We start from the raw sequence: 113,677 nt of genomic DNA on the forward strand, positions 1-113,677 counted from the left end.
GGGCCCGCCGTCGGGGCAGGCCAGCTCGTGGTCGTAGCGGGTGGCCGTGGCGTCCACGTTCTCGGCGAACGTGAGCCTCGTGTCCAGCCGTTCCTCGACGGCGCGCACCGTGCAGGTGGTCTCAGTCCCCTGCCAGCGCAGCATCAGGTCGCCCGCGGACGCGAGGACGCAGAAGTACGCGAACATCAGCGCGACGAACCCCCACCCCAGAGCGGCGTCGTGGCCGCCTTCCGCCGCGCCCGTCGCTTCCCAGAGCAGTACGGTGACGCCCGCCAGGATCAGGGCGGTGAGAACGAAGGGCAGCAGCAGGAGCAGGAAGAGAACCTTCCCGAGAAAGAGGTAGACCCAGACGACGGCGCACGCGTGGGCGAAGCACACGAGAGGCCAGAGCAGGAGGCCGGCGAGCGTCGCCCCGCGCGTCACCCGCCCCCGCCCGCCGCCCCGTTCCGGCTCGGCCACCGAGCCCCCTTCCACCCGCAGGACGTGACGTGCCCGCACCACTGAACCTACCCACGCCCGCCCGGTAGGGGTCCCGATGTCAGTGGTGGCGGGCAGACTTGGCCGCATGCGCACGGTGTACAGCGGTGAACTGAACGTCAGCTACATGCAGTTCTACGTGGACAGCCGGCGGGAGTTCGAGGAGGAGCCGTGGGACTCCCGCGCCGGGCAGCGCAACGGGCTGTGCGGAGCCGCCGTGCCCGGGTTCCTGTTCTGCACCACCGGGCTGCACACCGGCCCCGTCGGGCTGACCGTCGAGGTGCACGAGGAGGCGCCGCCCGTCGCGGAGGAGTGGGAGGAGGTCGTCGAGGTCTCCTTCCGGCCCTCCTCGCCGCGGACGTCGGTGGTCCCGTGGGGGGACGGGGAGCTGTGCGCCGCGGAGCTGGCGGAGACCGACCACCGGGTGCGGTACTGCGCGCGGGGGATGGACATCGAGCCGGACGCGGAGTCGGCCGTCCTGGGCGGCGGGCCGCCCGTCGACCACTACCTGCTGCAGTTCTGGCCCGCCCCACCCGCCCCGGAGCGGATCGTCCGCGAGACCTCCCGGAAGGCGGCGTACTGGCACGGCGTCGCCCGCCGTCTCCCCCCGCCGCCCACCGCCGAGGAGCTGGCCGAGGCCGCGCGCCGCGAGCGGGAGGCGCGGGAGCGCGAGCGCGCGGAGGCCCGCGAGCGGGCGGAGCGGCGGCGCTGGGGCGGGCGGATACCGAGCGAGCGGGTGCTGGCCGCCGGGGGCAACGTGACGATGCTGGTCCGGCTGGACCGCGACCTGATCGACGTGGTCGACGCGGCCGGGCCGGCGGCGCAGCGGGACCTGGCCCGCTGGGCGGCGCGTCGGGCCCTGACCGCGGCCGGGCTGGACCGGGTCGGGTGGATAGCCGCCGGGCTGGACGCCGTGGACCGGGGGGAGGAGCTGCCGGTGCCGTTCGATGACATGACGCGCGCCTTCGACCGGCTCTTCGCCGACCCGAGCGTCCCGCAGACCCTCGTGGACTCCACGGACGGCCGCCACGACAACGTGCTGCAACAGGCCATGGCCCTGCCCGCGCTCTTCGGCGCCGCCGAGCCGAACCCGCTCAGGGCCGCCCTGGACGCGCTCTCGCACGCCGCCGTGACCTGGGGCACCGCGTACCCGGACCTGTTCGCCGAGGCCCGCGCCCGGCTCGCGGCCTGACGGCCCGTACGCCTGAGCGCGAACCCCGCCGGCCGTTCCGGCCCGCGGGCCCCCGCTCCCGCGCAGATCGCGCGGCCCGACGACCCGCACGTCTGCCGGGGCGCCGGCCGCCCGCCGCCCGCCGCCTCCCCGGCGCCGCGCCCGCCCGCCCGCCGCGGGCCGCCCGCGCCCTCTCGGTCCCTGGTCAAGTCCACCCCGGCCCGCGCCCACCCCGCAGCCCTCGCACCCGGGTCTCGCCCTCCTCACCGCGCTGACCACTGCTTCCGTCGCGTAAACAAGCTCTGCACACCCGTTGACCCCCATGTGGACCCCGTGTATACATGCCACATCCACGGTGGATCCACCGCCGGTACGGCTCGTCCCCTGGCCCCGATGTGTGGAGATGTTCAATGGCACCAATCAGCAGGCGGCACCTCCTCGCCGCCGGCGGTGGCGCGCTGGGCAGCGCGGCGCTGGCCGCGTGCGGCAGCCCGGTCAACCTGCCGTCGTCCATGGAGGAAGTGACCCCCCGGCCCGGCCGGCCCAGCCGGGGCGGGGTGCTGCACTTCGGGCTCTCCACGGATCCGGCCAACCTCGACCCGCACGTCACCACCGGCGCCGCGTCGGACCTGCTGCGGCAGCTCACGTACAACGCGCTGCTCCAGTACGACGGCGACGGCGAGATCATCGGCGACCTCGCCGCCGAGTTCGGCTGGGCCGACGACACGACGTACGAGGTCAAGCTGCGCCCCGGGGTCCGCTTCCACGACGGCTCGCGGCTGACCACGAAGGACGTCGCGTTCTCCTTCCGCCGCATGATGGACGAGAAGACCGCGGCGACCACCGGACCGCTCCTCGACCTGGTCGAGGAGGTCGAGGCCGCCGACGCCACCCGGGTCGTCTTCCACCTCAAGCAGGCGGACTCCACGATCCCCTTCGTGCTCGCCAACCCCACCGCGAACATCGTCTCCCAGCGCTGGATCGAGTCGGGCGCCGACCCCAAGACGCAGGTCATGGGCACGGGCCCGTTCCGGTTCGTGGAGCGCATCCCCGGGGTGAGCACCACCTACGAGCGCTTCGACGAGTACTTCGAGCCCGAGCTGCCGTACCTCAGCGCCATGGTCTTCCAGCCGATGAGCGACGACTACGCCCGCGTCACGGCCCTGCGCACCGCCACCGTCGACATGATCGACTACGTCCCCGCCACCCACGTCGACGTCATCAGCGAGAACCCCCGGCTGCGCTTCGCCTCGGACCGCAGCTTCGGCTTCGGCTTCGTCGGCTTCGTCACCAGCAAGCCGCCGTTCGACGACGTCCGCGTCCGCAAGGCCGTCGCGCTGGCGATCAACCGGCCGTCCGTGCTGGAGACCGCGCTCCTCGACCACGGCGAGCCCATCGACGGGGCGCTGATGCCGAGTGCCTTCGCCCGCTACTCCGGCTCCCTCGACAACACCATGGACTACGACCCCGAGCAGGCCCGCTTTCTTCTGAAGAAGGCCGGCCAGGAGGGGCTGACGCTGCCGGTCGTCACCACCAGCACGTACTCGGTCATCGCCCGCCCCGCCCAGGCGATGCTGCCGGGCATCCGCGCGGCCGGGGTGGACGTGCGGCTGACCCAGCAGGAGTGGCTGACCTTCCGGGCCAGCGTCGAGGCCAGGTCGTACCCCGTGCACTCCTGGGGCACCGCGCCGAAGTTCGGCGACCCGGCGTCCCTCAGCGACTTCCTCGGCAGCACCGGCACGTTCACCGCGAACACCGACTTCAAGGACGAGCGCATCGACCAACTGCTCGCCGAGGGCCGCCGCACCCGCGACCGGGCGCTGCGCGACGAGATCTACCGGGACGTCGAGCAGCGGGCCCTGGAGCTGGTGCCGATGACCTGGACCGTACGCCGCCAGCAGGGCGAGGCGCACTACGACTACGTCAAGGGCTACCGGCACCCGCCCAAGGGCTCGTGGACCGGTGTGACGCTCCGCCGCATATGGATGGACAAGCCATGAGAAGGTTCCTCCTCACCAGATTCGCGCAGGCGGTGCTCCAGCTCTTCGCCGTCGGCAGCATCGTGTTCCTCCTCGTCCGCCTCATCCCCGGCGACCCGGCGCGCGCCGCGCTCGGCGAGGGCGCCACCGCGGAGCAGGTGGCGCAGACCCGCGAGACGATGCACCTGAACGACTCCTTCGTCAGCCAGTTCTTCGGCTTCTGGGGCCGGCTCTTCCAGGGCGACCTCGGCACCTCGCTGATGAGCAGCCGGCCGGTGATGCAGGACCTGCCGGACCGGCTGGGCAACTCGCTGGAGCTGGTGCTCGTCTCGCTGATCATCGCGGTGACGCTGGGCGTGCTGCTCGGCCGGGTCGCGGCCACCCGCGCCGACAAGCCCGCCGACCACGCGCTCGTCGCCGGCTCGATCTTCGGGATCTCGCTGCCGGTGTTCGTCGTCGGCACGCTGCTGCTGATGGTCTTCGCGTTCCTCGTGCCGATCCTGCCGCCGCAGCGGTTCACCACCCCCTGGCAGGATCCGGTGGCCCACCTGCAGATCCTCATCCTCCCGGTGGTCACGCTCACCGCCGCCTCGTGCGCGGTCATCACGCGCATGACGCGCGCGGCGATGCTGGAGACCCTCTCCGCGGACTACGTGCGCACCGCCCGCTCCAAGGGCCTCGCCGAGCAGCGGGTGATCAAGGACCACGCGCTGCGCACCGCGCTGCTGCCGGTGGCGTCCGCGACGACGGTGGAGCTGACCACGCTGATCGGCAGCACCGTGCTGGTGGAGACGATCTTCGGCTGGCCCGGGGTGAGTTCGCTGCTGATGAGCGCGGTCGGGCAGCGGGACTACCCCGTCATCCAGGCCGTCGTCCTCGCCGTCGCGGCCGTCGTCATCCTCGTCAACCTCGTCGGCGACCTGGTCGTACGAGCCCTCGACCCGCGGGCGGAGGAAGCCTGACATGCCGACCGTCGAACTCGACACCGCCCCCGCGCCGCCCACCGCCGCCGCCCCGCCGCGCCGCGGCGGCAAGCACCTGCTGCGCGGGCTGGCGAGCAACCGCCGTACGTCCGTCGCCGGCGGCTTCCTGCTGCTCGTCGGCGCCGCCGCGCTGCTCGCCCCGCTGATCGCGCCGCACGACTACCGCGACATCGCCGGCACCCCGCTCACCCAGGAGGGCGTGCTCGGCGTCGACGACTACGGGCGTGACGTGCTCTCCCGGCTCCTCATCGGGCTGCGTACGTCGCTGGCCGTCGCGCTGTCCGCGGTCCTCATCGCCGGGGCCATCGGCACCACGCTGGGCCTGATCGCCGGCTACGGCGGACGCTGGGCGTCGAGCGTCATCATGCGCGGCATCGACATCCTGCTCAGCTTCCCGCCCATCGTGCTGGCCATCGCCGTGGTCGCCGCGATGGGACCAGAACTGGTCAACGTCGTCATGGTCATCGGCGTGCTGTACATCCCGCGGTTCACCCGGATCGTCTACAGCCAGGTGCTCGCGATCCGCAGCGTGGAGTACGTCGAGGCCGCCGAGATCATGGGCACCGGGCGCAGCACCATCCTGCTGCGCACGATCCTGCCGAACGTCGCCGCACCGGTGATCGTGCAGCTCAGCCTCTCGGTGAGCTTCGCGATCCAGATGGAGGCGGGCCTGAGCTTCCTCGGCCTCGGCGCCCAGCCGCCGCTGCCGTCGCTCGGCACGATGGTCGGCGCGGGCCGCGACTTCCTGGAGGTCCAGCCCACGCTGCTGGTCTACCCGTCGGTGCTGATCATCCTGATCGTGCTGGCCCTGAACGTCTTCGGCGACGGCCTGCGCGACCTGCTCGACCCGCGCCGCAGCGGCACCGACTCGTGAACTCCCTCCGTACGCACGACAGCACCACCGCACAGCAGCGAAAGGAACCGAACCCCATGGCCGTCTCCCTGCCCGACACCCACCGTCTCGGCGAGCTGTCCTGGACGCAGGTCAAGCACCTGGCGGAGCAGGACCCGGTCGTCCTGCTGCCCATCGGCGCCATCGAGCAGCACGGGCCGCACCTGCCGGTGCACGAGGACTCGATCGTCGCCGAGTGGGTCGCCGACCGGCTCGCCCGCGAGCACGGCCACTGGGTCGCGCCCGCCCTCAACTACGGCCACTCCGGCGTCTTCCGCGGCTTCGCCGGGAACCTCTCCCTCAGCCAGGAGACGCTGCGCAACGTCACGTACGAGATCATCGAGGCGCTCGTCGCCTCCGGCTTCCGCCGCATCGTCATCGTCGACAACAACGGCGGCAACGTCGGCCCGGTGACCGGCGCCGCCCTCGACGCCCGGCGCGACTTCGGCGTCCTCGTCGGCCACCTCTACCCCTGGCAGCTCGGCTACGCCCTGATGCGCGACGTGTACGAGGACCCGGCCACCGCCTACGGACACGGCGCCGAGCCGGAGCACTCGGCGATGCTGGCGATGTTCCCCGAGCAGGTGCAGAGCGAACTGGCCGAGCCCGGCGCGCTCGCCTCGCCGGCCGGATGGACGCCGACCAGCTACACCGAGGCCGCCATCCCCGGCCAGCCCGTACCCGGCACGGTGCTCTGGGACTTCTCCGAGATCAGCGCCACCGGCTGCACCGGCGACGTGAGCCTGGGCAGCGCCGAGACCGGCAAGGTGTGGATCGAGCGCGTCCTCGGCTTCTGCGCCGCGTACCTGGCGGAGTACGACCGCAACACCCGTACGGGCGCGCCCGCCGGGACCGCGGCGGTGCCGAAGTGAGCGGCGCGGTGCAGGAAGAGGAAGGGACGGCCGCCGCGCCCGAGCCCGTGCTGTGCGTCGAGCGGCTGTCGGTGGACTTCCGCGTCGCGGGCGAGTGGACCCCCGCCGTACGGGACGTCAGCTTCACCGTCGGCCGCGGCGAGGTCGTCGCGCTGGTCGGCGAGTCCGGCTCCGGCAAGTCGGTCAGCTCGATGTCCGTCCTCGGCCTGGTCGCCGGCAGCGCCCGGCACCGCGGCAGCATCCGCTTCCACGACACCGAGCTGCTCGGCCTCGGCCACGAGGCGCTGCGCGGCGTCCGCGGCAAGCGGATCGCGATGATCTTCCAGGAGCCGATGACGGCGCTCAACCCCGTCTACACCATCGGCAAGCAGATCGCCGAGGCCATCCGCTGCCACGAGAAGGTCACCGCGCCCGCCGCCCGCGCCCGCGCGATCGAGTTGCTGACGAAGGTCGGCATCCCGGAGCCGGAACGCCGCGTCGACAGCTACCCGCACCAGCTCTCCGGCGGCCAGCGGCAGCGCGCGATGATCGCCATGGCGATCTCCGGCAACCCCGAGGTGATCATCGCCGACGAGCCGACCACCGCGCTCGACGTCACCGTGCAGGCCGAGATCCTGGAACTGCTGCGCGGCCTGCGCCGGGACCTCGGCTCCGCGGTCCTCATCATCACCCACGACATGGGCGTGGTCGCCGACATCGCCGACCGCGTGGTGGTGATGAAGGAGGGCGAGGTCGTCGAGGAGGCGCCCGCCGGGCGGCTGTTCGCGGCGCCGGAGCACGAGTACACCCGCCGGCTGCTGGCCGCCGTGCCCAAGCCGCCTCCCCCGCCGGCTACGCCCTCACTGGCGGGGGTGCCCCCACTCCCGGGCGACGCGGAGCCCGCCGCGGTGACCGCGCCTGCGGAGGCGAAGGACACGACGCTGCGGATAAGGGACCTGGAGGTCGAGTACCCGGGGCGGCTGGGCCGCAAGGGGTTCAAGGCCGTGCACGGCGTGAGCCTGACGATCGGCAAGGGCGAAGTCCTCGGCCTCGTCGGCGAGTCCGGCTCCGGGAAGTCCACCATCGGCCGGGCCGTCGTCGGGCTCTCCCGGGCCACCGGCGGGTCCGTCGAGGTCTGCGGCACCGACGTCACCCGCCTGTCGGGGCGGCGGCTGCGGGCCTTCCGGCCCACGTACTCGATGGTCTTCCAGGACCCCGGCGCCTCGCTCAACCCCCGCTGGTCGATCGGCGATTCCATCGCCGCGCCGCTGCTGGTCAACCGCGTCACTGGCCGTGCCGCGGGCCGTGCTGCCGCGCACGCCCGGGTGGCCGAGCTGCTGGAGCAGGTCGAGCTGCCCGCGCACTGGGCGAGCCGGTTCCCGCACGAGCTGTCCGGCGGGCAGCGCCAGCGCGTCGGCATCGCCCGCGCGCTGGCGCTGGAGCCGGAGCTGCTCATCGCCGACGAGCCGACGTCCGCGCTCGACGTCTCCGTCCAGGCCACCGTGCTGCGGCTGTTCCGCGAGCTGCAGGACCGGCTGGGCTTCGCGTGCCTGTTCATCAGCCACGACCTCGGCGTCGTCGAACTCCTCGCGCACGAGGTCGCGGTGCTGCAGAACGGCCGTCTTGTGGAGCACGGACCGGCGCGCGAGGTGCTGACCAACCCGCGTACGGAGTACACCAGACGGCTCGTCGCCGCGGCGCCCGTGCCGGACCCGGCGCAGCAGGCGGAGCGCCGCCGGCTGTGGCGCGAGATGGCGGCGGCGTGAGGGGCGAGCCCGACCGTGGCCGGTCACCGCAGGTGCGCGCACCCGGCCGTGGCCGGTCAGTCCAGGTGCGCGACCACCGTCTGGTCGGGGTTCAGGTGGGCGCGGATCGTCCGGGCCGCGGTCTCGAACTCGTGCCCGCCGAGGGAGTCGAGGAGCGCCTTGTGCTCGCGCATGATGAGCGGCAGCCGCTCGGGGCGGATCGTTATCGCCGAGACGCCGATGCGCTGGTGGCGCGGCCGGAGGCTGCGGAACAGGTCGGTCAGCACGGTGTTGCCGGTGGCCTGGACGAAGCCGAAGTGGAACTGGAAGTCCAGCTTCCCGTGTTCGGCGATGGCCTCCCGGTCGCCGGTGCGGCAGCGCGCCAGCAGCTCCGCGTCCCCCATCAGTTCGAGGAGCTCGGCCTGCCGGGCGGGGATCTCCAGCCGCTTGTCGCACAGCGTGCGGAAGCCGTGGATCTCCAGCACCTGGCGCATCTCGTACGTCTCGATCATCTCGGCCACGGTGACGCGGCGGACCTGCGCGCCGCGCCGCGGCAGCAGGTCGAGATACCCCTCGGCGGCCAGCCGGTGCAGCGCCTCGCGCACCGGCGTCCGCGACACCCCCGCAGCCTCGGAAAGGACCTTCTCCTCCAGGAACGAGCCCTCCGGGTACCGCCCCAGCAGGACGGCCTCCCGGACCCACTCGTACGCCCGCGCCCGCGCCGTCACCGCACGGCCGCTCTCGTCGACTGACACGCTCCCCGCCCTCTGTCGTTCCATGTGTATACGCAGTGTATACCTACTCCCGAGGAGGCTCATGCCCCCGCGCACGACCGACCGCCGCCGCGCATACGCCGCCTGGCTGTCGGACCCGAACGTCGCCGCCGCCGAGATCGTGGCGGCCACCGGATACGGCGCCGTGGTGCTCGACATCGAGCACGGCGCCTTCGGCCTCGCCGACCTGGAGCGCTTCATCCCGTTCCTGCGCCGGCTCGACCTCGACGTCCTGGCCAAGGTCCTCGGCCCGGAACGCGGCCCGATCCAGCAGGCGCTGGACTTCGGCGCCACGGCCGTCGTCGTCCCGCACGTGGAGAGCGCGGCGCACGCCGCCGAGGTCTGCGCGTACGGCAAGTTCCCGCCGCTGGGCGACCGCAGCTTCGCCGGCGGCCGCACGGCCGGGTACGGCGGGTTCGACGACGACTGGATCGCCCGCCAGGACCGCGAGACCCGGGTCTACCCGATGATCGAGGACGCCGGGGCGTTCGAGGAGATCGAGAAGATCCTCGACCTGCCGGTGGTCGACGGCGTGTTCGTCGGCCCCAGCGACCTGTCGATGCGCCGCGCGCGCGGCGCGTACACCAGGAGCGAGGCGGACTTCGCGGACCTCGCCGCCATCGCGGACGCGGCCCGGGCGGCCGGCAAGCCGTGGGTGCTGCCGGCCTGGTCCGCGGCGGAGAAGGCGTTCGCGCTCGCGCACGGCGCCGACCAACTGGTGCTGACCATGCAGCACGGCGCGCTGCTGGCGGGCTTCAGCGCCGCGGTCGCCGAGACCGACGCCCTGGCCGCCGGATAGCCGGGGGCTGCGCCCCCGGACCCCCTGCGCCGGCTCCGCCGGGGCCGGGTAACGAAAGATTCCGAGGGCTACGCCCCCAGACCCCGGGGCCGCGCCCCCGACCCCTCCGATCCGGGGGCTGGGCCTCCAGCCCCCCAGGACACGAAAGGCACGACACCTCCCATGCTCGCCACCGTCGCCCAGTTCGCCGCCACCACCGACAAGGCCGCCAACCTCAAGGCCGCCGCCGACCTCGTCGCCACCGCCGCCGCGCGCGGCTCCGACCTCGTCGTCCTCCCCGAGAACAGCATGTACACCAACCCCGACCCGCTGGCCGACGTCTCCGGCGACGCCGAGGCGGTCGACGGCCCGTTCGCCACGGCGATCGCCGCGCTGGCCAAGGAGTACGGCATCGCGGTCGTCGCCGGGATGACGGAGGCCGCGGCGGACGGCTCCGGCAAGCCCAGCAACACCGTCCTCGCCGTGGACCGCGCCGGCGAGCAGTTCGGCGTCTACCGCAAGGTCCACCTCTACGACGCCTTCGGCTACCGCGAGTCCGACCGCATCCAGGCACAGCCCGCCAAGGCCCTGACCTTCACCCTCGACGGCCTCACCGTCGGCGTCATGACCTGCTACGACCTCCGCTTCCCGGAGATGGCCCGGTTCCTGGTCGACGCCGGCGCCGAGGCCGTCGTCGTGCCCGCCGCGTGGGTCGCCGGGCCGGTCAAGGAGGACCACTGGACCACACTGCTGCGGGCCCGCGCGATCGAGAACACCGTGTACGTCCTCGGCTGCGGCCAGACGGGCCCCGTGTCGTGCGGGCAGAGCGCCATCGTCGACCCCATGGGCCAGATCGCCGCGTCCGCCGGCGAGACGCCGGGGGTGGCGTCGGCGGTCCTGGAGTCCGCGCGGGTCGCGGAGGTACGCGCGAAGAACCCGAGCCTCGCCAACCGCCGCTTCTCGGTGACCTTCGACTGACACCGCCTGGGCGGAGGTCTGAGCCGTGCACCGGGCAGCGGTTGTAGTCGGTGAAGAGGCACCCGGCTACCCGGTGCACGCAGGACGCGGGATCCGCTGACCGCCCGTTCAGCCGAGGGCGCCGACTCGGGCTGCGAAGTTCCGGATCCCGGGCAGGTGGCGGTCGTGGCGCATCAGGCTGGCGGCGATGGTGCGTACGGAGCCGAGGCGCACTTCCTGGGGCGCTGCCTTCTCGGCGGCCAGCAGCGCGTTGTAGCAGCGGTCGTGCTTGCCCCATTGGTCGAATGCGCGGGCGACATCGACGTAGTAGCGGGCTTGGCGTTCGGGGGTCGGCAGCGCGGCCGGGCGGATTCTTCGGGCGTGCTCGATGGCGGTGCCGGCGTCGCCCAGTAGGTAGCTGATGGAGATCTGGTGGAGGATCACCTGGCTGGGGCCGAACACCGCGCCGCCGGTGACCGCGTCGTGCCCGAGCTGGTCGGCGGTGGTGGCAGCTTCGGCGATCAGGTCGCGGGCCAGGCACCGGTCGCCTTGTTTGCCCGCGGTGTAGGCGGCGGTGGCGTACAAGTTGCCCTTCGCCGACAGCACGGCGGCGTCGCTGCTGCCGCCGGCGAGCTGCTGGGCGGCGGTGACAGCGACGTCCGTGGCGCGGGTGTAGTGCTGGGCGCGGCGCCAGACGGAGGAGACCATGCGGTGGGCCTCGGCGGTGGTCAGCGCGTCCGCGCCGCCGCGGCACGCAGTGAGCGCGCGGTCGGCGGTGGCTGCGGCCATCTCGTCCTCGCCGAGCTTGATGCACAGCCGGGTAGCGATGTTGTACAGCTCGGCGACCGCGGTCGCGCCGCCCTCCGGGGGCCCGGCGTCGGTGAGGGCCTGGGCGAGGGCAAAGTGGCCGGGCAGCGCGCGGGCGAGGCGGTCGTAGCGGCAGGCGGCGAAGTCGCGCCGGGCGGCGTCGACGGCTGCGGCAACCGCGGCCGGAGTCGGCTCCGGGGCGGCCAGGGGCGGGGTGTTTCGGTAGAGGAGGACGTCCTCCAGGCCGGACAGGCTCGGCCGTGGTGCTGCGGTGGCAGCGGTGGGGGTGAGGATCACGCTGGTGGTGGCCCCGGCTACGCGGGCCAGGAGTTTGCGGCGTCGCACCGGGTCCTCATCCTCCTCGCCGATCGGCTCACGGCCCAGGCTATCGACGCCGGGTGGGGCGGCGGGGCCGTACGGAGCTGCCGTCGCCGCATCGTGTCGCGGTGCCAGCCCGAGCAGAGGTGGCGGAATGCCGAGGAGGCCGGCGATGCGCGTGAGGAGTTCGATGTCGCGCATCGGCTGCTGTCCGCGTTCCATCCGCGACAGCGAAGCTGCGGTGTAGCCGACGGCCTGGCCCAGGTCGGCGAGGGTGACGTCGGCGGCGCGGCGGGCCAGGCGCACGATCGCGCCAGCGTCGCGGCGGGTGAGAGCGTCGCGCATGGCGGGCGTGTGCCACAGCGAATGTGAGCTGTCCAGGGCGTTCATGGACCACCTCCTGCCGAACTGCATTGTCGCCCGCAACCGACGGGCGAAAGCAGTCTGTTGCAAGCCGTTTACACCCGGTGCAAACCGCGTGCGCGGATCGCAGACGGCTCTGTCGGAGCCCTCCGGGTTGCGCTGCTCTGGGCTGTGCGGGCGGCTCGCCCGCTGACCCGGAACGGCGAGGGAGGCCGTGCATGCTGAGCGAATCGACCCTGCGCAGAGCCGCGGTGGTGGGGCTGGGCTCCCAGGCCCGAGAGGACCACCTCCCGGGCCTGGGAGCCTGCCAGTTCGCCGAGCTCGCGTCGGTCTGCGACACCGACGAGGCGACCACCGGAGGCCAGGCCGTCGCCTGGCGCGTTCCCGGCTACACCGACCTCGAGCAGATGCTCGCGGAGGTGCGGCCCGACTTTGTCATCGCCGCGGTGCCGCACCACGCCGGACGGCAGGTGATCGAGACCTGCGCCGCGGCCGGGGTGCACGTGATGAAGGAGAAGCCCTTCGCCACCACGCCCGCCGAGGCTGCTGATCTGGCGGCGGCCTGCACGAAGGCCGGCATCGAGTTGATGGTCACCGTCCAGCGCCGCTTCCACCCCGTCTACACCGCCGCGCTGCAACTGCTGGAACAGATCGGCACCCCGTACCTGGTCGAGGGTCGCTACACCTTCTGCTGCCCCGACCCGTCCGCCGGTTGGCGCGGGCAGCGCACGCTCGCCGGCGGCGGGGCGCTGATGGACATGGGCTACCACCTGATCGACCTGCTGATCTGGTACCTCGGACTGCCGGACCGGATCCTGGCCGATGTCTCCGCGACCGCGGCCCCGCACGCGGACTACGACGCCGAGGACACCGCGCTCGTGCACCTGTCCTACGACGCGGGCCTGTTCGGGTCGCTGCTGATCTCCCGCTCCAGCGGCCCGAAGAGCGAGGAACTGGCCATCACCGGCACCCGCGGCAAGGTGATCGTCGAGCGGGGCCGCGTGCGCCGGCTGGACCCGGCCGGCCAGCAGATCGAGTCCCTCACCCGCCAGCCCGCCTGGCCGGCCGCTGCAGCCGCACAGATCGACTGCTTCTGCAGGGTCCTGGACGGCACCCGCACCAACCCGTCCGGACCCGAGACCCACCGGGCGCACGCCGCGTTCCTGGCCGCCGCCTACCGCTCCGCCACGACCGCCCGCCCCAGCGACCCCAAGGAGTACATGCCGTGACCGACTCGCCCGCTGCCTCGCTCGCCCTCCTCGGAGGGCAGCCGGAAATCACCACGCCCGCACCGCACTTCTCGTGGCCGCCGATCGACAGTCGGGACATCGAGGCCGTCACCGGGCAGTTGACGGAGGCCGTGTCCATCCCCGACCGCTCCGGAATCGTCGCCGACCTGGAGGTCGCCCTGGCTGCATGGCTCGGCGTCCGGCACGTGGTCACCACGAGCACCGGCACCGCGGCGCTGCACTCGATGTACGCCGCCGCCGGTATCGGCCCCGGCGACGAAGTGCTCGTGCCTGCGCTGACCTTCCACGCCACGGCGACCCCGCTGCTGCACCTCGGTGCCCGCCCCGTCCTCGTCGACGTCAACGCCGACGGGCAGCTCGGCCTCGCCACGGCCGCCAGCCTCGTCTCACCCCGGACGAAGGCCCTGGTCGCCGTGCACCTGTGGGGCCTGCCCGAGAACGCCGACGCTCTGGCCGCGTTCGCCGGCGAGCACGGCGTGATGCTGCTGGAGGACGGCTCCCACGCCCACGGCGCCTCCTGGAACGGCCGGCTCGTCGGCACCTACGGGCGGGCGGCGGCCTTCAGCCTCAACGGCCCGAAACCCTTAGCCGCTGGCGAGGGCGGCTTCGTCGCCACCGACGACACCGAGCTGTACTACCGGCTGCTGCTGCACGGCCAGTACAACAAGCGCTGCCGCACCGAGATCCCCGCCGGCCACCGGCTGGCGAAGTACGCGACCACCGGCCAAGGGCTCAAGCTGCGCATCCACCCGCTGGCCGCCGCCCTTGCGCGCGCTCAACTCCACCGCCTGGAGGGCTACCTCACCGGCCGGGCGGCCTGCGCCGAGCGTCTGTGCGCTGCCCTGGAGGACGTGCCCGGGCTGCGCGTCCCCCGCCTCGGCCCGGCGGCACGGGCCTCCTGGTATGCGCTGCCGCTGCGGTACGAATCGGCTGCACTCGGCGGCCTGCCCCTGGCCCGATTCCTGGCCGCGGTCCACGCAGAGGGAGCCACCGAAGTCGACCACCCCGGCTCCACCCGCCCCCTCGGTGACCACCCCCTCTTCCACGCCCCGAGGGAGCTGATCCCCCACTACCCTGTCGGGCAGGACACCGCCCTCGGGGGCTGCCGCGGCGCCGCGTCCGTCCATGCCAGCACGCTCAAGCTGCCGGTCTGGCACCGCCCCGAGGACTCCGCGCTCGCCGACGCCTACACCGCGGCCCTGGCCAAAGTCGCCCGCCACCACAAGGAACTGCTGTGATCGCACCTGTACCCGTCGACGCTGCCCTGCTCCAGGCACTCACCGCCGGCGCCGACGCCGACGGCATCACCAAGCACGTCGTCGGCGCCGTCCTGGCGGACCCCACCGGCCGGGTCCTGCTCCTGCACCGGCCGGAGGACGAGTACCTCGGAGGGCTGTGGGAACTGCCCTCCGGCGGCGTCGAACCCGGTGAGACCCTCACCGCCGCCCTGGACCGGGAAGTGGCTGAGGAGACGGGTCTGACCATCACCGGCATCAGCAGCTACCTGGGCCATTTCGACTACCTGTCGGGCAGCGGGCGAAGGACCAGGCAGTTCAACTTCGCCGCCACGGTGGCCGGCTCCGAGGTACGGCTCACCGAACACGACTTCCACGAATGGGCCGGCACCACCGGGCAGCACAAGACTTCCGAAGCCGTCCAGACAGTCCTGGCCGCCTGGCACCAGCTCGCGGCCTGACCCGGGGCCCGGGAAGCAGTTGCCTCCACGCCCGGCGCACAGCCTGCTCAGAAGGCGGGTCCCTTGGTGGTCATCGGGTGGCAGGCGGACCAACGAAACCGGCCGGTCGCTGCCGGCCGGCCGGGGGCCGTTCCGGGGGCGTTCGGGTGCGGTGGGGCGGCGAACAAAGGGGCCGTAGCGTGCATTCGGGGCGGGTGCGGAGCGCGACCAGGTGTGCACGGGGAGCTGAACGACCCGGAAGCGAGCGTTTCGGGGTGCTGCGGCGAAGGCGATAAATCATCACCGTGGGTGGAGGCCCCACCCGGCCTCTGTCACCACAGGCCCACGCCGACCTGCTCACCCCACCTGCACGCGAGAAGGCGAGACTCAGATGGACGGTTACTTCCTCACGGAGCGTCATATACGGCTCAGGGAGGAGGTCCGCGCCTACGCGGAGCGCGAGGTCCGCCCCCGTGTGGCGGGAATGGAGGAGTCGCGCAGCGTGCAGTTCGAGCTGTCCCGCGACATCGCCAGGCAGGGCTGGCTCGGCGTCACCGTCGAGGCCGAGTACGGCGGGATGGACCGGGGGCACCTCGCCAAAACGATCGTGATCGAGGAGCTTTCGCGCGTGAGCGCCGCCATGGGCGCGATGGTGCAGGCGTCGCAGCTCGGCGTCGCGAAGATCGTGCACTTCGGCAGCTCCGTGCAGAAGAAGACGTGGCTGCCGCTGATCTCCGCCGGCGTCTGCATGCCGACCATAGCCGTCACGGAACCCACCTCCGGCAGCCACGTGCTGGGGATGTCGGCGACCGCGGAGCGCGTCGGCGACGAGTACGTCGTCAACGGCCGCAAGGTGTTCGTCGGCAACAGCCACGTCGGCGACCTGCACGGCATCGTGGTACGCACCGGGCCCGGCTCCAAGGGCCTGTCGGCGCTGCTCGTGGAGGCCGACCGGCCGGGGTGCATGCTCGGTCCGCACCGGCCCTCCATGGGGCTGCACGGCTTCAGCTTCGGCGAGGTGATCTTCGACAACTGCCGGGTGCCGGTGTCGAACCTGCTGGGGCAGGAGGGCGACGGGCTCTCTGTCGCGTACTCCTCCAGCGTCCTGTACGGCAGGCCCAATCTCACCGCCGTCGCCCTCGGCATCCACCGCGCGCTGGTGGAGGAGACCACCGCCTTCGCCGCGCGGCAGATCCGCTACGGCCGCCCGCTGGCGGAGCTGGCCACGGTCAAGCAGAAGCTGGGCGAGATGCAGTCGCGGCTGATGACCGCCCGGCTTGCGGCGTACCACGCGACGCACCTGCTGGACCGCGGGCTGCCGTGCGACGCCGAGCTGCAGAACGCCAAGCTGGTCAACGTCGAGTCCTCGCTCGACTCGGCCCGTACGGCGATGGAGGTGCACGGCGCCTGCGGGCTCTACCCCGAGATGGCCGTGGAGCGGTATCTGCGCGACGCGTACCACGTGTTACCGCCGGCGGGCACGTCCGACGTGCAGCGGCTGCGGCTGGCGGAGGTGGCGCTCGGCGCGGACCACGAGCCGTGGTCCGCGCGCCTCGCGCCGCACGCGCTGGCGTCCCGCCAGGTGGTGTGAGGCGCGCCCTCGTCTCCGGTGCGGTGCCGGCCGGCGGTGGCGGCACCGCCGACCAGCCGGCCAGCCGGACTGCCGGCCGGCGGCCCGGCGCCCGATGCACCGGGAGGCGGGGCACGGAGCGGCGCGGGAGCGTTGGCCCGGGGCGCGTGGCTCCCGGACCGCCCCCGCGCGGGGCCTTCAGCTCGCCGTCCGGCTGCGCTCCTCCAGGATCTCCATCAGCGAACGGGCCTGGGTCTTGATGAACTCCAGCCCCTGCTGCGCCTGCCGCCCCCACGGGCGCGGCTCGGTGTCCACCACGCACACCGTGCCCAGCGTCACGTCCGTCACCGGGTCGATGAGCGGCGCGCCCATGTAGGTGCGGATGCCGATCTGGTCCACCACCGGGTTGCCCGCGAAGCGGGGGTACGCGCACACGTCGGGCAGCACCAGCGCGGTGCGCCGGCCGACGACGTGCGGGCAGTACCCGTGGTCGCGGTCCATGATCCGGCTGACCCCCGGCTTGCCGGGCTGCTCGGCGAGGCTGGGGTCGGCCCAGTCGGCGGGCGGCGCGTACAGGCCGGTGAAGTACTGGTGGTCGGTGATGAGGTTGACCATCGCGTACGGGGTTCCGCCCAGTTGGGCCAGTGCGGCGGCACCCTCGGCGAGGCGGGCGGCGAAGGCGTCGAACTCCGGGTCCGGGTTGTCGCCCAGGCCGAGTTCGTGCAGCCGCTGCTTGCGCCGCTCCAGCTCCTGGTCCTGCTCCCCGTCGGTCATCAGATGGCGGGCGGTGTGGTAGTCGAAGGTCGTCATGCGGGGCTCCTCGGTGGGGAGGTGGGCACGGGCTGTGCGGACTCGGACGCGGACACCGCCCCGGCCTCGGGCTCCGGTGCCGCCGGGGCCCCGGCCCTGGCCGCCACGGACCGGGCGTGCGCGTGCTCGACCAGCTTGATCAGGAGCTGGCGCGCCGAGTTGGTGGCGCGGGCGTCGCAGCACATCACCGGGGTGTCGCTGCGCAGATGGAGCGCGGCCTTCACCTCTTCCGGGGTGTAGTGGTAGGCGTCGTCGAACTCGTTGACGCCGACCACGAAGGGCAGGCCGCGCCGCTCGAAGTACTCGACGGCCGCGAAGCAGTCCGCGAGCCGCCGGGTGTCGGCGAGGACGACGGCGCCGATGGCGCCGCTCGCGAGGTGGTCCCACATGAACCAGAACCGCTTCTGGCCCGGCGTGCCGAACAGCAGCAGCATCATGCGGTGCGCGCTGAGCGTGATGCGGCCGAAGTCCATCGCGACCGTGGTCGCGTCCTTCTCCGGCACGCCGTCCAGGCTGTCGTGGTCGACGCTCGCGGCGGTCAGGGTCTCCTCGGTCGTCAGCGGCGGGATCTCGCTCACCGCACCGACCAGCGTGGTCTTGCCGACCCCGAACCCGCCGGCTATCACGATCTTCAGCGGGACGAAGGAGTCGTCAGAGGTTGCGTAGTCCGACAAGGACCTTCTCCAGTAGGTAAGGGTCGGTGGGGTCGGGCGGGGCCGCCGGCGCCGTCAGGATGAGCGCGCAGGTGTCGAGCAGGTCGCAGAGGAGGATCTTGGTGACCGCCACCGGCAGCCCGAGCCGGCCGGCCACCTCCGCCACCGAGCGCGGGCCCGCGCGGCACTCCCGCAGCGTCTCGTCGTGCTCCGGCGTCAGCGGCACCCTGGGCAGCGTCCGCGCGGCCATGACCAGGGTCTCCAGGGCCAGCCGGCGGGTCGGCGCGGTCCGCCCGCCGGTCACCGCGTACGGGCGTAACCGCGGAGCGCCGTCCTCCACCCAGGGAGCGTCGTCGTACGACGTCATGTCACCGTACGGGGCCCGGGGCCGCGGCCGCGGCCGTCCGCGCGGGCGAGGTGAGGTGCGTCGGCACGCGCTTGACCAACTGGCCCATCTCGTAGCCGATCACGCCCAGGTCCGCGTCCGGCTCGGCGAGCACCGCCAGCACGGCGCCGGGGCCCGCGGCCATCACGCACAGCACGACGTCCTCGTGCTCGACGAGCACCTGGCGCACCCCGCGGGCGGTGCCGGTGCCGATGCCGGCGCCGAGCGAGAAGAGCCCGGTCGCCACCGCGGCGAGCCGGTCGGCGGCGGCGGTGTCGAGGTCGTGGGCGTGCATCCGCACGCCGTCCGTCGAGGCGACGACGGCGCTGCGGGCGCTGGCGACCTGCTGGACGAAGTTGGCCAGAAGCCAGTCGAGGCTTTCGCTCACGAAGACGGGCCTTCCGTGGATCGGTGCTGCTGAGGCGTGGGGGCGGGGCCGGGATACTCGTCGACGGCGCGCTGGTCGCCGTCCTCGGCGGCGCGGGAGCCGGCGGTGAAGCTGGCCATGAGGCCGGTGTTCAGGGGGGCGGCGGGGCGTGCGGGAGTGGGGGTACCCCCGCCAGTGAGGGCGTAGCCGGCGGGGGAGCCGGGTGCGGCGCCGGGGACACCTGGTTCGCGGCGCAGCTCGGGCACCAGGTGGCTGCCGGAGCGCTCGGGCAGCGGGGGGCGCTGACCGGGGGCGGGGGCGGCGTGGCGGGGGGTGTAGCCGGCCGCCGGGCCCGAGGGGTGCGGGGCGGTGTCGGGGTGGCCGGCGCCGGGCGCCGGGTGGGCGGGGGTGCGCTCGTGGGCGGCGGCGCTCTCGTACGGGGCGGTGCTCTCGTACTCGGTGCCGTCGTGGGCGGGGGTGCCGTCGTACGCACCGGCGGTCTGGTGCGACGCGGCGATCCGGTGCGCGCCCGTCGCCTCGTGCGCACCCGTGGCCTCGGCCGCACCCGTCGTCTCGTACGTACCGGTCATGCGGTGTGCACCCGTGGCCTCGTGCGCACCCGCGGCCCGCGCACCCGCGGCACCCGTGACCTCCGGCGCGCCGGTGCTCCGGTGGGCGCCCGTGAGCTCGTGGGCACCCTGCTGCGGCTGCCGTGCCACCCCGTTGGCGGTCCGGGCGGGCAGCGGCGCCGCGGCGGTGCCCGCGACGGCGGGCGCGGGGCGCTCGGCGGCCTCGGCGGCGCCGGGGCGTTCGCGCTTCTCCTCGGGGTCCATCAGCAGCGCGTTGGGCAGCAGCACGGTGGCGCGGCAGCCGCCGTAGACGTTGCGCTGGAGCTGGACGGGGATCCGGTGCCGGCGCGCGAGGTGGGCGACCACGAGGAGGCCGATGCGGCCGTCCTTGATCTGCTCGTCCACGGCCTGCGGCGTGGCCCGGCTCAGCAGAGTGTTCATCCGGTCCTGCGTCTCGGCCTGGAGCCCGAGCCCGCGGTCGTCGATCTCCACGACGAGGCCGGCCGCGGCCGGCTCGACCCGCAGCTCGACCTTGGTCTCCGGCGGGGAGAACCCGGCCGCGTTCTCGACCAGTTCGGCGATCAGGTGGATGACGTCGGGGGCGACGGCACCCTCCAGCACGCCGGTCATCGGCGGCACCAGCTTGACGCGCCCGTAGTCCTCGACCTCCGAGACCGCCGAGCGCAGCACGGCGTTCACGGGCATCGGCCGGCTGATGCGGCGCGGCACGGCGCCGCCGAGGATCGCCAGGCTCTCCACCTGGCGGCGCAGCCGGGTGACGAGGTGGTCGAGCTGGAAGAGGCCGTGCAGCAGGTCCGGGTCCTCGACCTGCTTCTCCAGCCCGTCCAGCTCGTCCAGGGAGCGGATGACGAGGTTCTGCAGCCGGCGGGCGAGGTTGACGAAGACCTCGATGCGGCCGCGGGAGGAGACGTCGACGACGGCCTTGAGCGCGGCGTGCACGGTGGCGTGCACCAGCCGCTCCAGCGACTCGGGGGTGACCTCGGCGGCGGCGCGGGGAGCGGGGGCGGCCGTGGAGAGCGACAGCGCGTCGGGCTCCGGGCGTTCGCCGCGCTGCGCCTGGTCGACCAGGCGCAGCAGCTCGCCCTGCGCGGCCTCGAGGAGCGCGGTCAGCTCCACGTGGCTTTCCGCGCGGGCGTCCTCCTCGGCGTCGAGGGCGTCGGCGAGCGCGCCGATGCGGAGTATCGCCAGGACCGTGATGCCCACCACGGCCAGCACTCCGGCACCGATGATCATGCGGGTCTCGGCGCTCGTCGACCCGCCTATGAGCGCGGCGTACGTCGTGGCGCCGCCCACCAGCAGCGCGGCGGTCACCGGCAGCAGCGTGACCCGCCAGAGCCGGGCGCGCAGGGCACGGCCCGCGCGGCGCCGCCGGGAGGGGAACCGGCCCTGGCGGGGGCCGTCGTTCCCGGCGGGAGCGGGGTGGTCGGACATGGGCTTCCTCGCTTGATGGGCCGTACGAGGACAGCATCGGGCTGCGCTGTCGTACGGCGTCGTGCGGCGTTTCTTCCGGCCGTCTGCCGGGCAGTGCGCGCGCGGCGCACACACATCGGATGGTCACCGTGCTCTCAACGGCACCGTGAGCCACACCTACATTGCTCACCTACGGGTGTCGTTGCCACCGGTCCCCGGGGTCGTTTGGGGGTCGCTTCCCGGGGGGTTCGCACGCGTGTTCATCTTCGCCCGCCGCGGGTCCGGTCGGGCCGGAACTGCGTTCGGTTTCCGCCGGTCACAGCGCCGGCGAGGGCACCGGAACCGTCGGCCGCGGGCTCGCTCCGGAAGCCCGGGGAAAGGCCGTCGAGTTCGCCGAGGTCGCCGACGAAGCGCAGCACCCCGTCGAGTTCCTCCAGTCCGATCAGCCGGCTGCGCGGCCGGAGCATACCGGCGCTGCCGTAGCGCCCCAGCTCCGCGCACCGGCCCGTCAGCCAGGCCCAGTCGAGATCCAGGTGGTCCGCCAGCCGGCGCAGCCGCTCCGCCGCCGTGGCGCCGTCGATGACGCTGTGCGTCTGCGCGTGCCGTACGGCGTCGGCGTACGCGCGCAGCCGCGCCCAGTGGCTGGTGGTGTCGACCTGCCAGATTCCGTCCGTACGCAGCCAGTTGGCGATGACCGCGCGCTCGCCCGGCAGCAGCGCGAACCCGTCGACCTGCGCGTACTCCGGCTCCGTGCACACCCACGTGGTCAGCCCGTGCTGCTCCAGCAGCGCCAGGGTCAGGAACAGCAGCGTGCGCTCGTAGCGCTCGCTGGTCTTGACCGCGTTGTGCGGCAGGCAGAAGGCGTGCCCGTACGGGCGGTCGGCGTCCGCGAGCGCGTCGCGCAGCGATCGCAGATACGCGTGCTTGTGCCGGAAGAACAGCCAGGCGGCGGCCTCTTCGCCGTACTGCTCACGGGCCCAGAACACCGGCGGCTCGCCGGCGTCCGCGCTCAGCTCGCGCAGGATGTGCTGGTCGCAGACGTGCGAGCCGAGCCACGCGGTGCCGACGTCGGACAGCTCCGGCATCGCCGAGCGGGCCACCGCGGACCGCTCGCGGGTCAGGAAGTCGTCCAGCCCGCTGCGCTCCGCCTCCAGCACGGCGTCGTCGGCGAGGAGGCCGTCGTCGAGGTTGAGGACGGCCCAGAGGATCCCGTACGTCAGGTCGTCGAGCCGGTACGCGCGCGGGATCGGCAGCACGTCCACCGGGTCGGCGGCGACGGGCTGCCGGGCGCGTACCGCGTCGAGCACGAACAGCCCCTCGCCGCGCCGCGCACCGAGCGCGGCGAGCAGGAGCGCCCGGCGCGCGGGGCGGATGAAGTCGCGCAGGTGGGGGTGGTCGTCGGGCCCGATGACGACGCTGTCGGTGCCCGCCTCCGCCTCGTACAACTGCACGGCCACGGACGTGCCGTCGAAGACGCGGTGGCCGTCGAGCTGCCAGACCCCGCCGCCGCCGGGGGCCGGCGCGGTGGGCGAGAGGAAGGACGTGGACCAGGTGACGTCGAGCGCGCGGGCGGTGGCCAGGGAGGCGTCGTCGGGGAGGCGGGGGGTGGTGAACGTGCGCGTGGGCGCCGGGCCGAGGAGCGCGTCGACGTCGATGCCGAGCATGTGCTCCAGGACGGTGCCGGCGTTGCCGCGCGGTATCTGCTCCCCGGCGAGCCACCGCTTGAAGGTGGTGCTGGAGATGGTGAGTCTGGCGAGCCGCGGGTCGCCGTACTCGGCGGCGGCCTTGCGCGCGGCGTGCGTGTAGTGGACCTCGAACGTCGAGAATCTGGCCCAGCCGCGCTTGGCCAGCTCGACGCGGAGCAGCGTCGGCGGCGGGGGCGCGTGCCCGGGCTCCGGCTCCGGCTCCCGTGGGGCGTCCGGGGTGTCCGGGGCGTTCGGGGCCTCGCCCGGGGGGACGCCCGGAGGGGCGCCCCGGGCGTCGTCGTCCGCGGGCTGCGGGGTGTGGCCGTCGGCGGGTGGTCCCGTCGTGGTCATGTATGCGCTACCTCGATCTGCCGGCTCAGACCGGAACTTTGCGCTCCGTAGCCTGCCTTCTGGCATGTGCCATGTGTAAGTTCCGAGGGTGTGCAGAGCGTTCACCGCGACGGTGCGCATTAAATCGGGTGATCTTGCAGGTCGTTCGAGGGTCGTCCGGCGCAGAGCGGCCTGCGGGGGGCGCGCGGCGGGCAATAATGCGCGTCCATGACGCGAGGCAGGCCCACGACTCGGTTGACATTGACGGACCGAGAACTCCACTTCCTCGAACACCTGGTCGCACACAGCGGCACCCCGGCGGCGAGACGGCTCCACTGCCGGATCGTGCTCGCGTGCGCGGCGGGGGAGTCGAACGGGGAAGTGGCGGCCCGGTTCGGGATCACCGCGGCGACGGTGTGCCGGTGGCGCAACCGGTTCGCCCGGGAGCGGCTGGCGGCGGTGCGGGCTGCCGGCGGCGGGCAGGGCGCGGCCGGGCAGGGCGCGGGCGCGGGGCGGGAGCCGGGGGAGTCGGCGGCGACCGGAGCAGGGGGCAGGTCACAGACCGGGGCGAGGGCGAAGCCGGGGTCGAAGGCGACGTCGAAGTCCAGACCCGCGTCCCCGATCGCGTCCACGCCCGCGCCCGGGGCCGGGTCCGGGTCCGGGGCCACGTCCCGGGGCAGGTCCGGGGCCGGGCGCAGACCCGTTCCCGGCGAGTACGTGCGTGTCAACGTCCGGTTGGCCGCGCTCATGCGGGAGTCGGGGCTCACCCCGACCTCCCTCGCCGGCCAGGTACGGGAGCTGGGCCGGCGCCGCGGTCTCGAACTGCGCTGCACGCACACGTACGTCAAGCGCTGGCTGCGCGGCAGCTTCGGCCCCTCCGTCCCGCCCGAGCTGATCGCCGCCGTGTTCTCCCGCAGGCTCGGCCGGGACATCACCCCGGGCGACATCGCCGCCCCTGCCGGCCGCCGCCGGCTCCTCCCGGACGACCTCGGCCTCAGCGGCCCGTCGACGCCCCACGGCGCCGTCCGCACCGCCGCCCGGCTCTGGGACTCCGACCCGCGCTACGCCCTCCCGCCGGTGTCCGCCGCCGCCCTGCGCGACTCCGTCCGCCGGTGGCGCGGCGCCACACCCCCCGCGCCGCCGCAGCGCGCCGTGGGCTCGTACCGCGTCGGACCGCACGACATCGCGAAGATCCACGCGCTGACCGAGCACCTCGCGATGCTCGACAACCGCTACGGCGGCGGCGCCGCCCGGTCGATCGCGATGACCCACCTGCGCACCGACGTGCTGCCGATGCTCGAAGGCAGCTACACGGGCGCGGTCGGCCGCAACCTGTTCCGCGCCGCGTCCCTCGTCACCCACCACACCGCCCACCTGCTGTACGACACCGGCCGGCACGGCGCGGCCAGGCGCTATCTGCGGCTCGCCCTCGACATGGCGTACCACGGCCACGACCGCGCGTTCGCCGCCAAGATCCTCGGCACCCTCGCCCACCAGGCGGTCCACCTCGGCGACTACCGCGAGGCCGTCGACCTCTCCGAGGCCGGCCTCGCCGAGCCCGGGCTGAGCCCCGCCGGCCGGGCCGTGCTGCACGCGATGGCCGCCCGCGCATACGCGCGGCTGCGCGACTCGCGGGCGAGCGCGATCTCCCTCTCGCACGCCGAGAGTTCCCTGTCCGCCGGCAGCCCCGCCCAGGAACCGGTCTGGCTGCGCTACTTCAGCGGCGCGGAGCTGCACGACGAGATCGCGCACTGCCTCGTCGACCTGCGGCAGGCGCGCGCCGCCCGGCCGCACGCGGAGCACGGGATCGCGGCGCGCGGTGACCGGTACGCGCGCAGCATCGCGTTCACGCGCATCGTGCTGGCCACCGCGTGGCTCCAGCAGCGGGAGGTCGAGCACGCCTGCCAGGTCGCGACGGGCGCGCTGCGGGCGACGGAGGACATCCAGTCCGAGCGGGTGCGCGGCTATCTCGCCGGGTTCCGGGACCGGCTGCGGCCGTTCCGGAACGTGCCGGCGGCGCGGGAGTTCTCGTACAAGGCGGCGCGGCGGCTGCGGTGACGGTGCGGCGCGGGGGGCCGGCTCAGCGGCGGACGAACCGGGCGGGCCGGTACGGCGCCAGCTCCGGCGCCTCCCGGCCGGTCAGCAACTCCCGCGCCACCAGCTCCCCCAGCCGCAGGGACAGCGTCATGCCGCTGTGCGTCACGACCGTGTACAGCCCCTCGGCCTCGGCGTGCGGCCCCACGATGGAGTTGTCGTCCGGCGGCAGCGGGCGCGTGCACACCCGGGCGGCGACGAGCCCCGCCGTCCGGGCGACGGCGGGCAGCATGTCGCGGGCGCGGGCGTGGAGTTCGCGGGCGAGCGCGGTGACGCGGTCGGCGGGCGTGTGCCGGTCCACCTCGTCGTTGAGGTCCAGCGCCTCCAGGTAGACGCGCCCGCCGGCGAGCGGCCGGGCGTGCAGGCGCGGGCTGAGCACCATGCGGGTCAGCGGCGGTCCGGCGTCCGCGCCCGGCCGGAGGTGGGCCAGCAGCGTCGGCGCCTCGGACCCCGGCGCGTCGCCGGGCACCAGCGGCACGTACGCGCCGGCCAGCGCGGCGACCGCGGGCGTACGCCACCCGGCGCAGCACACCGCGACGTCCGCCGGCACCGTCTCGCCCCCGGCGCACCGCACGCCGCGCACCCGGCCGCCGGCGGTGTCGACGGCCACGACGCGGGCGTCCTCGCCGGTACGGACGTGGACGCCGCGGGCGCGGGCGGTCGCGAGGAGGTGGGCGACGAGCGGCTGCGGGTCGACGGCGGCCTCGTCGGGGAAGTACGCCACCCGGGCGGCGTCCTCGATGCGCAGCGCGGGCTCCAGCTCCCGGGCGCGCGTCACGGGGATCCACTCCGCCGCGTACCCCCAGTCCTTGAGCCGCGCGACGGTCCGGCGGAGCTGGTCGAGCCCCTCCCCGCCGGAGGCCCACCGCAGGGCACCGCCGGGCCGGTACCAGCCGGGTCCCGCGCCCTCGCCCCGGCCGTACGCCGCCGGGCCGGTCCGCCGCGCGAGGGCGGCGTGGGCGCGCATGCCCGAGACCGCCAGCTCGTGGTAGTGCCGCGGGGACTTGGAGTGGGCGTTGATCCAGGCCATGGAGCTGGCCGTGGTCCCCGCCCCCGGCTCGCCGCCGTCGAGCAGCCACACCTGCGCGGGTCTGCCGCCGCCCGTCTCCCCGTCCCCGAGTTGCGCCGCCAGCGCCGTACCGATCACGCCTGCACCGATCACCACAATGCGCACGATGGATTCGCCCCCGTTTCGCTCGTGCACGTCGTCTTTTCCAGGTTGCCACCGAGAGGCCCGTGGCGCGGGAATGGAAGATGACGTGTCCGGATATCACCCGTGGCGGGAAGGAAGGTGAGGTTCGCGCGGAAGGTAGTTTCGAGATCGCGACGAATGGACGAACGGATGACTGGACGAACGACCGAGGAACGGAGCAGGCCCATGAAGCAGCACATCGTCCGACCGGAGGGATCCCCGCCGGTCAACGGCTACAGCCACGCGGTGACGTTCACCGGCACGATGGTCGCCGTCTCCGGTCAGGTCCCGCTGGACGCCGCCGGCAGCCCGGTGGGCGAGGACGACGCGGAGGCGCAGGTGCGCCAGGTCTTCGCGAACCTCACGCGGGCGCTGGAGGCGGCCGGTTCGGGCCTGGAGCACGTGGTGAAGCTGACGGTCTACCTGACGGACCTCGCCGACCTGCCGGCGTTCCGCCGCGTACGGGACGAACTGCAGAACCCGGCGCTGCCGCCGGCGAGCTCGCTGGTGCAGGTGGCGGGGCTGGTGCGGCCGGAGTTCCGGGTGGAGGTGGACGCGCTGGCGGTGGTGCCGGGGGAGACGGGGGGCGTGGGGTGAGGCTCGGGCGGTACGGGCTGTTTGGGCCGTGCGGGTCGTGCGGGTCGTGCGGGTCGTGCGGGTCGTGCGGGCTGTCCGTGCCGTACGGGCTCTCCGTGCCGTCCGGCCCGTGCGGTCGAACGTTCCGGGTCCTTGCTCCGTCATAGCCGTGACATGCCGTGGGCACGTAGGGAGGGGATGCGATGGCAGTCCGCCGCAGACCGGCGCACGACGCGGGCCCCGCGCTGTCCGCCGCCGACGCGAGCCGGGTCCGGGCGGTGCTCGCGCTCGGCGGCGTGCCGTTCGGCGAACTCGACGACGGCGTGCAGCAGGTGCAGCTCAAGCTGCTGGAACAGCAGACGAGCCCGGACCGCCCCCCGGTCCGCAACCCGGCCGCCTGGGCGGCGGCCGTCGCCTCGCGCGTAGCCGCGGACTGGCACCGCGGCCGCACCCGCGACGCGGGCCTGCGCGACCGCCTGGCCGCCCGCTGGACCCGCCCGGCGGAACACCCCGAGGACGCGCGGCTGCTCGCCCTGGCGGTGGCGGAGGGCCTGGAGGAACTGCCGCCCGGCCAGCGCCAGGTGGTGGTGCTGCGCTACTACGCGGACCTGCCGGTGAAGGACATCGCGGCGGCGCTGGACATCCCGGAGGGCACGGTCAAGAGCCGCCTGCACGGGGCGGCGGCGGTGCTGCGCACGCGGCTGCGGGAGAGGGAGGTGGAGTGAGGTGCCGGGTCTGACGGAGGCGGAGGAGGAGCGGCTGCGGAGGGCGCTGGGGGTGATCGCGGCGGAGGCGGTGCGGAAGGACGTGCCGGAGGCCGTGGCGGGGGCCGTACCGGCCGTATCGGGCGCCGTACCGCGCGAGGAGAGGGCCCGGACCGAGCCGTCGCCGGCGGTGCGCCGCGTGCGCAGGGCCCTGGCGGCGGCGGTGAGCGCGGCGGCGGTGGTGGCGTTCGCGTTGCTCTCGTACACGACGCTCAGCGGCGCGGGGACCGACCGGATGGACAAGGCCGGGGAAGGGGACGACGGCGCGGACGGTCAGGGGCTGACGCTCCTGGAGAACGCCGCGTGTACGAAGCGCCTGCTGGAGGGCACGGTGGCGGACGTCGAGCAGGTCCCCCACCCGCCGGAGGGGTTCCCGTGGGTGGAGGTCACGCTGGCCGACGTGCGCTGGCACCTGCCCCCGTCGGCGGAGAGGCGCGTGACGGTCCGTATCCCGGACCCGGTGGAGTGGAACGACGAGAAGCCCTTCGCCCGCGGCGAGCCGCTGCTGGTGGAGGACCTGGGCCGGGACGACATCATGTACTACCGGGGTGCGCGCGGTGGGGCTTCGCAGGACCTGGAGAAGGTCCGCGGGGAGCGGCTGCGGGCGCTGAACAGGGCGCAGGAGGAGGACGTGAGGTGCCCGTCGTTCTGGGTGAACCGGGACGGCTGAGGGGCCTCACCTTTCCGGCAGCGGCGCGTGTGTCCGCGCCGACGCGGGTGGCGGCACCTGCGCGGTGCAGGCGTCGGCGATGGCCCGGGTGTCCCAGTAGAACGGATGGACCTCGGTGATCTGTCCGTCCCTGACCGTGATGGTTTGCAGGATGGGGAAGGCGAGTTCACGGCCGGTCGCACGCGCGCGGGCACGGATCCGGGTCAGGACGACCGCGGTCTCACCGGTGGCGAGGAACTCCTGCTCCACCATGTCGAACCTCTCCCAGACCTGCCCCATCGCGAGAAAGAAGCGCGTCATGCCGTCGTGCCCGCGCCATGTGCCGCCGTACGGCAGGGCATCCGCCTGATGCAACGCGACGTCCGGCGAGAAGAAGGGGGCGAGCGTGTCGAACGAAGCCTCGCCGGGGCCGCCGGCGGCGAGGTACTCCGCCTCGGCGGCGTACATGCCGGTGAGGACGGTCAGGGAGTCCGTGGTGGGTGGGGTCGTCATGACGCCAGCATGCTCGGCGAGGGCGGTGGCCTGCTGGCGGAATTCGGACGTGACGTTGGGGGGAACTGGTGCGCGGCGGGGATAGCCTCTGGCCATGCCGAGCTTCGAGATCACCCCGATCGGTACGGTCAGGAACGACCGGACGGACGTCCAGCACACGGACAACTGGGGTGCCGTCCGCAGCACGATCACCGTCGACGAACGCTTCGGCGACGCGTGCCTTCAGGGGCTGGAGGGCTTCTCCCACGTGGAGGTCCTCTTCGTCTTCGACCGCTTCCCGGAAGCCGACGACGACAGCGCCTACCGCGAACCCCGCCCGTACCGGGGCCGCTCGGACCTCCCGCCCATGGGCATCTTCGCGAGCCGCGGCCCCCGCAGGCCGAACCGGATCGGGGTGACGTCGTGCGCGATCGAGTCGGTGGAGGGGCGGGAGCTGACGGTGGTGGGTCTCGACGCGGTGTCGGGGACGCCGGTGATCGACCTGAAGCCGGCGATGGCGGAGTTCGGGGTGGTGGATGTCAGGCAGCCGGAGTGGGTGAGCCGGATGATGTCGGAGTACTTCCGGCCGTAGGGGGCGACGCGGCGCGATGGGGGCTCGGGATATCGGCGCCGGGGCGCGCTGTTCACCGCCCCTGCTGCCCGCTGACGGCTGACCGCGGCTGCCCGCTGTTCACCTGCCCCTGCTGCCCGATGCCCCCGCTTCCCGATTCCCACTCCCCCTCACACCCACCCAAGGGTATGCGCCCGCTCTGACAACACACCGGCGACCGTCGGCCACAAGCCCGCATCGAACGGGTCGGCCTGCACCGTCGCGAGCCCGAACCGATCTCGGCGAGCCGGACAGCATCTACGGATCGGCCTGCACCGTCGGATGAGCCGGTGGACGGGGGGTCGGCGAAGGGAAAAGGGCCTACGCCAGGGCACCCCCCGGGCCACCCCGCACTTGAATTGTGCGGGCCTCCGTCCGCCGTCAAGGGCGTCCCCTCCGCTTCGCTCCGGGAACGTCGCTACGCGATGGGCTGCGCCCACCCTTGACGGCGGACTCCGGCCCGTAAAAGACCGGCAGCTAAGGGTGGCCCGGGGGGAGCGGGCACCCTACTGCCGAAACTACGAAGGGGAACCCCGACCACGGGGGCCGGAACGCCCGAGCCGGGCCCACCCCCATCGCCGCCCCCCCCGGCGGACGGAGGACGAAACCCGAGACGGCCGCTGCCCGACCGCGGACGCTGCGGGTAGGGGGTGGGGCCGGGCACTGATGTCGCGGAGGGCTCGTACCGCGGGGTGGCAGGCCGGCATGGGGTGCATCCGGCGGAGAAATCCGGCCGTTACTCGCGGTAACACCACCCGATCCAGGCCGAATCAGGCCCCGAAGCCCGACTTTTGCCGCCCCAGGCGCCCCACCCCGCCCCGGCCGCCCGGAATGCGCGCCACCGGCCCGAACTCGCCGTAACCGGCCCTTCAAACCCGGCCACATCGCCCTCGGGGGCCGAGTTTTGCCCCTCCAGGAGCGCCCGCCCACCCCCCGGATGAACGTAACCGGTACAAACTCGCGGTAATCCCCTGCACAAACGTAGGCAAAACGCCCACACGAGCAGACTTTTGCCCAACGACACGCACCCGCCCCGGCCTTACCCCGGAGGTAATCGCCTCGGGCCGGCTACGCGGGCAAGCTGGCTGGCCTCTCCGCGTAGACGACACGCGGACAACGCGAAGGGCAACCGTGTCCATGCACACGCGCACCGTGGTCGAGGAACTGCTGCGCAGGATCGGCGAGGGCGATCCCGAGCGCATCGCCGAGATGTACGCCGAGCAGGGCGATTGGAAGCTGGACTGGCCGGAAGCCGAACACGGTCGCCCGGCCACGCCATGGATCCGTCACCGTTCCACGCGGGCCGACGCGGCGGCGCACTATCGGGAGCTTGCCGAGCATCACGTACCCGAAGAGGTGGCGACCCATGTCGAGCGCATCCTCGTCGACGGCGACGACGCGGTCGTACTCGGGGAGATCCGCCAGACCGCCCGGCCGACGGGACGCGCGTATCGCGCCCGGTTCGCGCTGCATCTCACCGTCGAGGGCGGTCTTGTCACGCGGCACCATGTCTACGAGGACAGTCTCGCCGTCGCCCAGGCATTCGAGGGGGAACGCCAGCGGTGAAGGCCGCCCGGCGGTCCCCCGCAGGCGTTGCCTACGCGACCGGGCGGGGGGGACGTACGCGGTCCGCGTGTGTCCGGCGTCGTCCGGTGTCGGTGGGGCCGGCCTCGACGGGCGGGGCATGCTGCGGTGGCCCCTTGCTCGGCCCGGGGGCCGGCGCTGCTCCGTTTCCGGGGGGCCAGGTGATCGGGGCGGTCCGGGCTCGGGGCTCCGGTGGCCCGGTTCGGTGTCTGTCGGGGGCGGGGGTCCCGTTTGCGGTGGTCCGGCCCCCGTGGTCGGGGTTCCCCTTCGTAGTTTCGGCAGTAGGGTGCCCGCTCCCCCCGGGCCACCCTTAGCTGCCGGTCTTTTACGGGCCGGAGTCCGCCGTCAAGGGTGGGCGCAGCCCATCGCGTAGCGACGTTCCCGGAGCGAAGCGGAGGGGACGCCCTTGACGGCGGACGCAGGCCCGCACACTTCAAGCGCGGGGTGGCCCGGGGGGTGCCCTGACGTACACCCTTTTCCCCTCGCCGCCCCCCGTCCACCGGCCCACCCCACACACGACAGTGCGCCCGGCACCGTACCCCCGCACCCGGGCCACGCATGCACCGCGCTTACCCACGGTGCCGGTGACCCGGGTGCGTTGTCACAGCGGGCGCATACCCTTGGGTGGGTGTGAGGGGGAGTGCGGGGCGGGTTACGTGGCTGTCGGGGTCGGCGGCTCCGCCTCGGGGACCTTGAACGTTGCCCAGACTGCCTTGCCCGGGCCGTTGCGGGCCGACGTGCCCCAGTCGTCGGCCAGGGCCGCGACCAGGAGCAACCCCCGGCCGCGGTCGTCCGTGTCCGCGGGTGCGCACACGTGGGGCTCCCCGCCCCCGGCGTCGTGTACCTCCACCTGAACGAGGTGCGGCTGCACCGCGACCCGCACCAGGAAGCGGCGACCGACCGGCGTGTGCCGCAGCGCGTTGGTCGCCAACTCCGACACGCACACCCGGATGTCGTCCGCCCGGTCCCCCGCGTCCACCACCGCCGCGACGAAGTCGCGTGCCCTGCCGACCGATCGGGCACTCCGGGCGAACAGACGCGCCTGCGTGGTCATCGTGTTGCTTCCTTCGTTCCGGGTTGAGCCGAGCCGTGGTGCGTGTCCGTCACGCCGGAACCACACGGCCCCGCGGACGAAGCGGCCCAGGGCCGCTCCCCTGACCCGCTGAGGTAAGAGCCCGGCCGGCTCCGCGGAAGGGCAGGGGTGCAGTCCGCCGCTCGGTTCGTTCGCCGCCTGGCTGTCCGCCATCGCCATGCCTCCCAATTCGTCATTTCGACCGATGCTCCGACCAGGGATCTACTACGTTGCGTAGATGCAGCATTGCTGTCCGTACCCGGCGGCAACAGGTCTTCATGTTTTCCGCCACCGCTGGAGAGATCGGAGTCGCACCATGCCCGCACGTCCCCGCGAACTGACCCCCGAGCGCAGCGCCCGGCACCTCTTCGGCGCGAAGATGCGCGCGCACCGCATGCGCGCGGGCATGAGCCTTGAAGCACTCAACGACGTGGTGAACATCAGCCGCAGCCACCTGTCCCGCATCGAGACGGCGGATGCCATGCCGCCCCCGGATCTGCCGCCGCGGCTGGATGCCGCCTTCGGTACGGACGGGATCTTCCGGGAGCTGTACCTGATCGCGGCGCGGGAAATCCACCCCGACCAGTTCAAGCGCCTTATGGAACTTGAGGCGCGTGCCCGCGTGATCGCGGAGTACAGCAGTCAGATTGTGCCTGGGCGCCTCCAAACGGAGGGCTATGCGCGTGCGCAGTTCCGGGCGGCCAATCCGTGGGCGTCGGAAGACAGGATCGAGGAACTCGTCGCCGCTCGGCTGAGTCGGCAATCGGTTCTTGGCTCCGACACGTTGATGGACTATTCGGCGGTGCTGGACGAGGCCATGCTCCGCCGGGGCTTCGGAGGGCCGGAGGTGATGCGGGCCCAACTCGCGCGCCTCGCGGAGCTGACGCTCACGCACACGACCATGATCCAGGTTGTCCCCTTCGACGTCGGAGGACATGGGCTGGCCGGAGGCACGCTCGTCCTGATGACCATGGAGGACGGTGCGCGGTTTGCCTACGAAGAGGGCATCACCACCGGCACGTTGATGGAGGATCTGGAAAGCGTCGTCGAACGCCAGCGGGTATACGATCTGGTAAGAGTGTCCGCTCTGCCGCCTGATGAATCGGCGGCCTTTATCCGGTCCGTGATGGAGGTACTTCCGACATGAGCACCATGCCTGGCTTCTCGGGTGCGGAGTGGGTCAAGTCGAGCTACAGCGGAAACGGCGGCGCCAACTGCGTCGAGTGGGCTCCCGCCCACGCCATCTCAGGCATCATCCCCGTCCGCGACAGCAAGGACCCCCACGGCCCCGCGCTCACCTTCGAGCCCGCCGCCTGGTCGTCCTTCGTCGCCGCCGTCCAGCGCGACGAGTTCGGCACCGTCTGACCCCGAGCCGCGCATGCGAGCGGACGAGGTCGTGCCCCTGGGGCGTACCGGCGTGTCCGTCACCCGCCTCGGCCTCGGACTCGCCTCCATCGGGGGGCTGTTCGCGCCCGTCTCCGACGCGGACGCCGCCCGCACCGTCGACGCCGCCTGGGACGCCGGGGTCCGGCTCTTCGACACCGCGCCCGTCTACGGGTACGGGCGCTCCGAACGCCGCGCCGGTGCCGCGCTCGCGGGGCGGCCGCGGGGGGCGTACGCGCTGTGCACGAAGGTCGGCCGGCTCATCGTGCCGGGCGGCACCGACACGCAGCCGATCTGGGCCGACCCGCCGGCCGGGGTCGGGCCGCGGCGGGACTACTCGTACGACGGTGTGATGCGGTCGGTGGCGGACAGCCTGGAGCGGCTGGGGCTGGACCGGATCGACGTGCTGCACGTCCACGACCCGGACGAGGACTTCCCCGTCGCCGTCACGGACGCCTACCGGGCGCTGGCCGAACTCCGCGCCCGCGGCACCGTCGGCGCGGTGTCGATCGGCGTCAACCACGCGCCGGTGGCCGCCCGTTACCTCCGCGAGGCGGCGGCGCCCGGGCCCGACTGCGTGATGCTCGCGGGCCGGTACAACCTGCTCGACCACACGGGCCTCGACGAATTGCTGCCGCTGTGCGCGGACCGCGGCGTCGCGGTGCTGGCGGCGGGCGTCTACCAGTCCGGGCTGCTCACCGACCCCCGTCCCGGTGCCCCGCACGGCTACGCCACGGTCCCCGCCCCGCTCGCCCGCCGCGTCGCCGCCTGGCACGCGCTGTGCCGCCGCTACGCCGTACCCCCGGCCGCGGCGGCCGTCCGCTTCCCGTTCGGCCACCCGGCGGTGACCGGCGTGGTGGTCGGCGCCCGCACGGCGGCGGAAGTCGCCGATACGGCACGGGCGTTCGCGCACCCGGTGCCGGCGGAGTTCTGGACCGCGGCCAGGTCCACGGGCCTGCTTCCCCCCGGCGTCCCCACGCCGCAGGGCTGAATCCCCGGTCAGGTCTCGTCGTGGAGGTTGATGATGCGGCAGCGCGGGCCGGGTGCGCGGGCGAGTCTGGCGTCGGAGGTCAGCAGCGGGGCGTCGAGGCCCTCGGCGAGGGCGACGTAGAAGGCGTCGTAGGAGCGCACGCTGCCGAGCTGGCGTACGCGTTCCAGCAGCGGCAGGTGCTCGTGCCGGCGGATGGGCAGGGTGCGGTAGTCGGTCACGGCCCGCGTGGTCTCCTCCCCGGCGAGCATTCCGGCGCGCTCCAGTCGCAGCAGCACGGAGGCGACCTCGGTGTCGATGAGGTACGGGGCCCAGAGCAGGCTCTCGCCGGCCAGGTGGCGAGCCGCGGCCTTGCCCCTGGTGCCGGTGTCCACCAGCAGGTCGACGACGGCGGACGAGTCGACGACGATCAACGGTGCTCCTCGTCCGCGAGCGCGGCGGTGTCCACCTCGGTGAGATCGACCGCGGCGTGCCCGCGGATGTGCGCGACGATCTCCTCCATCGTGGGGATCGTCGCTTCACGTTGTATCAACTCGTGCAGGAAACTCTGCAGGGACTTCCCTTCCTGGGCGGCACGAACCTTGATCGCTCTCAAGGTGTCCTCGGGGACGTCACGAATCGTCACGGCAGGCATGCATGCATAATACCTGCATTCACGGCAGAATGCCTGCACCGCACTCCACCCCTCAGCCCGCTCCGCCCGCCGCCGCCTCCTCCGCCCGCCGCCGTTCCGCGGCGCCCCCGCTGCCCGCCCCCGCCACCGCCGAAGGCCGCAGGTGGTGGACCACCGCCACCAGCGCCAGGGTCAGCGCCAGCAGCCCCGCCCAGATCACCCACTGCTCCGGCCACAGCCCCGGCGACGCACCGTCCGGCGTGCGGCCGCCGTCCACGCCCGTCGCGACGACCGCCGCCAGGCCGGCGACCGTCGCCACCACCGCGAGGCGGCCCCCGACGCGGGCGGTGAGCGGCAGGGGGCGGGAGCGGCCGGGGCCGCGGAGGCGGAGGCGTTCGCTGGGGCGGGCCGGGGCCAGGAGGCGGAGGAGGAGCATGGCGGCGATGGGCATCTGCAGGGCCCAGACCAGGGTGCGGAACGTGCCGTCGTACCAGACGTTCGTGCCGTACAGCAGCGTGTGCCAGACGCTGAGGACGTAGACGACGATGATGAAGCGGTGCAGCGCGCGCCACATGCGCGAACCGGTCCGCTGGCGCAGGTAGTAGGCCAGGCCCAGCGGGATCGCGAGGTAGAACGCCAGCAGGCCGACGAGGATGGCGATGCGGCCGGTGCCGGTGGTGTAGCCGCCGGGTACGAAGACCTTGAGGAAGGCGTCCCACAGCCGCCCTGGCCAGGTCGCCCCGCCCTCGTTGCCGCGGACCTCCTCCAGGAAGAACATCACCGCGTGCATGAACATCAGCGCGATCGTCGTCAGGCTCGTCGTGCGGTGCAGCTTCTCCAGCCCGGCGGGCGGCAGCCAGCGCACCCGCGGGCGCGGGCCGGTGCGCAGGAGGCTGAAGACGATGGTGATCCACGCCCACAGCAGGCCGGACCAGCCGAACGCCTGGCAGAGCCAGTACATCCAGTACTTGTCGGCGTCGGCGAGCATCGGCATGACCTGGAGGGTCGCCGACGAGCCGTTGTCGATGCGGACGTAGAGCCAGACGAATATCGCGCCGGTGACGACGAGCGCGATGCCCGCGTCCGGCCCGGCGGCACGGACGTCGGCCCCCAGCCCCGCCCAGTCGAACCGCCCGCCGCCGCGCTTCCCGGCGGACTCCCCGCCGCCCCCTTCCCCGCCCTCGCGGGTCTTTCCGGGCAGCCCGGATCGACGTGTCACTGCCATCTTCAGCCTCCTGAGTCCCGTCGACCCCGTGTGAGGTGTACCCATCACCCCCGGGAGATCAACACGGATCCACGGGCTCCAGCCGCGTCCACCCGGTCCAACCCCGTTCCCGCAGCAGCTCGATGAGCCGCCGCGCCGGCGGCGCCGCCTCGAACGCCAGCTTGTCCATCAGCTCCGCGAGCGGCGCCGCGAGGTCGACGTCCGCGACGTAGTCCCGGCCCCGTTCCGCCGTGAGGCGGGCGAGGTACGCGGCCAGGTCGTCGGCCAGGGCGGTCAGGCGCGGGTCGTCGGGCGGCCAGTCGAGGGCCCGGCCGAGGGTGCGGTAGAAGTCGAGGATCTGGGGGTCGGCGAGTTGGGCGCGCTTACGGGCCAGCCACTCCGGTACGCGGTCGGGGGCGTGCGCGGCCAGCGGGATCCAGCCCTCGCGCTCGACCGCGACGATCCGCTCGTCGACGCCGAGTTCCCGCAGCCGGTCGAGGAACGCCACGACCTCCGCCGGCAGCGCCAGGCTGTCGCCCGCCGTGAGCCGGGCGATGCGGCGGCGGTGCTCCCGGCGTTCGCGGATCTCGGCCCGCAGCCGCCGGTCGATGTCCGCGACCGCCGCCGCGAACTCCGCCTCGTCGGCTCGCAGCAGCTCCGCGACCCGCGCCAGCGGGACGCCGGCCTCGGCGAGGGTGCGGATGCGGATCAGCCCGACCACGGCGGCGGCGTCGTAGCGGCGGTAGCCGGAGTGGTCCCGGTCCGGCTCGGGGAGCAGGCCCTTGGCGTGGTAGTGCCGCACCGCGCGCACCGTCACCCCGGCGTACGCGGCCAGTTCGCCGATGGTCAGCATCGGGGCATCCTAGGTGGCCCCGCGGGTCCGGTAGAGGCGGCGCGACCAGAGGAAGCCGGCGGTGCCGATGACCGCGCACCAGCCGACCGCCCAGGCGGCGTCCGCGCCGTCCGGCGCGCCGCCGAGCAGGCCCCGGATCAGGTCCATGACCGGGGTGAACGGCTGGTGCGCCGCGAACCACCGCAGCCCCGCGGGCATCGACTCGACGGGGACGAACCCGCTGCCCACGAACGGCAGCAGCACGAAGACCATCGGCAGGTTGCTCGCCGTCTCCGGGTCGGGGCTCGCCAGGCCGAGTGCCACCGTGAACCAGGTCAGCGCGTACGACAGCAGCACCAGCAGCCCGGTCAGCGCGGCCCAGTCCGCCGCCGACGCGCCGCCCGGCCGCAGCCCGAGCGCGAACGCCGCCGCGCCCACCGCGAGCAGCGCCAGCGCGGTCTGGATCATCGCGGCGAGCACGTGGCCGGCGAGGACGGAGGACGGGGCGATGGGCATGGTGCGGAACCGGTCGACGATGCCGTCGGTCATGTCGTTGGCGACGAGCACGGCGGTGCCGATGGACACGCTCGCGACGGTCATCGTAAGGATCCCGGGGGTGATGTACGTGAGGTAGCCGCCGTGGAGGTCGCCGGGGAGGTTCGCGCCCATCGTGCCGCCGAAGACGTACGTGAACAGCAGCAGGAACAGCAGCGGCTGGCCGACGAGCATGATCGTCATCGAGGGGTAGCGGGCCATGTGCCGCAGGTTGCGGCGCAACATGGTCGCGGAGTCGCGCACGGCGTACGACGCGGCGGTCATGCCCGTACCCCCGCGGGGAGATCGGCCGGGACATCGGCGGGGACATCGGCGGCGTGGCCGGTCAGGGCCAGGAACACGTCGTCCAGGCCGGGTGAACGCACCGCGAGCCCGGTGACCGACCCGTCGTCGTCGAGCCCGGCCAGCAGTTGCCGCAGCGCGCCGAGGCTGCCGTCGTACGGCACGGTGACGGCCGGCGCCGCCGGGTCCGCCACCGCGCCCGGCAGCCGCCGCGCCAGCTCCGCCGCCCGCGCCGCGTCGGCGGCGTGCAGTTCGACGTGGCCGCCGGTGACGCGGCGCTTCAGCTCGGCGGCGGTGCCCTCGGCGACGAGACGGCCGCCGTCGAGCACGCCGATGCGGTCGGCGAGCCGGTCCGCCTCCTCCAGGTACTGGGTGGTGAGGAAGACGGTGGTCCCGTCGGCGACCAGGTCGCGTACGACGTCCCACAGCTCGCGGCGGCTGCGCGGGTCGAGCCCGGTGGTCGGCTCGTCGAGGAAGATCAGCCGGGGCGAGGACACCAGCGTCATCGCCAGGTCGAGGCGCCGCCTCATGCCGCCGGAGTACGTGGCGGCGCGCCGGTCGGCGGCGTCGGCGAGGCCGAAGCGGGTGAGCAGCCGCGCGGTGACGGCGGCGGCGCGGGCGCCTTCGAGGTGGCCGAGGTCGGCCATGAGGCGCAGGTTCTCGCGGCCGGTGAGCAGCCCGTCCACGGCGGAGAACTGGCCGGTGACGCCGATCGCCGCGCGCACCCGGGCGGGCTCGCGGCGTACGTCGTGGCCGGCGATCCGCGCCGTGCCGGCGTCGGCGGCGAGGAGGGTGGTCAGGATGCGGACGGTGGTCGTCTTGCCGGCGCCGTTGGGGCCGAGCAGGGCGTAGACGGTGCCGGCGGGCACGGCGAGGTCGACGCCGGCGACGACCTCGCGGTCGCCGTACGCCCTGCGCAGCCCGGCGGCCTCGATGGCGAGGCTGACAGCCGGGGTCACAGCGGGGGTTCTCGTGGTCATGCCGCCATGCTCGAAGGTTGACCCTGCGTCGGGGTCAAGCCCGCCGCGGACTCCGGCACCGGCGACGGTGTCGGCCCCGCCCTCTACACTGGCCGTGCAGCCGGTTCGCCCCGTCCGCCAGGCGGTGGCGTCGCAAGAGGGAACCCGGTGGGAATCCGGGACTGCCCCGCAGCGGTGAGCGGGAACGACCGCCGTCATACGCACTGGACCCGGCGGGTCCGGGAAGCGACGGCCAGTAGGTGCCCGTACGTGCGATGTGTCGCGTACGGACGCGCCCGCAAGTCCGAAGACCTGCCCGCTGCCCGCGCGCGGGCGTTCCGTGCGCGGACATCCCGGTGACCTCGAGGGCGGGTCGGCGCACGTGACGTACAGGGCAGGCATACGGACAGGCACCGCGACCCGGCGGGGATCCGCCGCGGCACCGCGGGTGCGCGCCGCGCCGCCCCCTTCGCGCCTCTTCCCCCTCCTCCCGTCGCCGGGATCTCAGGGATTCATCTCGCGAAGGAGATCTCCGTGACAGCGAAGTCCGCAGCCGCGGCGGCACGGGCCACCGTGTACGGCTACCCCCGGCAGGGCCACCACCGGGAGCTGAAGAAGGCGATCGAGGGCTACTGGAAGGGCCGGGTCACCGCCGGCGAACTCCGGGCCACGGCCGCAGAACTGCGCCGCGCCAACTGGCGGGAGCTGGCAGACGCCGGCGTCCAGGAGGTGCCGACCGGCGACTTCTCGTACTACGACCACGTGCTCGACACCAGCGTCATGGTGGGCGCGATTCCCGCCCGCCACCGCGACGCGGTCACGGCCGACCCCCTCGACGGCTACTTCGCGATGGCCCGCGGCACGCAGGACGCGCCGCCGCTGGAGATGACGAAGTGGTTCGACACCAACTACCACTACCTCGTCCCCGAGCTGGGCCCGGACACCGTCTTCACCGCCGACTCCGGCAAGCAGACGGCCGAGCTGACCGAGGCCCTGGCGCTCGGGCTGGGCGACGCCCGGCCCGTGCTGGTCGGCCCCGTGACGTACCTGCTGCTCGCCAAGCCGGCGCCCGGCGCGCCCGCCGGCTTCGAGCCGCTGACGCTGCTGGACCGGCTGCTGCCGGTGTACGCGGAGGTGCTGGCCGACCTGCGCGCGGCCGGCGCCGCCTGGGTGCAGCTCGACGAGCCGGCGCTCGTGCAGGACCGTACCCCCGCGGAACTCGCCGCCGCCGAGCGCGCCTACCGCGAACTCGGCGCCCGCGCCGACCGCCCCAAGCTGCTCGTCGCCTCGTACTTCGACCGCCTCGGCGACGCGCTGCCGGTGCTCGCCAAGGCGCCCGTCGAGGGCCTGGCGCTGGACTTCACCGGCGCCGCCGCCGCGAACCTCGACGCGCTGGCCGCCGTCGGCGGGCTGCCCGGCAAGCGGCTCGTCGCCGGCGTCGTGGACGGCCGCAACGTGTGGGCCGGCGACCTGGAACGGGCCCTGGCCGCCCTCGGCACCCTCCTCGGGCTCGCCGACCGGGTCGACGTCGCCGCGTCCTGCTCCCTGCTGCACGTGCCGCTCGACGCCACCGCGGAGCGGGACATCGATCCGCAACTGCTGCGCTGGCTGGCGTTCGCCCGGCAGAAGAGCGCCGAGGTCGTCACGCTCGCGAAGGGCCTGGCCCACGGCACCGACGCCATCGCCGCCGAACTCACCGCCAACCGCGCCGTCCTGGCCGCCCGCGCCGGCTCCCCGATCACCCGCGACCCCGCCGTACGGGCCCGCACCGCCGCCGCCACCGCGGCCGACGCCCGCCGCCCCGCGCCGTACGCCGAGCGCGCCGCCGCCCAGCGGGCCCGGCTGAAGCTGCCGGCGCTGCCGACGACGACCATCGGCTCCTTCCCGCAGACCGCGGAACTGCGCGCCGCCCGCGCCGACCTGCGCGCCGGGCGCATCGGCGCGGACGGCTACGAGCAGCGGATCGCCGCGGAGATCCGCGAGGTGGTGACGTACCAGGAGCAGGCAGGACTCGACGTGCTCGTGCACGGCGAGCCCGAACGCAACGACATGGTGCAGTACTTCGCCGAGCAGTTGACCGGCTACCTCGCCACGCGGCACGGCTGGGTCCAGTCGTACGGCACCCGCTACGTCCGCCCGCCGATCCTGGCCGGCGACATCTCGCGTCCCGAGGCGATGACGGTGCGCTGGACGACGTACGCGCAGTCGCTGACGGACCGCCCGGTCAAGGGCATGCTCACGGGCCCGGTCACGATGCTGGCGTGGTCGTTCGTCCGCGACGACCAGCCGCGCGCCGAGACGGCGCGGCAGGTGGCGCTCGCCCTGCGCGACGAGGTGGCCGACCTGGAGGCGGCGGGCACGGCGGTCATCCAGGTCGACGAACCGGCGCTGCGCGAGACGCTGCCGCTGCGCGCCGCGGACCGGCCGGCGTACCTGGCGTGGGCGACGGAGGCGTTCCGGCTGACGACGGGCGTCGCGCGCGCGGACACGCAGATCCACACGCACATGTGCTACGCGGAGTTCGGCGACATCGTGGCGGCCATCGACGACCTCGACGCGGACGTCATCAGCCTGGAGGCGGCGCGCTCGCACATGCAGGTGGCGTACGAACTGGCCGGGCACGGCTATCCGCGGGAGGCGGGTCCGGGCGTGTACGACATCCACTCGCCGCGGGTGCCGAGCGCGGCGGAGACGGTGGCGCTGCTGCGCACCGGGCTGCGGGCGATCCCGCCGGAGCGGCTGTGGGTGAACCCGGACTGCGGGCTGAAGACGCGCGGCTGGCCGGAGACGCGGGCGTCGCTGGAGAGCCTGGTGGCGGCGGCGCGGGAGGTGCGTGCGGAGCTGCCCGGGTGACGTGACGTCACACGTCCGGCTCCTCGCCGGCGGGTGCGGACCCCTCCTCACCCGCCGGCGGGACCCGGGTCCCCTGGGCCGGCCGGCGGGTGGGGGCAGGAGTGGGTGTGTTGGTCTTCGATCACGTAACGGGCTGCCGATAGCGTCTTGGGGCGGCGTCTCTGCGGGCATCGCGGTGCCGGCGGCCGTGATGCGGCCTGGACACACCCGGGTGCGTGGCGAGGCGTGACATGGGGTTGTGGAGGCAGCCGTGACGGAGCCACGAGACGACGGGCGGCTGGCCGGGCGCCTGGTGGCCGTGGGGGTGTTGGGGTTCGTACTGATCGTGCCACCGTTGCTGGCGCAGTTCGACACAATGGAACGCGTCCTCGGTGTCCCGGTTCTCTGGGCGTACCTGCACCTCGTCTGGGTGATCGTGATCGGCCTGGTCGCCGTCGTCGGCGCCAGATCGAAGTAGTGCCGTGCTCCGGGCCGAGGTCATCGTCGCCGTTGCGGTGGTGTACCTCGGTCTGCTCTTCGCCGTGGCCTTCTACGCCGACCGGAGGGCGGACGCCGGCCGGAGCCTGATCAACAACGGCACGGTCTACGCCCTGTCCCTCGCGGTGTACGAGACCGCATGGGCGCTCTACGGCAACGTGGGCGGGGCCGCCACGACCGGTGTCGGCTTCCTGGGGCTCTATCTGGGGCCGGTGATCATGCTCGCGCTCGGCTGGCCCGTACTGCACAGGATCATCCGCATCAGCCGCCGGCACCGGGTCACGTCGCTGGCCGACTTCGTCTCCGCCCGCTACGGCAAGAGCGCGATGCTGGGCGGTCTGGTCACGATCATCGCCGTGGTCGGGGTTGTTCCCTACATCTCGCTCCAGCTCAAAGCGGTCTCCAACACCTTCGAGATGATCCGCCGGTACCCCGAGATCACCGCTCCCTCGGAGCTGGGCCAGGTTCCGCTTCTTCAGGACACCGGGCTGTACGCGGCGCTGCTGCTCGCCGCGTTCACCATCCTCTTCGGCACCCGCCACCTGGACACCGCGGAACGCCACGAGGGTCTCGTCGCCGCCGTCGCGTTCGAGTCCGTGGTCAAGCTCGCGGCGCTCCTCACGGTCGGGATCGTCGTGACCTTCTGGATGTTCGGGGGGTTCGGCGACCTGTTCTCCCAGGCGGAGTATGCGGACTTCACCCAACTGTTCACGCTGCAAGGGCACACCAGCTACGGCGCGTGGGTCTGGATCACGGTGCTGTCCATGCTGTCGATCGTGCTGCTCCCGCGGCAGTGGCAGGTCACCTTCGTCGAGAACACGGACGAGAAGCACCTCAAACGCGCGATGTGGCTGTTCCCGCTGTACCTGCTCGCGAACACCTTCTTCGTGCTTCCGCTCGCGGCTGCCGGCCTGCTGCGGTTCGGAGACACCACCGACGCCGACACCTATGTGCTGGCCCTCCCGATGGCCGAAGGCCAGCAGGCACTCGCGCTGTTCGTCTTCATCGGCGGCCTCAGCGCCGGCACCGCCATGATCGCCGTCGAGACCATCGCACTCAGCACCATGGTGTCCAACTCACTCGTGATGCCGCTGCTGCTGGGCGGCAGGTCCCGGCTGGCCCGTCGAGACGACCTCACCCGCCTGGTACTGAGCATCCGCCGAACGGCCATCGTGCTGATTCTGCTGCTCGGCTACGCGTACTTCCGGCTCGCGGGCGAGGGTCGGGCGTTGACGTCGTTCGGACTGGTGTCGTTCGCGGCCGTGGCACAGCTCGCACCCGCGATCCTCGGCGGCCTGTTCTGGAGGGACGGCACCCGCTGGGGTGTGCTGGTGGGTCTCGTCGCGGGGTTCGTCATGTGGGCGTACACCCTGCTGCTGCCGAGCTTCGCCGAGGCCGGGCTGCTGCCCGAATCGTTCCTGCGTGAGGGCCCGCTCGGCATCGAGCTGCTCCGGCCGCAGCAGTTGTTCGGCCTGACGGGCATGGACCCGATCAGCCATGCGATGTTCTGGACCGCGCTGGTGAACGTCGGCGGGTACGTCGCCGTCTCCCTCGCCGGCCGGCCGAATGTCACCGAGCGGGCGCAGGCGGTCCAGTTCGTCGACATCCTCGCGGAGCCCGCCAGAGAACGGCGCTGGCTGGCCCGTGCCACGGTCGGCGCCCTGCAGACGATGCTGGAGCGCTTCCTCGGGCGGGAGGGCGCCGAGCGGGCGGTGCGCGCCTACCCGGGGACAAGACCCGGCTCACCGGAGGCCGAAGCGCCCCCGGAGCTGATCCATCACGCGGAAGCCCAGCTCTCCGGCTCTGTCGGCGCGGCGTCCGCGCGGCTCGCGGTCGACGCGGTGGTCGGACAGGAACCGGTCCGCACCGACGAGGTGATGGAGATGATCGGCGAGGCGTCGCAGAGGGTCGAGCTGGTCCGGCGACGGCTGGAGTTCCTCTACGACGCGACCAACAGGATCGGCACCACCCTCGATGTGACCCATACGGCCGAGGAGCTGGCCCAGGCCGCGATTCCGGGCTTCGCCGACTACGCCACCGTCGACCTCCCCGAGGCCGTGGTGCGCGGTGACGAACCGGGGATGAACGGCGGTGGCGGCGCCGGCGACAGCGGCCGGCGGATACACCGCACGGCGGTCAGCGGCATCCGTGACGACGCCCCCTTCTTCCCCATCGGCACCCTGATCACCTACGCGCCGTCCTCGACCGCCGCCCGCAGCATCGAGACGGGGCAGGCGATCCTGGTGCCCCGGCTGCGTGACTCCCTGGGGTGGCGGGAGGTGGATCACGCACGGGCCGCACGCATCCTGGACTACGGGGTCCACTCGCTCGTCACGGCGCCGCTGCGCGCCCGCGGTGTGCTGCTGGGCGTCGTCAACTTCTGGCGCTCGGAGAAACCCGAGCCCTTCGAGCAGGACGATCTCTTCCTCGCGGCCGAACTGGCCGCCCACGCCGCCGTGTCGCTCGACAACGCACGCCGCTACACCCGCGAGCACGGCATGGCCGTGGCCCTTCAGCGCAGCCTGCTGCCCCGCACCCTGCCGGAACAGAACGCCGTCGACGTCGCCTACCGCTACCTCCCCGCGCAGGAAGGCGTCGGCGGCGACTGGTTCGACGTGATCCCCCTGTCCGGCGCCCGCGTCGCCCTGGTGATCGGCGACGTCGTCGGACACGGACTGCACGCCGCCGCCACCATGGGACGGCTGCGCACCGCCGTCACCAGCTTCTCCTCCCTCGATCCACCACCCCACGAACTCCTCGGCCACCTCGACGAACTGGCCACCCTCACCGACCGGGAAGCCGTCGCCGCCGGCGACGCGACCACCATCACCGGCGCCACCTGCCTGTACGCCGTCTACGACTCCGTGACCCGCCGCTGCGCCATCGCCAGAGCCGGCCACCCGGCACCCGCCCTCGCGCACCCCGACGGCACCGTCGAGTTCCTGGACGTACCCACGGGCCTCCCCCTCGGCATCGGCGGACTGCCCTTCGAATCCGTCGAACTGCTCCTGCCCGAGGACAGCAGACTCGTCCTGTTCACCGACGGCCTCATCGAACGCCGCGACCAGGACATCGACACCGGACTCGAACTGCTCCGTCAGACCCTCGCAGGCTCCGGCCAGACCCCCGAGGAGACCTGCGACGCCGTGGTCGACGCCCTCCTCCCGCCCGTCCAGAGAGACGACATCGCCCTGCTCGTCGCCCGGACACGCCCGCTGGGGAGCAGACATGTCGCCCAGTGGGACATCGAGTCCCACCCCGCGGCCGTCCACCGCGTACGCGCCGCCGTCTCCGCACTCCTCGCGGAATGGGAACTGGAGAACCTCCAGGAGACCACCGAGCTGATCCTCAGCGAACTGATCACCAACGCCATGCGTCACGGCGTCGGACCCATCAGAGTAAGGCTGCTGCGCGACCGCACGCTCACCTGCGAGGTCTACGACCACAGCCTCACCTCACCGCATCTGCGCTACGCCTCCACCACGGACGAGGGCGGACGGGGACTCTTCCTGGTCGCCCAGCTCACCGCACGCTGGGGAACCCGCTACACACAGGACGGCAAGGTCATCTGGGCCGAACAGACCACCCCGGAGACACCCGGCGACTGACCGGCCCGGCCGTCGGCCACCGCCTGCCCGTCCCGGCGATCTCATCGCCCGCCGGCGCGGGCCCGGGCCGGTGTCGCCGAGGCGGTCGTCGCGGTTGCGCAGCATGCAGCGTTCGAGCGACAGGCAGCCGGGATCCGCCGGGAGTCGGGGTGGAAGGGGCAGGCGGGGCAGGGGGTCAGGGGTGAGCGGGGCCGGCGAAGGGGGCGAGCTTGTCGGGGTTGGCGAGCCGCCGGATTTCGAGGAGGCGGCCGTCGTCGGCGACCTCCACCGTGTCCAGCCAGAGCAGCACCCCGTCGCGGTACGTCGCGAGCGCGGGCCGGCCGTTGGCCTCGACGAGCTCCGCGGGGCCGGGGCGCTTCTTCAGAATCGACCGGACGGTGAGCAGCGCGATCGTCTCCGCGCCCCGCACCTCCCGGCGGGCGGCGAGCGCCTTGCCGCCGCCGTCGCTGACGTACACGGCGTCCGGGTGCAGCAACTCGATCAGCGCGGCCATGTCACCGGCCTCGGCCGCGGCCTTGAACGCCTTGAGCACACGCTCGGTCTCCGCCCGCGAGGCCGTCGGCTCCCGCCCCTCCGCCCGTACCCGGGCGCGGGCCCGGGAGGCGTGCTTGCGGGCGGCGGCCGGGGTGCTGCCGAGCACGCCGGCGATGTCGGCGAAGGGGAACTCGAAGACGTCGTGCAGCACGAACGCGACCCGCTCGGCGGGCGTCAGCCGCTCCATCAGCAGCAGCATCGCGGTGCCGACCGACTCGTCCACGAGCACCGGCGCCTCGGCGTCGGGCCCGGTCGGCAGCGGCTCGGGCAGCCAGGGACCCACGTACGTCTCACGCCGCACGCGGGCGGACTTCAGCACGTTGTACGCGGTCCTGGCGGCCACCGTCAGCAGCCAGGCGCGCAGGTCCCGTACGTCGGACAGGTCGGCGCCCGCGGCCCGCAGCCACACGTCCTGCACGACGTCCTCGGCCTCGGTGACGCTGCCGAGGATGCGGTACGCGGCACCGAAGACGGCGGGCCGGTGCGCGGCCCAGTCCGCCTCGGTGAGCGTACGGGTGGGCTCCACGGGGCACTGCCTCCTCACACCGGTGACGGTGTGCAGTGTAGGCAGACGGCGGTCAGTCCCCCGACTGGCGCTCCGGCAGCGGCTGGTGGCCGGCGGGGCCGGGCTCGCGGCCGTCCGGCGGGTAGTCGCAGTCGAGGCCGGCGACCTCGTAGTCGTCGCCCTCGTTCTGCTCCTGGTCGACGACCACCGCCGCGGTGCACGCGCGGCCGTGCTCGTCGGTGAACGTCACCACCTCGCTGTAGTCGGTCGGCTGGCTGCAGCCCGCGAGCACCAGCACCGCCGCCGCCGCGGCCAGCGCCGCGCCCGTCCCCCACCGTCGCCTCATGGCTCCCCCTTCGTCACCCCCGCCGTCCGCTCCGCGGGTCGACGGTGGAATGCCCGCCCCGTCGCCGTCTCACGCGCGGGGAGCCGCGAAGGCCGGAAGTTGGCCGGCGGGACGCGGCCCCGACGTCTCCCGTTGGCCGGGGGGTCAGCGCCGCGCGGGACCCGCGCCCGGCCCCGACCCCCCGTCGGCGGGCGGTCAGCCCTGTACGGCCCCCGCGCCCGCGGTGGCGCCCGCCGGCGCCAGCCTGCCCGCGACCAGCTCCGCGATACGCGTGAACCCGTCCGTTCCGTACCCCAGTCCGATGACCCGCTGCGCCTGCCCCGCCGCCGCCCGCATCACGCCCGCGTCGATGCCGTGCTCCTCGGAGGTGGCGACGATGTGCCTCATGGAGGACGCGGACGACGTGATCGGGTTGTCCGCCCCGGAGAAGTCCCCCGCGGCCACCCCCGCGGCCATCGACTCGATGGCCCCCGGCAGGATCGCGCCGATGCCCTTGGCGAACGGGGCCAGCTCCTCCGGGGTGACCCCCTCGGCCCGGGCGACGGCCAGGGCGTGGGCGCAGCCCGCCATCGCGGTCCAGAAGATGTCGAGCAGCGCCACGTCGTACGCGGCGGCCCGGCCGTGGTCCTCGCCGAGGTGGGTGTGGGTGCCGCCGAGGGCGGAGAGCACCGGGAGGTGCGCGTCGTAGAGGTCCCGCGGACCGCTGTGGAGGAACACGCCGTCCGGCGTGCCGATGGTGGTGGTGGGGGTCATGATCGCGCCGTCCAGGTAGCGCACCCCGTGGTCCGCCGCCCAGGCCGCGGCGTCGCGGGCCCGCGCGGGGGTGTCGGCGCTCAGGTTCGCGACCGTACGGCCCTTGAGCGCGGCTGCGACGTCCGCGCGCCGCAGCACCGCGTCGGCGGCGTCGTAGTCCACGACGCACACGACGGTCAGGTCGCTCGCGGCCACCGCCTCCGCGGCCGACGCCGCGCGCAGCGCGCCGCGCTCGACGAGCTCGCCGTCCCGTCCCGGGGTCCGGTTCCAGACCGTGGTGCGTACCCCTGCGGCGACGAAGGTCCCGGCAAGGGCCCGGCCCATCGGGCCGAGGCCGAGCACCGTGACGGCGGAGTCTGCGGACATGACTAACCTCCATGAGTAGAGAAGCGAAAAGGGACACGTGGTGATCATGGGGGTGCCGTGACGCGTCAACGCGCTCAGGACACGAACGTCTGCGGGGTGGCCGCCGCCATCGCGGTGATCGACGGCAAGTGGAAGACGGCCCTGCTCTGGCTGCTGGAGACCCGTCCGCACCGCCCCAGCGAACTGCGCCGGGGGCTGCCGGGCCTCACCGAGAAGGTGCTGACCCAGGCGCTGCGCGAGATGGAGGAGGACGGCCTGGTGCACCGCGAGGTGCACGACGAGCTGCCGCTGAGGACGGTCTACTCCCTCACCGACTTCGGCCGCGACCTCTCGGTGGCGCTGGCCCCGCTGTCGGACTGGGGCCACCGGCGTCTGGACAACCTCACCGGAGCCGGTTCGGCTCCCTGACCACCACCTCCGTGTCTTCCGGCTGCCTCCAGACTGGACCGGGCCGGGCGGTGTGCCAAGTACCCACAAAAAGGTGGGTATGGCCCGCGGATCTCGGTGCGGGCAGCGGAACAGCCCGGCGGAGGTACGCGCCGGGCTGTTCCGGACGAGCCGTGGGGACGTGCGGCAGCCCCCGCCGAGGGAACAGGCAGAGGGCTGCCGCGGGGCGTCCGCCGTCCGGACGCCCCGCGGGACCGGCGGGTGCGTCAGTCGATGCGGACCGGGCCCTGCTTGGCGCCCTCGCCGCCGAAGTTGCATATCGACGGTGCCATCACGTGTGCCGGGCTGGACCAGCCGGCGCACTGGTAGCTGGAGTGGCCGTACCAGTCGTGGCCGAACTCGTGCGCCGCGAGCAGCGCGTCGTCGTTCACGCCGCCCAGGAACAGCGCGATGCGCTGGCCCTGGCCCCAGTTGCAGCCGACGATGTTGCCGCCGCCACCGCAGTCGCTGATGTAGCTGTTGCGGCACTCGACGGGGGTGTCACTGCCGCTGGTCTGGTTCAGGTTGGCCCAGGCCGCGGCGCCCTGGCCGATGACGCCGGCGGCGCCGCTGCACGACGAGGTGAGGTGGTAGGCGCGGTCGGTCGGGACCGGCCATGCCTGGGCCCCGAGGTCGCCGCCCTGCGGGCCCTTGGCCACCAGTGCTTCGAACTCCTCCGCGGTGATGCCGTGGCCCTCGCCGAGCTTGTGGTCGGCATGGCCGGCGTGGTCGGCGTGGTCGTGCGCGGACGCCGCGACGGCCGCGCTGGAGGTCTCGGGGGCCGGCGCCGCCTGCGCGCCGGGGCCGACGACCGAGGCGGCCAGGGCGACGACGCCGACGAGTACGGATCTCAGGAGTACCTTGCTCCGCATGGAGTGCTCCTCGGTTGGTGGGGGATTGCGGGCGGCGCGCCGCCCGTTCACACAGATCGCATGTCTGCGGACCGAGAACAATCCGGGAAACGGTACGTAGGGACCACGTATTAAATGCCCGCCCCCTGCCTCCCCGCGGCGCCCGCTGCCCCGGCCGCCTCCGCGACCACCTCCGCCACCTCCGTCCGCGAGCCCACGTGCAGCTTCCGCAGCAGCTTCGCCACGTGCTGCTCGACGGTGCGCGGGGAGAGGTAGAGCACGTCGGCGATCTGCCTGTTGGTGTGGCCGAGGGCCACGAGCCGGGCGACCTCGCGCTCGCGCGGGGAGAGCTGGTCGCCGTAGCCGCGGCGACCGCGGCGGGAGGGGAGGGGGACGTTGTTGCCGCGGAGCACGCGACGGCAGCGGGCGGCGTCGCGGATGGCGCCGAGGTCGGCGAACTGCTGGGCGAGCGCGGCGAGTTCGAGGGCGGGGCCGGTGTCGGTGACGGGGCCGGTGCCGGGGGTGGAGCCGGTGTCGGTGTCGGTGTCGGGGGTGGCAGCGCGGTCGGGGACGGGTGCGCCGCCGCCGGGCGTGGGTGCGCCCTCGGGGGCGTCGGTGCCGTTCGCCGGCAGGCGGCAGCGGGCCGCCGCCTCGCCCGCGCGGGCCGCCGAGTACGGCTGCGGCAGGGCCCCGTACGCCCGTTGCGCCGCCGTGAACAGCCCCGCCGCCTCCTCCGGCCGCCCCCGGCCCGCCGCCACGATCCCCCGGCACGCCAGCAGCGCCGCCCCCGCCAGCGGCGCGTCCCGGCCGGCGATGCCCGCGGCCAGCTCCGCGGTGACCTCCTCCGCCGCCCGCAGCTCCCCGCCCCGTACGAGCGCCGCGACCGCCGGCGGCGCCAGGTCGCCCGCCCACGGCCAGATGTCCTTGCGCCGGATCCGCGCGAGGCCCCGCTCCGCCTCCGCGCGCGCCCGCTCCGGCTCGCCGCGGGCCGTGAGCAGGCGGGTCATGGCGCCGGAAGCGGTGGCGAGCACCGGCGCGGGCGCGTTGCGCGGGTCGGCGAGCCCGGCCGCGCCCAGCTCCGCCGCCGCCTCGTCCCACTCGCCCAGCGCCGACGCCAGCAGCCCCAGCACCAGGTGCGCGTCGGCGGCGATGCTGGAGACGCCCCGCACCGCGTCGAGGGTGTGCCGGCACCGTTCCGCGAGCCCGTGCCAGCGGCCCGCGTACCAGTCCAGCCGCAGCGCCGTGCCCTCCACGATCCCTTCGAGGAACGCGGCCCCGCACTCCGCCGCCAGCCGCCGCCCCCCGGCGCGGTAGCGCTGCGCCGCCTGGTAGTGGCCGAGGCAGGCGGCGGCGTCGGCGAAGTTGCCGCAGGCGCGGGCGACCTGGCGGCGGTGGGTGCCGGGCCCCGGCCGGGCGACGAGGCGCTCGGCCTCCGCCCAGACGGCCGGGTCGCCCAGGCTCATGCGCAGGGCCAGGTGGTTGCCGCGTACGGCGGTACGGACCGCGGGGTCGGACTCGTGCGCCACCAGCTCCTCGGCGCGGGCGATCCACCGCTCGTAGACCTCCCGGGGGTGGTCGCCCCAACTGGGCATCGCGAGCGCCGCCATGCCGCGCGCGGCGAGCGCGGGGCGGCCGTGCAGCTCACCCACGGCGACCTCGGTGTTGACGCGGCCCTCCTCGTAGCGGCCGGCCTGGTTGTAGAGGAGCAGGCCGAGGTTGAGCCGGATCTCGCCGCGTACGCCCTCGGGGATGTGGCCGTCGCGGACGATGTCGTGCAGCAGCGCGATGGCCCGGTGGTGGGTGAGCCCGACGACCGCGTCGCGGCTGAGGTCGACGGCGATACGGGCTGCTCCGCTGCGATCAGACCGCCCCAGCCGCCCGTCGGACAGCAGTTCCTCCAGCACCCCCACGGCGAGCGCCAGATCGCCCACCTCGCGGGCGGAGCCGGCGGCGGCCTCGGCGTAGCGCTGCCACTGGGCCAGCTCGCCGCCGTGGTGCGCGTGGTAGGCGAGCTGGATGAGGGGCTGCGGGTCCTCGGCGGCCAGGGCCCGCATCGCCTGCCGGTGCAGCCGGTGCCGGTCGGGGCCGAGGAGCCCGGCGTAGACGGCCTGCTGGGCGAGCGCGTGGCGGAAGCCGTAGCGGTCCTCGCCCCACTCGTGCAGCACGCCGGCGAGCAGCGCCTCGCGTACGGCCGCGGAGTCCGCCGGCGCGGCGGGCTGCCCCGGGGTGCCGCGCACGACGGCGGCGATCAGCGCCTCGCCGGCGGGCACGCGGAGGACGGAGGCGGCGCGTACGGCGTCGGCGGCGTCGGGGGAGAGCACGCTCATGCGGTCGGCGACGGCTTCCTGGAGGCGGGTGGGGACGGGCAGCTCGACGAGGGCGCGGTGTTCCGCGTGCGGGGGGAGGGCCCGTACGACCTCCTCGACCACGAAGGGGATGCCGGCGGTGCGGCGGTGCAGCTCGGCGGCGAAGGCGGCCGGCGCCTCGGCGGCGCCGCCGGTCAGCGCCGTGTACATGCCGCGTACGCCGTGGACGTCCAGGGGACGCAGCGGGATGACGACGGCGGTGGTCCCGGGCGGCTGTCTGTACGCCCGGCCCAGCGGCAGGCCGCTGCCGGGGAGGTCCTCGCGGCGGTAACTGAGCACCGCGGACAGCCCGTCGGGCGGATCGTCGACGAGGAAGCGCAGCAGGTCGCGGGTGCCGTCGTCGGTCCAGTGCAGATCCTCGACCACCATCACGGTCTCGCCCGCGGCCTCCAGCAGCGCCCGTACGGCACGGAACAGCCGGTGCCGCCCGGCCCGCAGGTCGCCGAGCAGCTCGGGCGCCGGCGGCAGCCGGTCGGCCAACTCGGGCAGATACGCGCGCAGGGCACCGCACACCGGGCTGAGCGCGGGGGGCAGCCCGCCGGCGAGGTGCCGCAGCAGATCGAACACGGGCCCGTACGGAAACGGCTCACGCAGCGGCCGGCACCCCCCGAGCAGCACCCGTCGCCCGCGCACGGCGGGATCCCGCAGCGCTTCCCGGATCAGCCGCGTCTTGCCGATCCCGGCCTCGCCCTCGACCATCGCCACCGACGGCGACCGCCGGACGGCGTCCACGAGCGCACCCAACTCCCGTGCCCGTCCGACCAGCACGGGCGCTTCCGCGGGGCGCAGAACGGTCACGGTCATGAGCGCCTCCGGCCGGTGGGGTCCAGCGATGCGCCGGGCGGGGGTGTGCGGCGGCGCGTCGCGGCGGCGACAGCGAGAAGGTAAGCCTCAGCCCGCACCGCAAGCAAGACCGACCCCGGGTGCGGGAGGGGGCGCGTCACATCTTCGAGCCCGTGGCTGTCATACAGGGAGGCGGCAGTTTTTCAGGCGACGAAGGGGGACGTTGTGCAGCATCGGGGACGTTCCCGTACGCGATCCGGCGCCGCGGTCGGCGCCGTTGGCGCCTCCCGCGCCCGCGAGACCGTGGGTGGCGTGGGCCCTCCGCCGGGGCCCCACGCCGCCCACCCCCTTGCACCCGCCAATGCACCCCCCGCCCCGTCACCCTGACGGGGCCCCACGAACCGAGTGGCGCGGTACCTTCCCCCGGGGTGCCGTGCCACTCATCTTTCCTCCGGGGGAAACGGCGGGCGGTCCCCCGCAGCCCGCCCCCGGGGGGAAAACTGCCTGGCCCTGCCGGGTGCCGCCGACCGCGGAGGTGTCCACAAGCCGCGCCGGGAAGACCTGCCTCCAGACGGCGCCCAGCAGCCCCGCCCGAAAACCCCATCCGGCAGCCCCGCCTAGAAGCCGCGCCACACGTTGTCGAACGCGGCGTCCTCGATCTCCCGGCGCTGCCGTACTGCCCGCAACTCCTGGACGGCGTCCCCGACGGCGGCCAGCACGGTCGCGACGCTGTCACCGGCCAGGTCCTCGGAGCCCTCGGGCGATTCGTCGCGGATTCCGGCGGCGGCGGCGAGCACGCCGAGGACGGCCTCGCCCGCCTCCAGGCGTTCCGCGGCACGGCGCCGTTCCGGCGAGTCGACCAGCACATTGCGTGCGGAGCGCAGTGAGATCAGGTGCCCGCGCTGCCGCGTCGTCAGCCCCTGGCGCTCCAGGTCGGCGACATAGACCGAGGCCAGGTCCTTCCCCCGGCGCCACAGAAAGTCCTCGACCGACTCGTAGGGCTCCTCCCGCACGAGCACCGCGGCCGCCTGGTCGAGCAGATGGTCGCCCGTCGTCGGCTGCGCCGCGGGCACCAGGCGGTCGCCGTCGACAGAGAGGGCCCGGGCGTCGACGAGGTCCAGCACTTCGGCCCCGGCGAGCGCGAGCGACAGGTCGCCCTGCTCCACCGGGCTGCCGGGCGCCACGTCGAGGGCGGCGATGGCGAGGTCCCGTGCGGTGTTCATGAGCGGCTCCTGGTCAGTCGGTCGGGTTCGGGGCGAGGGCGTCGTCCCCGGTCCCGGGGCCGGGTGTCCTTCGTCGATTCTCGCTGCCGTTCGGCCTCCATGCGACGTACGACGAGATGTGGCGCGAGAAGCTGATCCGCGGCACGGCAGCCGCGACCGCCGCGGCGAGCACCGCAAGGGCGGCCAGGGGCACCGGGCCGGCCGGCTGTCGGGCCCGGAATCGGTACGGCTGGGTCGTGTCACGTGGCTTCCGCATGACCTGACAGGGACGCTCGGTGCCGGTCTCGGCCCGGGTGGGACGCCGTGTGGCGGGAGGGGTCCCCGGCGAGGCTGACCATCATGGGCCGGAGAGCCGCCGCGGTGGGACAAGGAGATTCCCGATGACTCCCGTGCAAGTCGACTGGCTGTCCTTGGTGTTCGGCCCCGTCGGGATCATCCTGATCCTGGCCGCCTTCTTCACGGCCCGTTCCGCGGGCCGGCGGGGCGACCGGGTGCCCGGCTGGGCCAAGGCCGCCCAGGCCATGGGGATGGTCCTCGTGTTGTGTATGGCCCTGGCCAACATGGCGTGGGGCAGCTAGCGAATATACGGAGGGCAGGGACGTGGGCGAGGGCGGGAGGTCGCTGGAGGGGACCGAGCACTACATCTACAAGAGCGGCAGGGGGATCGTGCTGGAGCGCGGGTTCCGGGGGGATCCCGCGCCCCGGCGGGATCCGGTCGAGTGGGAGCGTACGACCGCCCACTGCGCGGTCCGGGCGATGACCGCGCTGTGCGAGGGGCTGATCAGGCCCCTGTCGTTCGACGTGACGAGTCAGTGGCTGGACGACGAGTACGGCGTCTTCTCCAGTGGGAAGCCGCCGCGGTGGAACTGGTTCGTGAAGACCCGCCAGGCACCGTCCAGGGTCAGCTCGACGTACGTGGACCCGCAGGTCACGGAGGCGGAGACGCTGGACGAACCGGCGATGCTCGCCGCCGTCGACCGCGCCCTCGACGAACCCGGCCCCGTTCCCGACGGCGATCACCTGGCGTGGGACGAACTGCTCGTGAACCACACCTGGGCCCGGCTGCCCGAACCCGACCGGCACCTGGAGGGCGGGGAGCTGCGCATCGACGACTACGACAACGGGGGGGTGCCCGCGGATCCCCGTGGAGCGGGCGGACGGCCACCTGTGGGTGTCCGCCCCGGGGCTCGGCGTGTGGGATCCGTTCATGCTGAGGGTGACCAGGTCCTCGGGCACGGAGTACCCCGACGGGGCGGAGTACGACGAGATCATCCACATGGACGTCCACGTCCACTGGTCCTTCTGGTGGGAGCCCGGGGAGGGCAGGGCCATGCTCGACCGGGCGGTGGGCCGCCTCCTCCGGCAGGGGTGGCGCGAGGCGTACCCGCGCCCTGACCCCGCCTGAACCTGCCTGATCGCCTCCGCGCCGACCGGTCAGGCACCTTTGCTGCGTCCGTGGGGTTGCGGCTCGATGTTCTGGTTCATGTGGAAGAAGTTCGCCGGGTCGTACGTGGATTTGATCTCGGCCAGGCGATCGTGGTTCGGACCGTAGGCGTCGTGGATGCTCCGGTCGCCGTCGCTCCCCAACGAGTTGACGTACACGCCGGTGGAGCGCGTGCTCAACGGCGTCCACACGTCGTCGGTCCACCCGATGTTTCTGCCGTCGGCAGCCGGGTCTTCCCAGCCGGAGGACACGATCACGTGAAAGGAGGGATCACGATGGGGGAATGCGGTCGCCGTCGGCGCGACTCGGGTGGCCGCCCCGTGCAAGTAGTCGATCAGGATCATCGTGTGCGGCGAGGGCACCTGACCGAACCCTGCTGCCAGCACCTCGATGACGTCGTCATCGAGGTCGGGGAGGAAGCCTGACCTCCAGTGGTAGCGGCGTCCCGGAGGGCCCGATCGATCCATCATCGAGCTGAACTCCGAGTAGCGCATCGGGCCGACGGTGTCGGCGACGGGTCTGCCGAAACCGCGTAGCGGGCGCAGAAGGCGTTCCCCCTCCGCCAGGTCGTCGCCCGAGTAGACCGGCACCATGACGACCACAGGTTGTCCGTCCGGGGTGTGCAGCAGTCCGGCGCTGACGGTGAGCTCATCGGGAACGGTGAGGGAGAAGCGGCGAAAGAAACCGAGCACGTCCGCGGCGTCCGCCGCCGGATACACCACCCGGCCCGCCAGCATCGTTCCCTGCTCGTGGAGGTGAAACTCGAACTCGGTCACCACACCGAAGTTGCCGCCACCGCCGCGCAGCGCCCAGTAGAGGTCCTCGTTCTCATCGGCGGCGGCACGCAGGAGCCGGCCGTCGGCGGTGACCACCTCGAACGAGACGACGTTGTCGATCGTCAGTCCGTGCGTCCCCATCAGAGAGCCGATGCCGCCGCCGAGGGTGAGGCCGGCCACACCCACCTGCGAGACCCTTCCGACCGGGGTGACGAGGCCGTGCGCCTCAAGGGCTCGGAGCAGTTCGCCGCTGCGCACACCGGGCTGGACCCTGGCCCGGCGTGCCGCGGCGTCGACGCGGATCCTCGTCATCCCGGACAGGTCGATGACGAGCCCACCGTCGACCACGGACGTGCCGGCGACGTTGTAGGAGCCACCGCGTACGGAGACGGGCAATCCCGCCTTGTGGGCGAATTCGATGGCGCGGACCACGTCGGCGGTTCCCGCGACGCGGGCGATGGCTGCCGGGAACCGGTCGAACACGCCGTTCCAGACGGCCCGGGCATCGTCGTAGTCCTGATCGCCCGGCTCGATGAGCCGGCCTTCGAGCCAATTCGTCGGGGAAGGTTGCGGCGCTGCCATGGGGTGTCTCCAACCGATGAGGTGGTTCTCCCCATATACCGAACCCAGAGGCGGAATCGTGGCTCCGACATGCAACCGCGGCCGCCGGGGCGGCAGACGAGAAGACCGCCACCCCCTACGAAGCAGCGGTCACACTCGCATCGCTCCTGCTCTGGGCAAGATCCGTTGAAGACGGACCCTAGTAGACGATGGTCAGGTCCGAGAGGTCGGTTTCCAGTTCCGCCGCGGTGATCTCGCCGTCCTGGACGGTGAAGCGGAAGGCGACCTGGGGGTCGCCGTTGCGGACCCAGACCAGGCCCGCAGTGCCGTCGATGAGGGCGGGGACCGGGGCCCAGGTGCGTACCGTGCAGACGCGGGTGACCGAGTCGGTGCCGCGGATCTCCGTGTGGCCGATGACCGCGTCGCCGCCGCGGCGTTCGGCGTGGGCGCCGGCCTGGGCCGCGGTGGTGGCGGGGGTGTGCCGGGGGGTGGGGGGCGGGGGTGTGGCGTCGTCCGGGGGCGGTTCCGTTGCCGCGTTCGAGGGCTGGTTCGAGGGCTGGTTCGGCGGCTGGTTCGGGGGCTGGAGGGTGCGGCGGTCCGGGTCGTGCGGGTGGTTCGGGTCCAGGGCCGTCAGCATCGCCTCGAAGTCGCCCCCGCGGGACGCCGCCAGGAACGCGCCCGCGATGTCCGCGCCGCTCTGTGCCGCGGAGTCCCCGCCCGTCTGCGCCGCGGAGTCCGCGCCCGCGTGGGCCGCGGGGTCCGTGCCCATGCGCGCCGCGGGGTCGGCGGACATACGCGCCGCGGGGTCCGTGCCCGTGTGCGCCGCGGAGCCCGTGTGCGCCGCCGGGGCCGCGTCCGGCTGTGCCGCCGGGGCCGCGCCGTTGCCGTACGGGCCGTGCTCGTAGCCGCTCTCGGCGGACGGGCCCGCGCCGCCGCCCGCCGTCGCCGCCGGGCGGCGGGCGCTGCCCGCCAACTGGCGCGTCGGCCGGGCCGCCAGCGCCGCGATCTCCTCGAACGGCACCGCCAACATCTCCTGCAGCGCGTACGCCAGCCGCTCCGGCGGCGTCAGCGTGTCGAACACGACCAGCAGCGCCACCCGGGCGGACCCGGGGAGGGCCGCCGCCCGCTCCCCTGTGCCGGGCGGTTCCGCAACGGTCCGGGACCGGAGCAGGTGCAGCGTGACCTGCGCGACGGTCGTGCGCAGGCAGCCGTCGAGTTCGTCCGCGCCGACGCGGTCGGCGCGGCTCAGCCTGGTCCAGTCCTCGCGGCCCGCCCCTCCCGCCGGGCCGAGCAGCCGGTAGGCCAGGGGACGCAGGCCCGCGCGGTCGGCCTCGAAACGTCCGGCCAGCCAGTCGTGTTCGTCCATCTGGTCGAGTCCTCTCGGCGACACCCCTTCTTCGAGATGACCGTCGCGAGGCGGCCGATGTGACCGGGACGGCGAAAAATTCTCCGCACGCCGAAATCCCGCGCGGCGGCCGTACGGGCCGGAGGCGCGGCTCCCGCCCGTACGGCCGCCGGGAGCGAGGTCAGGCGCCCGTCCCCCACCAGTCCCGCGCCACGTACGCCGGCCGCCACTCGTCGCGGTACGCCGCGCGCACCGGCTCCGGGAGGATCGCCAGCGTCGACGCCAGCGTCTTGTCGTCCGCGCCCTCCAGCATCCACGCCGTCAGTACCGGGCCGTCGGCGCCGCCCTTGGCGGCGTGTACGCCGCCGAAGTGCTGCAACTGCGCCGGGGTCAGCGTCCGTTCGATCAGCGGAAGGGTGACGTCCTCCTCGTGGGTGAGGTGCGCGGTGAGCTTCACGGTCAGTTCGTCGGCGAGTCCGGCGAGCCGCTCCGGTCCCCGCTCGCGGTCGGCCAGGGCGGCGTCGAGGGCGTCGAGGAGGGGGTCTATCTGGGCGTGTTCCTCCTCCATCGCGTCCACCACCGCGAGGTCGTCCGGCCGGCTCGCCAGCGCGTCGCGCAGCGGGGGCCACAGGGCCTCGTCCTCGGAGGTGTGGTGGATGTGCAGGACCTTCTTGAACAGTTCCCAGCCCGCGGCGGCGGCGAGGACGCGGCGCGGGTCGTCGTCGGTGCGTGCGGCCGTCTTCGCGATGTGCTCCAGGTCGCGGCGGAGCGCGTCGTGCATCGCGTACATCAGTGTGAAGTCGATCGTGTCGCTCATGTCGGTTCTCCCTTGCTCACCCTTTAGGACGAAGCAGCCCCGCGGAATGTGAGCTGGGGCGGGAGCAGGGGGGCTGGGTGCACCGCGGGGCCGGGTGCTAGGCCCATGTCCCCGCGTGCGGCGGGTCCTTAGCGTCGGAAGTCCCCCCGGACCGTCGCGAGGAGACCCGCCGCCATGTCCGCATCCACCCGTCGCCACGTGCTGCGCGCCGGTGCCGCGGCCGCCGTGGCCGCACCGGCCGCCGCGTACGCCGCGGGCCCGGCGCAGGCCGGGCCCCGGGCCGCCGCGGCCCGGGCCGCCGCGGCCCGGACCCCCGAGGCCCCGCACGCCGGCGCCGCCTTCGGCCCCGTGACCGTACGCCCCGACGACCCCCGCTACGCCTCCCTCCGGCTCCGCGGCTACAACCACCGCCACGCCTCCCGCCCCGACCGGATCCGCCTCGTCGGCACCACCGCCGACGTCGTACGCGCCGTGGACGACGCCGTACGCGACGGGCGGCGCGTCGCCGTGCGCAGCGGCGGGCACTGCTTCGAGGACTTCGTCGACCACCCGGGGACCGAGGTGATCATCGACATGAGCGGGATGCGCGCCGCCGGCTTCGACCGCCGCCGCCGCGCCTTCTTCGTCGAGGCCGGCGCCACCCTCGGCGAGGCGTACCGGCGGCTGTTCCTCGGCTGGGGCGTCACCGTTCCCGGCGGGACCTGCACCGGCGTGGGCGCCGGCGGGCACGTCGCGGGCGGCGGATACGGCGCGCTGTGCCGGCTGTACGGGCTGACCGTGGACCACCTGTACGCCGTCGAGGTCGTCGTGGTCGACGGGTCGAGCCGGGCGCGCAGTGTCGTCGCCACCCGGGAGGCGTCGGACCCGCACCGCGACCTGTGGTGGGCGCACACCGGGGGCGGGGGCGGCAGCTTCGGCGTCGTCACCCGGTACTGGTTCCGCTCCCCGGCCGCCGCCTTGGGGGCGGACCCCGGTGCGCTGCTGCCGCGCCCGCCGGCCACCGTCCTGCGCTACTCCCTCGGCTGGCGCTGGGCCGACCTCGACGAGGACGGCTTCGTCACCCTCATGCGCAACTACGGCCGCTGGGCCGAGCGCAACTCGGCGCCCGGCTCTCCCGCCGCCGCGCTCTACGGCGAGTTCGCCATGTCCGCCTCGCCGGCCGGCACCCTCGGCATCGCCGGGCAGGTCGCCGCCGACGACGCCACCGCGCGCCGGCTGCTGGACGATCTGGAGCGCGCGCTGACCCGGGGCCGGGGCGTACCGCGGCCCGAGCGGGAGGCGACGACGATGCCGTGGCTGGCCGCGACGCTGCACACCGGCGGCGCCGACGCCGGGCCGTTCACCAGCCGCATGAAGATCAAGTCGGGCTATCGCCGCCGCGGCTACTCCGCCGCCCAGCTCACCACCCTCTACCGGGCCCTCACCGACCCCGCGTACGACAACCCCTTCGGCACCGTCTTCATCAACACCTACGGCGGACAGGTCAACGCCGTGGCGCCCGGCGCGACGGCGATGCCGCACCGCGACTCCGTCTTCCTCGTCGGCTTCCTGACGGGCTGGATGGACGAGGGGGAGGACGAGCGGCAACTGAAGTGGACGCGCGAGCTGTACGACAAGGTATACGCGGATTCCGGGGGCGTACCGGCGGGCAGGGACGACAGCGGCACGTTCATCAACTACCCGGACAACGACCTCGCCGACCCCGGCCACAACTCGTCCGGTACGCCGTGGCACAGGCTGTACTTCGGCGACGCCGGCTACGCGCGGCTGCGGCGCGCCAAGGAGCGCTGGGACCCGCTGAACGTGTTCCACCACGGGCTGTCCGTCCGGCCACCGGCCTGAGGGCGCGGCGAACCGGCCACCCGCGCGCCCGGGACGGGGGTACGGGCGCGCGGGCGGCGGCGTCGCCGAGTGCCGGCTCGCACGGCGGAAGCCGCCGAGCCGGAGCACGCCGCGGCGCGCGGGTGGCGCCGTAGGATCGCACCGGGCCGGCCCCGGCGCCCGGGGAGCCCAGGCGATCGGAGAGCGCCGTGACGACGACCGTGGTGATGACCGGAGGCACGTCGGGCTTCGGCGCCCTCGCCGCCGAGCGGATCGCCGCGGCCGGCGACGTACGGCTGCTCCTGGGGGCGCGGCGCGCGGCGGCTGCCCCGCGCACGGGCACCTCTCCCGACGCCGGCTCCGCTCCCGGCACCGCCGCCGACCCCGGCTCCGCTGCCGACACCGAGCCCGTGCCGCTCGACCTCGCCGAGCTGGCCTCCGTACGGGCCTTCGCCACCGCCGTACGCGAACGCCTCGGCGGCGCGCGCATCGACGCTCTCGTCCTCAACGCCGGCCTGATCCGCCCCGACGCCGACGGGCGCACGGCCGACGGCTTCGAGACGACGTTCGCCGTCAACCACCTGGCGCACTACCTGCTGCTGCGGCTCCTGCTGCCCGACCTCGCCGACGGCGCGTTCGTCTCGCTCACCACGAGCGGCACGCACGACCCCGCCACCGGCGCGTCGCTGGCGCTCCCGCGGCACGCGGACGCGGCGCTGCTGGCGCATCCCGACCGCGACCCCGGCCGCGACCCGCGGGCCCGCCGGGCGGGCGAGCACGCGTACACCGCGGCCAAGCTGTGCGCGGTCCTCACCGCCCGCGCCCTGGCCGCCCGCCCCGAGGCCGGCGACCGCGGACTCACCGTCCTGGCGTACGACCCCGGCCAGGTCTTCGGCACCGGTCTGATGCGGGACAAGTCGGCGCCGCTGCGGCTGGCCTGGGCGGTGCTGGGCACCCCGGTCGGCGCCCCGCTGCGGCGGTTCGGCCGCAACCTCAACTCCCGTACGGGCGCGGGCCGCTGCCTGGCGGACCTGGCCCTCAAGCGCACGACGCCACCGCGCGGGCGCACGTACGCCGCGCTGCGCCGCGACCGGCTGGGCTGGCCGGATCCCTCGGCGGCGGCGCGCAGCGACACGCTGGCGGAGTCGCTGTGGGCCGACAGCGCGGGGCTCGTCGGACTGCCGGAATGAGCGGCGGCGGGCCCGCGCGAGAAGGCGCGGGCCCGTCGCGATCAGGGGGACGGGGCGGCGGTCAGCAGCTCAGGTTCGGGCCCGGGGTGACGCCGAGGATCTGCGTGAACTGCGTGTACTTGTTGATGCGGCTCTGCACCTGGGCGGGGTTGCCGCCGTTGCACTCCAGGGCGCCGTTGATCGAGCGGATCGACTCACCGAAGCCGGCGCCGCTGGTCATCGCCCGGTGCCCGGACATCGTGCCGGGGCCGGACTGGGTCATCCAGTACCACAGGCCGGTCTTCCACGCGACGGCCGCGTTCCGCTCCACCTGCCAGGGGTCGTTCAGCAGGTTGATGCCCAGCGCGTCGCCGGCGGCCTTGTAGTTGAAGTTCCAACTGAGCTGGATGGGCCCGCGGCCGTAGTACGCGGCCTGACCCGCGGGGCAGCCGTAGGGCTGGCTCCAGTCGCAGTAGTGGGGGTAGTTGGCCTGGTTCTGCTCGACGATGTGGACGAGGCCACCGGTCTCGTGACTGACGTTCGCGAGGAAGGCGGCGGCCTCGCGAGCCTTGGTGGTGGCGTCGCCGGTGTTGGCGAAGGCGGGGTAGGCGCTCATGGCGGTGGTGAGGCCGCTGTACGTGTAGAACGAGTTCCGGCCCGGGAACATCTGGTTGAACTGGGCCTCCGTCACGAAGCCGCCGGGCCCGGGACCGGGGTCGCCGCCCCCGTCACAGGCGCCCTGGTCGGCCCAGACGCCCCACTGCCCGGTGGTGCCGGGCTCCTCGCCCTGGGTCCACCACTTGGCCTGCCAGTTGTGGCCGTTGTGGGAGACGACGTTGCCCTGGGTGTAGACGGAGCCGCTGCTCCAGCCCGCCGCGCAGGCGGCGGCACTGGCGGGGGTGGCGGTGGCGAGCGGGACGAGCACGGCGAGGACGGCCGCCGCGGCGAGGGCCGCGACGATGCCCCTGATCCGTCTGCCGAGTCTGCGGTGCAGGTGTACGTGCACGTGTTTGGCTGACACGTCATCACATCCTGTCAATGGGGGTGTTGCTGGCATGGTGGAGCAAAGCCCATTGGTCTGGACCTGTCAAGGTCTAGACCAACAAATACCCCCAGGTTCAGCACGCGGCGGGCGCGCCGGTGCCGGACGGCGCCGACAGGGGCGTACGGCGGGGATCGTCGCCGACCGGTCGGCTCGCCGGGCCCCTTGTCAGAGGGTCAGGTCCCAGACGCGTACGACGCCGTCCCGGTCGGCGCTCACGGCGACCGTGCGCTCCTGCATCGTGGTGACCACCACGGCTTCCACGCTCCACTTGTGGCCGGTCAGCGGCGGCCCCACCTGCCCGCCGCCGGCGAGGTCCCAGATCCGTACGGTCCCGTCCTCGCCGGCGGTCACCGCGACCGCGCGGTCGCCGGCCACGGCGACGTCCAGGGCGTTGATGCCGCCCTCGTGACCGGTGAACGGTTCGTGGAGCGGGTCCTCGTCTCCGTCCCAGCCCCCGTCCCCGTCTCCGTCTCCGTCTCCGGACAGGTCGAACACGTACACCTTGCCCTGGTCCGTGCCCGCCACGACGACCGGACGACCGTCGAGCCGGGAGAACGCGACGGCGTAGGCCCGCTCCTCCTCGTCGACGTAGAAGGACGCGACCTGCTCGCCGTTCTCCGCGTCCCACACCTCCACCCCTTCCTCCCCGCCCCCGGCGACCAGCGCGCACCCGTCGAGGTGTGCGGTGGCGAGACCCCAGACGGGACCGGCGTCCAGCTCCACCTCGGACTCCTCGCCGGACGGCCCCCACACCCGGACTCCGTCCCAGTGGACCCCGCTGCTCGCCGCGAACAGCGGCGGCCCCTCGCCCTTCACCGTGGCGAGGGACGAGACGTAGGGCTCGTTGTAGGTCGTCCCGCGGAGCAACTCGCCGCTGTCCAGGTCCCAGATGGCCGCTCCCTGTTCGTCGCCGCCGGCGGCGACCACCAGGCGCCCCTCGGAAACGGCCACGGCGACCGAGTCGACGTCGTTCTGGGCGTCCGGGTACTCGGCGGCGAGCGGGTCCCCGGCGAAGGCGTACGCCAACGGCCGCTCCCGCCACTCGTCGGGCACGGGGGCCCAGGTCCACAGCGAGGAGTAGCCGGCGCACACCACCAGAGGCGCACCGTCCACGTCGACCACGGCAAGGTCGTCGATCCGGGATTCGCCGGGCACCGAGCTGCTCAGAATCAGACGTTCGTCAGACATCCGGGCAGAGTAGTGGACGGGTCCGACAACCCGGATGAGCAGGCGGGGAGGCCCCGTTGACGGCCGGCGGGAGCGGTCGTACCGTCCTTCCGTTTGGTTTCTCAGCCGGTCGGACGTCCGGATCGACCCCCCGTTCGACGGCGGGCTCGTCGACCGTGCCCCGACCGCCGAGCCGGGAGGTCCGCACGTGTCCGAAGGAGCCACCCCCTCAGCCGACCCCTCAGTCGACCCCGCCGGCGCCCGCGGCTCCGGCAGACGCGGCCCCAGCAGACGCACCCTCGGCCGCGCCGCCGTCGCGGCCGCCGCCACCCCCGCCCTCGCCGGTACGTGGCAGACGCTCACCGCGTCCGCCGCCTCCGCCGCGGAGGCGGTCAGCGCCCGGAGCCGGGGCTGGACCGGCACCTGGGCCGCCGCCGAGACGACCGTGCCCGCGGTCGACACCACCGCCTTCGCCGACCAGACCCTGCGCCAGGTCGTCCACACCAGCGCCGGCGGACGCGCGCTGCGTATCCGCCTCACCAACCAGTACGGCACCGAGCCCCTCGTCGTCGGCGAGGTCCGCGTCGCCCTCTCCGTCCCCGGCGACAGCACCGCCGTCCTACCCGGCACCGACCGCGCGGTGCGCTTCGGCGGCCGTACGCCGGTGACGCTGGCGCCCGGCACCCGGCGGTGGAGCGACCCGGTGTCGCTGGAGGTGCCGACCGCCGCGGACCTCGCCGTCAGCGTCTACCTGCCGCGGCCGACGCCGGGCGGCACGGTGCACAGGTCGGCGTTCCAGCGCAACCACGTCGCCGCCGGGAACGTCGCCGCGAAGCCGGCCGTCGACCCCGAACGCACCGTCACGAGCTGGTACTTCCTCGCCGGCGTCGCCGTCACCGGCGCGGCGCCCGGCGCGGACGCCGGCGCCGGCACCGGATCCCGCCAGGCGATCGTCACCTTCGGCGACTCCATCACGGACGGCTCCGCCACCACCGTCGGCGCCAACCGCCGCTGGCCCGACGTCCTCGCCCGCCGCCTCCGCGACGAGGCGGGCCGCACCGGCACCGGCGTCCTCAACGCCGGCATCGGCGGCAACCGCCTCCTGCGCGACCCCAACCCGCCGCCCGGCTCCAACGCCGAGAACTACGCCCCGTACTTCGGCGAGGCCGGCATCCGCCGCTTCGCCCGCGACGTCCTGGACCAGCCGGCCGCCCGGCACGTCGTCGTCCTCCTCGGCATCAACGACCTCGGCCACCCCGGCCGCGACGCGCCCCGCGACGAGGAGGTCACCGCCGCCGAGCTCATCACCGGCCACCGCAGCCTCATCCGCCAGGCCCACGCCCGCGGCCTGCGCATCCACGGCGCGACGATCCTGCCGGTGGAGGGCGACGACCTCGGCTTCTACACCCCGGAGCGGGAGGAGGTACGCCAGGCGTTGAACGAGTGGATCCGCACCGGCGGCGAGTACGACGGCACCGTCGACTTCGACGCGGCCACCCGCGACCCGGCGCACCCGGGCCGCCTGCTGGCGGCGTACGACAGCGGCGACGGCCTGCACCCGAACGACGCGGGCATGGCGGCGATGGCGGAAGCGATACCCCTGCGCCTGTTCACCTGATCCGCGCGCGTCCCACGCGAGCCGCACGAGGGCCGGCCCGCGGCGTCGTCTCGACGCCGCGGGCCGGCCCCTTTCGCTCCGTTGTCATCCCGTACGGGCCGACGGGTCAGTCGCGCTGGGCGTTCTCCGGGAGCTGGCGGAGCTTCATCGTGCTGGCGGTGCGGCTGCCGAAGCCGTAGTCCAGGAGCTTCGCCGCGTCCTTGTAGCGGTCGCTGGCGTTGAGGACCACGCCGATGTACGTCTTGCTGCCGCGCTTGGCGGTGAAGACCAGGCACGGGCCGGACGGGGTGGTGGTGCCGGTCTTCATGCCGTTGGCGCCGCTGTAGGAGCCGAGGAGCTGGTTGGTGTTGTACCAGGTGTACGTGCGGCGGTTGCCGTTGCTGGCGGTGGCGTAGCGCACGGCCTTCGTCTTGGAGATGATCTCGCGGAACTTGCCGGAGTAGTTGTACGCGCTCTTCGCCAGTTTCGCCATGTCGCGCGGTGTCGAGTAGTTGTTGCCGGTGGCGGAGATGCCGTCGAAGGAGTCGAACTTGGTGTTCGTCATCCCCAGGAAGTCGGCCTTGGCGTTCATCTTCTTGATGAACGACTTCACCCGCGCCGAGGTCGTGCTGCCCGAGCCGTACGTGTCGGCCAGCGCGTACGCGGCGTCGCAGCCGGAGGGGAGCATCATCGCGTACAGCAGCGTGCCGACGGCGACCTTGTCGCCGGTCTTCAGATCGGCGGTGCTGGCGCCCTTGTTGACGACGTAGTCGCGGTACGCCTGCTTGATGGTGACCTTCTTGTCGAGGTTCAGGTTCGGCTGGCTGAGCACCACGCGCGCGGTCATGATCTTCGTGGTGCTGGCGATCTGCCGCTTGGTGTCGGACCCCTTGCCGAAGACCTTGGCGCCCGACCCGTCCACCAGGAACGCGCCCTTGGCCGAGACGCTGGGCGCCGCGGCGGCCTCGGCCGCGTTCGCCGGCGCGGCCATCGGGGCCACGGCCAGCACGGCACCCGCGGCCACGACCCCGGCCGTCGTCTTACGGAACCGGGTGCCCGTGCGGCGCGGGCGGACGCTGTGTTCTGTTGTTGTCAAGGCAGTTGCTCCGATGCTCCGAATGTCGGTGCGCGGCGCGCTTGCGCGTCGCGCGCGGCGCCGGCGTGAGCCTCACGGCGGGCGCGGCGGCTGCGCCGCTCCTTCTCCCGACTCACGAGAGGGCTCGATGGATGTACGACGACGGGTGTGATTCCTGCGGTTCCCGATGTGCCGTACGTGCGCGGAGGGTTGACATGTCCGCGAAGAGCGCGCTTCCTTACTGACAGGTCAGTAACTTCTGTTGGCAGAGTCGCCCTCCGAGGAGTTGCCCACATGCATAGCCGAACCCTCCGGCGTGCCTTCGGCACGCTCGCCGGCACCACCGCCGCGGCAGTCGCCGCCACCGTCGCCCTGCCGCTCACCGCCACCGCGGCCGGGGAACGGCCGCCGTTCTACGAGCCGCCCGCCGCGCTCCCCGCGGACAACGGCGACGTCATCCGCTCCGAGCCGTCCGTCTACTACCTCGACCCGCTCAAGACCCTCAAGGTCGACGCGAACGTCCAGCGCGTCATGTACCGCTCCACCGACGGCCGCGGCGCACCCGTCGCCGTCACCGGCACCGTCATCACCCCGAAGTCCGCCTGGCGGGGCTCCGGCGAGCGTCCCGTCATCGGGTACGCCGCCGGCACCCAGGGCCTCGGCGACCAGTGCGCGCCGTCGCGCCAGCTCGCCAACGGCACCGAGTACGAGGGCCTGTTCGTCAAGGGCCTGCTCGCCCGCGGCTACGGCATCGCCATGACCGACTACGAGGGGCTCGGCACCCCCGGCCTGCACACGTACATGAACCGCGCCGTCCAGGGCCACGCCGTCCTCGACTCCGTCCGCGCCGCGCAGCGCCTGGCCGCCGCGGGCCTCCCCGACGACGGCCCCGTCGCCGTCTACGGCTACTCCCAGGGCGGCGGCGCGGCCGCCGCCGCCGCCGAACTCGCCCGCTCCTACGCGCCGGACCTCGACGTCAAGGGCGTCGCGGCGGGCGCGGTCCCCGCGGACCTGGCCGCGGTCGGCCGCAACCTCGACGGCTCGCTGTACGCCGCCTTCCTCGGCTTCGCCGTCGCCGGCCTCGCCGAGGGCTCGGACGTCGACCTCGACCCGTACCTCAACGACCGCGGCCGGCAGGTGATGGCCGAGGCGGCGGAGACGTGCACGGCGGAGGCCGTGCTGCGCTACCCCTTCCTGCAGTCGAAGACGCTGACCGCCGACGGCCGGCCGATCACCGACTACATGGAGGACTCGCCCTGGCGCGAGGTCGTCGGGGAGCAGCGGATCGGCGTGCGGAAGCCGGAGGTTCCGGTGTTCGTCTCGCACAGCATGCTGGACGACGTCATTCCGTACGGGGTCGGGAAGAAGCTGGTCGCGGACTGGTGCGCGAAGGGCGCGACGGTGGACTTCTCGACGAACGTCGCGCCGACGCACGTGGGCGGCGCGGTGGCGTCGTATCCGGCGGCGTACGGGTGGCTGGAGGGCCGGCTCGCGGGCGGGCCGGCACCGTCGGACTGCTGAGCAGCCCCACGGCCGGGCCGGCCGACCGCTGTCCGCCCGACCGCTGATCCGGCCGACCGCTGATCCGGCCGTACGCGCTCACGCCCCCCGTTCCGCCGTCCGTACGGAACGGGGGGTTCCGCGCAGCAGCGCGGCGCCCGCGAGCTGGAGCGCGGCGAGGACGGCGAGGAGTTGCGCCGGCGAGAGCGCGGACGCCGCGGCGGCGGTGAGCGCCGCACCGGCGGCACCCGCGGTGGTCTTGAGCCCGGCGCCGAGGGTGAAGACCTGGGTGCGGACCGCGGGCGGCGCGTGGTCGGCGCGGATCCGCAGCGTGGCGGCGAGCAGCGGCCCGTCGCAGAGCCCGGCGAGGCCGAAGAGCGCCACGCACAGCGGGTACGGGGCCGCCGCGGCGGCACCGAGCAGCGCCACCCCCGTACCGACGAGGCAGACCGCCGCCAGCCGCACGTCGGAGGAGCCCGGTGCCCGCCGCGCCGCGGCCAGCGCACCGGCGAGGGCTCCGGCGGCCAGCACGGTGAGCAGCACACCGCCACCGCCGGGATAGCCCCGCCGGTCGGCGAGGAGCACGGCGGCGGGGGCGAGGCCGCCGACGCCGACGAAGGCGAGCGAGGTGGCGGCGGTGATCCCCCGCAGCGCGGGCACGCGCCACAACACCCGCAGCCCCGCGAGAAGTTCCCCCCAGAGCCCGTGCCCCGGCGGGCGGCGGGCGGGAGGGTCGGGGTGGTCGGAGGGGTCGGGACGGTCGGAGAGGTCGGGTCGATCGGAGCCGTCGGGACGGTCGGAGTGGTCCGGGCGGTCCGGGCGGCGTACGCGTGCGAGGGTACGCAGCCGCCACCGGCCCTCCTCCCGGCCGGGCCGAGGTCCGGCGGACCCCGCGCCCTCGCTCAGCGACGGCCGGGCGTCCCCGGCCTTGCCGTCCGGCCGCGCGTTCGCGCCCTCCCGGCCGGGCGGCGACGGGCAGCGGTCCTTCGGGTCGTCCGCGGCGGCGCGGGTACGCAGCCGCCACCGGCGGGGGCCCGGGACGGGTCCGGTGCACGCCGGCGCCGCGCGGTCGGCCGCGGCCCCGGAACGCTCTCCGCCCGGCCCGGCATCCGCCGCGAGCACACGCGCATCCGGCTCGCCCCCGCCGGACGACTGCCCGCCGTCCGAAGTCCCCTCCTCCGGCCGGGCGTTCGGGCCTGCCCCGCCCCCGCGCGGCAGGCGCAGCGTCGTCGCCAGGCCCGCCGCGCCCGCCGCCGAGGCGACCAGCGTCGCCATCGCCGGGCCCGGGCCCCACAGACCCGCCGCCGTCGTCACCGCCGCAGGGGCGGCGATGCCCGCCGCGTTGTACGTGGCCGCGTCCAGGGCGTACGCGCGGGCGCGCGCGCCGGTGTCCGGGACCAGGCCCGCGAGCACGCTCGACAGGCCGCCGGTGACCATCGGGCCGCAGCAGCCGCCCAGCGCCGCCACCGCCAGCACCACCGGCACCGGCGCGCGGCCGAGCGTGAGCGCGACGCCCGCGATGGCCGCCGCGAAGACGCCGAGCGCCGCGACGTGGAACGCCGCGCCCGCACCCCGGGCCCGCGCGGCCAGCGCCCCCGTCAGCGGGGCGGCGACGGCGTGCGGCGCCATCCACGCCGCGAGCACCGCCGCGCCCTGCGCGGCGCTGCCGGTCCGGTGGAGGGCGAGCAGCGTGACGGCGACGGCCATGCCGTCGTCGGCGAGGCGGGCGCAGGTGGCCGTGGCCAGGTACCGCCGCACTCCCCGCCCCATGCGCCCGCCCCTCCCGCGCGTCCCGTCCCGCTTCCCCTGCCCGCGATTCCCGTCGCGGACAGGCGTCCACCCCGGCTCCGTAACGGCTTATAATCCTAAGACGTTACCATCGCCTTCGCCCGCCCAGGAGCCCTCGATGACCCCGCCGCCCCCGCCCGCGGCCCACGGCTTCCGCCCCGCCCAGCGCCTCCTCGACGTCGCCAACGCCGTCCGCCGCGACCCGCGCACCTCCCGCGCCGACCTCGCCCGCCTCCTCGCCGCCCACGGCGAGACGCCCGCCGACCTCGCGCCCGGCGCCTTCACGGACGCCGACGCCGACGCGCTGCGCGGCGCCGCCCGGCGCATGACCGCCGTGCTCACCGAGCCCGACGCGGACCGCGCCGCCGCCGCGCTCAACGCCGTGTTCGCGGAGTGCGGCGCCCGGCCCCGGCTCTCCCGGCACGGCGACCACCCCTGGCACCTGCACGTGGACCGCGGCGAGGACGCCGGCTGGGCCGACTGGTTCCTCGCCTCCGGCGCGCTCGCGCTGGCGCAGCTCCTCACCGAGTACGGGCAGCCGCCCTGGGGCGAGTGCGCCGCACCCGACTGCACCGTCCTCTACCTCGGCACCGGGCCGGGCAGCGCCCGCCGCTACTGCTCCCCGGCGTGCGCGTCCCGTACGCGCGTCGCCGCCCACCGCCGCCGCAGGCGGGGGGAGCGGGGAGAGCAGACCGAGCAGGGAGAGCAGACAAAGCGGGCCGGACAGACCCGTGCCTGATCCGCGCCCACCCCGAGCAGCCACGCCCCGCCCCACTTCGTACCGTTTGCGCGCTTCCGCCGGTCTTGTTTCAGTGGGGTGAGGCCCGGGCACCACCCCACCCACCGCAGCGGAGACTCCCCCATGTCCCTCTCCCCCCTCGGCTCCCACGGCTCCTCCGACCCGTTCTCCGAGCTGCTCAACCGCTTCTTCGGCATGTCCCCCGCCACCTCACCGCCCGCCGTCCAGCGCGTGCCCATCGGCCGCCTCCTCACCGACTCCGCGCGCGAGCTGATCGGCCGGGCCCAGCGCCGCGCCGAGGAGGACGGCAGCGTCGACCTCGACACCGAGCACCTGCTCTGGGCCTGCACCCAGGTGGACCCCGCCCGCTCCGTCCTCGCCCACGCCGGGGCCGACCCCGACGAGCTGGCCCGGGTCGTCGCGGAAGCGCTGCCGGGGGAGGGGAGCGCGGCGTCGTCGGAGCCGGAGCTGACACCCGCCGCGAAGCGGGTGCTGCGGGGCGCGGTGGCCCGCTCGCAGGCCGCCGGCACGTCGTACATCGGCCCCGAGCACATCCTCGGCGCCCTCCTCGACGACCCGGACGCCGGCGCCGCCCGGCTGCTCGGCGCGTACGGCACGGACACCGACCGGCTCCGCAGCACCGCGGAGGCCGCCACCGGCCCCCAGGCCGGACCCGCCGCGGCCCCCGGCAGAACCGGCGGGACCGGCCAGGGCCGCGCGCAGCCGCAGAGCGACACGCCGACCCTGGACGAGTACGGCCGCGACATCACCGCCGAGGCCCGCGCCGGCCGGCTCGACCCCGTCGTGGGGCGCGCCGAGGAGATCGAGCAGACCGTCGAGATCCTCTCCCGCCGTACGAAGAACAACCCCGTGCTCATCGGCGAACCCGGCGTCGGCAAGACGGCCATCGTGGAGGGCCTGGCGCAGCGCATCGAGTCGGGCGACGTGCCGCAGACGCTCTCCGGCAGGCGCGTGGTGGCGCTGGACCTGGCCGGGCTGGTCGCGGGCTCGAAGTACCGCGGCGAGTTCGAGGAGCGGCTGAAGAAGGTCATCGAGGAGGTGCGGAGCGCCGAGAGCAGCACGATCCTGTTCATCGACGAGCTGCACACGGTCGTCGGCGCAGGCGCCGGCGGCGAGGGCGCCATGGACGCGGGCAACATGCTCAAGCCGGCGCTCGCCCGCGGCGAGCTGCACGTCGTCGGCGCCACGACGATCGGCGAGTACCGCAGGCACGTGGAGAAGGACGCCGCGCTGGAGCGCCGCTTCCAGCCGGTGCTGGTGCCGGAGCCGACCGTGGCGGAGACCGTGCAGATCCTCGAAGGGCTGCGGGACTCGTACGAGGCACACCACCAGGTCCGCTTCTCCGAGGAGGCGCTGACCGCCGCCGCCGAGCTGTCCGACCGCTACGTCTCCGACCGCTTCCTGCCCGACAAGGCCATCGACCTGGTGGACCAGGCGGGCGCGCGGGTCCGGCTGCGCTCGATGGGCCGCAGCACCGAGGTCGTCGACCGCGAGGACCGGCTCGCCAAGCTGCGCCGCGAGAAGGACGAGGCGGTCGCGGCGGAGAAGTACGAGAAGGCGTCGCAGATCAAGGAGCGGATCGCCGAGACGGAGGCGGAGCTGGCGGGCGTCGAGGAGCGGCGCGAGGGCGTGCGGGAGGTGACCGCGGACGACATCGCCGGGGTCCTGTCGCGCTCGACCGGCATCCCCGTCGCGCAGTTGACGGAGAGCGAGAAGGACAAGCTGCTGAAGCTGGAGGACGCGCTGCACGAGCGGGTCGTCGGCCAGGACGAGGCGGTGGTGGCGGTCTCCGAGGCGGTACGCCGCGGGCGGGCCGGCATGAGCGACCCGGACCGGCCGACGGGCTCGTTCCTCTTCCTCGGCCCCACCGGCGTCGGCAAGACGGAGCTGGCGAAGGCGCTGGCGGACCTGCTGTTCGGCGACGAGAACCGGATGATCCGCTTCGACATGAGCGAGTTCCAGGAGCGGCACACGGTCTCCCGGCTGCTGGGCGCCCCGCCCGGCTACGTCGGCTACGAGGAGGCCGGGCAGTTGACGGAGAAGGTGCGCAGGCACCCGTACAGCGTGCTGCTCTTCGACGAGATCGAGAAGGCGCACCCGGACGTCTTCTCGGCGCTGCTCCAGGTGCTGGAGGACGGGCGGCTGACGGACGCCCAGGGGCGGACCGTCGACTTCCGCAACACCGTCGTCATCATGACGTCGAACATCGGCGCGCAGCGGATCCTGGCGCACGAGGGGCGGGCAGAAGAGATCCGGGACGAGCTGATGGAGGACCTGCGCGCCCGCTTCCTGCCGGAGTTCCTCAACCGCATCGACGAGGTCATCATCTTCCACGGGCTGACGGCCGAGGACCTCGCCTCGGTGGTGGACCTGCTGCTGGACCGCAGCCGGCGGCGGCTGCGCGCGCAGGAGGTCGGCCTGGAGGTGACGGAGGCGGCGAAGGAGCGCCTCGTCGCGCTCGGGCACCAGCCGGAGTTCGGCGCCCGGCCGCTGCGCCGCACGCTCCAGCGGGAGCTGGACAACCGGATCGCGAACCTGCTGCTGGACGGGTCGGTACGGCCCGGGGACACGGTGCTGGCGGACGTGGACGCGGACAGCGGCGAGCTGGTGTGCGCGCTCGTACGGCCGGAGGGCATGCGGGTCTCGGAGGGCGGTCCCGCGTCGCTGCCGGAAGCGGCCTGAGGGCTGCGGCCGCGCGCCCCGCCCGCGTCACGCCGGTCGCGCCCCGCCCGCGTCACGCCGGTGTCGTACGCCCCAGGCGCAGCAGGAACTCCGCGTTGCCGCCGCTCTCCTTCATCCGCTCCAGCAGCAGCTCCATGCTCTGCACGGCGTCGCGGTCGCCGAGCACCCGGCGGAGCCGGTGCAGCAGGGCGACCTCGCCGGGGGCGGCGAGCAGTTCCTCGCGGCGGGTGCCGGAGGCGTGGACGTCGACGGCGGGGAAGATGCGCCGCTCGGCGAGCGTGCGGCTCAGGCGCAGCTCCATGTTGCCGGTGCTCTTCAGCTCCTCGAAGTAGTAGTCGTCGGCGCGGGAGCCGGTCTCGACGAGCGCGGAGGCGAGGATCGTCAGGGAGCCGCCGCCCTCGATGTTGCGCGCGGCGCCGAAGAGCTTCTTGGGGATCAGCAGCGCGGAGGCGTCCACGCCGCCGCTGAGGGTGCGGCCGCCGGCGCCGGCGCTGTTGTTGGCGGCGCGGCACAGCCGGGTCAGCGAGTCGAGCAGGATCACGACGTCCTGCCCGGCCTCGACCATCCGCTTGGCGCGCTCCACGGCCATCTCGGCGACGGCGACGTGCTCGCGGGCGGGGCGGTCGAAGGTGGAGGAGATCACCTCGGCGCGTACGGACCGCCGCATGTCCGTGACCTCCTCGGGACGTTCGTCGAGGAGGACGACCATCAGGTGGCACTCGGGGTGGTTGACGGCGATGGCGTCGGCGAGGTGCTGGAGCAGGATCGTCTTGCCGGTCTTGGGCGGGGCGACGATCAGCCCGCGCTGGCCCTTGCCGACGGGGGCGAGGAGGTCGACGACGCGGTTGGTGAGCCGGCCGGCCGGGGTCTCCAGGCGCAGCCGCTCGGTGGGGTGGAGAGGTACGAGGTCGCCGAAGCGGGGGCGGCGGGCGGCGTCCTGGGGGTCGAGGCCGGCGACGCGGTCGACGCGGGCGAGGGCCGGGGCCTTCGACCGCCGGTCCCGGTCGGCGGCGGCGCCGCGGTCTCGGCGCCTGCCGGAGCCGGAGTTGGCGCCGGAATTCGAGCCGGAGTTCGCGCCCGAGCCGGAGCCGGACTGCGCGCCTGCGCCGGTCGCGGGCAGGACGCCGCCTTCCACGAGGTCGCCCTTGCGGAGGCCGAAGCGGCGGACGAGGTTCGCCGGCACCTGGACGTCGTCGTCACTCGGCTGCAGGCCGGTGACGCGCAGGAACCCGTTGTTGCCCGCGGGCTCGAACACCCCGGCGACCGCGGCGAGTTCGGACGCGGCCCGGACGGCGGTGGCCGCCTGGGTTTCTGCGCTGGTGGGTGTCGTAGTAGTCATGCACGGTCCTTTCACGGACGGTGTCGCGGTTCCAAAGGTGTGTGGGATGTGCGGCAGAGGCGCGGCTTGGGCACGCGCGGCCGCGGAGGGTGGAACAACCTCGCTCGGCGTCAGTCAGCGACTCGACGGAGAACCGGAGCGCGGTGGTGAAGAAGCACGGGCGCCGACTGTGGGCGCGACTCGGTGCTGATGTCAGCGTAACACTCCCCGTCCCCCGGCCATTCCCCTGAGCCGCTACGGGCCCGCCGACCAGGCCCGTAGCGGTACATCCGGGGAAAAGGGCTGCCCCGCTGTCACAGGCGCGTGTCACAGTGCTAGGGACATGACTGCTGCACTCATCGGACGCGACCACCCCGCGGGCGTCCTCAGGGCCGAGGCCGACCGGGCCGCGGACAGCCACGGGGGCCTCGTGCTGGTCACGGGTGAGCCGGGCATCGGCAAGACGTCGCTGGTCACCGCGGCGGTGGCGGACGCGCGACGGCGCGGGACGCTGGTGCTCGGCGGCTCGTGCTGGGCGTCGGAGAGCGCGCCGGGGTACTGGCCGTGGGTCCAGGTCGTACGGGCGCTGCGGCGCGGGGTGCCGACGGCGGAGTGGGCGGGGGCCCGCGAGGCGGCGGGCAGCGGGCTGGACGTGCTGCTCGGCGGGGACCCGGCCGCGACCGGCGCGGAGGGCCGCGGGGGGCGGCGCGCGCACGGGCCGCCGCACGAGCACGGCCCGCCCGACGGCGTACGGGACCGCGACGGGGTACGGGACGGCGACGTACGCGGCGAGGTTCGCGGCGACGACCACGGGCCGGACCACGGCCACGACCACGGCCATGACGCCGGTCCGCACCGCGAGGGGGCGCACGACCACGTGACCGACCCCGCGGCCGTCGCCGGCCCCCCGGCCGGCCCCGGGCGGGACGCGGCCGGCCCCGGGCCGTACGCCGACACCTTCCATCTCGCCGACGCCGTCACCACCGCCCTGGTCGCCGTCTCGCAGTTCCGCCCCGTCATCGTCGTCCTCGACGACCTGCACTGGGCGGACCCCGCGTCCCTGCGGCTGCTGGAGTTCGCCGCGCAGCACACGTGGTTCGAGCGGCTGCTGCTCATCGGCACGTACCGGGACGCCGAGGTCGACACCCCGGGGCACCCGCTGCGCGAGCAGATCGCGCCGCTGGTCGCCAAGGCCACCACCCTCACCCTCACCGGCCTCGACCGCGCCGGCACGGCCCGGCTCATGGCCCGTACCGCGGGCCGCGACCCGGACGAGGCGCTCGCCGCAGAGGTGCACCGGCGGACGGGCGGCAACCCGTTCTTCATCGAGCAGACCGCCCGCCTCTGGGCCGGCGGCGGCTCCGCGGACGCCGTGGCGCCCGGCGTGCGCGATGCGCTGCAGCGCCGGCTGCGACTGCTGCCGGCGCCGGTCGCCGAGCTGCTGGTCGCCGCCGCGGTGCTCGGCCGCGAGTTCCACCGCCAGGTCCTCGCCGCCGCCGTCGGCAAGCCGCCCGGGCACGTCGACCGGCTGCTGGAGACCGCCGTCGCCGCCCGGCTCGTCGTGGGGCGGGGCGCGGGCACGTTCGCCTTCGGGCACGACCTGGTGCGCGAGACGCTGTACGAGGAGCTGGACCCCGCCGAGGCCCGCCGCCGGCACGCGACGGTCGTACGGGCCCTCGACGCCGCGCCCGCGCTGAGCGAGAAGGTCTTCCCCGCCGACCTCGCCCGGCACGCCTGGGCCGCGGGTGACGAGCTGCCCGCCGAGCAGGCCGTCGGGCTGCTGCGGGCCGCCGGGCAGGACGCCGGCACCAGGCTGGCGTTCGAGGAGGTCCTCACGCACCTGCGCCGGGCGTACGAGCGGTCCGCCGGCACGTCGGCGCGCTGCCGGCTGCTGACGGCGCTGGACCTGGGCGGCGCGCTGCTGCACGCGGGGAAGACGGCCGACGCCTGGCCGCTGTTCGACGGCGCGGTGCGCGTCGCCCGCGCCGACGGCGACCCCGAGATGCTGGCCCGCGTCGCCCTCGGCGTCTACAGCGCCGAGGGCTACTGCGCGACGGTCCCCCAGGACCAGCTCGACGCCAACCGCCTGCTGCTCCACGAGGCGCACCGCGCGCTGGCCCGCAGCTCCCAGCCGGAGCCGGCCGGCGGAACGGCAGGCTCGGCGGGGGAGCTGTCGGCCGACCAGATGGCGGCGGAGCTGAGCATCACCCTGTCCGTCAGCGCCCGCCGCGGCCAGGACGACGAGCAGTTGGGCTTCGGCCTGTGGACCCGGCACAACGCGATCTGGGGCCTGGGCACGGCCGCCGAGCGGCTGGCGCTGACGGAGGAGCTGATCACGCTCGCCGAGCGGGCCGGCAACCCCTCGGGGCGGCACATCGCGGTGGCGATGCGCTGGGTGGCCCTGCTGGAGCTGGGCGACCCGCGCTTCTCCGGCACGTACCGCGACTACGTCACCGCCGCCGAGCAGAGCGACCTCGCCAGCATCCGGCACAGCCTGGTGATGGACCAGAGCCTGGTCGCGGCGCTGCGCGGCGACTTCGACGCCGCCGAGCGGTACCTCGCGGAGGTCGTGGAGCTGGGCCGGGACAAGGAGCACGAGCAGTGGATCGAGCTGCTCGACCACCACTGGTGGACGATCCGGATGCTCCAGGGCCGGTACGCGGAGGCGGCCGAGGCGGCGGCGCGGCTCAGCACGGCGGGGCACGGCTTCCCGGCCGGACTGCGGGCGCTGGCGGAGCTGCGCCGCGGCGACACGGAGCCCGCCCTGCGGCTGATCGCCGAGGGCCCGCCGACCCACGAGCAGCAGAATCGCGGCTTCTTCCCGCTGTGGCTGCGGCTGGAGGCGGAGACGGCGGCGGCGACGCGGGACCCGGAGCTGTCCGCGGCGGTACGGGACGCGCTGACGCCGCACCGCGGGCAATGGCTCGTGGCGGTCTACGGCTGGGACATGAGCGGGCCCGTCGACTACTGGCTGGCGCTGGTCGACGCGGCGGAGGGCCGCTGGACCCGGGCGGCCGAGGGCTTCCGCGAGGCGCGCCGCTCCGCGGACCTGCTCCAGGCCCGCCCGTGGTCGGTGCTGGCCCGGCACGGGCTGGCGCGGGTGCTACGGGAACAGGGCGACCCGGCGGCGGAGAAGCTGGCGCGCGAGACGGCGGAGGAAGCGGCCCGCCTGGGCATGAGGCTGGACACGGAAGAAAACCCCCGCCCCGCGCCCACACCACCCGCACCCCCGCCCACCGGCGCGGAGTTCCGCTACGACGGCCGGGTGTGGACCCTGACGTACGCGGGCCGGACCGTGCACCTCCCCGACGCCAAGGGCCTGCGCGACCTGCACACCCTGCTCGGCGCCCCCGGCACCGACGTCCCCGCCGTCCGCCTCCTCAACCCGGAGGGCGGCGAGGAGGTGGTGGCCGCCCACCGCATGGGCGGCGACCCCCTGCTGGACGCCGAGGCCAAGTCCCGCTACCGCAGCCGCCTGGAACTCCTCGACGAGGAGATCGACCACGCGACCGCCACGGGCGACGACACGCGCGCCGCCGCGTACGACCGCGAACGGGCGGCGCTCCTGGAGGAACTGCGCGCCGCCGCCGGCCTCGCGGGCCGCACCCGCCGCCTCGGCGACGAGGCGGAACGCGCCCGCAAGGCGGTGGGCGCCCGCATCCGCGACGCCCTCCGCAAGATCGCGAACGGCCACCCGGACCTGGCCGCCCACCTCAGACAGTCCCTCTCCACCGGCACCACCTGCACCTACCACCCGCCGGACCCCCCGCCCGCCTGGCGGCTGTGACGCCGCGGACACGGGCGGCGTGCTCAGGCTCGGCGGCCGGCCGCGGCCTCGACGACCTCGTCGAGTCGGGCGAGCGCGGTACGGGTCGGTGACGCCGGGCCGGGCCGCCCCTCAGCCGCGTGTGCGGCGCCGGTAGTAGTGCAGAGTGACGGCACCCAGCAGCGGCCCCCACACTGCCATCGGCAGGTAGCAGGCGTTCATCAGCCACTCTCCCCACGGTGCGATGTCCATCTCGGCGTGCAGTGTCGTCCAGACGAAGAGCACGCCGTAGACCGTGCACGCGAGTGCCCCGATGCCCGCCGGGACGACGGCGGCGAGCACGGGGATGCGGCGGCCCCTCAGCCACGGGACCCAACCCGGCCACACCTCCCCCCACGGCCGCACCAGGCCCAGCGTCAGGTAGGCCAGGGCCTCCTGCAGCACGGACAGCAACGGTACGACGAGATACCCCCAACCCGGGATGAGCATCGAGTCGTACTCGGACTCGGCGAGCCCCAGCGGTACGCCGAGCACCACGGCGAGGCGCCACAGGGCGGACGGCAGGGTAGCCCACAGGGTCACGGCCGCTGCCCGCCGGGCCCACAAGGGAACGGGCGAGACGGCCACGGGATACGGGACGGCGGGGCAACGCGCGCTGGTCGGCATAGGAGTGGCTCCCGGGTTGTGCTGGCACGGCAGCCCGACGTTGTCATGTGCCGAGTTCAGGCCACATCCGACCACGGAGTGGTGCCGGGTCCGCCTCCGGTCTGACACAGCCGTAGTTCGTTCCACTGATCCCATGCCTGTGGGGATTTGCCGTGTCAGCGGGACGCGGTGGTGAGCTTCGCGATCTCCGGGTTGCGATCCCACATGCCGTTGCCGCCCCGGTAGACGGGCGGCCCTGACGGGGGCGGAGCCTCGTGACACGAGGTTTTCTCCCACGTCACCGCGACCAGCGGCAAGAAGTGGACAGCTCCTCCGCGGTCCTCACCCGCTGAGTCGACAGGGCCTCAGCCGGCCGGGTTCATCCGGGTGAACCACTCCGCCGCCGCGGCGCCGACCTCCTCCAGAGCGCCCGGCTCCGGGAACAGGTGCGTCGCACCCGGGATCACGCGCAGTTCGTACGGTGCGGTGAGCTCGTGCGCGGCCTCCTCGTTGAGCTTGATCACGAGGTCGTCCCGGCCGCCCACGAGCAGCAGCACCGGCGCGCGTACGCCGGCGAGCGCGCCGCCCGCGAGGTCGGGGCGACCGCCCCGGGAGACCACGGCCCGTACCAGCTCGGGACGCTCGGCCGCGGTGATCAGGGCCGCCGCGGCGCCCGTGCTGGCGCCGAAGAGGCCGAGGGGCAGATCGCTGATGCGAGCCGCGAGCCAGTCGGCGGCGCCGCTGAGCCGGCGGGCCAGCAGGGCGATGTCGAAACGGTGCTCGCGGGTGACCTCATCGGTCTGGTCCTCGGCCGGAGTGAGCAGATCCAGCAGCAGGGTGCCGAACCCGCGGTCGTTCAGTTGGGCGGCGACGGCCTGGTTGCGCGGGCTGTGCCGCGAACTGCCGCTGCCGTGGGCGAACAGCACCAGGCCCGCGGCCTCGTCGGGCACCGCGAGGTCGCCGCTCAGCTCCGTGCCGGCGATCCGGAGGGTCACGCTCTCGACAGCCATGGTCACCTCCCACCCCCCTGGGACAGCGTTGCTGGTAGCCGGGTACCAACGAGACGAACCGGCAAACCGCACCCGCACCGCTCCAGGAGCAACACATTCGTGTGGCGAGATCATCACCCAGAGTGGCAGCCCGCCCCAAGGCGGTGCTCGATGACGTGGAGGCGGGTGGGACCTACCGCATCACGCGGACCCTGCGGGTCTTTGCTGATGCCGGTGAGGGCCGCCCACTCAGCCCAGATCGAGCACCATGACGTCGTGCAGATCAGCCTCGGGCCAAGGCCGTGCCTCGCCGACCTTCCGGTACCCCCACGTTCGGTACACGGCTGATGCCGCCCTGCTGTCGGAGTGGACATTGAGCAGCACGCGCTCGGCCGCGATGCCGTCGAGCAGCGTCTCGTGGAGACGGCGGGCAATGCCGTGTCCGCGCCAGGGTGTGCGCACGGCGAGTTCCATGCGGCCGAAGGTGCGGTGGCCGTCCTCGCGCCGCATGTCGTCGGATACGGGCTCGATGAGTCGGTCCCACCACCCCGTGTCCGCGCTCAGCGGGTACCCGTACGCCATGCCGACCGGCTCGCCGTCCTCGGTCCGGGCCAGGCCGCACGAAAGGTGGTCTTGCGGGTCTGGGAGCGGAAGCGCCGGAAGGTCGCGTTCACGTCGCTCTCGGTCTCGCTGTACGGCGGCTCCGCGAACGCCTCGGCGTAGACCAGGCGGAACGAGTCCTCGGCCGGTGCGGCGGCCTGCCCGTCCATCTGCTCCAGGACCACAGCCTGTCCTGTCACGTGACTCCCCGGGACGGTTTCGCGGTCGCGGCCGCTGACCGGACAGCGCGGGTACGCGCGCGGACGCCCCCGTAACGCCGGCCCCCGCCTGCGGTGGCGGGGGCCGGACGTTCGGGGCTGTCGGGCCTCAGGCGGAGAACTCCCCGCCCTTGACCGCGGACACGAAGTCGGCCCAGCCCTCCGGCGTGAAGGTGAGCGCCGGGCCGTGCGGGTCCTTGCTGTCGCGGACCGGGACGACGTACGTGATCCCTTCCCCGATCTCGACGCAGTCGCCCCCGTTAGTGCTGTAGCTGGACTTGCGCCAGCGGACGGAAAACTCACTTGCGCTGGTCATCGCTTCTCCAACCCTTCCAGGTGCGTACCGATGCGTTCGGCAGACGCTTCGGGCGACAAGGCGTAGCCACGCAGCAGATCATAGGCCCGGACGCCTTCAGCGACCTCGGCTGTGTCGAGGGCCGTCCGCCCCTGCGAGAAGCCGTCCACGAACAGGACGTCGTGCGGCGGCTTGCGGTCGCCTGCCGTCGGATTCCGACGCTGATCGAAGTTCAGGAGGGTGAACGGGCCGGCCAGGCCGGGATGCGCCGCCACTTCGTCCGGCACCACCTGGATCACCGTCCGGGGCTGTCGGCCCGCGGTCAGCAGACGCTCAAGCTGGGCGCGCATGACGGCGGGCCCGCCGATCTTCCTGCGGAGCGCCTGCTCGTCGACGATGAACCAGGTGTGCGGCGGATCCTGGCGCTCCAGGATGGCCTGCCGGGTCATGCGCGCGGCGACGAGGTCAGCCAGGTCGTCCGGCCGCACCGGAGCGAGCATCGCCCGCGCGTACTCCTCCGTCTGCAACAGGGCCGGGATGATCTGGCTCTGGAACGTGGAGATCCTGGAAGCGTCGCGCTCCATCTCCACGTACGGCAGGAACCAGCTCGGGTACGCGAACTGGAGCACCAGCGGATGGAAGTCCTCGAAGAAGTCGACGCCGAACGCCAGGTCGAGGTCGCGTGCCAGGTCCGCGCTCGGCACCCGCTTCGCGTTCTCCACATAACTGACCATGGCCCCGGTGGTGTGCGCCTTCGTCGCCAGCTCCGTCTGGGACCAGCCCCGTTCGGTGCGCAGGTTGAGCACGCGCGAGCCGAAGAAGGCCAGCAGGCTTGCGGGAGTCTCCGGTTCGCCGTTGCGGCTCTGCGTCGTCACTGTGCCCAGTCCTCCTCTTTAACTTCCGGACTGTTAAGCCGTCACCCCTGGTGAGAGGGGGTCTGGCGGGTGAACCGTTGAGTACACCGCGTAGTTACCCGCTCACGCGGAGTTCGAACGGCCGCAGCGCAGCTCCCATCGGAACGAGGTAGGCACGATGACCATCCAGGCCCGTACATTCACCAGGAACGCCCGCTCGGTCGGCCGGGCGCGCGACTTCGTCGCCTCGCTGGTGGGCACGGCGGACCGGGCCGAGGACATCCGCGTGTGCGTCTCCGAGCTGGCGACCAACGCGCTGCGCCACACACCCGCCGGGCGGGTCTTCCTCGTCCACGTCGACGTACGGCCGGAGGAGCACCTCGTCCAGATCGAGGTCCACGACGCGGGGGACGGCAAGCCTCACGTATGCACCCCCGCGGACACCGACGACCGCGGCCGAGGGCTGCTCCTGGTCGCCGCCCTCGCCGACGACTGGGGCACCTCCGAACGCAACGGACCGGGCAAGGCCATCTGGGCAACGTTCAAACTCCCCGGCGGCCCGTCGGCACATCAGCCGTGCGCCCTCTCGGCAGGCGACCGCCGCACCGACCGCAACTGACCCGGCACGCAGCGCGGCACCCACGGCACCCGCCGCCCGCCCGGCACCTGTGACCCTTCGTTCCACAGTTGCGCGACAAATGTTCTACACTCCGGGTATCCTGAGGTTATGGCAGCGACCATCGGATTCCGCCCCACGGACGAAGACGAGCGGATCATAAGAGCCGCGATGCGTGAAGGTGAGCGCACGAGCGACGTGATCCGGCGTGCGCTCCGGCTGCTCGAACGCGAGGTCTGGCTCGCACAGGCCCGCGAGGACGCGGAACGGCTCAAGGACGAGGACCTGTCCGCCGAGGAGGACGCCTGGTGATCCGCGGTGCGGTGTATCGCGTGGACCTGGGCGACGCCAAGCGGGGTTACGAGCAGCGGGGCCGCCGCTACGGGCTCGTGCTGAGCCCGAGTTCCATGCCGTGGAACGTGGCCACGATCGTCCCCACGTCGACGAGCGCGCAGCCGGCCGCCTTCCGGCCCGAACTCGATGTGGCGGGGAGCCGTACACGACTCCTGGTGGACCAGATCCGCACGATCGACGTGTCGTACGTCCACGGCGACCCGGTCCACTACCTCGACCACGCCGAACTGGCAGAGGTCGAGCACGCAGTAGCCCGCTACCTCGGCCTCGCGTCCTGACACACCTGGGCCTGCGGCCCACCACACCCCCGGGGCCGCGCTGAACCAGCTCTGGGACTCCTTGGCCTTCCCTATGCTGTAAGCACGAAGCCGGAAGAGGTGTCGGGCCGTGGAAAAGGCCGGCGCACTGGCGCAACTGTGGCACGACCTCGACGTTCCCGACGGCCTGCGGGTGGAGCTCCTCGACGGCGAGCTGGTGATGCAGGCCAACCCCGGGCACGTCCACGACCTCCCTGGCCGGAGTCTCGTCCGGCACACGCCCGACCCCTTCGAGGCGTGGTCCGCGCGCGGCTTGCTGGTGGCCGACGACTACCGCCCCGCGCCGACGCCGTGATCATTCGGGGTGAGGACCGCCCGGCAGACGAGGCGGACGCGGACTGGCCGGCGCAGGTCGTGCTGGCCGTGGTCGAGACCGTCTCCAGCACCCGCACGGCAATCAAGCGCGACTGGGAGGACAAACGCGAGCGCTACGCCTCCGTGGGCATCCCGGTCTACCTGATCGTCGACCCCAGCAACGCGACCTGGCACGTCCTCCAACTGGAGGGCCGCGTGTACGTCGAGACGGACAAGGGCATCTTCGGCCAGCCGCTGACGTTCCCGGAGCCGATGGCCTTCACCGTACAGACGCACGGCTGGCACCCGTACAACCGCACACCGGTGGAACGCCCCCCACGCTGATCCGTCGGACCAGAGGGCCGGGGCCGATCCCGGTGCCCGAAGTCGTCGGCGTCACTCCCGGGCATCGGCCGCAACCTCGTCGACCACCTGCTCCCCGAAGCGCCAGAAGCCGCGGTTACCGAACCCCTCGGTCTTCAGGCCCTCCTCGGCGGCGACAGCCGCGGCCCGCTGCTGGGTGAGTCCGGGGAAGGCCCCCGGGCTGACGCGGATGTAGCCGCGCCGGTCGAACACCCGGGCCCGCAGGATGCTCCGGAGAGTGGCTTCCTGCTCCGCCACCGTCTGCTGCTTCTTCTTCCACATTCCTGGGCTCCCTTCCGTGCGCCCGGCCCTGCGCGCCGTCCACACCACGGCGCCCGCGCACACCGCGGCGGCGGCGGCGACTCCGAGCAGCTCCGGCACCGCGCCCGTGAGCCCGGGCGTCGTCGGCCGCACCTCGCCTTCCGGGTCCGCGACCACGGTCACGGAGTCGCCGGGGTCGAGGTCATCGTCCTCCCGCCGCAGCTCCGGGCCCGGTACGGCCCGGCCGTCGGGGTCCTTCAGCGTGTAGTACCACGTACGGCTTCCGCGGTCGCCCTTCTCCAGCCGCTCGCCGGTGACGGTCGCCTGCACTTCCTCGCCCCGCGTCTGGAGCGTCAGGTCGTCGCGGACCGTCTGGCCGGCGAAGGAGCCCAGCAGCAGGGCGACGAACGTGGCCACCAGGGCGTAGCAGCCGGCCTCCACCCCGCCCAGCCGTGCCAGCAGGACGGCGAGCAGCCCGAGTTGAGCTGTCCACAGCAGCACCGTGACCGCCGTACCGAGCAGGGGCGCCCCCAGCATCAGGCCGGCGGCACTGGCCGCCGCGTAGACGGCGGTGAGCAGAACCCGGGTCACGGCAGGCTCACGCGCCTTCCAGTTCAGCGACTGTTTGTTCCGTCTCGTCGGGGTCCTCGGAGGACAGCGCTCCGACGATCCCCATGACGATGCTGAGGTAGTCGTTCCAGTTCTGGTCGTCCTCCGTCATGAAGACGAAGAGCGCCGTCCTGTCCCCCGGCAGCAGCGGTACGGCGCATTCCAGGCGGCGTACGGTGGTGGGCGGCTGATCTTCTGGCAGGCCGTACATGAACCCTGGCACCGCGATCTGCTCCTCGAATGCGCGAATCGCGACCGGCCCGTACGGGGCTTCCGCCACGGCGATCTCGGCATCGGGCGTCACTGCAGCCCATTGCATGGCGGTACGCCGCGCAACCGCCCCCCGGTCCGGCCATCCCTGGCCGTCGATGAACACCGCCAGCACCCCCTGGGTGAAGCCGTCGCCGGCGCCGTCGCCTGCCCGGTAGAGGCAGGTGGACAGGTGCACCGCGCCGGCGTCGGTCAGCAGCCGAAGCAGGTACGCACCGGTGATGACCACGCTCAGCTGCTGCTCGGGCCTCGCGTCGGGAAACAGCTCGGTCACCGCGTCGGCGAGCTGCGTCATGCGCGCTTCGGTGCTCTGGTGCAGCTCCACCTCCCGGAAACCGGGCGGAAGAAGGAACCACAGATCCGGAACGGCTGTCGGCTCCCCGGACGGGGACGAGGTGGTGGCGTGCTGCGGACGAGCGGTCACCGGGTCCCCCATCCCACGAGGCCGACGCCGCTCGCGATGGCGGTCGCGACGCCGAACTTCCCACCGCCCGAGCCCGTGACCATGTTGGCGGTTCCCGTGGCGTAGTTGGCGTTGCTGGCGTTCTGGTCCGTAGGGTTGGCGGCGTTGATCGCGGTCGGTGCGGTCAGGAGGCCGGTGACCCCCGCCTGAACACCGTCGGCGACGTTCATCGCGGCCGCCCTGGACATACCGAGCCGGGTGGCCAGGCCTTCGACGGGCCTGACGATGCCGGGGATGGCCGGGTTCACTCCTCTGGCCGCACTCTGCGTCACTCTTGCTCCGGTGCTGATGCCGACCCGGACGGACGAGGCGACCCCGGCCGTTCCGCGTGCCGCCCGCAGACCGGTGACGGCACCCCGCGCCACTGGTCCGATTCCCGGGACCATGCCGAGCGCATCCCCGCCGAGGGTAAGCCAGTTGCCGATATTGTCCCGGCTCGGCGGGAACAGCCCGGATATACCGTACTTCGATGCGTGGGCGAGGAAGGCGACAGCACTGAGCGCGAAGGCGAGCAAAGCCAGGCCCGGGAAGAAGATGGCGGCTATGCCGACCACCGCGGCCAGGACGGTAATCCAGTCCGCATGCTCCTTGATCCAGTCCGCGACGGCATCGAGCATGTCACCGACAGCCTCGACCAGACCGCCCAGTACGTTCCCGAGATCCCCGATCGCGTCCCCGAGCTTGTCCAGGAGGCCCGGCTCGTTCGGAGCGATCTTCATGGCGGAGTGCAGTCTCTCCGCGACGCTCTTGCCCTCCTCGCGGTAGGAATCACGAAGGCCACGGGCGCGGGAGCGGATCGTCTCCAGCTCAGCCTCCGCGCTCGACACCGCGCCTCGCGCCGTACGCAGTTCCCGCTCGGCCCGCTCCTGTTCCTGCTCCGACCGTTCCTGCTCGGCGGCGTCTAGCCGGGAGCGCTCGTCGCCGCCCCTGTTCGCGTCGTCCAGCGCGCCGAGCCGGCGATTGGCCTGCTCCACAGCGCTTTGCGCCTCCGCCGCGCGGCCCTCCAGAACCCGGGCGTCGTACTGACCGCGCAGCATGAAATCCGCCCAGTGCGACAGCGCGTCAGCGGCTTGCCGGAAGGACTCGCAAGCCTCGTCGATCTTGGGTCGGAAATCACCGTCGAAGGTGTCACGGAAGGCCTCCGCGGCCTTTCCCTTCCAATCACCCACACCGGTGCCGTGCAGGACCTGCTGCACCTCGCCCAACGCACGGGCCGTACCGCGCACCGTACCTGCGACGTCGGAGGCGACGGACTGGTCACCCGGGCAGGGAACGAACCCGAGAGCAGGATAATCCGCGGCGGCTTCGGCGGTCACTTCCCTCCCCCTGCGGCAGCGTTCGCCAGCTCGTCCGCCAACTTACCGTCGAGCTCTTTGAACCCCTTCTTCACCTGCGCCAGCGCGTCAGCGGCAGCGTCGGAGAATTTCGCCAACTGCTTCACCCCGTAGGACCACTCATCGCCGAAATCGTCCATGCGCCGGGCCAACTCGGGGACCCCCATCGACTTTCCGTCGACTGCCTCCATCTCGCGGGCGGGCTTGGTCATCAGTGCTGAGATGTTCTGGATGTTACGGCGCACACGGTCGAGCACTTCCATGTCGATGTACACATCAGCCACATCGCACCTTTCACCCAACTCCCCTGCGGGGGTCGACAGAAGCATATGTGGAACAAGTTAGCGACGATGTGATCGATACTGCCACCGATCAGGCCACCATGGCCTGGATCTGATGTACCGGCAGTCGAGTTGGCGCTCTGTCTCCCACGCGTCGGCACACCGACCGCCCCGCTCTGGGAGGGTTCCGAGGGCCGGACGACCGCGTAAGCTCTCGCCCGGCTCCACGAGATGCAGGGAGCGACGAGGTGTCCGCCGCTCGCCGCCTAGGCCTGCTTCGGCTCCTCCAGCCGCGGGAACAGGATCGCGCCCTTCGTCACCCGCGCGCCCGCCGGGAGGCGGCCCCACTCGGCGGCCTCCGCGAGGCGCTGGTCGGCCAGGGGGCCCAGGGTCGGTTCCGCGCCCAGGGAGGACCAGAGCTGCTGGGACGTGCGCGGCATCACCGGGTGCAGCAGGACCGCCACCGCGCGCAGGGCCTCCGCCGCGGTGTAGAGGATCGTCGCCAGGCGGGCCTGGGCCTCGTCGGAAGGGTCTTTCGCGACCTTCCAGGGCTCCTGTTCCGTCAGGTACAGGTTGACCTTCTTGATGAAGTCGAAGACCGCCGCGATGCCGCCCGCGAAGTCCAGCTCGTCGCCGATGCGCCGGTCCGCCTCCGCCGTCGCGTGGGCCAGGGCGTCGACGATCACCTGCTCCGCCGCGCCCGCGGCGGTCGCCGCCGGGAGATCGCCGTCGAAGTACTTGACGGTCATCGCGCCCACGCGCGACGCCAGGTTGCCGTAGTCGTTGGCCAGTTCGCTGGTGTAGCGGTGGGTGAAGTCCTCCCAGGAGAACGAGCCGTCCTGGCCGTACTGGATGGCCCGCAGGAAGTACCAGCGGTAGGCGTCGACGCCGAAGTGGTCGGTGAGGTCCTGCGGCTTGATGCCGGTCAGGTTGGACTTCGACATCTTCTCGCCGCCGACCATCAGCCAGCCGTTGGCGAAGACCTTGCCCGGCAGCGGCAGCCCGTTGGCCATCAGCATCGCGGGCCAGATCACCGCGTGGAAGCGGAGGATGTCCTTGCCGACGAGGTGGACGTCCGCCGGCCAGGTGCCGGCGAACTTCGCCTCGTCCGCGCCGTAGCCCACGGCGGTGGCGTAGTTGAGCAGGGCGTCGATCCACACGTAGATCACGTGCTTGTCGTCCCACGGCACCCGCACGCCCCAGTCGAAGGTGGAGCGGGAGATCGACAGGTCGTTGAGGCCCTGCCGGACGAAGTTGACGACCTCGTTGCGGGCCGACTCGGGCTGGACGAAGTCGGGGTGGGCCTCGTAGAACTCCAGCAGCTTCGGGCCGTACGCGGAGAGCTTGAAGAAGTAGTTCTCCTCCTTCAGCATCTCCACCGGCGTCTTGTGGATCGGGCAGCACTTCAGGCCCGCGTACTCGCCCTCGCCGTCGATCAGCTCGCCGGGGGTCTTGTACTCCTCGCAGCCGACACAGTACGGACCCTCGTAGCCGCCCTGGTAGATCTCGCCCTTGTCGTAGAGGTCCTGGACGAACTCCTGCACCCGGTCCGTGTGCCGCTTCTCCGTGGTGCGGATGAAGTCGTCGTTCGCGACCTCCAGGTGCTCCCAGAGGGGCTTCCACGCCTCCTCGACGAGCTTGTCGCACCACTCCTGCGGGGTGACGCCGTGCGCCTCCGCGGTGCGCATGATCTTCTGACCGTGCTCGTCCGTGCCGGTGAGGTACCACACCCTCTCACCGCGCTGGCGGTGCCAGCGGGTGAGCACGTCGCCTGCGACGGTCGTATAGGCGTGGCCCAGGTGCGGAGCGTCGTTCACGTAGTAGATGGGGGTCGAGACGTAGTACGCCTTCGTCCCCTGCTGCTCTTCTCCAGTGGCCGCCATGGTCGAAATCCTAACGGCCACGGGCCCCTGCACTCATCCGATTACGTACGGTGACAGCCTGCCCCTCACCGGCGCGGGTTCACCTGGAGTTCAGGTCCGCGACTCTCCCCCGCGGGACTCCGCGCCTAGCGTCCGGCGCGAACTCACAGAATCCGGAGGGGATCGTGCGCAGACTTCTGCCGCTCATCGGCTCGCCGCATCCGGGCGGCCGCTCGGCCATGACCTGTCGCTACCGCTGTGGCGACGCTTGCTTCCACGAGGTTCCGAACACCAGCGACAACGAGTACGCGGGCGACATCGTCGCGCGCGCCGTCTCCCGCCGCGGGGCGCTGCGCGCCGGTGCCGCGGTGACCGTGGTGGCGGCCGGCGCGGGGGTCGTCGGGGCCGCCCCGGCGACGGCCGCGCCCGCCTCCCCGGCCGGTACCTTCGGCCGCGGGCCGGGCCACGGGCACGGCCACGGCGGTGACGCCGCCCGCGGGCTGCGCTTCGACGCCGTCGCGCCCAACACCGACGACGCCGTCACCGTCGCCGACGGCTACGACCAGAACGTCGTCATCGCCTGGGGCGACCCCATCCTGCGCGGCGCGCCCGCCTTCGACCCGGCCAACCAGTCGGCCGCCGCCCAGGCCGGCCAGTTCGGGTACAACAACGACTTCCTCACCCTGCTGCCGCTGCGCTGGGAGCGGGACAAGCAGCTCCTGGTGGCCAACCACGAGTACACCGACGAGCAGCTCATGTTCCCGGGCTACGACCCGGAGAACGTCACCCGCGAGCAGGCCGAGATCGGCTGGGCCGCGCACGGCCTGTCCGTCGTGGTGGTCGAGGAGGAGGGCCGCTGGGGCAAGAGCGGCGGCAGTCTCCGGGCCGTACCGCGGCACCCGCTGAACCGCCGCATCACCGCCACCACCGAGTTCGAGCTGACCGGCCCGGCGGCCGGCAGCGACCTGCTCAAGACGTCCGCGGACGCGACCGGCCGGCGCGTGCTCGGCACCCTCAACAACTGCGCCGGCGGCACCACCCCGTGGGGCACGGTCCTCTCCGGCGAGGAGAACTTCAACCAGTACTTCGCCCACACCGAGGCCGTCACCGACCCCGTCGCCAAGCAGCGCCTCGCCCGCTACGGCTTCTCCGGCGCCGCCTCGCAGCGCAAGTGGGAGGACTTCGACGAACGCTTCGACGTCGTCAAGGAGCCCAACGAGCCGCACCGCTTCGGCTGGGTCGTCGAGATCGACCCGTACGACCCGGACTCGACCCCGGTCAAGCACACCGCGCTCGGCCGCTTCAAGCACGAGGGCGCCAGCATCCGGCTGACGCGCGACGGCCGCGCGGTCGCGTACTCCGGTGACGACGAGCGCTTCGACTACCTCTACAAGTTCGTCTCCGACAAGCGCATGATGCGCGGCAGCAGCCGCTGGGCGCGCGCCCACAACATGACGCTGCTGGACGAGGGCACGCTGTACGTCGCCAAGCTCACCGGCGACAGCCCGGCCGCCGAGATCGACGGCAGCGGCGCGCTCCCGGCCGACGGCGAGTTCGACGGCGGCGGCGAGTGGATCAAGCTGGCCAGCGGCGACCGCAGCTTCGTCCCCGGCATGAGCGCCGAGGAGGTCTACGTCTTCACCCGTCTCGCCGCCGACAAGATGGGCGCGACGAAGATGGACCGCCCGGAGGACGTGGAGCCCAGCCCGAACAGCGGCAAGGTGTACGTCGCGCTGACGAACAACACCAACCGCGGCACCGGCACCAACGCCAAGGCGGACGAGGCCAACCCGCGCAACGCCAACAAGCACGGCCACGTCCTGGAGCTCACCGAGAAGCACGACGACCCGGCGTCGACCCGCTTCGGCTGGCGGCTGTTCCTGGTCTGCGGCGACCCGGCCGACCCCTCGACGTACTTCGCGGGCTTCCCGAAGGACAAGGTCAGCCCCATCTCCTGCCCGGACAACGTGACGTTCGACCCGTACGGCAACCTGTGGATCTCCACGGACGGCAACGCGCTCGGCACCCACGACGGGCTGTTCGGCGTGGCGACGACGGGCCGGTACGAGGGCCAGGTCAAGCAGTTCCTCACGGTGCCCACGGGCGCGGAGACCTGCGGCCCGGTGGTGCAGGAGGACCGCGTGCTCGTGGCGGTGCAGCACCCGGGCGAGGTCGACGGCGCGTCGTACGAGAACCCGGGCTCGGTGTGGCCGGACGGCCCGGGCAAGCCGAACCGCCCGGCGGTCGTCAACGTCTGGCGCAGCGGGGGCGGGCGCATCGGGGCCTAGGGCCCGGCCGTTGCGATACGGCCCCGACGCACCCTTCGGTCCTGCCGCGGGAAGTCCCGTGGCAGGGCATCCGGTTCCGCGGGCCGGGCGGCTCCGCGCGCACGTGTCGGCGTGCCGCGGGGCCCCTGGCCCGGGTTCCCCGGTCGAGCATATTAGGTTAGCCTCACCTAAGTCACGTCGACCGAGGGGAATCCGGCCTTGGCCACCACCGCACCGACCACCCCGCTCTCCCGCCGCGGCCTGCTGACCGCCGGCGGCGCACTCGGCCTCACCGCCCTCCTCGCCGCCTGCGGGAGCGACGCCGCGAACGGCGGTTCGGACGGCACCGGAGGCGATTGGTCGTTCACCGACGACCGCGGCAGGAAGGCCGAGACCGACGGGCGCCCCGAGAAGATCGTCGCCTTCGTCAGCTCCGCCGCCGCGCTGTACGACTACGGCGTGACGTGCACCGCGATCTTCGGCCCGAGCGAGCCGATCGACGGCAAGCCCAACCCGCAGGCGGGCGACCTGGACCTGGCCGAGCTGGAGAGCCTCGGCGAGGCGTGGGGCGAGTTCAACGTCGAGAAGTACGCCTCACTCGCCCCCGAGCTGCTGATCAGCAACATGTTCCCGCCGCCCGACCTCTGGTTCGTACCGGAGGAGAGCCGGAAGAAGATCTTCGCCCTCGCCCCCTCGATCGGCATCAAAGGCGCGCACACGAGCCTGCTGGAGCCGCTCGGGCGGTACGAGGAGCTGGCGAAGGCGCTCGGCGGCGACACGGGCAGCGCGCGGGTGAAGGCCGACAAGAAGCGCTTCCAGGAGGCCGAGGACCGGCTGCGCGCGGTGGCGAAGGCCAAGCGCGGCATCAAGGTGCTGGCGATGACCGGCGACCAGGACAACATGTACGTCGCCGTCCCCGGCTCGTACACCGACCTGCACTACTTCCGGGACCTCGGCGTGGACGTCGTGGTGGGCGAGAAGTCCGACGAGTGGGGCTTCTGGGAGTTCCTGAGCTGGGAGAACACCGACAAGTACCACGCCGACCTGATCATGATCGACAACCGCACCCAGGCCATGACGCCCGCGGCGCTCGCAGAGAAGCCCACCTGGACCCGGCTCCCGGCCGTCGAGGCCGGCCAGACGACGCCCTGGGCGATGGAGGAGCGCTACAGCTACCGCGGCTTCGCGCCGGTCCTGGAACGGCTGGCGGACGCCATCGAGAACGCCGACAAGCTCGGCTGAGGGAGCGGCATGGCTTTCACCGACGACGTACGCGCGGACACGGCCGCCGCCCCGACGCCCGCGGAGCGGGTGCGCACGATCCTGGCGACCGCGGGCTCGCTGACGCTGGAGGCCGACGGCTTCCGCTGCGACCTGGTCGGCCTGCACACGACGGACCCGGGCCCCGACGGCATGCTGCTGCGGCTGAACCCGCCGGCGGACAGCGCGCTCGCGGCGCGGGTGGTCTGCGCCCCGACCGGCGACCTGCCGGTGCGGCTGCACCTGACGGACATCGCGCCGGTGGGCGTACGCGACCGGGTACGGGCCCGGGTGACGCTGATCGGCTGGCTGGCGCCGGAGGAGGCGCAGCCGGCCCCGGACAGGCTGGTGCTGGGCTTCGACCCGGCGGAGGCGCTGGTGGTGACGGCGGCCGACGGCACGGGGGCCGGTGCGGGCGCGGGCGCGGACCCAGGTGCCGGTGCCGGTACCGGTACCGCGGACGTGGCGGTCGTGGACCTGGAGGAACTGGCAGCCGCGGGCCCCGACCCGCTGGCCGCCCAGGAGGCGGCGATGCTGCTGCACCTGGCGGACTCCCACCGCGACGCGGTCGACGCCCTGACCCGCCTGGTCGACCCGGCGGCGCTGCACGGGGTGGTCCGCGTCCACCCCCTGGCCCTGGACCGCCACGGCCTCACCCTCCGCCTCGAACACCCCCGCGCCCACCGCGACATCCGCCTGCCCTTCGCCGCCCCGCTCGCCGACGCCGCCGAAGCGGGCATGGCCGTCCAGACCCTCCTCTACGCCGCCCAGCACTGCCCGCGCCGCCGCACCCACCGCGGGGGGTAGCGGCGGTCGTCGTAGAGCCGGCTCAGAGAGAACTGCGGTAGGTGAGGAGCCCTTCGACCCCGCGCAGGAAGGTCTCCCCGACGGTTTCCGGATCGGCCAGGCAGCCGGCGGCCATGGCGCCGTCCCGCATCATGACGAAGTGCCGGCCGGCGGGTTCCGCGTCGGGCTTTCCGGTGCCGGTGAAGAGTTCGGTGACGGTGTCGAGGAACCACCGCCGGTGCCGGAGAACCGCCCGGTGCACCGGATGGTCCGGATCGGGGTACTCGGCGGCGGCGTTGAGGAACGCGCACCCGCGGAAGCCGTCGCGCCGGATGTCGTCGGCGATCCCCCTGCCGATGATCCGAAGGGCCTCGTCGGCGGAGTCCCCCTGCTCACGTGCGGCGGTCACGCGTGCCCGGATCGCCTCGTCGACCTGCGTCAGGTAGGCGACGAGGAGGTCGTCCTTGCTCCGGAAGTGCCGGTAGAGCGTGGCGCGGGTGACCCGGGCCTCCGCGATGACGCGGTCGACCCCGACGGCGTGCAGACCTTCGGCGTAGAACAGCCCGCTGGCCGTGTCGAGCAGCCGGGTCCGTGCTTCCGACATCCACTTCCCTCCTGAGGCGCCACGTCGAGCCTAGCAGATAGAACGGTCGGTCTTGACAGCCGTGTAGAGAGTGCTGCACGCTCTGGTGGACCGACCGTTCTATCTCTCACGGAGGGCAGGGGTCGGGAACGTTTCACCGCTTCCACCGTCAGGAGAGATCAGATGTCGAGCTCCACCGCGCACGGCCACACCGGCACCCTGGCCGACCCCACGGACACGACCGACCGGCTGCGGAACCTGTACCACGGCCGCTTCGGGTTCGCCGTGGTCTGGGCCGCGCTGGTCGCCCTCAGCGCTTCGAGCCTCAGCCCGGTGAGCATCACCCTGCTGCTGGTCTATCCGGTCGTCGACGCCGTGGCAGCCGTGATCGACTTCCGCACCCCGGGGGCCGTACGACCGCGCGCACTGCTCCGCGTCAACGTGGCCCTGAGTCTGCTGACCGCGGCCGGCCTTGCCGCCGCCGTCGCCTCGGACGTCCCCGACGTTCTGCGGGTGTGGGGTGCCTGGGCGATCGCCGCGGGCCTGGTCCAGGTGGCCGTCGCGCTCTCGCGCCACCGGCTGGGCGGCCAGTGGGCGATGATCCTCAGCGGCGGAATCTCCGCCGTCGCGGGTTCCGGTTTCCTCGCGACGGCCGCCGAGGCGGACTCACTCGCCCCCCTCGCCGGCTACGCGACGCTGGGCGGCGTCTTCTTCCTGATCTCCGCGGTCCGCCTCCACCGCCGCGCGGCCGGGGCGAGGTGACGTGAGGGACGGGCGCCGGGTGCGGCGGACGGTCAGCGCGAGGACGGCGGCGGCGAGGACGGTGGGGAGGGCGGCCAGGACGAAGCAGAGGGGGAGCGGGACGCGGCCGATCAGCAGGCCGGTGGCGGCGGTGGCCGCGGAGGTGCCGGCGTTGAGGGCGGTGTTGACCCACGCGCCCGCCTTCGTACGGGCGTCGGGGGCGGCCGACTCGTCGGCGATGAGATAGGCGGTCGTGATGCCCGGGGCCACGAAGAGCCCGAAGACGGCGGCACAGGCCACCAGGGCGTACGGGTGCGGGGAGAGCCCGGTGGCGGCGAGCATCAGGGCCAGGGCCGCCGCGAGCACCGGCAGGCGCCGGGTGCGGGGCGAGCGCCAGGCGACGGCGCCGTGGACGAGGCCGCCGACGGCGCTGCCGGCGGACATCGCGGCGAGGATCCAGGGCACGAGGCCGTCGGCGCCGTGCTCGTCGGCGGAGGCGACGGCGAGGAGCGGGAGCGCCCCGAGGCACATCCCGACCCCGGCGGCCCCGACGGCGGCCCGCCGCACGGCGGGGTTCCGGCGCAGGATCCCGGGCGCGGACGCGGGCGCGGGTACGGACGCGGGCGCGGACTCGGGCGCGGGCACGGGCGCGGGGTCCGGTTCCGGCGCCTTGCCCGGCGGCCGGCCGGAGCCCGTCCGGGCGCGGGCCACCGGTGACGTGACCAGGGCCAGGGTCCCGGCGAGGACCAGCCCCGCGCCCGCCCCCAGGCCCACCGGCGCCGGGGCCGCGGTCACCACCGCGCCGACCAGCAACGGGCCCGTCACGAGCAGCAGTTCCTCCGCGACCGAGTCCAGGCTGTACGCCCGGGAGAGGAGCCCCGGCGGCACGAGGTCGCTCCACAGCACCCGCATCACCGGCCCCAGCGGCGGCGTGAACGCCCCGGCCGCCGCCGCGAGCACGACCGCTCCCGCGGCGCCCGCGGCGCCGCTCGCGGTGACGACGCCCAGCGCCGCCAGCAGGACCGCGTACGCCGCGGCCATCGGCGGCAGGGCGCGCCGGGGGCCGTGCCGGTCGATGAGGCCGGCCCGGGCTGGCGAGAGGGTCACGCTGGTCGCCCCGAAGCACGCCATGGCGGCCCCCGCCGCGGCGTACGACCCGGTGGCGTCCCTGACGGAGAGCAGCAGTGCCAGCGGGACCATCCCGTACGACAACCGCCCCAGCAGGGCGGCACCGAAGGTGCGGGAGGCATGGGGGATGCGCAGCACAGCCGCGTAGGACGGCGCAGACATGGTGAGGTTCCTCGGGGAAGGGAGCGCCGGGCGGGGGCGCTCGGATGCGTGCACGGGCGGCGTGGTGCCGCGCCCGGGGGGCGCGGCGGCGCCGGCTCCTATGCACGGAGGAGGAACATGCGGCCGAACGTAGCAGACCGGTACGCGGACATGAACGGGCCCGCACCCCTCCGGTCGGAGGGGTGCGGGCCCGGTGGCTCTCCGGTTGCGTTACTTCCTGGCGTACAGGCGCATCGTGATCGGGCCGAAGACCGCCACGATCACGCCCGCCCAGCCCAGGGTCCAGGCGATGTCCGACGCCGGCCAGTCGCCGTGCATCAGGTCGCGGACCGCGGCGGCGAGGTGGGTGACCGGGTTGTTGTTGACGAACGCCTGCAGCCAGCCCGGCATCGTCTTCGGCTCGACGAAGATGTCGCTGAGGAACGTCGTCGGGAACAGGACCATCATGCTGACGCCCATGACCGACTTCTCGGTGCGGAGCAGCAGGCCGAACATCGTCCAGATCCACGAGAACGCGAACGAGAAGACGATCAGCAGCGCCACTCCGGCGAGCACGCCCAGCACGCCGCCGTCCGGGCGGAAGCCCATGATGAGGCCGACGGCGATCATCACCACCGACGCTATGAGGTAGCGCAGCATGTCGCCCAGCAGGTAGCCGACCATCACCGCGGGGCGCCAGATCGGCAGCGAGCGGAAGCGGTCGAAGACGCCCTTCTCGATGTCGGTGTTGACGGAGACGCCGGTGTACATCGTGATCATGACGATGCTCATCACCAGGATGCCCGGCAGCAGGTACTGCAGGTAGTCCGAGGTGGAGCCGGCGAGCGCACCCCCGAAGAGGTACGTGTACATCAGCACCATCATGATCGGGAAGGCGGTGACGTCGAAGAGCTGCTCGGGCACGTGCTTGATCTTCAGCACGGCCCGCCAGCCGAACGTCACGGAGGCGGACCACGCACTGGGCCGTGGCGGCCGTTCCTTGGAGACCAGCAGCTCGGCCAGGCTCTCGGTGGTGACCGGCGCGAGGTCTTCGGTACGGGTCTCGGTCGCGGTGCTCATGCTGCTGCCTCCTGGGTCTCGGCACCGGCCGGGCGGTCGGTGAGGGCGAGGAAGACCTCGTCCAGGCTGGGCTGACCCAGCGAGAAGTTGTCGACGGTGATGTCCGCGCGGGCCAGCTCCGCCAGCGCGGCGGCGGCCTGGGCGGCGGCGCCGCGTCCGTTGTCGCCGTCGCCGACGCGGGCCGTGAGCGCGACGGGGTCGGGTTCGAGCTGCACCTGGGCGCCGGTGAGGGCCGACTCCAGCAGGGCGACCGCCTCCGCGCGCTGCGCGGCGTCGCGCAGCCGGAGGTGGACGGAGCCGGCGCCGACGGACGCCTTCAGCTCGCCCTTGGTGCCCTCGGCGATGACCTTGCCGTGGTCGATGACCGCGATCCGGGAGGCGAGCTGGTCGGCCTCGTCCAGGTACTGGGTGGTGAGCAGGACGGTCGTGCCCTGGGCGACGACCGCGCGGACGATGTCCCAGACCTGGTTGCGGCTGCGCGGGTCGAGGCCCGTGGTCGGCTCGTCGAGGAAGAGCAGGTCGGGGGTGTTGAGGATGGACGCGGCGATGTCGATGCGGCGCCGCATGCCGCCCGAGTAGTTCTTCACCTGCTTGTCCGACGCCTCGGCCAGGCCGAACGCCTCCAGCAACTGCGCGGAGCGCACCCGCGCCGCGGCCGGCTTGTGCCCGAGGAGGCGGCCGAGCAGCACCAGGTTCTCGGTGCCGGTCAGGTCCTCGTCCACGGAGGCGTACTGGCCGGTGAGGCTGACCCGGGAACGCACGTCGTTCGCCTCGCGGACGACGTCCTTGCCGAAGACCCGGGCCTCGCCGCCGTCGGGGCGCAGCAGGGTGGCGAGCATCTTCACGGTGGTGGTCTTGCCGGCGCCGTTGGGACCGAGGACGCCGTAGACGGTGCCGCGGGGGACGGCGAGGTCGACGCCGTCCACCGCGCGGGTCTCGCCGAACACCTTCACAAGTCCCGACGTCTCGATCGCCAGGCCGGACGAGTCGTTAGTCATGTCCTTCTTCTCCAGATTCTCCAACATCAGAAATATGAGCGGCTTCTGTTACGCCACGTACGGCCGCGCCGCGCGGGCCTCCCTCAGCGCGAGACCCCACCAGGTGAGCTGGTCCAGCAGGGCACCGGCGGCGCGTACCAGACCGTCCGAGTAGAGGGACCCGCCGGCCGGGAATTTCTCATCGGTGAAACGCAGGTCGATTCCGACCGAGTCCCGCACGGTGACCGTGTGCAACTCGGTGAAGACCGAGCGCAGGTGCTCCACCGCGCGCACCCCGTCGCAGCCGAAGCCGTACGACACGAAGCCGACCGGCTTCGCGTGCCACTCGTCATAGCCCATGTCGATGGCGTGCTTGAGTTGCGCGGGGAAACTGCGGTTGCACTCGGGGGTGACGACGACGAACCCCTCCGCCCACGCCAGCTCCGCGGTGAACGAGGACATCTGCGCGGTCGGGTGCTCGGGGTAGCGCACCGGGAGGTCGTAGTCGGCGAGGTCCAGGACGCGCAGCGCGATGTCGCCGCGCTCGCCGGCCAGTTCGTCGAACCAGTGCGCCACCGCCGGGGGGCCGCAGTCGGTCTCCGCCTGGCCGCCCAGGATGCACGCGATCCGCAGCCCCGCGGGGGCGGCGGGCGCACCCGCAAGGCCGGGCGCCTCGCGTATGCCGGAGTCGCCGTTCCGCATCGGACACCTCCCGGGTCTCGGCCCTCCCGGGCGGTGCGCCCGGGCCGTCACCCTTCAGGCGCCAGAATCCGGCAGGCGCCCGCTAGATCCGATCTAGCGGGCCGCGCGCGGAGCACGCACGGAACTTGCACCGATCACGCGCACGCCTTCCACCTGCGCGTTCGCCGAGTGATCCGCGCTTTCATCACAGTCACATAACGCCATCATGTCTGGTCGTCCACTGTTCATCCCCCGCTAACCGAAGCCGCCCCGCATGGCCGACTGCCGCCACTTCGATACAGGACCCGAGTTTTGTCCGGATCGATCAGCGGAGAGCAGTGAGAGCACGTGAGGCCGATACAGACGAAGCGCACCGCCACCCGCCTGGGCGCCCTCCTCCTGGCCCCGGCCGCCGTCGTCTCCCTCGTGTCCTGCGGCAGCGAGAGCGAGGCGAGCGGCGGTGAGGACCAGCCGGATCGGCTCACCGGGACGGTGCAGATCGACGGCTCCAGCACGGTGGAGCCGCTGACGAAGCTGGCCGGCGAACGCTTCGGCCGGCAGGAGCCCGGGGTACGGGTCAAGGTCGAGGCGTCCGGCACCGGCGGCGGCTTCGACCGGTTCTGCGCCGGCGAGACCGACATCTCCGACGCCTCCCGGCCGATCAACGACTTCGAGAAGGAGACCTGCGCCAACTGGGACGTGCCGTACCGCGAGCTGACCATCGCCAACGACGCGCTCACCGTCGTCGTCCCGCGCGGCAACGACTGGATCGACTGCATCAGCACCGACCAGCTCAAGCGCATCTGGGAGCCCGGCTCCACGCTGACGAGCTGGCAGGAGGTCGACCCCACGTTCCCGGACGAGCCGCTGCAGCTCTACGGCCCGGACACCGACTCGGGCACGTTCGACTACTTCACCGACGCCATCAACGGCGAGGAGAAGGCCTCCCGCTCCGACTTCACCCCGAGCAGCGACGACAACACCCTCGTCAAGGGCGTCTCGGAGCACTCCGGCGGGCTCGGCTACTTCGGCTTCACCTACTTCGACGAGAACCGCGACAAGCTGCGCGCTCTGGAGGTCGACGCCGGCGACGGCTGCGTCGCGCCCAGCACCGCGTCGGTCCAGGACGGCTCGTACAAGCCGCTGGCCAGGCCGCTGTTCCTCTATCCCTCGGCGAAGGCGCTGGAGCGCCCCGAGGTGGAGACGTTCGTCGAGTTCTACGTGGACAGCCACACGGACTTCGCCTCGGAGGCCGGCTACATCCCGCTCAGCGAGGTGCAGGAGCAGAAGCTGGAGCGGGACCTGGAGCGGCTGAAGAAGCACAGCGCGCAGCCCGGCGGAGCGGGTGACACCGGCGGCGACTCGGGCGGCTCGGGCGGCCTGTGATCAGGCTGTTCATAACGGGCCGATAACGACATCACGCACTCCTGTTCCGATGTTCACCTTCAGTTAACCGTCCCCACCCGGCCGAGTCTGCCCACGCGGAATTCCATGAGAAGCGACGAAGGGGGTGGTGACCGACCGATGGACACACCGGCGATACCCGGCCAGCGACACGGGCATGTCCTGCTGCTCGCCGATCCGGACGAACAGGTGGCGCACGATCTGGCCGAGCACCTGGCGGGTCATCAGGTGAAGGTCGTCTTCTGCTCCGACGGGGCGGAGGCGCTGCTCCAGGTCGGCCTGCAGTCCCCCGACGCCCTGCTGGTCAGCGCCAAGCTGCCGCTCGTGCCGGGCGCACGGGTGGTGGAGGTGCTGCGGCGGCGGAGCGCCACGCCGGTCATCATCGGCGTCGGCCCGGACGACGCGGAAGACGCCGTCGAGGCGCTGACCGCGGGGGCCAGCGCCTGCGTCGCCCGCCCCTACCGGCCGTACGAGGTCCTCAAGATGCTCGGCGTCGCCAGCCCGGCGGCGTACGACGTGGACCAGACGGTCGCCTCCGGGCCGTACAGCGTCAACCCCGCCACCTTCGAGGCCCGCGTCGACGGCCGGCTGGTGCAGCTTCCGCTTCGCGAGTTCAAGCTGCTGCACCTGCTGGTGGCCAACGCCGAGAAGGTCGTCACCCGAGACCAGATCAGCGCCGAGCTGTGGGGTGGCAGCGCGCCGAAGTCCAACACGATCGCCGTGCACATCCGTCGGCTGCGCGACCGCATCGGGGACAACCCTCACGATCCACGGATCATCCTCACCGTCCGGAACGTCGGCTACCGCTTCGTGCCGCCGGTCGCGGACACCCCCTAGACCCCACAACCCTCGATTTGTTGTCAGCCGCCTCTGGAGTGCGGCCTCAGGAAGGAAAGTCCCCAGTGAAGTCTCAGAGCAAGATCCGGATCCGCTCCGCGGCAGGCATACTCGCCCTCTCCAGCGCCCTCGTCCTCTCGGCGTGCGGCTCGGACGACAATTCGGACTCGGGCGACGACAAGGCCAGCGGCGGCGACAAGAGCAGCTCCGCCGGCGGCGACATCACGTGCGGCGGCAGCGGTGAGCTGCTCGCCTCGGGTGCCAGCTCGCAGGACAACGCCGTGCAGCAGTGGGTGGCCGACTACCAGGCCGCCTGCCCGGACGTGACGGTCAACTACAAGCCGGTCGGCTCGGGTGCCGGCATCGAGGAGTTCCTCGCCGGCCAGACCGCCTTCGCCGGCTCCGACTCCGCGCTGGAGCCGGAGGAGGTCGAGAAGTCCAAGGACGTCTGCTCCGGCGGTCAGGGCATCAACCTGCCGATGGTCGGCGGCCCGGTCGCGATCGCCTACCACCTGGAGGGCGTGGACGAGCTGGTGCTCGACGCCGAGACCCTGGCGAACGTCTTCAACGGCGAGATCAAGAAGTGGAACGACCCGGCGATCGCCAAGCTGAACCCCGACGCCGAGCTGCCGGACACCACGGTCCAGCCGGTGCACCGCTCCGACGAGTCGGGCACCACCGAGAACTTCACCGCCTACCTCGGCACGGTCGTCAAGGACGCCTGGCCGCACGAGGCGGACAAGAAGTGGCCGATCGAGGGTGGCCAGGCCGCCAGCGGTTCGGCCGGCGTGTCCTCGCAGGTGAAGCAGACCGACGGCGCCATCTCGTACATGGAGATCTCGCACGCCGAGTCCAACGACCTGACCACCGTCAAGCTGGACACCGGTGCGGCCGAGCCGGTCGAGGCCACCGTGGAGAACGCCTCCGCGGCGATCGCCGCCGGCAAGCGGGTCGGCCAGGCCCCCGACATGGCGCTGGAGCTGGACTACGCCACGAAGGTGGACGGCGCCTACCCGATCACCCTCGTGACCTACGAGATCGCCTGCGACAAGGGCAACAAGCCGGAGTCCCTGGACGCGGTCAAGTCCTTCCTCGGCTACACCGCGAGTGAGGCCGGCCAGCAGTCGGTCGTCGAGGTCGGCTACGCCCCGCTGCCCGCGGAGATGGCCGCCGAGGTCGTCAAGACCATCGACACCCTGTCCTGACCTGTCCTGAACGCCCACCGCCGGCCGGCGCACCACCGTCCGGCCGGCGGGGGGCCATCCGGTGCACCGCCGCCGGGACGCGGGCGCAGACCGCGCCGTCGCCCCACATCAGACCGGAGATTCACGTATGGCTGCTCCACCCACCGACATAGAAACCCCCGCCCCACCGCCGTCACAGGTCCTGCTGTCGAACGGCAAGGGCGGCACCCGCCGCGGCGACAAGGTCTTCTCCGGCCTGTCCAAGGGGTCGGGGATCGTGCTGCTGCTGATCATGGCCGCGATCGCCGCGTTCCTGGCGTACCGCGCGTCCATCGCCCTCGCGGACAACGAGGGCAACTTCCTCACCACCTTCGAGTGGGACGCAAACTCCATCCCGCCGAAGTTCGGCATCGCCGTGCTGGCCTTCGGCACGGTCGTCTCCTCGATCGTCGCGATGGTCATCGCGGTGCCGATCGCGGTCGGCATCGCGCTGTTCATCACGCACTACGCGCCGCGGAGGCTGGCGGCGCCCATCGCGTACGTCATCGACCTGCTGGCCGCCGTGCCGTCCATCGTCTACGGCCTGTGGGGCGCCCTGTTCCTCGTGCCGCACCTGATCGGCACGTACGAGTGGCTGGACCGCTACCTCGGCTGGACCGTCGTGCTGTCCTTCGACGGGACCGCGCCGCGCTCGCTGATGACCGCGGGCATCCTGCTGGCCGTGATGATCCTGCCGATCATCACCAACGTCAGCCGCGAGGTCTTCGCCCAGACCCCCCGCCTCCAGGAGGAGGCCGCGCTCGCGCTCGGCGCGACGCGCTGGGAGGTCATCCGCATGACGGTGCTGCCCTTCGGCCGCTCCGGCGTCATCTCCGCCTCGATGCTGGGCCTCGGGCGGGCGCTGGGCGAGACGATGGCGGTCGCCACCGTGCTGTCGCCGTCGGCGATCCTGTCCGCGGAGATCCTCCAGGCGGGCGGCGGGACGTTCGCGCAGAACATCGCCGCGTCGTTCGGCGAGTCCGGGCAGTTCGGGCGGGACGCGCTGATCGCCTCCGGCCTGGTCCTGTTCGTCATCACGCTGCTGGTCAACGGCGCGGCCCGGCTGATCATCGCCAGGCGCAAGGAGTACTCGGGGGCCAACGCATGAGCGCGCAGACCATCGCCGACAAGCCCGGTGCCGACCGGCTCGGCATCCAGCAGCCGCGGCTGCCCCGCTGGGCGCCGCTGGCCATCGCGGCCGGCTCCGCCGCCGCGGGCGTGCTGGTCGGCGTGCTCGCCGACCTCGGCAGCCGCGTCCAGTGGGGCCTGATCGCGGCGATCCTCTTCGTCGTCGGGCAGTACGTCATCTCGTCGGTGACCGAGGGCGGCCGGCAGGCGAAGGACCGGCTGGCGACCTCCCTGGTGTGGGTGGCGTTCCTGCTCGCCGTCATCCCGCTGGCGTCGCTGATCTGGGAGACCGCCAGCAAGGGCATCAAGGTCACCGACGGCTACTTCCTCACCCACTCGATGAGCGGCGTGGTCAACATCGCGCCCGGCGGCGGCGTCTACCACGCGCTGATGGGCACCATCGAGCAGGTGCTGATCGCCACCGTCATCGCCACCCCGATCGGGCTGCTGACCGCCGTGTACCTGGTGGAGTACGGCCGCGGGGCGCTCGCGCGTGCGGTGACGTTCTTCGTCGACGTCATGACGGGCATCCCGTCGATCGTCGCCGGCCTGTTCGTCCTCAGCCTGTGGATCATGATCCTGGACTTCGGGTACTCCGGCTTCGCCGGTGCCATGGCGCTGGCGATCCTGATGATGCCCGTGGTGGTCCGCTCCACCGAGGAGATGCTGAAGCTCGTGCCGAACGAGCTGCGGGAGGCGTCGTACGCCCTGGGCGTACCGAAGTGGAAGACGATCCTGAAGGTCGTCCTGCCCACCTCCATCGGCGGCATCACCACCGGCGTCATGCTCGCCGTCGCCCGCATCACCGGCGAGACCGCCCCGGTGCTGCTGCTCGTCTTCGGCAGCCCCGCGATCAACAACAACCCCTTCGACGGCGGTCAGGCGTCCCTGCCGCTGTACATCTACCAGCAGTGGGGGGCCGGCACCGAGGCGTCGTTCGACCGCGCCTGGGCCGCGGCCCTGGTGCTCATCGTCTTCGTGATGCTCCTCAACCTGCTGGCCCGCGGCATCGCCCGCTGGAAGGCCCCGAAAACCGGCCACTGACGGCCACAGGAGAAGTGATCTGACATGGCCAAGCGCATCGACATCAGCGGCCTCACCGCCTACTACAGCGACTTCAAGGCGATCGAGGACATCTCGATGGCCGTCGAGCCCCGCTCCGTGACCGCCTTCATCGGCCCGTCCGGCTGCGGCAAGTCCACCTTCCTGCGCACCATCAACCGCATGCACGAGGTCATCCCCGGCGCGCGCGTGGAGGGGAAGGTGATGCTGGACGACGAGAACCTCTACGCCAGCGGCGTCGACCCCGTCTCCGTACGCCGCGTGGTCGGCATGGTCTTCCAGCGGCCCAACCCGTTCCCCACCATGAGCGTCTACGAGAACGTCGCCGCCGGCCTGAAACTCAACAGCCGCTACAAGAAGTCCGAGCTGGACGACGTGGTGGAGAAGTCCCTGCGCGGCGCGAACCTGTGGAACGAGGTCAAGGACCGCCTCAACCGCCCCGGCTCCGGCCTGTCCGGCGGCCAGCAGCAGCGCCTGTGCATCGCCCGCGCCATCGCGGTCGAACCCCAGGTCCTCCTCATGGACGAGCCCTGCTCGGCCCTCGACCCGATCTCCACCCTCGCCATCGAGGACCTGATCGGGGACCTGAAGACCCGCTTCACGATCGTCATCGTGACGCACAACATGCAGCAGGCGGCGCGGGTCTCCGACCGCACCGCGTTCTTCAACCTCGCCGCCGTCGGCGAGCCGGGCAAGCTCATCGAGATCGACGAGACCGACAAGATCTTCTCCAACCCGTCGGTGCAGGCGACCGAGGACTACGTCTCCGGCCGCTTCGGCTGAGCCGACTCCGGCCGGTGCCCCGGGGGACACCGGCCGGCCGAGCCGTCTTGCGGTGCTGCCTGGCGGTGCCGCCGCAAGACACCAGGGCCCGCCCCGCACCCGGGGCGGGCCCACCCGTCACTCCTCCGCCTGCGCCGCCTCCGCGGGGCGCGTACGGAGGGCCGCCCACCCCGGCACCAGGGTGGCGGTGAGGGCGAGGGCCACGGCACCGGCGACTATCGCGGCGTAGATGGACGGCGGGCCGGAGGAAAGCACGCTGTCCGCCGCCGCGTGGCTGAACGGCACCAGCGCGGTGGCCGCGGCGGCGGTGCCGAGGCCCACCCCGATCCCGGCGACGATCAGCGCCTCGATCGTCAGCATCCGCAGCACCTGCCGGCGGGTGGCGCCGGCGAGGCGCTGCAGCCCGAACTCGCGGCGGCGGCCGGAGACGGAGAGCACCAGGTTGTTGACCACCGCGATCGCCGTGTACGCCACGATCATGCCCAGGATCAGGTAGTTGACCCACGCCTGCGTCTCGGTGTCCTCCACGTGGGCCTCGATCAGCTCGCCGCGGTCCGTGACGCCGGTGCCGGGGTGGCCGGCGAGGGTCTTCTCCAGGCTCGCCGTCAACTCCGCGGCGCCGACGCCTTCTTCGGCCGTCACGAGGATCTGCTGCGGCAGCCCGCCGTCGGTGTGCCCGGCGAGGAGGTCCGCGGGCACGAACACCGTGTCGTAGCCGTCTCGGCCCTCGAAGAGCACCGCGATCCGCAGGTCGGCGACGGCACCGTCGCCGAAGCGCACCTCCACGGTGTCCCCGACGCCGCGGCCGTCCGCCGCGCCGGCGGGCAGGGCGATCGTCCGGCCGGTGAGGTCGGCCACGTCGCCCGCGACCGGCTCCAGCGCGGTGGTCCGCGCGGCGCCGCGGGCGTCGACGCCCTGCAGCGGCACGCCGTCCTCGTCGCCGAGGCCGTCGATCCAGCCGGTGCCGGTGACGTACGCGCCGGCCGCCGCGACGCCGTCCGCGGCGCGGACGTCGGCGGTGAGCGCCGGGTCGAGGGTGCCGGCGGGGGAGTCGACGACGGCGTCGGCGCGCAGGGTCTCGGCGTACGCCTCGCGGGTGGCGTCGTCCTGCGTCGTCTGCAGGTACAGGTTGCCGGTGGCCATGGCGACGGCCAGCATCACGGGCGTGACGACGCCAGCCATCCGGACGGCCCGGGCCCGGGCGGTGGTGACCGCCAGCTCGCCGCTCACGCCGGTGAACGCCCGGACGGGGCCGGAGATCAGGGCGGTGCACAGCTTGGTGAGACCGGGGCCGAGGAGCGCGAGGCCGATGGCCGCGCACAGCACGGTGGGTCCGGCGGTGCTGGCCGCGATGGGGCCGTCGAAGAGCACCCAGGTGAGGATCGCCAGCGCGGCGGTGCCGCCGAGGAAGAGGACGGCCAGGACGATGCGCAGCGGGTGCGCCCAGCGGGTCCGCAGCGTCGCCTCCGCCATCGCCTCGACGGGCTTGACCTTCACCCCGCGCCGGCCGCCGAGGTAGCCGCCGAAGAGCGCGGTCAGCAGCAGCGCGCCGCCCGCGGCGACGGCGGGGATCCAGCCCTGCGCGTACGTCACGGCCTCGGAGACCATGCCGCTGGCGGTGAACTCCTCGAAGAGCCGCTCCCCCGCCGCCGGCCCGGCGAACCAGCCCGCCGCGGCGGCGGCCAGCCCCACCAGCAGCGTCTCGGCGAGCAGCAGCCGGCGCAACTGGCGCGGGGTGCCGCCGATGGTGCGCAGCAGGGCGAACTCGCGGCGGCGGCGCTCGACGGACAGCGCGACGGCGCCGGAGACGACGAAGACGGCGACGACCGTGGCCATGCCGCCGAAGGCGCCGGCGACCGCGATCAGGTCCTCCTTGCGGGTGAGCACCTCCGGGTACTCGACGGCGCCGCGGTCGTCGCCGGAGTAGACCTTCGCCGGCATCCGCCCCTCGTCCGTACGGTCCGCGGCGTGGGCCGCGACGACCTCGGCGAGGCGGTCCTTCAGCTCGCCGTGGTCGGTGCCCGGCGCCGCCGTGACGGCGATGTCCGCGACGGCGGGGGCGAGCGCGCGGGCGCGGTCGTCGGTGAAGAACACGGCGCCGTAGCCGATCGCGTGCGGGGCGCGCACCACGCCGGTCAGGCGGTACGCCGCGGCGCCGCCCCGCGCCGCGACGCGCACCTCGTCGCCGGGGCGGAGGCCGTACGCCCCGGCGGTGGCCTCGTCCAGCACCACGTCGCGGGGGCCCTCGGGCCCGCGGCCGGCGGACAGCTCGTACGGGGTGACGGGGGCGGAGGACCAGCCGTGGGCCCGCGTGTCGGGGGCAGACCCCGAGGCCGCGGGCCCGCCGAGGACGGCGGCGTCGAAGACCCGCTCGGGGACGGCCCGCTCGACGCCGGGCACGTCCCGTACCGCCGCGGTGAGGGAGCCGTCCAGCGGGGGGCGCTCGTCGAGGACGGCGGTCTCGTCGCCGCGGGGCACCTCGCGGTCGCCGGCGACCACGAGGTCGGCGCCCGCGAGTCGCTGCGCCGGCGCGTTGTTGCGTATGCCGGTCTCCAGGAGGCCGCCGCACGTCATCACGATGACGGTGCCCAGGAAGAGCGCCAGGAAGGTCGCCGAGAGCGCGGCGGTTCTGTGGCGGAGCGTACGGAAGGCCATGGCCCACATGGGACGGTTCCCCTCTGCGATGTCGGTGACATCAACCTAGGAATCCGCGTCCGCGCGGCCCATGGGATGCCCACCCGGACCGGGGGTGTAGCTGGCAACACCATGGGCCGGGGGCCCGCCGGGCGCCCCGGCCCGTACGCCGGTGGGGAGGGCCGCCGCCGCTACTTCGGCTGCGGCTTGCGCAGCGCGATGTGCAGCTCGCGCAGCCGTGCCTCGTCGACCTCGCTGGGCGCGCCCATGAGGAGGTCCTGCGCGTTGCCGTTGAGAGGGAAGGCGATCGTCTCGCGGATGCTCGGCTCGTCGGCCAGCAGCATCACGATGCGGTCGACGCCGGGCGCGATCCCGCCGTGCGGCGGGGCGCCGAAGCGGAACGCCCGCAGCATGCCGCCGAACTCGCGCTCCACCTCGTCCTTGGTGTACCCGGCGATGCCGAACGCCTTGAACATGACCTCGGGCTCGTGGTTCCGGATCGCGCCGGAGGACAGCTCGACGCCGTTGCAGACGATGTCGTACTGGAACGCGAGCACGTCCAGCGGGTCCTGGGTCTCCAGCGCCTCGATGCCGCCCTGCGGCATCGAGAACGGATTGTGCGAGAACTCGATCTCGCCCGTCTCCTCGTTCCTCTCGAACATCGGGAAGTCCACGATCCAGCAGAACCGGTAGACGTCCCCGGCGAACCGCCCGGCGCGCTTCGCGGCCTCCACGCGCACCGCGCCCATGATCCTGGAGACCTCGCCGGTCTCCCCGGCGCCGAAGAACACCGCGTGCCCGGCGGCCAGGCCCAGCCGCTCGGTGAGCACGGCGACGTTCTCCTCGGTGAGGAACTTCGCGATCGGCCCGGACAGGGCACCGTCGTCGCCGACGCGCACCCACGCCAGGCCCTTGGCGCCCTGCTCGACGGCGAAGTCGCCGAGCGCGTCGAAGAACTTGCGCGGCTGGTCCTGGACGGCGGGCACCGGCAGCGCCCGCACGTGCATGCCGGCGAACGCCTTGAACTCGCTGCCGGCGAAGACGTCCGTGACGTCCGCCAGCTCCAGCTCGGCCCGCAGGTCCGGCTTGTCCGAGCCGTACCTGACCATCGCCTCGCGGTACGGGATCCGCGGGAACGGCGACGTGACGTGCCGGCCGTTGCCGAACTCCTCGAACAGCTCCGTCATCACCTTCTCGATGACGGCGAAGACGTCCTCCTGCTCGACGAAGCTCATCTCCATGTCGAGCTGGTAGAACTCGCCGGGCGAGCGGTCGGCGCGGGCGTCCTCGTCGCGGAAGCAGGGCGCGATCTGGAAGTAGCGGTCGAACCCGGCCATCATCAGCAGTTGCTTGAACTGCTGCGGGGCCTGCGGCAGCGCGTAGAACGTGCCGGGGTGCAGCCGGGAGGGGACCAGGAAGTCGCGGGCGCCCTCGGGGGAGGTGGCCGAGAGGATCGGCGTGGTCAGCTCGTTGAAGCCGAGGGCCGTCATCTTCTGCCGGATGGCCGTGACGACCGCGGTGCGCAGCATGATGTTGCGGTGCATGCGCTCGCGGCGCAGGTCGAGGAAGCGGTACTCCAGCCGGCGCTCCTCGCCGACGCCGTCGTCGGCGTTGATCGTGAACGGGATCTGCTCGGCGGCGCCGAGCACCTCGACGCCGGAGACCTCGATCTCGATCTCGCCGGTGGGCAGCTCGGGGTTGACGTTGTCGGCGCCGCGGGAGACGACCTTGCCGTCGACGCGTACGACGGTCTCCTTGGTGAGGTGCGCCAGCGCCTCGTTCGCGGGGGTGCCGGGGCGGGCGACGAGCTGGACGATGCCGTAGTGGTCGCGCAGGTCGATGAAGAGGATGCCGCCCAGGTCGCGCCTATTGTGCAGCCAGCCGGAGAGGCGGACGTCGCCGCCGACGTCGCTCGCGCGCAGCTCGCCACAGGTGTGGGACCGGTACCGGTGCATCATCCATCCAGTTCGTCTGACTCGTCGCCCGCGGCTGCTTGCCGGTGGGCGCCGATTCGGCCACGAGAGTGTTCAGCCCGCCAAGACTATCGCCCCCGGCCTCCCCGGCCGCACGCGGGCAATCACCTTAAAATAGGGCAATGCGCACCGAGGAGGTCCTGGCTGCCGTCGGCACCGGGGTGTGGAGCTGGGACACCGCCTCCGGCACCGTGACCATGGACGCCGAGGCCGCCCGGCTCGTCGGGCTGCCCGAGCGGCCGACGGAGACGACGGTCGCCGCCGTGCGGGGCCGCTGCCACGGGGTGGACTACGTCGAGATGACGGGGGCGATGGACCTGGCCCGCGCGGAGGGCACCGTGGCGGAGGCGCAACTGCGGATCGTCGACGAGCGGGGGACGGTGCTGCGGGTCGTACGGACGAGGTTGCGGCCGTTCCGCGACGAGCAGCCGGTGGCCGGGGAGCAGGGCGGGCCGGAGGAGGAGGACGCAGGGCGGGAGGGGCGGGAGGAAGCAGGGCGGGAAGGGCGGGAGGAAGCAGCGCGGGAGGAAACAGGGCGGGAGGAGGGGGACGGGCCCGCCGGCGAGGTGGTGATGTCCGGCACCGTCCAGGAGGTCGTCGAGCCCCTGCCCGGCGCCAGCGCCGGCACCTCCCCGCCGTCGCCGCTGACCAGCGACTGGCGGCTGTCCCGCGAGGCGTTCCTGCTCGACGCCGGCCGTGCGCTCGCCGAGTCCCGGGGCACCGACCAGGTGCTGCGCGTCGCCGCGTCCCTGTCGATGCCCGGCTTCTCGCCCGACGGCATGGCCGTCTTCGGCGTCGAGGGCAACCGCCTCACCGTCATCGGCCAGCACGGCTACCGCCCCGAGGACGAGGAGCCGTTCACCGACATCAGCCTCGACTCCGAGTACCCCGGCGCCGTCGCCGTCCGCACCGGCCGCGCCATCTACATCGCGGGCCGCGAGGAGTACCGCCGACGCTTCCCCGAGGCGTGGCAGCTCGCCCGCCGGCTGGGCCGGCGCTCGTGGGCGTACGTACCGCTGATCGTGGCCGGCCGGGTCATCGGCGTGTGGCTCGCGGCCTTCTCCTACCCCGCGCCCTTCACACCGGACGAGCGCTCCGTGCTCACCACCGTGGCGCGCATGCTGGCGCAGGCGCTGTCCCGCGCGCACGTCCACGAGTCCGAGCGCGAGCTGTCCGCCGGACTGCAGCGCAGCCTGATGCCGGAGGAGGTGCCGCCGACGCCGGGCATGACCGTCGCCGCGCGCTACGTGCCGACCGGCGGCGGGCTGGAGATCGGCGGCGACTGGTACGACGTGATCACGCTGCCGTCCGGCAAGACGGCGGTCGTCATCGGCGACGTCCAGGGCCACGACGTACGCGCCGCGGGGCTGATGAGCCAGTTGCGCATCGCCATCCGCGCGTACGCCTCGGAGGGCCACCACCCCGACGCCGTACTCACCCGCGCCTCGCGCTTCCTCACCCAGCTCAACAAGCGCGAGGGCTTCGAGAGCGACTCCCCGCCCGAGGACGCCGACCCCCGCTTCGCCACCTGCCTCTACATCAAGGCGGACCCGGCGACCGGCAGCCTCACCATCGCCCGCGCCGGCCACCTCGACCCGGCGATGGGCGTCGGCGACGGCACGCTCCTCGTCCGCCCCACCGAGGGCGGCCTGCCCCTCGGCGTGGTCGAGGAACCCGACTATCCCGTCACCCGGCTGGTCCTGGAGCCGGGCGAGCTGATGATGCTGTGCAGCGACGGGCTCATCGAGACCGGCGGCCACGACCTGGAGACGGGCCGCGACCGGCTGCGCCGGGTCTTCGCCGGGCACGTGGGCGACGACCTGGAGACGCTGGCCGACGCGCTCATCGACGCGGTCAGCGGCCCGCACTCGCACGCCACCCCCGGCCCGCACGCGGAGCGGCGCGAGGACGACATCGCGCTCGTCCTCCTCCGCCGCGACCAGCCGCCGCGCGAGGGCGAGCCCGCCGCCGCCCCCGCCCTCGGCCGCCACATGCACCTCACCGTCCCCCAGGCGGAGCAGCAGCGCACCGCGGACGCCCGCCACGAACTGCGCTCCATGCTCTTCGACTGGACCACCCCCACGCAGGTCGACTCCGCCGAACTGGTCCTCTCCGAGCTCATCGCCAACGTCCTGCTGCACACCGACAGCGACGCCGCCATCAGCGCCGACGTCACCGGCCCCCGCGGCAACCGCACCCTGCGCGTCACCGTCGGCGACGCCGACACGGGCCTGCCCCACCTGCGCCACCCCGGCGAGCTGTCCTCCTCGGGCCGCGGCCTGTTCCTCCTCCAGGAGCTGTCGGGCGAGTGGGGCACGGAGCCGACGGGCGAGGGCAAGGAGGTCTGGTGCGAGTTCCACGAGGAGGAGTGGCCGAGCCTGTAGCCCCGGGTCGTCGCCGGTCAGAGCCAGCCCGGCACCACCAGGACGAGCCAGGTGGTCACCGGGGTGATCAGGACCATGCTGAAGCCCCAGCGCATGAGCCCCTTGTAGACCTCGTCCCGGGTCTCGTCCGTCGCGTTGGCGACGGTCAGCGCGCCGCTGGTGGAGAAGGGACTGGAGTCGACGACCGAGGAGGAGATGGCCAGGGCGGTGATGAGGCCCACCGCTCCGACCGCGTCGACGCCGGTGAGGAACGGGACGGCGAGGGGGATGAGTGCGCCGAGGATGCCGGTGGTGGAGGCGAAGGCGGACACGGCGCCGCCGATGAGGCAGATGACGAGGGCGGCCAGCAGCGGGGCGCCGATGGACGTGACCTCCTCGCCGAGCCACTCGATCGTGCCGATGGTCTCCATCAGGCTCACGTACAGCACGATGCCGCAGACCAGCAGCACCGTCGGCCAGGCGACGTCCGCCACCCCGCTCTTGGCCGCGGCCGGCGAGACCAGGGTCAGGACCGCGGCCACGGTGATGGCGACCATGCCGACGTTGAGGTCGAAGAAGAGGGCGCCGACGGCCAGGCACAGCAGGCCGGTCAGGGTCAGGATCCGGTCGCGGTCGAGGGCCGGGGCCGGGGTGACGCCCGGCGCGGCGGGTGCGGTCGGCGCCACGGTGGCCGTGCCGCCGCCCGCCCTGCCGGTGGCGGGTGGGGACGCGGGGGCGGGAAGGCCCGCGGAGCCCCCGCCCGCGGAGTCGGCACCGGGCTCCGCGTCGGGCTCGGCGTCGGACTCCGCGCGGCGGCCGAGGAGTTCACGGCCGCCCCACAGGAAGTAGACGACGAGGCTGAGGGCGAGGTTGAACACGAACGAGGCCAGGAAGAGCAGCGTGGGGTTGCCGGGCAGATCGGCCTTCTCGACGACGCCGTTGGTGATGCCGCCGAAGATGCTCATCGGCGAGAAGCCGCCGGCGCTGGCCCCGTTGATGATCAGCAGACCCATCAGCAGCGGGTTGATGCGATAGCGAACGGCGAAGCCCATCCCGATCGGGGCGATGATCGCGACCGCCGCCGGAACCACGGCACCGATGGCCGTGAGGCAGGCCGTGACCAGGAACATCACCCACGGAATCAGGCCGATGCGACCGCCCACCGCACGGATGGCGCCGTGCACGAGCCAGTCGACTGTTCCATTGCTCTTCGCAATCGCGAAGAGCAAGGTGACGCCCACCAGGATGACGAAGAGATCGCCCGGGAAGCCCGCGAAGATCGCGTCGGTCTTCTCTTCCGCGTCGGCGCCGTCGAGGACCGACAGGCCGAGAACGAACGCGGCGACGATGGCGAGGACACCGAGGTTCACCGGCCGCACGGTGGCGACCAGGAAGATGCCCACGAGGACGAGGATGGAGACGAGTTCAACAGACAAGGTGACTCCCGCGGTGGGAATGGCATGGGTCTGTTCCACCGGATGGGCGTGCGCCGGGCCCAGCGCACCGTCCTCGGTCTCATCCTCGGTCTCCGCACAGCGGGGACGGAGATTCCGTAATACGGAATTTCACTTTCGAAACCGCTACCGGCTGGCGGTGAGTATGAGCTGCGCC

At 73.2% G+C, this 113,677-nt stretch carries 99 protein-coding genes, 2 pseudogenes and 1 riboswitch (1 of these 102 cut by a window edge); of the genes and pseudogenes, 50 read left to right on the forward strand and 51 right to left on the reverse strand.

The features are described from left to right. On the reverse strand, window positions 1–459 hold the 5' portion of the coding sequence (locus O7599_RS18795; protein ID WP_281616759.1) for a hypothetical protein. The gene continues 267 nt to the left of window position 1, outside the view; 459 of the gene's 726 nt are visible here — the first part of the coding sequence; its start codon is at window positions 457–459; its stop codon lies off the left edge, out of view. A 106-nt stretch (window positions 460–565) separates the two neighbouring features. Between O7599_RS18795 and O7599_RS18800 the strand changes: the two genes are divergently transcribed. From O7599_RS18800 to O7599_RS18825, 6 genes are all read left to right on the forward strand, one after another. Beyond that, complete coding sequence (locus O7599_RS18800; protein ID WP_281616760.1) at window positions 566–1,669, forward strand: hypothetical protein; 1,104 nt, start codon at window positions 566–568, stop codon at window positions 1,667–1,669. A 389-nt stretch (window positions 1,670–2,058) separates the two neighbouring features. After that, on the forward strand, window positions 2,059–3,648 hold the full coding sequence (locus O7599_RS18805; protein ID WP_281616761.1) for an ABC transporter substrate-binding protein: 1,590 nt from the start codon (window positions 2,059–2,061) through the stop codon (window positions 3,646–3,648). After that, a complete protein-coding gene (locus O7599_RS18810) occupies window positions 3,645–4,589 on the forward strand; it encodes an ABC transporter permease (RefSeq protein WP_281616762.1) in 945 nt (314 codons plus the stop codon). The genes O7599_RS18805 and O7599_RS18810 overlap by 4 nt, the downstream gene beginning before the upstream one ends. A gap of 1 nt (window position 4,590) precedes the next feature. Next, window positions 4,591–5,484 (forward strand): ABC transporter permease, encoded by an 894-nt coding sequence (locus O7599_RS18815; RefSeq protein WP_281616763.1) that lies wholly within the window; start codon window positions 4,591–4,593, stop codon window positions 5,482–5,484. Window positions 5,485–5,540: 56 nt separating this feature from the next. Further along, window positions 5,541–6,374, forward strand: a complete 834-nt coding sequence (locus O7599_RS18820; RefSeq protein WP_281616764.1) for a creatininase family protein — start codon at window positions 5,541–5,543, stop codon at window positions 6,372–6,374. Then, entirely contained in the window at window positions 6,371–8,119 is a 1,749-nt protein-coding gene (locus tag O7599_RS18825; RefSeq protein ID WP_281616765.1) for an ABC transporter ATP-binding protein, read from the forward strand. The genes O7599_RS18820 and O7599_RS18825 overlap by 4 nt, the downstream gene beginning before the upstream one ends. A 56-nt stretch (window positions 8,120–8,175) precedes the next feature. Here O7599_RS18825 and O7599_RS18830 read toward each other — a convergent pair whose 3' ends face one another. Beyond that, a complete protein-coding gene (locus O7599_RS18830) occupies window positions 8,176–8,877 on the reverse strand; it encodes a GntR family transcriptional regulator (RefSeq protein ID WP_281616766.1) in 702 nt (233 codons plus the stop codon). A 37-nt stretch (window positions 8,878–8,914) separates the two neighbouring features. Between O7599_RS18830 and O7599_RS18835 the strand changes: the two genes are divergently transcribed. Further along, complete coding sequence (locus O7599_RS18835) at window positions 8,915–9,670, forward strand: aldolase/citrate lyase family protein (protein ID WP_281616767.1); 756 nt, start codon at window positions 8,915–8,917, stop codon at window positions 9,668–9,670. A 162-nt stretch (window positions 9,671–9,832) separates the two neighbouring features. After that, window positions 9,833–10,627, forward strand: a complete 795-nt coding sequence (locus O7599_RS18840; protein WP_281616768.1) for a carbon-nitrogen hydrolase family protein — start codon at window positions 9,833–9,835, stop codon at window positions 10,625–10,627. A gap of 108 nt (window positions 10,628–10,735) precedes the next feature. On the opposite strand, the gene O7599_RS18845 is transcribed toward O7599_RS18840, so the two are convergent. Then, entirely contained in the window at window positions 10,736–12,121 is a 1,386-nt protein-coding gene (locus O7599_RS18845) for a helix-turn-helix domain-containing protein (protein ID WP_281616769.1), read from the reverse strand. A 191-nt stretch (window positions 12,122–12,312) separates the two neighbouring features. On the opposite strand from O7599_RS18845, the gene O7599_RS18850 reads away from it, so the two are divergent. From O7599_RS18850 to O7599_RS18865, 4 genes are all read left to right on the forward strand, one after another. After that, complete coding sequence (locus O7599_RS18850; RefSeq protein WP_281616770.1) at window positions 12,313–13,323, forward strand: Gfo/Idh/MocA family oxidoreductase; 1,011 nt, start codon at window positions 12,313–12,315, stop codon at window positions 13,321–13,323. Continuing rightward, window positions 13,320–14,582, forward strand: a complete 1,263-nt coding sequence (locus O7599_RS18855; protein ID WP_281616771.1) for an aminotransferase class V-fold PLP-dependent enzyme — start codon at window positions 13,320–13,322, stop codon at window positions 14,580–14,582. Before O7599_RS18850 ends, O7599_RS18855 begins: the two co-directional genes overlap by 4 nt. Beyond that, window positions 14,579–15,040 (forward strand): NUDIX domain-containing protein, encoded by a 462-nt coding sequence (locus tag O7599_RS18860; protein ID WP_348652551.1) that lies wholly within the window; start codon window positions 14,579–14,581, stop codon window positions 15,038–15,040. Before O7599_RS18855 ends, O7599_RS18860 begins: the two co-directional genes overlap by 4 nt. A gap of 370 nt (window positions 15,041–15,410) precedes the next feature. Continuing rightward, window positions 15,411–16,610, forward strand: coding sequence for an acyl-CoA dehydrogenase family protein (locus tag O7599_RS18865; RefSeq protein ID WP_281616772.1), 1,200 nt, complete (start codon window positions 15,411–15,413; stop codon window positions 16,608–16,610). Window positions 16,611–16,787: 177 nt separating this feature from the next. On the opposite strand, the gene O7599_RS18870 is transcribed toward O7599_RS18865, so the two are convergent. From O7599_RS18870 to O7599_RS18895, 6 genes are all read right to left on the reverse strand, one after another. After that, window positions 16,788–17,399, reverse strand: coding sequence for a GAF domain-containing protein (locus O7599_RS18870; RefSeq protein WP_281616773.1), 612 nt, complete (start codon window positions 17,397–17,399; stop codon window positions 16,788–16,790). After that, a complete protein-coding gene (locus tag O7599_RS18875) occupies window positions 17,396–18,073 on the reverse strand; it encodes an ATP/GTP-binding protein (RefSeq protein ID WP_281616774.1) in 678 nt (225 codons plus the stop codon). The genes O7599_RS18870 and O7599_RS18875 overlap by 4 nt, the downstream gene beginning before the upstream one ends. Continuing rightward, window positions 18,051–18,419: a DUF742 domain-containing protein gene (locus tag O7599_RS18880; protein ID WP_281616775.1), complete on the reverse strand. Its 369-nt coding sequence runs from the start codon at window positions 18,417–18,419 to the stop codon at window positions 18,051–18,053. Before O7599_RS18880 ends, O7599_RS18875 begins: the two co-directional genes overlap by 23 nt. 1 nt (window position 18,420) lies before the next feature. After that, complete coding sequence (locus tag O7599_RS18885) at window positions 18,421–18,825, reverse strand: roadblock/LC7 domain-containing protein (protein WP_281616776.1); 405 nt, start codon at window positions 18,823–18,825, stop codon at window positions 18,421–18,423. Further along, complete coding sequence (locus O7599_RS18890; protein ID WP_281616777.1) at window positions 18,822–20,825, reverse strand: ATP-binding protein; 2,004 nt, start codon at window positions 20,823–20,825, stop codon at window positions 18,822–18,824. Before O7599_RS18890 ends, O7599_RS18885 begins: the two co-directional genes overlap by 4 nt. A gap of 239 nt (window positions 20,826–21,064) precedes the next feature. Then, the gene (locus O7599_RS18895; protein ID WP_281616778.1) at window positions 21,065–22,840 is read right to left on the reverse strand and encodes a hypothetical protein; all 1,776 of its coding nucleotides are present in this window, start codon (window positions 22,838–22,840) and stop codon (window positions 21,065–21,067) included. Window positions 22,841–23,080: 240 nt separating this feature from the next. Here O7599_RS18895 and O7599_RS18900 point away from each other — a divergent pair, with 240 nt between their 5' ends. Further along, the gene (locus O7599_RS18900; protein WP_281616779.1) at window positions 23,081–24,877 is read left to right on the forward strand and encodes a helix-turn-helix domain-containing protein; all 1,797 of its coding nucleotides are present in this window, start codon (window positions 23,081–23,083) and stop codon (window positions 24,875–24,877) included. A 22-nt stretch (window positions 24,878–24,899) separates the two neighbouring features. Here the strand turns inward: O7599_RS18900 and O7599_RS18905 are convergent, their stop codons facing one another. Then, on the reverse strand, window positions 24,900–26,078 hold the full coding sequence (locus tag O7599_RS18905; RefSeq protein ID WP_281616780.1) for an FAD-binding oxidoreductase: 1,179 nt from the start codon (window positions 26,076–26,078) through the stop codon (window positions 24,900–24,902). A 213-nt stretch (window positions 26,079–26,291) separates the two neighbouring features. On the opposite strand from O7599_RS18905, the gene O7599_RS18910 reads away from it, so the two are divergent. From O7599_RS18910 to O7599_RS18920, 3 genes are all read left to right on the forward strand, one after another. After that, window positions 26,292–26,702, forward strand: a complete 411-nt coding sequence (locus O7599_RS18910; protein ID WP_281616781.1) for a RidA family protein — start codon at window positions 26,292–26,294, stop codon at window positions 26,700–26,702. Window positions 26,703–26,884: 182 nt separating this feature from the next. After that, window positions 26,885–27,406 (forward strand): RNA polymerase sigma factor, encoded by a 522-nt coding sequence (locus tag O7599_RS18915; protein WP_281616782.1) that lies wholly within the window; start codon window positions 26,885–26,887, stop codon window positions 27,404–27,406. A 1-nt stretch (window position 27,407) separates the two neighbouring features. After that, window positions 27,408–28,115: a hypothetical protein gene (locus O7599_RS18920; protein WP_281616783.1), complete on the forward strand. Its 708-nt coding sequence runs from the start codon at window positions 27,408–27,410 to the stop codon at window positions 28,113–28,115. A 6-nt stretch (window positions 28,116–28,121) separates the two neighbouring features. On the opposite strand, the gene O7599_RS18925 is transcribed toward O7599_RS18920, so the two are convergent. After that, entirely contained in the window at window positions 28,122–28,607 is a 486-nt protein-coding gene (locus O7599_RS18925) for a nuclear transport factor 2 family protein (RefSeq protein ID WP_281616784.1), read from the reverse strand. A gap of 94 nt (window positions 28,608–28,701) precedes the next feature. Between O7599_RS18925 and O7599_RS18930 the strand changes: the two genes are divergently transcribed. Both O7599_RS18930 and O7599_RS18935 read left to right on the forward strand, forming a co-directional pair. After that, window positions 28,702–29,178: an SAM-dependent methyltransferase gene (locus O7599_RS18930; protein WP_281616785.1), complete on the forward strand. Its 477-nt coding sequence runs from the start codon at window positions 28,702–28,704 to the stop codon at window positions 29,176–29,178. A gap of 1,155 nt (window positions 29,179–30,333) precedes the next feature. Continuing rightward, on the forward strand, window positions 30,334–30,762 hold the full coding sequence (locus O7599_RS18935; RefSeq protein WP_281616786.1) for a nuclear transport factor 2 family protein: 429 nt from the start codon (window positions 30,334–30,336) through the stop codon (window positions 30,760–30,762). Window positions 30,763–31,432: 670 nt separating this feature from the next. Here O7599_RS18935 and O7599_RS18940 read toward each other — a convergent pair. Beyond that, window positions 31,433–31,834, reverse strand: coding sequence for an ATP-binding protein (locus O7599_RS18940; protein ID WP_281616787.1), 402 nt, complete (start codon window positions 31,832–31,834; stop codon window positions 31,433–31,435). 334 nt (window positions 31,835–32,168) lie between these two features. Between O7599_RS18940 and O7599_RS18945 the strand changes: the two genes are divergently transcribed. The 3 genes from O7599_RS18945 to O7599_RS18955 are packed head-to-tail and all read left to right on the forward strand — an operon-like array spanning window position 32,169 to window position 34,226. Continuing rightward, window positions 32,169–32,999, forward strand: a complete 831-nt coding sequence (locus O7599_RS18945; protein ID WP_281616788.1) for a helix-turn-helix transcriptional regulator — start codon at window positions 32,169–32,171, stop codon at window positions 32,997–32,999. Further along, a complete protein-coding gene (locus O7599_RS18950; protein ID WP_281616789.1) occupies window positions 32,996–33,217 on the forward strand; it encodes a DUF397 domain-containing protein in 222 nt (73 codons plus the stop codon). The genes O7599_RS18945 and O7599_RS18950 overlap by 4 nt, the downstream gene beginning before the upstream one ends. 13 nt (window positions 33,218–33,230) lie before the next feature. Continuing rightward, window positions 33,231–34,226: an aldo/keto reductase gene (locus O7599_RS18955; protein ID WP_281616790.1), complete on the forward strand. Its 996-nt coding sequence runs from the start codon at window positions 33,231–33,233 to the stop codon at window positions 34,224–34,226. Between the two features lie 8 nt (window positions 34,227–34,234). Here O7599_RS18955 and O7599_RS18960 read toward each other — a convergent pair whose 3' ends face one another. Genes O7599_RS18960 through O7599_RS18985 form a run of 6 tightly spaced genes read right to left on the reverse strand, consistent with a single transcriptional unit; the run spans window position 34,235 to window position 38,689 of the window. Next, a complete protein-coding gene (locus O7599_RS18960) occupies window positions 34,235–34,636 on the reverse strand; it encodes a type II toxin-antitoxin system VapC family toxin (RefSeq protein ID WP_281616791.1) in 402 nt (133 codons plus the stop codon). After that, window positions 34,633–34,857: an antitoxin gene (locus O7599_RS18965; protein WP_281616792.1), complete on the reverse strand. Its 225-nt coding sequence runs from the start codon at window positions 34,855–34,857 to the stop codon at window positions 34,633–34,635. The genes O7599_RS18960 and O7599_RS18965 overlap by 4 nt, the downstream gene beginning before the upstream one ends. Window positions 34,858–34,909: 52 nt before the next feature. Beyond that, complete coding sequence (locus tag O7599_RS18970) at window positions 34,910–36,061, reverse strand: ferric reductase-like transmembrane domain-containing protein (protein WP_281616793.1); 1,152 nt, start codon at window positions 36,059–36,061, stop codon at window positions 34,910–34,912. Between the two features lie 58 nt (window positions 36,062–36,119). After that, the gene (locus O7599_RS18975) at window positions 36,120–36,893 is read right to left on the reverse strand and encodes a MerR family transcriptional regulator (RefSeq protein ID WP_281616794.1); all 774 of its coding nucleotides are present in this window, start codon (window positions 36,891–36,893) and stop codon (window positions 36,120–36,122) included. Window positions 36,894–36,902: 9 nt separating this feature from the next. Next, a complete protein-coding gene (locus O7599_RS18980) occupies window positions 36,903–37,691 on the reverse strand; it encodes an ABC transporter permease (protein WP_281616795.1) in 789 nt (262 codons plus the stop codon). Further along, window positions 37,688–38,689 (reverse strand): ATP-binding cassette domain-containing protein, encoded by a 1,002-nt coding sequence (locus O7599_RS18985; RefSeq protein WP_281616796.1) that lies wholly within the window; start codon window positions 38,687–38,689, stop codon window positions 37,688–37,690. Before O7599_RS18985 ends, O7599_RS18980 begins: the two co-directional genes overlap by 4 nt. A 134-nt stretch (window positions 38,690–38,823) precedes the next feature. Then, window positions 38,824–38,982: riboswitch (cobalamin riboswitch) on the forward strand. A 220-nt stretch (window positions 38,983–39,202) separates the two neighbouring features. On the opposite strand from O7599_RS18985, the gene metE reads away from it, so the two are divergent. From metE to O7599_RS19000, 3 genes and pseudogenes are all read left to right on the forward strand, one after another. Next, the gene (gene metE, locus O7599_RS18990; RefSeq protein WP_281616797.1) at window positions 39,203–41,521 is read left to right on the forward strand and encodes a 5-methyltetrahydropteroyltriglutamate--homocysteine S-methyltransferase; all 2,319 of its coding nucleotides are present in this window, start codon (window positions 39,203–39,205) and stop codon (window positions 41,519–41,521) included. 250 nt (window positions 41,522–41,771) lie between these two features. Beyond that, window positions 41,772–41,978 (forward strand): hypothetical protein, encoded by a 207-nt coding sequence (locus O7599_RS18995; RefSeq protein WP_281616798.1) that lies wholly within the window; start codon window positions 41,772–41,774, stop codon window positions 41,976–41,978. Window positions 41,979–43,917: 1,939 nt separating this feature from the next. Then, a pseudogene (locus O7599_RS19000) lies at window positions 43,918–45,606 on the forward strand (ATP-binding SpoIIE family protein phosphatase); the annotation flags it as partial. A 175-nt stretch (window positions 45,607–45,781) separates the two neighbouring features. On the opposite strand, the gene sigJ reads toward O7599_RS19000, so the two are convergent. The 3 genes from sigJ to O7599_RS19015 all read right to left on the reverse strand — a co-directional run bounded on the left by sigJ (window position 45,782) and on the right by O7599_RS19015 (window position 48,110). Further along, on the reverse strand, window positions 45,782–46,666 hold the full coding sequence (gene sigJ / locus O7599_RS19005) for an RNA polymerase sigma factor SigJ (protein ID WP_281616799.1): 885 nt from the start codon (window positions 46,664–46,666) through the stop codon (window positions 45,782–45,784). Between the two features lie 52 nt (window positions 46,667–46,718). Beyond that, a complete protein-coding gene (locus O7599_RS19010) occupies window positions 46,719–46,991 on the reverse strand; it encodes a hypothetical protein (RefSeq protein WP_281616800.1) in 273 nt (90 codons plus the stop codon). Window positions 46,992–47,186: 195 nt separating this feature from the next. Beyond that, entirely contained in the window at window positions 47,187–48,110 is a 924-nt protein-coding gene (locus O7599_RS19015; protein ID WP_281616801.1) for an NAD(P)-binding domain-containing protein, read from the reverse strand. A 57-nt stretch (window positions 48,111–48,167) separates the two neighbouring features. On the opposite strand from O7599_RS19015, the gene O7599_RS19020 reads away from it, so the two are divergent. Next, window positions 48,168–48,518 (forward strand): helix-turn-helix domain-containing protein, encoded by a 351-nt coding sequence (locus tag O7599_RS19020; RefSeq protein WP_281616802.1) that lies wholly within the window; start codon window positions 48,168–48,170, stop codon window positions 48,516–48,518. A gap of 245 nt (window positions 48,519–48,763) precedes the next feature. On the opposite strand, the gene O7599_RS19025 is transcribed toward O7599_RS19020, so the two are convergent. The 3 genes from O7599_RS19025 to O7599_RS19035 all read right to left on the reverse strand — a co-directional run bounded on the left by O7599_RS19025 (window position 48,764) and on the right by O7599_RS19035 (window position 53,759). Beyond that, window positions 48,764–49,408: a hypothetical protein gene (locus O7599_RS19025; RefSeq protein ID WP_281616803.1), complete on the reverse strand. Its 645-nt coding sequence runs from the start codon at window positions 49,406–49,408 to the stop codon at window positions 48,764–48,766. A gap of 110 nt (window positions 49,409–49,518) precedes the next feature. Next, the gene (locus tag O7599_RS19030; protein WP_281616804.1) at window positions 49,519–52,557 is read right to left on the reverse strand and encodes a LuxR family transcriptional regulator; all 3,039 of its coding nucleotides are present in this window, start codon (window positions 52,555–52,557) and stop codon (window positions 49,519–49,521) included. Between the two features lie 596 nt (window positions 52,558–53,153). Further along, window positions 53,154–53,759 (reverse strand): GPP34 family phosphoprotein, encoded by a 606-nt coding sequence (locus O7599_RS19035; RefSeq protein ID WP_281616805.1) that lies wholly within the window; start codon window positions 53,757–53,759, stop codon window positions 53,154–53,156. Window positions 53,760–54,139: 380 nt separating this feature from the next. On the opposite strand from O7599_RS19035, the gene O7599_RS19040 reads away from it, so the two are divergent. Beyond that, on the forward strand, window positions 54,140–54,337 hold the full coding sequence (locus O7599_RS19040; protein ID WP_281616806.1) for a hypothetical protein: 198 nt from the start codon (window positions 54,140–54,142) through the stop codon (window positions 54,335–54,337). Between the two features lie 231 nt (window positions 54,338–54,568). On the opposite strand, the gene O7599_RS19045 is transcribed toward O7599_RS19040, so the two are convergent. After that, window positions 54,569–54,691 (reverse strand): hypothetical protein, encoded by a 123-nt coding sequence (locus O7599_RS19045; RefSeq protein WP_281616807.1) that lies wholly within the window; start codon window positions 54,689–54,691, stop codon window positions 54,569–54,571. 212 nt (window positions 54,692–54,903) lie between these two features. On the opposite strand from O7599_RS19045, the gene O7599_RS19050 reads away from it, so the two are divergent. Further along, on the forward strand, window positions 54,904–55,164 hold the full coding sequence (locus O7599_RS19050; protein WP_281616808.1) for a hypothetical protein: 261 nt from the start codon (window positions 54,904–54,906) through the stop codon (window positions 55,162–55,164). Window positions 55,165–55,193: 29 nt separating this feature from the next. On the opposite strand, the gene O7599_RS19055 is transcribed toward O7599_RS19050, so the two are convergent. The 3 genes from O7599_RS19055 to O7599_RS19065 all read right to left on the reverse strand — a co-directional run bounded on the left by O7599_RS19055 (window position 55,194) and on the right by O7599_RS19065 (window position 58,702). After that, window positions 55,194–56,561, reverse strand: coding sequence for an FAD-binding oxidoreductase (locus tag O7599_RS19055; protein ID WP_281616809.1), 1,368 nt, complete (start codon window positions 56,559–56,561; stop codon window positions 55,194–55,196). A gap of 178 nt (window positions 56,562–56,739) precedes the next feature. Beyond that, window positions 56,740–57,906: a hypothetical protein gene (locus O7599_RS19060; protein WP_281616810.1), complete on the reverse strand. Its 1,167-nt coding sequence runs from the start codon at window positions 57,904–57,906 to the stop codon at window positions 56,740–56,742. Window positions 57,907–58,066: 160 nt separating this feature from the next. Beyond that, window positions 58,067–58,702, reverse strand: a complete 636-nt coding sequence (locus O7599_RS19065; protein WP_281616811.1) for a hemerythrin domain-containing protein — start codon at window positions 58,700–58,702, stop codon at window positions 58,067–58,069. A 174-nt stretch (window positions 58,703–58,876) separates the two neighbouring features. Between O7599_RS19065 and O7599_RS19070 the strand changes: the two genes are divergently transcribed. Together O7599_RS19070 and O7599_RS19075 are read left to right on the forward strand one after the other, a co-directional pair. Further along, window positions 58,877–60,544 (forward strand): FAD-binding protein, encoded by a 1,668-nt coding sequence (locus O7599_RS19070; protein ID WP_281616812.1) that lies wholly within the window; start codon window positions 58,877–58,879, stop codon window positions 60,542–60,544. Window positions 60,545–60,732: 188 nt separating this feature from the next. Continuing rightward, window positions 60,733–61,713 (forward strand): SDR family NAD(P)-dependent oxidoreductase, encoded by a 981-nt coding sequence (locus O7599_RS19075; protein WP_281616813.1) that lies wholly within the window; start codon window positions 60,733–60,735, stop codon window positions 61,711–61,713. Between the two features lie 61 nt (window positions 61,714–61,774). Here O7599_RS19075 and O7599_RS19080 read toward each other — a convergent pair whose 3' ends face one another. Together O7599_RS19080 and O7599_RS19085 are read right to left on the reverse strand one after the other, a co-directional pair. Then, window positions 61,775–62,698 (reverse strand): glycoside hydrolase family 19 protein, encoded by a 924-nt coding sequence (locus O7599_RS19080; protein WP_281623434.1) that lies wholly within the window; start codon window positions 62,696–62,698, stop codon window positions 61,775–61,777. Window positions 62,699–62,902: 204 nt separating this feature from the next. Next, window positions 62,903–63,925, reverse strand: a complete 1,023-nt coding sequence (locus tag O7599_RS19085) for a hypothetical protein (protein WP_281616814.1) — start codon at window positions 63,923–63,925, stop codon at window positions 62,903–62,905. A gap of 187 nt (window positions 63,926–64,112) precedes the next feature. Here O7599_RS19085 and O7599_RS19090 point away from each other — a divergent pair, with 187 nt between their 5' ends. Further along, window positions 64,113–65,522 (forward strand): SGNH/GDSL hydrolase family protein, encoded by a 1,410-nt coding sequence (locus O7599_RS19090; protein WP_281616815.1) that lies wholly within the window; start codon window positions 64,113–64,115, stop codon window positions 65,520–65,522. A gap of 106 nt (window positions 65,523–65,628) precedes the next feature. Here O7599_RS19090 and O7599_RS19095 read toward each other — a convergent pair whose 3' ends face one another. After that, on the reverse strand, window positions 65,629–66,492 hold the full coding sequence (locus O7599_RS19095; protein WP_281623435.1) for a serine hydrolase: 864 nt from the start codon (window positions 66,490–66,492) through the stop codon (window positions 65,629–65,631). Window positions 66,493–66,870: 378 nt separating this feature from the next. Between O7599_RS19095 and O7599_RS19100 the strand changes: the two genes are divergently transcribed. Beyond that, window positions 66,871–68,097: a lipase family protein gene (locus O7599_RS19100; RefSeq protein WP_281616816.1), complete on the forward strand. Its 1,227-nt coding sequence runs from the start codon at window positions 66,871–66,873 to the stop codon at window positions 68,095–68,097. 78 nt (window positions 68,098–68,175) lie between these two features. On the opposite strand, the gene O7599_RS19105 is transcribed toward O7599_RS19100, so the two are convergent. After that, window positions 68,176–69,846 (reverse strand): MFS transporter, encoded by a 1,671-nt coding sequence (locus tag O7599_RS19105; protein WP_281616817.1) that lies wholly within the window; start codon window positions 69,844–69,846, stop codon window positions 68,176–68,178. Between the two features lie 136 nt (window positions 69,847–69,982). On the opposite strand from O7599_RS19105, the gene O7599_RS19110 reads away from it, so the two are divergent. Then, entirely contained in the window at window positions 69,983–70,603 is a 621-nt protein-coding gene (locus O7599_RS19110; protein WP_281616818.1) for a CGNR zinc finger domain-containing protein, read from the forward strand. Window positions 70,604–70,726: 123 nt separating this feature from the next. Further along, window positions 70,727–73,306 (forward strand): AAA family ATPase, encoded by a 2,580-nt coding sequence (locus O7599_RS19115; protein ID WP_281616819.1) that lies wholly within the window; start codon window positions 70,727–70,729, stop codon window positions 73,304–73,306. Between the two features lie 52 nt (window positions 73,307–73,358). Here O7599_RS19115 and rho read toward each other — a convergent pair whose 3' ends face one another. Continuing rightward, a complete protein-coding gene (gene rho, locus O7599_RS19120; RefSeq protein ID WP_281623436.1) occupies window positions 73,359–74,561 on the reverse strand; it encodes a transcription termination factor Rho in 1,203 nt (400 codons plus the stop codon). A gap of 406 nt (window positions 74,562–74,967) precedes the next feature. On the opposite strand from rho, the gene O7599_RS19125 reads away from it, so the two are divergent. Continuing rightward, window positions 74,968–78,411: an AAA family ATPase gene (locus O7599_RS19125; RefSeq protein WP_281616820.1), complete on the forward strand. Its 3,444-nt coding sequence runs from the start codon at window positions 74,968–74,970 to the stop codon at window positions 78,409–78,411. Window positions 78,412–78,522: 111 nt separating this feature from the next. Here O7599_RS19125 and O7599_RS19130 read toward each other — a convergent pair whose 3' ends face one another. From O7599_RS19130 to O7599_RS19150, 5 genes and pseudogenes are all read right to left on the reverse strand, one after another. Next, complete coding sequence (locus tag O7599_RS19130; RefSeq protein WP_281616821.1) at window positions 78,523–78,972, reverse strand: hypothetical protein; 450 nt, start codon at window positions 78,970–78,972, stop codon at window positions 78,523–78,525. A gap of 428 nt (window positions 78,973–79,400) precedes the next feature. Beyond that, a complete protein-coding gene (locus O7599_RS19135) occupies window positions 79,401–80,045 on the reverse strand; it encodes an alpha/beta fold hydrolase (RefSeq protein ID WP_281616822.1) in 645 nt (214 codons plus the stop codon). A gap of 228 nt (window positions 80,046–80,273) precedes the next feature. Beyond that, window positions 80,274–80,794: pseudogene (locus tag O7599_RS19140) on the reverse strand (GNAT family N-acetyltransferase). 157 nt (window positions 80,795–80,951) lie between these two features. Then, window positions 80,952–81,158 carry a DUF397 domain-containing protein gene (locus O7599_RS19145; RefSeq protein ID WP_281616823.1) on the reverse strand — a complete coding sequence of 69 codons (207 nt, stop codon included), beginning with the start codon at window positions 81,156–81,158 and terminating at the stop codon, window positions 80,952–80,954. After that, the gene (locus O7599_RS19150; protein ID WP_281616824.1) at window positions 81,155–82,012 is read right to left on the reverse strand and encodes a helix-turn-helix transcriptional regulator; all 858 of its coding nucleotides are present in this window, start codon (window positions 82,010–82,012) and stop codon (window positions 81,155–81,157) included. The genes O7599_RS19145 and O7599_RS19150 overlap by 4 nt, the downstream gene beginning before the upstream one ends. A gap of 157 nt (window positions 82,013–82,169) precedes the next feature. On the opposite strand from O7599_RS19150, the gene O7599_RS19155 reads away from it, so the two are divergent. From O7599_RS19155 to O7599_RS19175, 5 genes are all read left to right on the forward strand, one after another. Continuing rightward, window positions 82,170–82,610, forward strand: a complete 441-nt coding sequence (locus O7599_RS19155; protein ID WP_281616825.1) for an ATP-binding protein — start codon at window positions 82,170–82,172, stop codon at window positions 82,608–82,610. Window positions 82,611–82,718: 108 nt separating this feature from the next. Beyond that, the gene (locus O7599_RS19160) at window positions 82,719–82,919 is read left to right on the forward strand and encodes a hypothetical protein (protein WP_281616826.1); all 201 of its coding nucleotides are present in this window, start codon (window positions 82,719–82,721) and stop codon (window positions 82,917–82,919) included. Continuing rightward, on the forward strand, window positions 82,916–83,239 hold the full coding sequence (locus O7599_RS19165; protein ID WP_348652552.1) for a type II toxin-antitoxin system PemK/MazF family toxin: 324 nt from the start codon (window positions 82,916–82,918) through the stop codon (window positions 83,237–83,239). Before O7599_RS19160 ends, O7599_RS19165 begins: the two co-directional genes overlap by 4 nt. 109 nt (window positions 83,240–83,348) lie before the next feature. Next, window positions 83,349–83,573: a hypothetical protein gene (locus O7599_RS19170; protein ID WP_281616827.1), complete on the forward strand. Its 225-nt coding sequence runs from the start codon at window positions 83,349–83,351 to the stop codon at window positions 83,571–83,573. Further along, on the forward strand, window positions 83,570–83,917 hold the full coding sequence (locus O7599_RS19175) for a Uma2 family endonuclease (protein ID WP_281616828.1): 348 nt from the start codon (window positions 83,570–83,572) through the stop codon (window positions 83,915–83,917). The genes O7599_RS19170 and O7599_RS19175 overlap by 4 nt, the downstream gene beginning before the upstream one ends. 51 nt (window positions 83,918–83,968) lie before the next feature. Here the strand turns inward: O7599_RS19175 and O7599_RS19180 are convergent, their stop codons facing one another. The 5 genes from O7599_RS19180 to metG all read right to left on the reverse strand — a co-directional run bounded on the left by O7599_RS19180 (window position 83,969) and on the right by metG (window position 89,036). Then, window positions 83,969–84,787: a hypothetical protein gene (locus tag O7599_RS19180; protein WP_281616829.1), complete on the reverse strand. Its 819-nt coding sequence runs from the start codon at window positions 84,785–84,787 to the stop codon at window positions 83,969–83,971. A gap of 7 nt (window positions 84,788–84,794) precedes the next feature. Next, entirely contained in the window at window positions 84,795–85,400 is a 606-nt protein-coding gene (locus tag O7599_RS19185; protein ID WP_281616830.1) for a hypothetical protein, read from the reverse strand. Between the two features lie 95 nt (window positions 85,401–85,495). Next, window positions 85,496–86,854, reverse strand: coding sequence for a putative T7SS-secreted protein (locus O7599_RS19190; RefSeq protein ID WP_281616831.1), 1,359 nt, complete (start codon window positions 86,852–86,854; stop codon window positions 85,496–85,498). Continuing rightward, entirely contained in the window at window positions 86,851–87,156 is a 306-nt protein-coding gene (locus tag O7599_RS19195) for a hypothetical protein (RefSeq protein ID WP_281616832.1), read from the reverse strand. Before O7599_RS19195 ends, O7599_RS19190 begins: the two co-directional genes overlap by 4 nt. 263 nt (window positions 87,157–87,419) lie before the next feature. Further along, on the reverse strand, window positions 87,420–89,036 hold the full coding sequence (gene metG, locus O7599_RS19200; RefSeq protein WP_281616833.1) for a methionine--tRNA ligase: 1,617 nt from the start codon (window positions 89,034–89,036) through the stop codon (window positions 87,420–87,422). Window positions 89,037–89,200: 164 nt separating this feature from the next. Here metG and O7599_RS19205 point away from each other — a divergent pair, with 164 nt between their 5' ends. The 3 genes from O7599_RS19205 to O7599_RS19215 all read left to right on the forward strand — a co-directional run bounded on the left by O7599_RS19205 (window position 89,201) and on the right by O7599_RS19215 (window position 93,349). After that, window positions 89,201–91,303, forward strand: a complete 2,103-nt coding sequence (locus tag O7599_RS19205; protein WP_281616834.1) for a PhoX family phosphatase — start codon at window positions 89,201–89,203, stop codon at window positions 91,301–91,303. A 198-nt stretch (window positions 91,304–91,501) separates the two neighbouring features. Continuing rightward, entirely contained in the window at window positions 91,502–92,524 is a 1,023-nt protein-coding gene (locus O7599_RS19210) for an ABC transporter substrate-binding protein (RefSeq protein WP_281616835.1), read from the forward strand. Between the two features lie 9 nt (window positions 92,525–92,533). Next, entirely contained in the window at window positions 92,534–93,349 is an 816-nt protein-coding gene (locus O7599_RS19215; RefSeq protein WP_281616836.1) for a DUF2470 domain-containing protein, read from the forward strand. Between the two features lie 22 nt (window positions 93,350–93,371). On the opposite strand, the gene O7599_RS19220 is transcribed toward O7599_RS19215, so the two are convergent. Then, entirely contained in the window at window positions 93,372–93,932 is a 561-nt protein-coding gene (locus tag O7599_RS19220) for a TetR/AcrR family transcriptional regulator (RefSeq protein WP_281616837.1), read from the reverse strand. A gap of 162 nt (window positions 93,933–94,094) precedes the next feature. Here O7599_RS19220 and O7599_RS19225 point away from each other — a divergent pair, with 162 nt between their 5' ends. Further along, window positions 94,095–94,673 (forward strand): hypothetical protein, encoded by a 579-nt coding sequence (locus O7599_RS19225; RefSeq protein WP_281616838.1) that lies wholly within the window; start codon window positions 94,095–94,097, stop codon window positions 94,671–94,673. Here the strand turns inward: O7599_RS19225 and O7599_RS19230 are convergent. The 4 genes from O7599_RS19230 to O7599_RS19245 form a co-directional block, all read right to left on the reverse strand. Next, window positions 94,578–95,942, reverse strand: coding sequence for an MFS transporter (locus O7599_RS19230; RefSeq protein ID WP_281616839.1), 1,365 nt, complete (start codon window positions 95,940–95,942; stop codon window positions 94,578–94,580). The genes O7599_RS19225 and O7599_RS19230 overlap by 96 nt on opposite strands. A 210-nt stretch (window positions 95,943–96,152) precedes the next feature. Continuing rightward, entirely contained in the window at window positions 96,153–97,001 is an 849-nt protein-coding gene (locus O7599_RS19235; protein WP_281616840.1) for an ABC transporter permease, read from the reverse strand. Continuing rightward, window positions 96,998–97,999: an ATP-binding cassette domain-containing protein gene (locus O7599_RS19240; protein WP_281616841.1), complete on the reverse strand. Its 1,002-nt coding sequence runs from the start codon at window positions 97,997–97,999 to the stop codon at window positions 96,998–97,000. The genes O7599_RS19235 and O7599_RS19240 overlap by 4 nt, the downstream gene beginning before the upstream one ends. A gap of 48 nt (window positions 98,000–98,047) precedes the next feature. Then, window positions 98,048–98,680 carry an NAD(P)H-dependent oxidoreductase gene (locus O7599_RS19245; protein ID WP_281616842.1) on the reverse strand — a complete coding sequence of 211 codons (633 nt, stop codon included), beginning with the start codon at window positions 98,678–98,680 and terminating at the stop codon, window positions 98,048–98,050. 327 nt (window positions 98,681–99,007) lie between these two features. Between O7599_RS19245 and O7599_RS19250 the strand changes: the two genes are divergently transcribed. The 6 genes from O7599_RS19250 to pstB all read left to right on the forward strand — a co-directional run bounded on the left by O7599_RS19250 (window position 99,008) and on the right by pstB (window position 105,096). After that, window positions 99,008–100,045, forward strand: coding sequence for a PstS family phosphate ABC transporter substrate-binding protein (locus O7599_RS19250; protein WP_281616843.1), 1,038 nt, complete (start codon window positions 99,008–99,010; stop codon window positions 100,043–100,045). 138 nt (window positions 100,046–100,183) lie between these two features. After that, window positions 100,184–100,900 (forward strand): response regulator transcription factor, encoded by a 717-nt coding sequence (locus O7599_RS19255; protein ID WP_281616844.1) that lies wholly within the window; start codon window positions 100,184–100,186, stop codon window positions 100,898–100,900. Between the two features lie 65 nt (window positions 100,901–100,965). Continuing rightward, on the forward strand, window positions 100,966–102,105 hold the full coding sequence (gene pstS, locus O7599_RS19260; protein ID WP_281616845.1) for a phosphate ABC transporter substrate-binding protein PstS: 1,140 nt from the start codon (window positions 100,966–100,968) through the stop codon (window positions 102,103–102,105). A gap of 127 nt (window positions 102,106–102,232) precedes the next feature. Next, on the forward strand, window positions 102,233–103,231 hold the full coding sequence (gene pstC, locus O7599_RS19265; protein ID WP_281616846.1) for a phosphate ABC transporter permease subunit PstC: 999 nt from the start codon (window positions 102,233–102,235) through the stop codon (window positions 103,229–103,231). Further along, window positions 103,228–104,295 (forward strand): phosphate ABC transporter permease PstA, encoded by a 1,068-nt coding sequence (pstA, locus tag O7599_RS19270; protein ID WP_281616847.1) that lies wholly within the window; start codon window positions 103,228–103,230, stop codon window positions 104,293–104,295. Before pstC ends, pstA begins: the two co-directional genes overlap by 4 nt. Before the next feature lie 24 nt (window positions 104,296–104,319). Next, a complete protein-coding gene (gene pstB, locus O7599_RS19275) occupies window positions 104,320–105,096 on the forward strand; it encodes a phosphate ABC transporter ATP-binding protein PstB (protein ID WP_281616848.1) in 777 nt (258 codons plus the stop codon). Window positions 105,097–105,213: 117 nt separating this feature from the next. Here the strand turns inward: pstB and O7599_RS19280 are convergent, their stop codons facing one another. Next, window positions 105,214–107,751, reverse strand: coding sequence for an FtsX family ABC transporter permease (locus O7599_RS19280; protein ID WP_281616849.1), 2,538 nt, complete (start codon window positions 107,749–107,751; stop codon window positions 105,214–105,216). Between the two features lie 170 nt (window positions 107,752–107,921). Then, on the reverse strand, window positions 107,922–109,685 hold the full coding sequence (gene aspS, locus O7599_RS19285; protein ID WP_281623438.1) for an aspartate--tRNA ligase: 1,764 nt from the start codon (window positions 109,683–109,685) through the stop codon (window positions 107,922–107,924). 140 nt (window positions 109,686–109,825) lie between these two features. Between aspS and O7599_RS19290 the strand changes: the two genes are divergently transcribed. Continuing rightward, entirely contained in the window at window positions 109,826–112,087 is a 2,262-nt protein-coding gene (locus O7599_RS19290; protein WP_281616850.1) for a SpoIIE family protein phosphatase, read from the forward strand. A gap of 17 nt (window positions 112,088–112,104) precedes the next feature. Here O7599_RS19290 and O7599_RS19295 read toward each other — a convergent pair whose 3' ends face one another. After that, window positions 112,105–113,502 carry an SLC13 family permease gene (locus O7599_RS19295; RefSeq protein ID WP_281616851.1) on the reverse strand — a complete coding sequence of 466 codons (1,398 nt, stop codon included), beginning with the start codon at window positions 113,500–113,502 and terminating at the stop codon, window positions 112,105–112,107. Between the last annotated feature and the right edge of the window lie 175 nt (window positions 113,503–113,677).

The sequence above is a fragment of the Streptomyces sp. WMMC500 genome (assembly GCF_027497195.1).
In the GTDB taxonomy this organism is placed as follows: Bacteria; Actinomycetota; Actinomycetes; order Streptomycetales; family Streptomycetaceae; genus Streptomyces.

What these genes read in the sequence shown, in the direction of transcription:
- O7599_RS18800 (WP_281616760.1), top strand. Translation starts at nt 566, where the DNA reads ATGCGCACGGTGTACAGCGGTGAACTGAACGTCAGCTACATGCAGTTC.
- O7599_RS18805 (WP_281616761.1), top strand. Translation starts at nt 2,059, where the DNA reads ATGGCACCAATCAGCAGGCGGCACCTCCTCGCCGCCGGCGGTGGCGCG.
- O7599_RS18810 (WP_281616762.1), top strand. Translation starts at nt 3,645, where the DNA reads ATGAGAAGGTTCCTCCTCACCAGATTCGCGCAGGCGGTGCTCCAGCTC.
- O7599_RS18815 (WP_281616763.1), top strand. Translation starts at nt 4,591, where the DNA reads ATGCCGACCGTCGAACTCGACACCGCCCCCGCGCCGCCCACCGCCGCC.
- O7599_RS18820 (WP_281616764.1), top strand. Translation starts at nt 5,541, where the DNA reads ATGGCCGTCTCCCTGCCCGACACCCACCGTCTCGGCGAGCTGTCCTGG.
- O7599_RS18830 (WP_281616766.1), bottom strand. Translation starts at nt 8,877, where the DNA reads ATGGAACGACAGAGGGCGGGGAGCGTGTCAGTCGACGAGAGCGGCCGT.
- O7599_RS18835 (WP_281616767.1), top strand. Translation starts at nt 8,915, where the DNA reads ATGCCCCCGCGCACGACCGACCGCCGCCGCGCATACGCCGCCTGGCTG.
- O7599_RS18840 (WP_281616768.1), top strand. Translation starts at nt 9,833, where the DNA reads ATGCTCGCCACCGTCGCCCAGTTCGCCGCCACCACCGACAAGGCCGCC.
- O7599_RS18845 (WP_281616769.1), bottom strand. Translation starts at nt 12,121, where the DNA reads ATGAACGCCCTGGACAGCTCACATTCGCTGTGGCACACGCCCGCCATG.
- O7599_RS18850 (WP_281616770.1), top strand. Translation starts at nt 12,313, where the DNA reads ATGCTGAGCGAATCGACCCTGCGCAGAGCCGCGGTGGTGGGGCTGGGC.
- O7599_RS18865 (WP_281616772.1), top strand. Translation starts at nt 15,411, where the DNA reads ATGGACGGTTACTTCCTCACGGAGCGTCATATACGGCTCAGGGAGGAG.
- O7599_RS18870 (WP_281616773.1), bottom strand. Translation starts at nt 17,399, where the DNA reads ATGACGACCTTCGACTACCACACCGCCCGCCATCTGATGACCGACGGG.
- O7599_RS18880 (WP_281616775.1), bottom strand. Translation starts at nt 18,419, where the DNA reads ATGACGTCGTACGACGACGCTCCCTGGGTGGAGGACGGCGCTCCGCGG.
- O7599_RS18890 (WP_281616777.1), bottom strand. Translation starts at nt 20,825, where the DNA reads ATGTCCGACCACCCCGCTCCCGCCGGGAACGACGGCCCCCGCCAGGGC.
- O7599_RS18895 (WP_281616778.1), bottom strand. Translation starts at nt 22,840, where the DNA reads ATGACCACGACGGGACCACCCGCCGACGGCCACACCCCGCAGCCCGCG.
- O7599_RS18910 (WP_281616781.1), top strand. Translation starts at nt 26,292, where the DNA reads ATGAAGCAGCACATCGTCCGACCGGAGGGATCCCCGCCGGTCAACGGC.
- O7599_RS18915 (WP_281616782.1), top strand. Translation starts at nt 26,885, where the DNA reads ATGGCAGTCCGCCGCAGACCGGCGCACGACGCGGGCCCCGCGCTGTCC.
- O7599_RS18925 (WP_281616784.1), bottom strand. Translation starts at nt 28,607, where the DNA reads ATGACGACCCCACCCACCACGGACTCCCTGACCGTCCTCACCGGCATG.
- O7599_RS18930 (WP_281616785.1), top strand. Translation starts at nt 28,702, where the DNA reads ATGCCGAGCTTCGAGATCACCCCGATCGGTACGGTCAGGAACGACCGG.
- O7599_RS18935 (WP_281616786.1), top strand. Translation starts at nt 30,334, where the DNA reads ATGCACACGCGCACCGTGGTCGAGGAACTGCTGCGCAGGATCGGCGAG.
- O7599_RS18940 (WP_281616787.1), bottom strand. Translation starts at nt 31,834, where the DNA reads ATGACCACGCAGGCGCGTCTGTTCGCCCGGAGTGCCCGATCGGTCGGC.
- O7599_RS18945 (WP_281616788.1), top strand. Translation starts at nt 32,169, where the DNA reads ATGCCCGCACGTCCCCGCGAACTGACCCCCGAGCGCAGCGCCCGGCAC.
- O7599_RS18950 (WP_281616789.1), top strand. Translation starts at nt 32,996, where the DNA reads ATGAGCACCATGCCTGGCTTCTCGGGTGCGGAGTGGGTCAAGTCGAGC.
- O7599_RS18955 (WP_281616790.1), top strand. Translation starts at nt 33,231, where the DNA reads ATGCGAGCGGACGAGGTCGTGCCCCTGGGGCGTACCGGCGTGTCCGTC.
- O7599_RS18965 (WP_281616792.1), bottom strand. Translation starts at nt 34,857, where the DNA reads ATGCCTGCCGTGACGATTCGTGACGTCCCCGAGGACACCTTGAGAGCG.
- O7599_RS18970 (WP_281616793.1), bottom strand. Translation starts at nt 36,061, where the DNA reads ATGGCAGTGACACGTCGATCCGGGCTGCCCGGAAAGACCCGCGAGGGC.
- O7599_RS18975 (WP_281616794.1), bottom strand. Translation starts at nt 36,893, where the DNA reads ATGCTGACCATCGGCGAACTGGCCGCGTACGCCGGGGTGACGGTGCGC.
- O7599_RS18980 (WP_281616795.1), bottom strand. Translation starts at nt 37,691, where the DNA reads ATGACCGCCGCGTCGTACGCCGTGCGCGACTCCGCGACCATGTTGCGC.
- O7599_RS18985 (WP_281616796.1), bottom strand. Translation starts at nt 38,689, where the DNA reads ATGACCACGAGAACCCCCGCTGTGACCCCGGCTGTCAGCCTCGCCATC.
- O7599_RS19010 (WP_281616800.1), bottom strand. Translation starts at nt 46,991, where the DNA reads ATGAGGCGACGGTGGGGGACGGGCGCGGCGCTGGCCGCGGCGGCGGCG.
- O7599_RS19015 (WP_281616801.1), bottom strand. Translation starts at nt 48,110, where the DNA reads ATGTCCGCAGACTCCGCCGTCACGGTGCTCGGCCTCGGCCCGATGGGC.
- O7599_RS19025 (WP_281616803.1), bottom strand. Translation starts at nt 49,408, where the DNA reads ATGCGGAGCAAGGTACTCCTGAGATCCGTACTCGTCGGCGTCGTCGCC.
- O7599_RS19030 (WP_281616804.1), bottom strand. Translation starts at nt 52,557, where the DNA reads ATGACCGTGACCGTTCTGCGCCCCGCGGAAGCGCCCGTGCTGGTCGGA.
- O7599_RS19035 (WP_281616805.1), bottom strand. Translation starts at nt 53,759, where the DNA reads ATGAACACCGCACGGGACCTCGCCATCGCCGCCCTCGACGTGGCGCCC.
- O7599_RS19040 (WP_281616806.1), top strand. Translation starts at nt 54,140, where the DNA reads ATGACTCCCGTGCAAGTCGACTGGCTGTCCTTGGTGTTCGGCCCCGTC.
- O7599_RS19055 (WP_281616809.1), bottom strand. Translation starts at nt 56,561, where the DNA reads ATGGCAGCGCCGCAACCTTCCCCGACGAATTGGCTCGAAGGCCGGCTC.
- O7599_RS19060 (WP_281616810.1), bottom strand. Translation starts at nt 57,906, where the DNA reads ATGGACGAACACGACTGGCTGGCCGGACGTTTCGAGGCCGACCGCGCG.
- O7599_RS19065 (WP_281616811.1), bottom strand. Translation starts at nt 58,702, where the DNA reads ATGAGCGACACGATCGACTTCACACTGATGTACGCGATGCACGACGCG.
- O7599_RS19070 (WP_281616812.1), top strand. Translation starts at nt 58,877, where the DNA reads ATGTCCGCATCCACCCGTCGCCACGTGCTGCGCGCCGGTGCCGCGGCC.
- O7599_RS19085 (WP_281616814.1), bottom strand. Translation starts at nt 63,925, where the DNA reads ATGTCTGACGAACGTCTGATTCTGAGCAGCTCGGTGCCCGGCGAATCC.
- O7599_RS19095 (WP_281623435.1), bottom strand. Translation starts at nt 66,492, where the DNA reads ATGGCCGCGCCGGCGAACGCGGCCGAGGCCGCCGCGGCGCCCAGCGTC.
- O7599_RS19100 (WP_281616816.1), top strand. Translation starts at nt 66,871, where the DNA reads ATGCATAGCCGAACCCTCCGGCGTGCCTTCGGCACGCTCGCCGGCACC.
- O7599_RS19105 (WP_281616817.1), bottom strand. Translation starts at nt 69,846, where the DNA reads ATGGGGCGGGGAGTGCGGCGGTACCTGGCCACGGCCACCTGCGCCCGC.
- O7599_RS19110 (WP_281616818.1), top strand. Translation starts at nt 69,983, where the DNA reads ATGACCCCGCCGCCCCCGCCCGCGGCCCACGGCTTCCGCCCCGCCCAG.
- O7599_RS19115 (WP_281616819.1), top strand. Translation starts at nt 70,727, where the DNA reads ATGTCCCTCTCCCCCCTCGGCTCCCACGGCTCCTCCGACCCGTTCTCC.
- O7599_RS19125 (WP_281616820.1), top strand. Translation starts at nt 74,968, where the DNA reads ATGACTGCTGCACTCATCGGACGCGACCACCCCGCGGGCGTCCTCAGG.
- O7599_RS19135 (WP_281616822.1), bottom strand. Translation starts at nt 80,045, where the DNA reads ATGGCTGTCGAGAGCGTGACCCTCCGGATCGCCGGCACGGAGCTGAGC.
- O7599_RS19145 (WP_281616823.1), bottom strand. Translation starts at nt 81,158, where the DNA reads ATGACCAGCGCAAGTGAGTTTTCCGTCCGCTGGCGCAAGTCCAGCTAC.
- O7599_RS19155 (WP_281616825.1), top strand. Translation starts at nt 82,170, where the DNA reads ATGACCATCCAGGCCCGTACATTCACCAGGAACGCCCGCTCGGTCGGC.
- O7599_RS19160 (WP_281616826.1), top strand. Translation starts at nt 82,719, where the DNA reads ATGGCAGCGACCATCGGATTCCGCCCCACGGACGAAGACGAGCGGATC.
- metG (WP_281616833.1), bottom strand. Translation starts at nt 89,036, where the DNA reads ATGGCGGCCACTGGAGAAGAGCAGCAGGGGACGAAGGCGTACTACGTC.
- O7599_RS19215 (WP_281616836.1), top strand. Translation starts at nt 92,534, where the DNA reads ATGGCTTTCACCGACGACGTACGCGCGGACACGGCCGCCGCCCCGACG.
- O7599_RS19220 (WP_281616837.1), bottom strand. Translation starts at nt 93,932, where the DNA reads ATGTCGGAAGCACGGACCCGGCTGCTCGACACGGCCAGCGGGCTGTTC.
- O7599_RS19225 (WP_281616838.1), top strand. Translation starts at nt 94,095, where the DNA reads ATGTCGAGCTCCACCGCGCACGGCCACACCGGCACCCTGGCCGACCCC.
- O7599_RS19230 (WP_281616839.1), bottom strand. Translation starts at nt 95,942, where the DNA reads ATGTCTGCGCCGTCCTACGCGGCTGTGCTGCGCATCCCCCATGCCTCC.
- O7599_RS19235 (WP_281616840.1), bottom strand. Translation starts at nt 97,001, where the DNA reads ATGAGCACCGCGACCGAGACCCGTACCGAAGACCTCGCGCCGGTCACC.
- O7599_RS19240 (WP_281616841.1), bottom strand. Translation starts at nt 97,999, where the DNA reads ATGACTAACGACTCGTCCGGCCTGGCGATCGAGACGTCGGGACTTGTG.
- O7599_RS19245 (WP_281616842.1), bottom strand. Translation starts at nt 98,680, where the DNA reads ATGCGGAACGGCGACTCCGGCATACGCGAGGCGCCCGGCCTTGCGGGT.
- O7599_RS19255 (WP_281616844.1), top strand. Translation starts at nt 100,184, where the DNA reads ATGGACACACCGGCGATACCCGGCCAGCGACACGGGCATGTCCTGCTG.
- pstC (WP_281616846.1), top strand. Translation starts at nt 102,233, where the DNA reads ATGGCTGCTCCACCCACCGACATAGAAACCCCCGCCCCACCGCCGTCA.
- pstA (WP_281616847.1), top strand. Translation starts at nt 103,228, where the DNA reads ATGAGCGCGCAGACCATCGCCGACAAGCCCGGTGCCGACCGGCTCGGC.
- pstB (WP_281616848.1), top strand. Translation starts at nt 104,320, where the DNA reads ATGGCCAAGCGCATCGACATCAGCGGCCTCACCGCCTACTACAGCGAC.
- O7599_RS19280 (WP_281616849.1), bottom strand. Translation starts at nt 107,751, where the DNA reads ATGGCCTTCCGTACGCTCCGCCACAGAACCGCCGCGCTCTCGGCGACC.
- aspS (WP_281623438.1), bottom strand. Translation starts at nt 109,685, where the DNA reads ATGCACCGGTACCGGTCCCACACCTGTGGCGAGCTGCGCGCGAGCGAC.
- O7599_RS19290 (WP_281616850.1), top strand. Translation starts at nt 109,826, where the DNA reads ATGCGCACCGAGGAGGTCCTGGCTGCCGTCGGCACCGGGGTGTGGAGC.